This is a genomic window from Kitasatospora sp. YST-16 (assembly GCF_026802215.1).
In the GTDB taxonomy this organism is placed as follows: Bacteria; Actinomycetota; Actinomycetes; order Streptomycetales; family Streptomycetaceae; genus Kitasatospora; species Kitasatospora cineracea.
In genome coordinates this window covers 1,930,432-2,045,067 of the sequence record NZ_CP113837.1, presented here as the reverse complement: position 1 = coordinate 2,045,067, position 114,636 = coordinate 1,930,432, and the positions used below count along the sequence as shown (strand labels likewise).

The following is a 114,636-nucleotide window of genomic DNA, read 5'->3' as shown; positions in this document are numbered from 1 at the left end:
CTCCAGGCCGTCCATCTCGGGCATCCGGACGTCCATCAGCACCACGTCGGGGTGGGTGCGGCCGCTGACCTCGATCGCCTGCCGGCCGTCGGGCGCGTCGCCGACCACGTCGATGTCGCTCTGCGCGTTGAGCAGGGCGGCGAACCCGGCGCGGACCATCGCCTGGTCGTCGACGATGAGGACGCGGATGGTCATGCGGTCTTCTCCCCGGGGCCGGTGCCGTCCAACGGCAGGACGGCGGTCACCCGGTAGCCTCCGTCGGCGGTCGGGCCGGTGTCCAGGGTGCCAGCCAGCAGCCGGACGCGCTCGCGCATTCCGACCAGTCCCTGGCCGGTGCCGCCGGAGGTCTCCACGGCGCGGGCCCGGCCGGGCGGCGGGTCGTTGCGGACGGTCAGGGCGAGCGCGCCGTCCGCGGCGGTGATCCCGACCTCGGCGGTGGCGCCGGGGGCGTGCCGGACGACGTTGGCCAGCGCCTCCTGGACGATCCGGTACGCGGACAGGCCGACCGCCTCGGGCACCGGGCCGAGCGCGGACACGCCGTCCCCGACGGCCAGTTCGGCCCGCACCCCGGCCTGGCCGACGGTGGCCAGCAGCTTCGGCAGGTCGTCCAGGCCCGGCTGCGGGGCCTTGTCGGCGGCGCTCTCGGCGGCCCGCAGCACCCCCAGCAGGCGGCGCATCTCGGCGAGCGAGCCGCGCGCGGCGGCCGCGATCTGCCCGAACTCCTCGACCGCGGCCGGGGGCAGGCCCTCCAGCCGGTACGGGGCGCTGTCGGCCTGGACGGTGATCACCGACATGTGGTGGGCCACCACGTCGTGCAACTCCCGGGCGATCCGGGCGCGTTCCTCCAGCAGGGTGCGCCGGGCCCGCTCGGTCTCGGAGATCTGCTCCTGCGCGGCGAGCAGCCGCTTGGCCTCGCCGCGCCCGCGCAGGCTCCAGCCGAGCAGCAGCACCACGCCGGACAGCGCGGCGGCCAGCACCGAGGAGCCGTCGAAGTCCTCGTTGAAGACCGTCCAGCTCAGGCTGCAGCCGAGGAAGGTGACCACCCAGACCGCGAGCAGGGTCCGCCCGCGCTCCCGGACGGCCAGCAGGACCATCAGGAACAGGTAGCCGAGCAGCGTGGTGGTCGGCCACGGCCAGGGCTGGTCGGCGGCCGCGCCGTGGGTGGCCACCGCGCCGACCAGCACCGAGGGCGCCGCCAGCTGCCAGGCCAACAGCGGCCGGGTCAGCGCCAGCGGCAGCGCCCCGGCCTGCACCACGGCGAGCGCGGTGGCCAGCGAGGGGTCCACCCCGTAGAACTGGATCAGCGTCACGATGCCGGTGGGCAGCAGCGAGCCGACCATGAGCAGCACCAGCGCGTACGGGAGCGCCCGGACCCACGGCCGGCGGGCCGTCGACAGCGGGGGGCGGTGGTCGCCGAGGGGCTCGGTGAGGGCGCGGAGGAAGTCTTTCCAGAGGGTCACCGGGCCGAGGGTAGAGCGGGGTCCGGCCGCTGTCCTCATACCCCGGTAGCGGGTCCGGGGTGCTACCCCGGTACGGGGGCCTCCCCCGTCAGCGCCAGGAGCCCGCCAGGGCGGGCCCCAGCTGGTCGAAGTGACGCTCGATCAGCTCCAGCATGCCGTCCATCGAGTGGTCGGCGGCGTCCGGGGCGGCGGCGTAGGAGAGGTGCGAGATCCGCACCACGGTGCCGAACACGGCGGCCAGCAGGCGGGGGCGCAGGTCGGCGGCCGGGTCGAGGCCCTCGCGCTCGGCGAGGATCCGGGCCACCTCGACCTCCTGCTGGATGGCGTGCCGCAGGTGGGCGGCGAGCAGCGTCGGGGTGGACTCGATCAGTTCGAACAGCTCCAGCGCGGCCGGCCCGCTCTCCTGCCCCCGGTCGACGGCCTGCCAGACCTCGCGGACCGCGCCGCGCATCGCCTCCAGCGGGTTCTCCCGGGCCGGGCGGGCCCGCAGGAACGCCAGGAACGCCTGCTCGGCCTCGGCCAGGACGGCGAGCGCGACCTCCTCCTTGTTGGCGAAGTACCGGAAGAAGGTGCGCTGGGAGACCTCCACCTCGGAGGCGATCTCGTCCACCGTGGTGCGCCCGTAGCCGTGGCAGAGGAAGAGCCGGTGGGCGGCGTCGACCAGGGCGTCCCGGGTGCGCCGCTTCTTGCGTTCGCGCAGGCCGACGGGCTGCGGGTCGGCGGCGGTGGTGGGCGTGGACATGGTCCCAACGATAGCGCCGCGGTGGAGAACTGGCATCAAGTGACAGGAGTCACCGTTTGTCGAATGTCAGCGGCTGACATAATGTTCCCGACGGCGGTGTCCGTCCGTCTTGGAGCTCGTGAAGGGGGCACCTCCCAGCCCCCCTAGGGGCTGGGGGAGGGCGAGGGCCGGACACCGCCCTTCCTGTGCCCAGCGCGGTTCCTGCACACCACACGAACGGGGAAGCCCCGAACCATGAGCCAGTCCGTAGTACTCGACAAGGAAGCGGCTCCGTCCGCCGGCGGCCGGCTGCGGGGGCACCCCTGGCTGACGCTGCTCACCGTCGCCGTCGGCGTCATGATGGTCGCCCTGGACGGCACCGTCGTCGCCATCGCCAACCCGGCGATCGCCAAGGACCTGAACGCCAGCCCCTCCGACATCCAGTGGGTCACCTCCGGCTACCTGCTGGCCCTCGCGGTCTTCCTGATCACCGCCGGCAAGATCGGTGACCGGTTCGGCCACAAGACCACCTTCCTGGTCGGCGCGGTCGGCTTCGCCGCCACCTCCGCCGCGATCGGCTTCGCCGGCTCGATCCAGCAGGTGATCTTCTACCGGGTGCTGCAGGGCCTGTTCGGCGCGCTGCTCCAGCCCGCCGCGCTCGGCCTGCTGCGCGGGGCCTTCCCCGCCGACAAGCTCAACATGGCGATCGGCATCTGGGGCGGCGTCATCGGCGCCTCCACCGCGGCCGGCCCGATCGTCGGCGGCCTGCTCGTCGAGCACGTCAACTGGGAGTCGGTGTTCTACATCAACATCCCGGTCGGCATCGTCGCCCTGGTCCTGGGCCTGCTGATCCTCAAGGACGTCCGGTCCGAGAACGCCGCCAAGTCCTTCGACGTCCCCGGCATCGTGCTGCTCTCCGGCGCGATGTTCATGCTGGTCTGGGGCATCATCAAGGCCCCGTCCTGGGGCTGGGCCGACCCGGCCACCCTGCTCTTCCTCGGCGGCGCGGTGCTCGCCCTGGTGGTCTTCGCGATCTGGCAGAAGTACGCCAAGGAACCGCTGATCCCGCTCTCGCTGTTCCGCTCGGTGCCGCTCTCGGCCGGCACCCTGCTGATGGTGCTGATGGCCTTCGCCTTCTTCGGCGGCATCTTCTTCGTCACCTTCTACCTGCAGAACGTGCACGGGATGGCCCCGGTCGACGCCGGCGTCCACCTGCTCCCGATGACCGGCATGATGATCGTCGGCGCGCCGGTGGCCGGCTTCCTGATCGGCAAGATCGGGCCGCGGGTCCCGATCGTCGGCGGCATGGTGCTCACCACCGCCGCGATGCTCGGCATGTCCACCCTGGACGTCGACTCCGGCACCGGCGTCATGTCGCTCTGGTTCCTGCTGATGGGCCTCGGCCTCAGCCCGGTCATGGTCGGTGCCACCGAGGTCATCGTCGGCAACGCCCCGATGGAGCTGTCCGGCGTGGCCGGCGGCCTCCAGCAGGCCGCGATGCAGGTCGGCGGCAGCCTCGGCACCGCCGTCCTCGGCGCGGTGATGGCCTCCAAGGTCACCGGCGCGCTGCCCGGCAAGTGGGCCGCCACCGGCGTCCCGTTCCCGACCGGGGAGCAGGGCGAGCAGCTCAAGCAGGCCGCCCAGCTCGGCATCGCCCCGCCGGCCCAGCCCGGCACCCCGGAGCAGGTCTCCCAGGGGATCGCCGACGCGGTGCACTCCTCCTTCGTCAGCGGCATGGGCGTGGCCTTCGTGGTCGCCGCGGTCGTCGCCCTGGCGGCGGCGGGCCTGGGGCTGCTCACCAAGCGCGGCGCCAACGAGGCGGGGCCCGCGGTTCACATCTGACGCGCACCGCCCACGGATCCGCCCGGGGAGGGGAGTTCCCTCCTCCGGGCGGATCTTTGCGTCGAGTGCCTTCCGCCGCGCGCAGTTCCCCGCGCCCCTAGCGGGGCTGATCTCCTGCGCCCCGCTAGTGTCCTGAGTCCTTGATCCGTCGTTTTTCAGCACGTGGGACGTCCTGGGCCGAAGCTGGCCGAACTGGTGTTGTCGGATCACGAGCGGCAGGTGCTCGGTGCGTGGGTGCGGAGCCAATCAGCCCCGCAGGCGCTGGCATTGAGAGCGCGGATCGTGCTGGCCTGCGGCGAGACGGAGACGGACGGGCTGCCCCGATCGGCCAGATCTGTGGCCGCTGCCACCGGAGTGACCACGGAGACGGTCTCCAAGTGGCGTGGGCGATTCCTGCGGGACCGCCTGGACGGCCTGGGCGACGCACCACGCCCGGGTCGCGAGCGGACGGTCACCGACGAGCAGGTCGCCGAGTTGGTCCGGCTCACGCTGGAGACGAAACCGAAGAACGCCACGCACTGGTCCACCCGCTCGATGGCCGGACGGGTGGGCCTGTCTCAGTCCACGGTCTCACGCGTGTGGCGGGCGTTCGGTCTGCAGCCGCACCGCGCCGAGTCGTTCAAGCTGTCCACCGACCCGTTCTTCGTCGACAAGGTCCACGACGTGGTCGGCCTCTACCTCGATCCACCCGAACGCGCCCTGGTGCTCTGCGTCGACGAGAAGTCCCAGATCCAGGCTCTGGACCGCTCCCAGCCGGTGCTGCCGATGATGCCCGGCGTCCCGGAACGGGCCAGCCACGACTACGTCCGAGCAGGCACCACGACATTGTTCGCGGCCCTCGACGCGGTCACCGGGAAGGTCATCGGCTCCCTGCACCGGCGCCACCGCACCGCCGAGTTCAAGAGGTTCCTCGCCAAACTCGACCGGGAGATCCCGGCCGGCCTGGAAGTACACCTGATCCTGGACAACTACGCCACCCACAAGACCGAGACGATCAAGAAGTGGCTGCTGGCCCATCCCCGTTTCCAGCTGCACTTCACGCCGACCGGATCCTCCTGGCTCAACCTGGTCGAGCGGTGGTTCGCCGAGCTGACGAACAAGAAGCTCCGCCGCGGCGTCCACCGCTCCGTCCAGGCCCTCGAACGCGACATCCGCGCCTGGGTCGCCGACTGGAACGACAACCCCCGCCCCTACATCTGGACCAAGACCGCCGACCAGATCCTCGAGTCCCTCGCCGGATACATCCGACGGATCAAGGACTCAGGACACTAGGGGCGCGGGGAACTGCGCGAGCAAGCGGGCAGCAACGGAAAGGTCCGCCCGAGGAGGGGAACTCCCTCCTCGGGCGGACCTTTCGGCCAGCGGCTAGCGCTTAGGCGTCGCCGCCCGCGGCGCCCGGGTCGGCCGCGGCCACGTCGAGCAGCTGGTAGCGGTCGATGGCCGCCTTCAGCAGCGAGCGGTCGATCTTGCCCTGCTTGGCCAGCTCGGTGAGCGTGCCGAGGACGATCGACTGCGCGTCGATGTGGAAGAAGCGCCGGGCCGCGCCGCGGGTGTCGGCGAAGCCGAAGCCGTCGGCGCCCAGGGACTGGTACTGGCCGGGGACCCAGCGGGCGATCTGGTCCGGGACGGCGCGCATCCAGTCGGAGACGGCCACGAACGGACCCTCGGCCCCGGAGAGCTTGGTGGTCACGTACGGGACGCGCTGCGGCTCCTCGGGGTGCAGCAGGTTGAACTCCTCGGCCTCGACGGCGTCGCGGCGCAGCTCGTTCCAGGAGGTCGCCGACCAGACGTCCGCCTTGACGTTCCAGTCCTCGGCGAGGATGCGCTGGGCCTCCAGGGCCCACGGCACGGCCACGCCGGAGGCGAGGACCTGCGCGGGGATCTGGCCGGCCTCGCCCGCCTTGAGCCGGTAGAGGCCCTTGAGGATGCCCTCGACGTCCACGCCCTCCGGCTCGGCCGGCATCTTGATCGGCTCGTTGTAGACCGTCATGTAGTAGAAGACGTCCTCGCCGTGCGGGTGCTCGGCGGAGGAGCCGTACATGCGGCGCAGGCCGTCCTGGACGATGTGGGCGATCTCGTACCCGTAGGCCGGGTCGTAGGCGACCACGCCGGGGTTGGTGGAGGCCAGCAGGTGCGAGTGGCCGTCGGCGTGCTGCAGGCCCTCGCCGGTCAGGGTGGTGCGGCCGGCGGTGGCGCCGATGACGAAGCCGCGGGCCAGCTGGTCGGCCATCTGCCAGAACTGGTCGCCGGTGCGCTGGAACCCGAACATCGAGTAGAAGACGTACACCGGGATCAGCGGCTCGCCGTGCGTCGCGTACGAGGAGCCGGCCGCGATCAGCGAGGCGGTGCAGCCGGCCTCGGAGATGCCGTCGTGCAGCATCTGGCCGGCCGGGGACTCCTTGTACGCCAGCAGCAGCTCGCGGTCGACCGACTCGTAGGTCTGGCCGAGCGGGTTGTAGATCTTGGCGGACGGGAACAGCGAGTCCATGCCGAAGGTGCGGTACTCGTCGGGCGCGATCGGCACGAAGCGGTTGCCGATGCCCTTGTCGCGCATCAGGTCCTTGAGCACCCGGACGAACGCCATGGTGGTGGCGATGGTCTGGTTGCCGGAGCCCTTCTTGACCGCCTTGTACGCGTCGTCGCCCGGCAGTTCGAGCTTGCGCGGGCGCACCTTGCGGGTGGGCACGTAGCCGCCGAGCTCCTGCCGGCGGTCGTGCATGTACTGGATCTCCTCCGAGTTGCGACCCGGGTGGTAGTAGGGCGGGTAGCCCTCGTCCAGCTGCTTGTCGGTGATCGGCAGGTGCAGCCGGTCGCGGAAGCGCTTCAGGTCCTCGACCGTCAGCTTCTTCATCTGGTGGGTGGCGTTGCGGCCCTCGAAGTTGGGGCCCAGCGTCCAGCCCTTGACGGTCTGCGCCAGGATGACGGTCGGCTGGCCCTTGTGCTCGCGGGCGGCCTTGAACGCGGCGTAGACCTTGCGGTGGTCGTGGCCGCCGCGGCCCAGGTGCTGGATCTGGTGGTCGGTCATGTTCTCGACCATGGCGCGCAGGCGCAGGTCGCCGCCGAAGAAGTGCTCGCGGATGTACGAGCCGGTCTCGGTGGCGTAGGTCTGGAACTGGCCGTCCGGGGTGGTGTTCAGCTTGTTGACCAGGACGCCGTCGCGGTCCTGGGCCAGCAGCGGGTCCCAGGAGCGGTCCCAGACCAGCTTGATGACGTTCCAGCCGGCGCCGCGGAACTGCGACTCCAGCTCCTGGATGATCTTGCCGTTGCCGCGGACCGGGCCGTCCAGGCGCTGCAGGTTGCAGTTGACCACGAAGGTCAGGTTGTCCAGTCCCTCTCGAGCGGCGAGCGAGAGCTGGCCGAGCGATTCCGGCTCGTCCATCTCGCCGTCCCCGAGGAAGGCGTACACCTGCGAGTCGGAGGTGTCCTTGATGCCGCGGTGCTCCAGGTAGCGGTTCATCCGGGCCTGGTAGATCGCGCCGAGCGGGCCGAGGCCCATCGAGACGGTCGGGAACTCCCAGAAGTCCGGCATCAGCCGCGGGTGCGGGTAGCTGGAGAGGCCGTACGGCGCCTTGGACTTCTCCTGCCGGAAGGCGTCGAGCTGCTGCTCGGTCAGCCGGTCCAGCAGGAAGGCGCGGGCGTAGATGCCCGGCGAGGCGTGGCCCTGGAAGAAGACCTGGTCGCCGGACTCGCCGTCGGCGTCCTTGCCGCGGAAGAAGTAGTTGAAGCCCACGTCGTACAGGGACGCGGAGGAGGCGAAGGTGGCGATGTGGCCGCCGACGCCGATGCCGGGACGCTGGGCGCGGGAGACCATGACGGCCGCGTTCCAGCGCGTCGCGTTCAGGATCTTGCGCTCGATCTCCTCGTTGCCGGGGAAGAACGGCTCGTCCTTGGTGGCGATGGTGTTGACGTAGTCCGTGCTGCGCATCTCGGGCACGGCGACACGCTTTTCACGGGCGCGCTCGATCAGCCGCAGCATGAGGTAGCGGGCGCGCTCGCGCCCGCGCTCGTCGATGGCGGCGTCAAGGGACTCCAGCCACTCCGCGGTCTCCTCGGGATCGAAGTCCGGGACCTGGCTCGGGAGGCCGCCAATGATGATCGGGTTGCGATCGGATCCGGAAGCCACGCTGTTCCTTCACTGTCGGTCGAAGCTGAGTTGTCGCGCCGCCTCCATCGTGCTACCGCGTTCGGAGATCCGTCATCTCTACCGATCGGTAACCGTTCCGCCCGTCGGGCGGTACGGTCAGGAGGTGGTCCGACCTGGGACCCCGGCCGGACGATGGCGGCCGGTCGGGATGAGGGCCAACAGGAGACTTTACGCCCGCACCCTGCTCCGACCCGAATGCCGTTCGCATCTCGGGCACGCGTGCGGGGGGTGAACGGGCTGCGGACGGGTACGAGACGAAGCATCCTTGTCGGTACGGACGGGGACATACGGGTGTGTTCACCACCACAGTGGGCGGCGTGTCGCCCGGCGACACGTCAACCTTTGGGTGGGATCGGGGGTCGGGTACTTGCGCGAACCGCCGCTCCCGTGTGGACTACGGCCACAGCCCCGGCATGGACGCCGGGCCGAATACTGGAGGTTATTCCCGTGAGCGCGACCGCGGACCCCGCGGACAAGTCCAACCCGGCTCTCCGTCTCGGCTTCGAACAGGGCCAGATCATCCAGGAGCTCGGGTACGACGAAGACAGTGACCAGGACCTCCGCGAGGGCATCGAGGAGATCACTGGCTCCGAACTCGTCGACGAGGACTACGACGACGTCGCCGACGGCGTCCTGCTGTGGCACCGCGACGAGGACGGGGATCTCACCGACGCCCTGGTCGACGCCCTGGAGTACCTGGCGGAGGGCGGCCTGATCTGGCTGCTCACCCCGAAGACCGGCCGCGACGGCCACGTCGAGGCGCACGAGATCGCCGACGCCGCGAAGACCGCCGGCCTCTCGCAGACCAGCTCGGTGGCGATCGCCAAGGACTGGGCGGGCACCCGCCTGGCCACCCCGAAGGCCTCGAAGACCGGCAAGCGCTGACTTCGGACCGCGACCCGCGACGGGCCCCGCCGACCACCCGGTCGGCGGGGCCCGTCGGCGTCCGGCCGCCGGGCGCCCCGCCCGGGCCTGTTCACCAGGAGCGAACGCCTCGCCCGGACGGCCCGCCCGGCTCACCCGGACGGCCGAACCGGGCCCGGCGGGTGGGAGGATCGTCCTGCCCGCACCACCGTTCAGGCAGGAAGGCCCTCCCATGACCATCGAGATCGGCGCCCAGGCCCCGGACTTCGAGCTGAAGAACCAGCACGGCGAGTCGGTGAAGCTGTCCGACTTCCGCGGCGAGAAGAACGTCGTCCTGGTCTTCTACCCGTTCGCCTTCACCGGCGTCTGCACCGGCGAGGTCTGCGAGATCCAGAAGGAGCTGCCGCGCCTGCAGAACGACGAGGTGCAGGTGCTCGCGGTCTCCAACGACTCGCCGTTCTCGCTGCGGGTGTTCGGCGACCAGCAGGGCCTGGAGTACCCGCTGCTGTCGGACTTCTGGCCGCACGGCGAGGTCTCCCGGGCCTACGGCGTCTTCAACGAGGAGAAGGGCTGCGCGGTGCGCGGCACCTTCGTCATCGACAAGGAGGGCGCGGTCCGCTGGAGCATCGTCAACGGCCTGCCGGACGCCCGGGACACCCAGGAGTACCTGGCCGCCCTCGGCGCGCTCTGACGCTCCCGCGCACGGCCCGCTCGGCCCGGTCCGGTGGAACTTCCGCCGGGCGCCGGGCCGGGTCTCCGGCGCGGCCCGGGAACCCGGCACTACGATCGGGCCGTTGACGGATCGGGAACCCGACTTCTTGGAGGACCACGTGGGTGTCAGCCTGAGCAAGGGCGGCAATGTCTCGCTGACCAAGGAGGCGCCCGGCCTGACCGCCGTGGTCGTCGGCCTCGGGTGGGACGCGCGCAGCACCACCGGCGCCGACTTCGACCTGGACGCCAGCGGGCTGCTCTGCACCGAGCAGGGCAAGGTCCGCTCGGACGCCGACTTCATCTTCTTCAACAACCTCAAGAGCGCCGACGGCTCGGTCGAGCACACCGGCGACAACCTCACCGGCGAGGGCGAGGGCGACGACGAGCAGATCAAGGTGAACCTGGCCGGCGTCCCGGCCGACGTCGCCAAGATCGTCTTCCCGGTGTCGATCTACGACGCGGAGAACCGGCAGCAGAGCTTCGGCCAGGTCCGCAACGCCTACATCCGGGTGGTCAACCAGGCCGGCGGCGCCGAGATCGCCCGCTACGACCTCTCCGAGGACGCCTCGACCGAGACCGCGATGGTCTTCGGCGAGCTCTACCGCAACGGCGCCGAGTGGAAGTTCCGCGCCATCGGCCAGGGCTACGCCTCCGGCCTGCGCGGCATCGCCCAGGACTTCGGCGTCAACGTCTGACCGGACGTCAACGCCCTTGCGGGCCGGGGCCGTTCGCGGCCCCGGCCCGTCGCGTCCCTACACCGGCGGCAGGGCCATCACCTGGTTGCCCTGGACGGCGATCAGCAGGTCCTCGCCGCCCGCCAGGTGCCAGGGCAGCTCGGCGCCCGCGTTGGTCTGGAACACCCAGCGGACCTTGTGGCCCACCACGTCGACCGCGTAGATGCCGTGCTCGGGGCTGGGCACGAACAGGGTGTCCCCGACCAGCACCGGGTTGGTGTCCATCGACACCTCGACGGGCAGCTCCAGGTGCCACAGCTCGGTGCCGTCGGCCGCGTTGAACGCCACCACCCGGGTCGGGGCGGTCGGGGTGAAGGTGGTGCCCTGGTAGGTCAGGGTCATGCCGCCGAGCACCGAGTACACGACGTGCTTGCCCGCCGCGGGCGGCGAGTACCACATGTGGGTCGAGCGGTCCGAGGTCTTCGCCCAGACCTGCTTGCCGTCGGAGACCCGCACCGCCTGGAGGCCGTTCGGGTCGACCGAGCAGAACACCAGGCCGTCCTGGAGCACCGGCTGGTAGGTCGAGCGCGAGTTGGTGGTGGCGAACCAGGTCTGGGAGCCGTCGGCCAGCGAGCGGGCGACCAGGTTCTCCTTGCTGTCGGTGTACAGCAGGGCGTCCGCGGTCAGGTCGGAGCTGACCGTGTAGTCGGCGGTCTGCTGGCGGTGCTGGTTCCACAGCATCGAGCCGTCCTTGCGGGACAGCGCCATGATGCCCTTGCCGGTCTTGGCGCCCATGTCGGGCACGCCCTTGTCGTCCAGCTGCAGGTACGAGCACATCGCGTACACGGCGCGGTCGTCGGCGTTCAGCACCATGTCCGAGGCGATCTGGGTGCCGTTCGGCTTCCCGCGCTCGGACCGGTACTTCCACAGCACGGTGCCGGTGGCGGCGTCCACCGTGATCAGGTCGGCGACCGTGCCGTAGCTGATGGTGCCGCCCGCGCAGGCCAGGTCGTAGGCCATCGCGTCCTTGGTGATCCACTTCTCCTTGCCGTCCGCCAGGTTCACCGCGACCAGGTCGGAGCTGCCCAGGTGCAGCAGGCCGGGGGAGAAGGCCATGCCGAGGCTGCCGACGTTGCTCTCGGCGGTCCGGTACGTCCACAGCGGGGCCGGCGGCATGCCCGGGGCGCGGGACGGGGCCGCGCTGGACGCGGCGGCGGGGGAGGCGCTGCCGGTCGGCGGGGCCGGGTCCGGGCCGGGGGCGGGCTTCGAGCCGCCGCTCAGCGCCCAGGCGGTCAGGCCGCCCGCGCCGGCCAGCACCGCCGCGCCGCCGCCCAGCAGCAGCGCCCGGCGGGACGGGCCGGGGCGCCCGGCGGGCGGGGCGGACCCGATCGGCTCGGTGGGGTGCCCGGCCTGCCCGGCGTCCGGGGCCGGGGCGCCGGGGGCGCGCAGGCGGACGGTGCCCGGGTCGGAGACCTCGGTGGGGGTGCGGACGGCCGGTGCGGCGGCGGGGCCCGAGCGCGGGTCGCCGGGGCGGACCGGGGCCTCCAGGTCCATCACCTCGGCGGCGCGGGTGGCGATGTCCGAGGCCAGCGCGGCCGGCAGCCAGCCGGAGCGGGCCGGGGCCACCGGCTCGCCCAGCAGCGCGCCGAGCCCGGCGGGGGAGGGACGGTCCGCCGGGTCCTTGGCCAGGCAGGCGGTGACCGCCGGGAGCAGCGGCCCGGGCACCCCCGACAGGTCGGGCTCGTCGTGCACCACCCGGTACAGCAGGGAGGCCGCGGACGGCGCCCCGCCGTCCTCGGCGTGGTCGAACGGGCCGTGGCCGGTGGCGGCGAAGACCAGCACCGAGCCGAGCGAGAACACGTCGCCGGCCGGGCCCAGCCGGCGCCCGGCGGCCTGCTCGGGGCTCATGAACCCGGGCGAGCCGACCACCACGCCGGTGGACGTCATCCGGTCGCCGTCCAGCGCCCGGGCGATCCCGAAGTCGATCACCCGCGGCCCGTCGGCGGCCAGCAGCACGTTGGACGGCTTGAGGTCGCGGTGCACCAGCCCGGCGGCGTGGATCGCCGCCAGCGCCTGGCCCAGGCCCACGCCCAGGGTGCGCACCGCCTCCACCGGCAGCGGCCCGTGGCCGCGCACCGCGTCGTCCAGCGCCGGGCCGAGCACGTACGCGGTGGCCAGCCAGGGCGTCGGCCCGTCCCGGTCGGCGTCCACCACCGGGGCGGTGAAGGTGCCGCCCACGGACTGCGCGGCGGACACCTCGCGGCGGAACCGCTCGCGGAAGTCGGCGTCCCCGGCGAGGTCGGCGCGGACCACCTTGACCGCGACGGTGCGGCCGCCGGCGGAACGGGCCAGGTACACCCGGCCCATGCCGCCGACGCCGAGTCTGGCCAGCAGCAGGTAGGGGCCGACCGACTCGGGGTCGGTGCGGTCGAGCGGTTCGAACGGCATCGCTCCGGTGCTCCCTCTGTTCGTCCGTGCGTCGGGCCGCTCGATGCTTCGCCCGGCGGTCCCGGCAGCGTACCGGCCGGGCCGCGGCCGGGTTCCGGCGCTCCCCGCCGCGGGTGCGAGGCCGCCGGGCGGGGCGGGGGCGCTTGATAGATTCGGCGGCGATCCGCACACCGACCGGGTGCGTGCGCGGGCGGTCCGAGGCCGCCCGGCGGGGGCGGCCGGGTCGGTCGCGCGGCGGAGTTCAGCAAGTTCAGTCGGGTGTGCAGCACTGCGCGGCCACCGGGGGGCGTAGATCTCTTGGGGTGCGTCCGCCGGGCGCGCCCCGCCGGATCCGGCCCTCCCGGGCGGGTCGGCGGCAGTCCAACGATGCACACCCCGGGAGCCCCCGAGACGGGGAGCTGGGAGGAAGTCCGATGACCGTCACCCTCGCCAAGGGCGGGAACGTCTCGCTGACCAAGGCCGCGCCGAACCTGACGCAGGTCCAGATCGGCCTGGGCTGGGACGCCCGGTCCACCACCGGCGCGCCCTTCGACCTGGACGCCAGCGCGCTGCTGTGCTCCGGCGGCCGGGTCCTCGGCGACGAGTACTTCGTGTTCTACAACAACCTGCGCAGCCCCGAGGGCTCGGTCGAGCACCAGGGCGACAACCTCACCGGCGACGGCGACGGGGACGACGAGGTGGTGCAGGTGCACCTCGACCTGGTGCCCACCCAGATCGACAAGGTCGTCTTCGCCGTCTCCATCTACGACGCCGACGCCCGGCTGCAGAGCTTCGGCCAGGTCTCCAACGCCTACATCCGGGTGGTCAACCTGACGGACGGCGCCGAGATCGCCCGCTACGACCTCTCCGAAGACGCGTCCAACGAGACCGCGATGATCTTCGGCGAGCTGTACCGCTACCAGGGCGAGTGGAAGTTCCGGGCCGTCGGCCAGGGCTACGCCTCCGGCCTGCGCGGCATCGCGCTCGACTTCGGCGTCAACGTCCAGTAACAGAACAGCAGTCACGTCCGGAATGGGTCGATTCCGGCAGCCAGAAAGGTAACTGACCCCGTGTTCCTCCGTACGTTCGGATGGTCCTTCGCCATCACGATCGCCGGCCTGATCGCCGCCGGCCTGATCTGGGGGGCCGAAGGATTCGGCGTCGTCCTGATCCTCTCGATCCTCGAGATCTCCCTGTCCTTCGACAACGCCGTCGTCAACGCCACCGTCCTCAAGCGGATGAACGCCTTCTGGCAGAAGATCTTTCTGACCGTCGGCGTGCTGATCGCGGTCTTCGGCATGCGGCTGGTCTTCCCGCTGCTGGTCGTCGGCCTCACCGCGCAGCTCAGCCCGGGCACCGTCATCGAGCTGGCGCTCGACTCGTCCAAGACCCACGACGGCCACACCTACGCCGAGTACCTGGACATGGCCAACCCGGCCATCGCGGCCTTCGGCGGCATCTTCCTGCTGATGATCTTCCTCGACTTCGTCTTCGAGGAGAAGGACTTCAACTGGCTGCGCTGGCTTGAGAAGCCGCTGGAGAAGATCGGCAAGCTGGACGCGCTCTCCTCGGTCGTCGCGCTGGTCGTGCTCGCGGTGTCCTCCCGGCTCTTCGCCGGTGACCGCGCCGAGACGGTGCTGCTGGCCGGCGTCTGCGGCCTCGCCACCTACCTGGCCGTCAACGGCCTGTCCGGGGTGTTCGAGTCCGGGCTGGAGGCACAGGAGGAGGCCGAGGAGGAGGCCGAGCGGACCGGCAAGTCGATCGTCCAGGTCGGCGGCAAGGCCGCGTTCTTCCTCTTCATCTACCTGGAGGTCCTCGACGCGTCGTTCTCCTTCGACGGCGTGGTCGGCGCGTTCGCCATCTCCCAGGACATCTTCCAGATCACCCTGGGCCTGGGCATCGGCGCCATGTACATCCGGTCGCTGACCGTCTTCCTGGTCCGCAAGGGCACCCTGGACGACTACGTGTACCTGGAGCACGGCGCGCACTACGCGATCGGCGCGCTGGCGCTGATCCTGCTCGCCTCGATCAAGTACCACGTCCCGGAGATCGTCACCGGCCTGATCGGCGTCGCCTTCATCGGCGCGGCGCTGGCCTCCTCGATGATCCGCAACAAGCGCCACCAGGGGCTGGAGGGCAGCGGAGCGGAACCCGAAGAAGTCGGGGCGGAGGGCTAGCGCCCGTCCGCCGCAGCACCGAAAAGCCGCGCCCACCGGGGGAGTTCCCGGCGGGCGCGGCTTTTCGGTGCTGCGGCGCGGCTCAGCCGAGCTGCTGCTCGATCGCCCGGAGCTTGCGCTCCAGCGAGTCCAGCTTCGGCATCGACAGGGTGTCCTCGTCCATCGTCAGGTCGATGGAGGAGGAGTACGAGGAGCCGTACGAGGAGGAGCCGCTCGACGCGTAGGACGACGAGGAGGAGCTGCCCGACGTGCTGCTGCCGGTCGACTCGACGGCGGCGCGGGGGCGGCGGCCGGCGTTCAGGGCGGCGGGCTCCAGGGCGGAGGCGCTCACCCGGTCGAGGGTGGTTTCCTCGGGGGCTAGGGCAGGCTCCGCTGCGGACGGGCCGTCGCTGCCGGCCGCGGCCAGCGCGGGCACCTCGCGGGCGTGCCGGGCCCGGCCCAGCACGCCGCCCTGGCGGGCGATCGCCTTCAGCTCGGCCCGCTCGCGGCGGTCGGCGCTGCGGGCGCGCAGCTTGGCGTCCATCTTGGCCTGCCGCTCCTCGCGGACCTCCTCGACCGCCTCGTCCAGGCTGCGGACGTTCTCCAGCAGCATCAGCGACCAGGCCGCGTACGTCTCGCGCGGGGCGCGCAGCCAGCGCACCACCCGGATCTGCGGCAGCGGGCGGGGCACCAGGCCCTGCTCGCGCAGCGCGGCCCGGCGGGTCTGCTTCAGCGCGCGGTCGAACAGCACGGCCGCCGAGATCGACATGCCGGCGAAGAACTGCGGGGCACCGTCGTGGGCACCGCCGCGCGGGGCGTGCACCCAGTTGAACCAGGCCGAGGCGACGGCGAACAGCCACACCAGCATCCGGGAACCGAGCGCCGCGTCACCGTGGCTGGCCTCGCGGACGGCGAGCACCGAGCAGAACATCGCCGCACCGTCCAGGCCGAACGGGACGAGGTACTCCCAGCCGCCGGACAGGTTCAGGTTCTGCTGGCCGAAACCGACCAGGCCGTGGAACGACAGCGCCGCGGCCACACCGGCACAGCAGAACAGCAGCACGTACGAGGCGCCGCCGTAGACGGCCTCCTTGCGGCGCCTGCGCTCCTCGCTGCGCTCCCAGGAGTCGCCGGACGCCGACTCGGCGGGCTTGTTGTTCTTGAAGCGCAGGAAGGCCACCAGGATGGCGGTGAACAGCAGGGCTGCACCGCCTACCACGGCCCAGACCAGCTGTATGGAGGAGAGGTTCATTGCGGGGAGGGCCTCGGCTTTCCGCAGGGCAGGGGGAAGAGAGGTGACGCACGGTACACCTGTGCGGAGAGACGATATCGCGTCCGAGGGGCAGGCATCGTACGGGAGTGACGAACCCTCTGCCAGCGGGGCGCGCCGAGGGGTTGACGTTGACTCAGCGCCCTCCGGGTGGGTATGGAGAGGTCGAGGACGGTATCAGTGCTGGGGGAGGACACGATGGTTTCGGTGTGGGAGTTCCTGAAGGGGGACCGCAGCGACAGCTTCGACACCGGAGGGCAGTTCAAGGTCACACTCACCAAGTCCCAGCCGCAGCACGCCATCACCGGCTCCGCGGCCACCACCGGCTACCTGTACATCAACCTGCACTGGTCGACCCGCACCGCCGACCGCCCCACCGTGGGCGGCGCGCTGCGCCGCTTCTTCGACCCGCGGATCCTGCGCCCGCTGGCGACGGCCGACACCGGGTCCGCGCCGGTCGGCGTCGACCTCGACCTGGCCTGCATGTACGAACTCGCCGACGGCACCCGGGGCGTGGTGCAGCCGCTCGGCCGGCTGTTCGGCGACCTCAACAAGCCGCCCTACATCAAGCTCTCCGGCGACGACGTGTCCGGCGCGCCCTCCGGCGAGACCATGCACATCAACCTGGAGAAGAAGGACCAGTTCAAGCGGCTGCTGATCTTCGTCTACATCTACGACGACACCCCGGCCTTCGACCGCACCCACGCGGTGCTCACCATCGTCCCGCAGAGCGGCCCGCGGATCGAGATCAAGCTCGACGAGCGCGCCCCGGCCGCCCGTTCGTGCGCGGTGGTGCTGATCGAGAACGACGGCGAGGGCAAGCTGACGATCCGCCGCGAGGTGCGGTACGTGCACGGGTTCCAGTCCGACCTGGACCGGCTGTACGGGTTCGGCATGCAGTGGGAGCGCGGGTACAAGACCCCGTCGGGGTCCGGTAGTTGACGGTTCGTCAGGCTGTGGCTGCGGTCGTGGCCGCGGCCGCGGGGTGGTGCGGCCGCGGGGCGCGGGCGGTCAGCGGGGCTGGAACTGCGGGCCCTGCGGCGGCAGGGCGAACGGGGCGCCGGACTGCTGGTGCTGCTGCGGGGGTTGCGGCTGCTGGGGCTGGGGCTGGGGCTGCGGGGGGTAGCCGTAGGGCTGGGGCTGTTGCGGCGGGTAACCGTACCCCTGGGCGGCGGCCGGCTGGGGGTAGCCGTAGCCACCGGGTTGCGGCTGCTGGGGCTGGGGCTGGGGCTGCTGCGGGGGCGGCGGGTAGCCGTAGCCCGGCTGCTGCTGGGGGTAGCCGTAACCGCCGGGCTGCGGGGCGGGTTGCGGCGGCTGCTGGGGCTGTTGCGGCGGGTAGCCGTAGCCGCCGGGCTGCGGTGCGGGCTGCTGGGCGTGGTGGACGGTCGGCGGCAGCGCGGGCGGGGGCGGCGGGGCGACCGGCGCGGCCGGGGCCCGGACCGGCCGGGGGTCGGCGGCGGGCTGCTCGGCGGCGGGCGTCGGCAGCGGGGTGGCCGGGGCGATCGTCCAGTCGTCCTCGTCGACCGGCAGCGGCGCGGCCGGGGGTCCGGCGGGCGACGGCTCGGCGGGCGACGGCTCAGCGGCCGGGCCGGGGAGGCGGACGTCCCCGCTGCGGTCGGTCAGGTCGACCGCGGAGTCGTTCGGGCCGGTGTTCCCGTCCTCGACGGCGATACCGAAGTCGGTGGCCAGCGCGACCAGTCCGTCCACGTAGCCCTGGCCGACCGCGCGGAACTTCCAGCCGCCGTCGCGGCGGTACAGCTCGGCGGCGACCAGCGCGGTGACCTGCTCGTCCTCGTCGATGGCGAACTCGGCCAGCGCGGGCGCGGCTTCGGGCGCGGCCGCGTCGAACAGCAGCACCCGCAGGTCGGGCACCGCGGGGAAGGCGCCGCCCTCCGCCGAGCCGGCCAGCACCACCCGGTCGACCTCGGGCGGCAGTTGCGCCAGGTCGATCTCCAGCGCGTCCCGCACCGTCCCGCCCGCGGCCTGCTTCGGCAGGTGCCGGACCAGGCCCGAGGGGTGCCGCGGCTGGTTGTAGAACACGAAGTCGGCGTCGTCGCGGACCTTGCCGTGGCCGGTCAGCAGCAGCGCCGAGGCGTCCACGTCCGGAATGCCCGGGGTGTCCGTCCACCGCAGGACGGCACGGACGGCGCCGGCCGTCAGAGGGATGTTGGCGCCCTTCGCCATCACGTGCGTCATAGCGCACCATCCTGCCGCCTGCCGGGGGCCCGGGACAACGCGGGGCGCGGCATCGGCGCGCCCCACCGGCGGGAACCCTCGGCGGGCCTCCCGGCGGGACCTCTCGGCGGGGCCGGCGAGGAGGCCGGTGGTGAGGCCGGTGGTGAGGCCGGTGGTGCGGTCCGCGGCGGGGCCGGTGGCGAGGTCGATGACGGGGCCGACAATCTTGCGAGAATTCGATGTTTCGAACTCTTTCGCCGAGGTCGTCCGGCCGTACGATGAACGGCCAACGGCCCGGATCGCTCCGCACCCCCGCGACGGCACCGGCGCTCCGGCGAACTTTCCGGCCGCGCCGACCGTCCCAAGGAGGGAGGGGCGTCAGCCGTTCCCGCCACCGGCGGGGCCCACCAGACCACAGCGGGAGAGCACCTTGCGCCACTTCGGGCATCTCGCGGACGACGTCCGCACCCGGCTCTTTCACGAGCAGCCCGCCGCCTTCGACCGCGACAGCGGGGCGTCCGTCCTCGCCACCGCGCTCGGCGCCACGCTCTACAGCCCCGCCACCCGGCCCACCCTGGCCCGCGACGTCCGCAAGCAGGCCGCCCGCGGCGTGGTCTCGATGGTGCTCTGCCTGGAGGACGCGATCGCCGACCACGAGGTCGACGGCGCCGAGCAGAACCTGGTCGCCCAGCTCACCGAACTCGCCGCGCAGGACGCCGACGCCGAACTGCCGCTGCTGTTCGTCCGGGTCCGGGCCGCCGAGCAGATCACCGACCTGACCGAGCGCCTCGGCCCCGCGCTGCGCCTGCTCAGCGGCTTCGTGGTGCCCAAGTTCACCGAGGACAGCGGCCTGCCCTTCCTGGAGGCGCTCACCGCCGCCGAGGAGCGCACCGGGCAGCGGCTGTTCGTCATGCCGGTGCTCGAATCGCCCGAACTCGCCCACCTGGAGAGCCGCCGCGAACAGCTGCACGGCATCGCCCGGCTGCTCGACAAGCACCGCGACCGGGTCCTCGCCGTCCGGCTCGGCGTCACTGACCTGTGCTCCGCGTACGGGCTGCGCCGCTCGCCCGACCTGACCGCCTACGACGTGGCCCTGGTGGCCGGCGTGATCGGCGACGTGGTCAACGTCCTCGGCCGGGCCGACGGCACCGGGCACACCGTCACCGGGCCGGTCTGGGAGTACTTCCCGCTGCACGAGCGGATGTTCAAGCCGCAGCTGCGCCGCACCCCGTTCGCCGAGGTCACCCCGCCCGCCGACGGGGTCCGGCAGCGGCTGATCGAGCACGACCTGGACGGGCTGATCCGGGAGATCGAACTCGACCGGGCCAACGGCCTGCTCGGCAAGACCTGCATCCACCCCAGCCACGTCGCCGCCGTGCACGCGCTGTCCGTGGTCACCCACGAGGAGCTGTGCGACGCCCGGGACATCCTGCAGCAGCACCGCGGCGGCGGCGGGGTCAGCCGCTCCGCGTACACCAACAAGATGAACGAGGCCAAGCCGCACCGGGCCTGGGCGGAGCGGGTGCTGCTGCGGGCCGAGGTGTTCGGCGTGGCCCGGGCCGAGGTCACCTTCGCCGAGCTGCTGTCGGCCTGCATCGGCTGAACGGCCTTCGTACGGACGGTTCCTGACGCCGGGTCAACCGATCGGCTGATGGGAGGGTCGGCCGGACGGCGCCGCGACCCTGGCCGGTCGGCCGATCCACGGGTCCCGGCGGGGCCCGTACGCTCGATGACGAACAGCGAACCGTGCGGGCGCGTGCCCGCGTCCGTCCCACTGGCACCACCAGCAGCATCAGTACCAGCAGCATCAGTACCAGCCGTACCAGCGCCAGCACCATCAGCACTGCCAGCACCGCCTTGCTCGTCGAGAGGAGCCCCGATGACTGCCGACACCGCCGGCACCGCCGCCCCCGGGCCCGTCGGGGCCGAACCCTGGACCGGCCAGTGGGTCACCGACCGGCTCGGCCTGCGCCTCACCGGCGGGCCAGAACTGACCGACCTGATCGGCCTCGCCCTGCGGGTCAACCCCAAGCGCGCCCACCTGCTGGTCTCCCGGGTGCTGGGCAAGCACGTCCCGCAGCGGCCCGCGGAGGTGCACGGCGCCGGGCTCGCGCTCGGCCGCCGGGTCGCCGAACTGCTCGGCCCCGAGGACGCCGCGCGCGCCGTCGTGCTCGGCTACGCCGAGACCGCCACCGCCCTCGGCCACAGCGTCGCCGACGGCCTCGACGCCCCCTACCTGCACTCCACCCGCCGCCCCGTCCCCGGCGTCGCCCCGCTCGGCGGCTTCGAGGAGGAGCACTCGCACGCCACCAGCCACCTGCTGCTCCCCGAGGACCCGCTGCTGCTGGCCGGGGACGGCCCGCTGGTGCTGGTCGACGACGAGTTCTCCACCGGCACCACCGTCCTCAACACCATCCGCTCCCTGCACGCCGCCCACCCGCGCGCGCACTACGTTGCCGTCGCCCTGGTCGACCTGCGCACCCCCGCCGACCGCGAACGGCTGCGCGCCGCCGCCGCCGAACTCGGCGCCCGCCTCGACCTGGTCGCCACCGCCGCCGGCGGCGTCGACCTGCCCGACGGCGTGCTGGACCGGGCCCGCGAACTGATCGCGGCCGCCCCCGCCCCGCAGCCCCCCGCCGGCCCGCCCGGCACCCTCGCCCGGCTCGACCTGCCCTGGCCCGCCGACCTGCCCGACGGCGGCCGGCACGGCTTCACCCCCGCCCACCGCCGCCGCCTCGACGCCGCCCTGCCCGCCCTCGGCACCGCCCTCGCCACCGCCGTCGGCCCCCGCCCCGGCCGGGTGCTGGTGCTCGGCTGCGAAGAGCTGATGTACGCCCCGCTCCGGCTCGCCGAAGCCCTCCAGCACGCCCTCCCCGACGCCGAGGTGCGCTTCTCCACCACCACCCGCTCCCCGGTCTTCGCCCTCGACGACCCCGGCTACGCCATCCGCACCCGCCTCGCCTTCGCCGCCCACGACGACCCCGCCGACCGCTCCACCGAGCGCTACGCCTACAACGTCGCCCCCGGCACCGACCCCGCCCGCCGATTCGACACCGTCGTCCTGGTCGTCGACGACCCCGCCGACACCCCCGCCCTGCACCACGGCCCCGCCGCCCTGCTGCCCGCCCTGCGCACCGCCACTGACCGGGTGCTGCTCGCCGTTCTCCCGTCGTACCGCCCCGCGCCACCCGCCCGACGCCCCGCTGCCCGAGCATGACCCCGTACCCGTCGAAGGCACCCCGCATGACCGCACACACCGCCCCGCCCACCACCCGCCCGCTGCACGGGCCGGCCTTCTCCAGCTACCCGGCCTCCGACGTCACCTGGCTGCTCAAGGACCTCTCCGGCGTCCACCTCGAAGCGCCCACCGAGGAGCGCGAGGAGGCCGTGCAGTCCGGCGGCGCCCACTACGCCGAGTCGCTGCCCGTCGAGTACCAGCCCAGCGCCGCCTACCAGCAGCTCTTCCACACCGCGCTGGAGGCCTCCGCGACCCGGCTGGCCACCGCCGTCGGCACCGTCGCCGAGACGCTGCTGCGCGAACGCGGCCCGCACCTGGTGCTCGCCTCGCTGGCCCGGGCCGGCACCCCCGTCGGCGTCCTGATCCGCCGCTGGCTCGCCCACGCCCACGGCCTCGACGTGCCGCACTACACCGTCTCCATCGTCCGCGGCCGCGGCATCGACCGGGTCGCCCTGCGCCACCTCGCCGCCCACCACCGCCCCGCCGACGTGGTCTTCGTCGACGGCTGGACGGGCAAGGGCGCCATCACCCGCGAGCTCGAACAGGCCCTGGCCGGCACCGGCTTCGACCCCGAACTCGCCGTCCTCGCCGACCCCGGCGGCTGCGTGCGCACCTACGGCACCCGCGACGACTTCCTGATCCCCTCCGCCTGCCTCAACTCCACCGTCTCCGGCCTGGTCTCCCGCACCGTGCTGCGCGCCGACCTGACCGGCCCGGACGAGTTCCACGGCGCCAAGTTCTACCGCGAGCTGGCCGGGGCCGACGTCTCCCGCCAGTTCGTCGACACCGTCGCCGCCGCCTTCCCGGCCGTCGCCGACGCCGTCGCCGCCGAGACCGCCCGGCTCGCCACCACCGACCGCACCCCCACCTGGGAGGGCTGGGCCGCCGTCGAACGGATCAGCGCCGAGTACGGCATCGACAGCGTCAACCTGGTCAAGCCCGGCGTCGGCGAGACCACCCGGGTCCTGCTGCGCCGCGTCCCCTGGCGGATCCTGGCCCGCCGCGGCGCCGGGGCCGACCTCGACCACGTCCGGCTGCTCGCCGACCAGCGCGGCGTCCCGGTCGAGGAGACCGACGACCTGCCCTACACCTGCGTCGGCCTGATCCACCCGCGCTACACCCGTGGCGCCACCGGCGCGGACGGCACCGCCGTCCACACCTGACCCTGCCCCCGAACGAAGGAGACCCCGCCCGTGCCGCAGTTCCTGGTCGCCAGCGACCTCGACCGCACCCTCGTCTACTCCAACCGCGCCCTCGCCCTGGACGTGCCCGACCGGCTCGCCCCACGGCTGCTCGCGGTGGAGGTGCACGACGGCAAGGCGCTCTCCTTCATGACCGAACAGGCCGCCGCCCTGCTCGCCGAGATCGCGGCCCTCGCCCCGGTCGTCCCCGTCACCACCCGCACCCGCGCCCAGTACGAGCGGATCCACCTCCCCGGCCCCACCGCCGACTGGATCCCCCCGTACGCGGTCTGCGCCAACGGCGGCCACCTCCTCGTCGACGGCGTCCCCGACCAGGACTGGCAGCGCGAGATCCGCACCCGCCTCGACGAGCGCAGCGCCCCGCTGCCCGAGGTCGTCGAACACCTCGCCCTGGCCGCCGACCCGGAGTGGACCCACAAGCGGCGGGTCGCCGACGAGCTGTTCGCCTACCTGGTCGTCGAACGGGCCGAACTCCCGCCCGGCTGGATCGAGAACCTCACCGCCTGGTGCGCCGAGCGCGGCTGGACGGTCTCCCTCCAGGGCCGCAAGGTCTACGCCGTCCCCGCCCCGCTCTCCAAGAGCGCCGCCCTGGAGGAGGTGCGCCGGCGCGCCGGCGCCCGGACCGTCCTGGCCGCCGGCGACTCGCTGCTGGACGCCGAACTCCTCCTCGCCGCGGACCTGGCCTGGCGGCCCGGGCACGGCGAACTCGCCGAGACCGGCTGGACGGCGCCGGACGTCACCGCCCTCACCGAGACCGGGGTGGGCGCGGGGGAGGAGATCCTCCGCCAGATGCTCAAGCACCTCGGCTGAGGGGAGGGGAGGGCGGGAGCGGACCGCTCCCCGCTCCCCGCTCCCGGTGCTGCGACTAACCGCAGCAGCCGCCACCGCAGCAACCGCCGCCACCGCCACCGCTGGGCGCCGGGGCCGAGGCGGCCGCGCCGGTGACGGCGACGGTGGAGAGCAGCTTGACGGTGTCGGGGTGGCCGTCGGGGCAGGTGGCCGGGTCGTTGGCCCGGGCCATCGGGCGGTTGAGCTCGAAGGTGGCGCCGCAGGAGCGGCAGCGGAAGTCGTAGCGAGGCATACCGAGCAGGGTACCCAGGGGGTGGCGCGGGAACGGTTCAGTGGCCGCGGATCATCGAGACCACTTCGGCCGCGGTCTCCCGGACGGCGGCCAGCTCGGTCAGGAAACGCCAGTAGTCCGGGTGCCGGCCGGCCTCCTCCAGGGCGGCGACGGCCCGGTCGAGGCGGCCCACCGCGGCGTCCAGCGGCCCGGCGTGCCGCGGATCGGGAGCCTGCCGGCCGGCCATGGCGAGGCGCTGGGCGTCGCGCAGGGCGAACCGGGTGCGCTCGATCTCGCGCTGCGGGTCGTGCTGGACCTCGTTCAGCTGCTGCAGCCGGTCGTTGACCGCGTCGACCGAGCCCCCGGCGGTGTCGAGCAGCGCGCGCACGGTGCCGATCGCGGCCGTCGCCTCCGCCCAGCGCTGCTCGTCGCGGGCCCGGCCGGCCTCGGCCAGCCTGGTGCGGGCGGTGCGGACGGCGTCGGCGGTCTGCGCGGGCACCTGCTGGAGGTCCTGCCAGCAGGCCGTCGAGAACCGGCGGCGCAGCTCGCTGAGCGCCGGGTCGACGGTGTGGGCCCGGTTCTCCAGGGCGTCGATGCGGGTGCGCAGCGAGGCCACCCGGCGGTCGATCTCGGCGGCCCGCTCCGGGAGTTGCGCCGCCTCGGTGCGGACGGCCTCGGCCCGCCGGGCGACGTCCTCGGCCCGCTGCAGGGTGGCCGGGACGCCGTGCTGGGAGACGCCCTGGTTGAGCCTGGTCAGCTCGGGCGCGAGCTCGGCCAGCCGGGTCGCCAGGTCGTCCGCGCGCAGGCCCGCGCCGCGGACCTGCTCCAGGGCGGTGGTCGCGGCGAGCAGCGCCTGCTTGGCCCGTTCGACCGCGGGCGTGACCCGGATCAGCTGGGCCTCGGCGTGGTCGACGATCGGCTGCAGGCGGCTGAGGAAGGTGCCCAGCTCGGTGCGCTTGGCGTCCAGCTCGCGCTTGGCCTGTTCGAGCTGCTGCTTGGCCCGGGCGACCGCGCCCGGGTCGGCCTCCGCGGACTCCAGGTCGACGGCGTCCAGCGCGCCCAGGTAGGCGACGGTGACCTGGTCGATCCGGGCGGTCAGGTCGGCGAACTCCTGCTCCACCCGGCGGGCGGTGGCGGGCTCGCCCGCCGACTTCACGGTCTCCACCGCGAGCAGCGCGTCCCGCTGGGCCGAGTCCAGCTCGTAGAACGACTCCTGGGCGGCCTCCCGGGCCGCCCTGGCGTCCGCGCGCACGCCGTCCCGACGGCCGCCGCCCCACCAGCCGCCCCGACCCCCGCCACCGCCGCCGGCCACCCTCACCACGTGCTCCCTGCTCCGTATCCGTCCCGCCGCTTCCCCGCCATTCTTGCCGATCACCCGCCCCGCCCGGCACCCCCCGTCCCCGCCCCCTTCCGAAGGGGTGCGGCGAACCACTCCCGGGACCAGGTAGTCTGTCCACTCGTCGTGTGACCGGCCGCGCCGGTGCACTTCGGCGAGGGCGCATAGCTCAGCGGTAGAGCGCCGCCCTTACAAGGCGGATGTCGGCGGTTCGAAACCGTCTGCGCCCACAGTGTGTGAGCTGGAGCAGAGCCCCGGACCGACCTCGGCCCGGGGCTTTTGACATCAGAAACCGACATTCACCTGGCTGTGGCCGAGGATCTCCATCACCACACGGGGTGAGTCTCTGCAGACCACCGGCAGGGGTCCGTGCCGTGGAGTGCGGCGTGCATCTGGATGGCCGCACTTTTGCCTCCGCCGCGATCCGGTGGAACGACCGGTAGACGTGCGTAGGTTCCACTGTCCGACCGGTCCCGGTGGTGAAGATGCGCCTGGTCTCCGTCCAACCGTCGTTGCCCGCCTGGCTGGCCTCGGCCTCTCGGAGCCGGTGCTGCCACAGGGCCATGAGGGCGCTCCGGGGGAGCGGCATCGAGGAGCGATCCTGGCAAGGGGCCTGGCGGCCGAGCAGATCGTAGAACGGCTGGGAGTCAGCGTACGCACGGTCGAGCGGTGGGGCGAGGCCAAGGAGCAGCGCCGGCTGTACTGATGCTTCCAGTACGTCCTGGCCAACCTGCTGCAATGTGACTGTCGGGACCTCCAGTCGGACAAGCAGACCACCAGCCAGACGGCCGAGGCCGGCCGCGCCGAGTTGACTCGGCTCTACCCACACCGCGCCGTAGTGCCCAAGGAGTTGCGGACCTCGCTCTACTCGGGCGCCACCCGGCACTTCGACCTGGTCGTCTACGCGGGCTTCTGGCTCTCAGAGGGCGTTGCGTCCTGTTGTTTAGTCCCGGATTGTCGAGCTGATGGTGGTTCATGTGCCGCGCCATGTCGGGGTGCTCTCGTCGGTGAGTCTGCGGGTCATGAGGTTGATCATCGCGACGTAGATCATGGCTTCGGAGCGGTGCGCGTGTGCTTCGTAGTCGCGGGCCGGGGGGCGGAGGTTCATGAGCTGGCCGAGCGTTCTCTTGACGGTCCACCGCCGCGGCAGGACAGCGAAGCCCCTGGTGGCGGGGGCGCGGCGGACGATGTGCATGTCGATGCCCAGGGTGGCGGCGTGTTCGACGAGGTGCTGGCGGTAGCCGCCGTCGACCCAGGTCTTTCGGGCCGCGGGATGCTCTGAGGCGACTCGTTCGATTCGGCCAGATTGCGGGCAAGCGAGGATCCTGCCCGACTCGCGGGTCAGCTTACGGCCCACCGATCATGCTCGGACCCAGACCAGACAGGACATCGGCCAAAACCGCTCCACCGCCCGCAAGATATCCGGATGGCCGAAATCACTACTCCGGAAGGTCAAACAATCTTGGCTCATCATTTTGCGTACGAGTCCGCTTGGGGCGCTTCTTAGGATCCAATTCTTCGATGGGGCCAATAATCCTGAGAACGGTTGCATTGTAGAGCCAGCTAAGATTGCCCTCCTTCTCTAGGGTGCCGCTGACCTGGATCCCAAGATCCTCCTCGTGGGCACGGATAGCAGCGTGGTAATCCTCTTCGTCGGCCAGCCGAACGCGCACCTTTCGGGGAGCCCCAGAGCCGATGGACTCTACTCCAAAAACCCCTGGGCTCCCCGCTTGCTTCTTGGCCAGTAGATGCACCCGGCCAATGACAGTCACATATTCTGGGCCATCATCCTCTGCAAGTTGCTGCGCGGCCTTGGTTAGCACCTCAGCGTCAGATCCCTGCAGTTCATACCTAATCGAAGCGGATCCATCAAATGGAACGGCTGAATCCCAGTCAACAGTGATGTCCGCACCGTCCGACATAGAAGCCATCCCTAGGAGGGCGTTCGTCATCTCGTAAGAGACGCCGTTCTGGACGCCCTCAAGGAACCCGGACAGAGTACCCGTACTCTTGAAATGATCGACAGCTTCAAGCGTTGCCTCGACGGCCTTGACGACGGCCTCACTTACGGCGCGGGATGAAACCGCACCAAAGCCTTCTAGAGCTGGCTCGGGTTCGGACTTCAAGGGAACGTATCCTGCAGGCGAAACGAAAGCCGTGACGATGTAGCTACCGGGAGCCGTCTGCCCCATCAAAACTTGATCAAGATACCGGCTTGCAAATCGGCCGTGCCGATTGACAAAGTGCCTCTCCGGCCCCATGTAGTACTTAGCGCCCGCAATCATGGCTCGACGTGCCGACTCGATCAAACGTTCACCACTTCGCCAGTCGATGAGCCCGCTGGGGGCGGCACTTTCACGGCAAAAACGGAATTCATCAGAGCTGTTTATAGCAAGCCTGGGAAAGATTGTGCGAATCCAGAAGTCATGATTCTGTGCAATCTGATTTAGTGCCACCTCCATTATCTCTCGATAGTCAGGATCTTCCTGATCCAGCGGGAGAAGGAGGCCGGCGGAACGAGACGGGAGAGAATTCTCCCCAGGAGGTGCCAGTCGTAGATAAACCCCCCTGCGCCCGCCGGCGAGCTTCCACCCTGATTCCTCCAGCAGGACGGCGAGTTTTTCTGGGTTGACTCGATCCGCCAAAGCGGATGCGGACGGCTCAGCCATGAAGCGAATCACCCCTATCCACTCGATCCATAAGCTTAATCAGGGTTTGTGCGTCAAATACATCACTGGTTGAAATTTTGACGCTGGGCTTCTGGATGCTTGCGTCGGCGTGCATGCCTTCCAAGTGTTTCCAGTAGCAGGCGCGCCTAGTCAGTAGGCCACCGTGCGTGACCTCCGTCCAGTCGGCCTGAATAGGCGGTGTGGTCATAACGATCAGCACCGACTTGAAGTTACGGCGAGGCTTGGCTAGATGGTCGAAGTACTGGCGCTTCGTGAACTGGTAGCTGAACGTATCCTTCGCCGGATCCGGGTTGATCTGAGTAGTGCACTTGAGCTGGGCAAGGAGCATCACCTCCTCTTCAAGAGGAGTGGCTGGCGGCCTAATAAAGGTCACATCCATGCCCCAGAGATCGGTGTCGACACGCTCGACTGTGCACCCGGCGGTAGCAGCCACGCTGGTCACATACCCGAGCTGCAGCAGCTCCATCATGTCCGTGACCGTTTTGGGGTCTACAGCCTGAATGTGGCTTTGGCGTGGCCTGCTCGTGTCACTTGCCTCGCTCGCCGCCACCATAGGCACACCTCCCAACAGGAAGCGTAGGTTACCGGGGGCGACCGGTACATGTGTTCTCTGTTTTCCGCCATGGATCGAACACTAGTGCTGGGCCGTGACAGTGGCCAGGCTTGGATATGTCCGAGGGGCCGGATCCGTTGGACTACCGCCCCACGCCATGATCAGGAGCAGTGACGGACCAACTGCCACTGCCTGGGCCTGCGGGTTGGGAGCGACGACGTGGTGTTGAGTGTCTAACTGCGCTACAACAGGCTCACACTTCGGCAGACAAGCACGGACGTTCGGGGACTGTGTGCGCAGGTCAGCGATGATGTAGTCCCAGGACAGGCCGATAACCAGGTTGCTTCGGGACGAAGAGGCCACCTGTTGTGACAGCCCGAGGGCCTGCACTGCTGCACGCAGTCCGGGCCCTCGACCGTTCCACGCGACTGAGACCACAGGAAGCCGACCGTCTGACATCAGAGCCCGACATCAACAGCAACAGACGGCAGCAGTCCAACGAGTACGTGAATGCCACAGCACCCCGCCCCCGGAGTGCATCCGTACTCGTCGGGAGGTGGCCCGGTCGAACTTGCAAGGCGGATGTCGGCGGTTCGAAACCGTCTGCGCCCACCTCGCACAGCAGTAGGACAGCCAAAGGCCCAGGTCGGAGCAGGAATCCGACCCGGGCCGTTCGCTTTTTCCGGGCGGGGTCGCCCGGGGCGTTGCGGGGGCGGGTGCCGAGCCGGTTGCATGGCGGGATGGCAGAGGACGCGGGGGCCGGGCGGCCGGTGGTGTACCTGTTCGGGTCGGCGGCGGGGGTGGTGACCGGGATCGAGGGGGCGGTGCGGGCGGGCCTGGAGCGGGGGTGGGACGTGGCGCTCGGGTTGACCCCGACGGCGCGGGAGTGGCTGGCGGGGCGGGTGCCGGAGCTGGAGGGGCTGACCGGGCACCCGGTGAAGTCCGCGTACCGCAGGCCGGGGCAGCCGGACGTGCTGCCGCCCGCCGACGCGGTGCTGTTCGCGCCGGCCACCTTCCACTCGGTCAACAGCCTGGCGCTGGGCCTGACCTCCTCCTGGGTGGTCGGCTACGCGGCGGAGGCGGCGGGCAAGGGCGTCCCGGTGCTGCTGATGCCCTGCGTCAACACCGCGCTGGCCGCCCACCCGCAGTTCCCGCGCAGCGTGGCGGCGCTGCGCGAGGCGGGTGTGCAGGTGCTGCTGGGCGAGGGCGGCTTCGTCCCGAACGAGCCCGGCGCGGCCGCCCCGTACCCGTGGGACGCGGCCCTGGACGCGGTGGCCCGGGCGCTGGCGGAGCGGGCCGCCCGGGGGAACGGTGCTGCGGGCGGGGCCTAGCCGGGGCGGCTGCCCGGGGTGACGAGTCCGGTCTCGTAGGCCACGACGACGGCCTGGGCGCGGTCCCGCAGGCCGAGCTTGGCGAAGATCCGGGCCACGTGGGTCTTCACCGTGGCCTCGCTGAGGGTCAGTGCGCCGGCCAGTTCGGTGTTGGACAGGCCGCGTCCGAGCAGGGCCAGCACCTCCAGTTCGCGCGGGGTGAGCGCGTGCAGGCGGCGGGGGGCGGCCGGGGTGCCGGGGGGACGGGCCGGGTCCGGGTCGCCGGTGGAGGTGGAGGTGGAGGTGGAGGTTGCGGTGGCGAAGCGTTCGACCAGTCGCCGGGTGATCGAGGGCGCGAGCAGGGCGTCCCCGGTGTCGACCAGCCGGACGGCGGCGGCCAGGTGGGCGGCGGTGACGTCCTTCAGCAGGAAGCCGCTGGCGCCGAGGGAGAGCGCGGCGTAGACGTAGCGGTCGAGGTCGAAGGTGGTCAGCATGAGCACCCGGCAGTGCGGGTCCTGCGCCAGGATGCGGCGGGCCGCCTCCAGGCCGTCGAGGTTCGGCATCCGGATGTCCATCAGGACGACGTCGGGCCGCAGTTCGCGGGCGGCCGTCACCGCCTCCACGCCGTCGGCGGCCTCGCCGACCACGTCGATGCCGCGCGCGGTCAGGATCATCCGGAAGCCGGTGCGGATCAGCTCCTGGTCGTCGGCGATCAGCACCCGGGGCGAGGGCGCGGACGAAGGCGAGGGCGCGGCCGGGCCGGGTGCCGCGGCGTCGGCGGTCACGGCCGCTCCAGGGGAGGCGGGCGCGGACCCGGTAGCCGCCGCCGAGGCGCCGGCGGGCGTCCAGCTCGCCGCCGTAGACCGCGACCCGCTCCCGCAGCCCCAGCAGCCCGTGCCCGGCACCGTCCTGCCGCCCGGCCCCGTCCTGCGGCTTGCCGGCGCCCGGCGGACGCCCGGCCGGCTGACCGCCGGAGCGGACGCCCGGCCGGTCGCCGGGCCGGTCGCCGGAGAGGACGCTGGGTCCGCTGTTCAGCACCTCGACCCGCAGGGCGTGCTCGGCGTAGCGGACGGTGACCTCGACGGGGCGGCCGTCGCCGTACTTGAGGGCGTTGGTCAGGGCCTCCTGCACGATCCGGTAGGCGGTGGTGTCGATCCCGGCCGGCAGCGGTCGCGGCTCGCCGGAGATCCGCACCTCGACCGGCAGTCCGGCGAAGGAGAAGCGGTCGACCAGGGCGCCGAGCCGGTTCAGGCCGGGCTGCGGGGAGAGCCGGGCCTCCGCACCGTCCTCCTCGCCGTCCTGGGAGGGGGCCAGCAGGCCGAGCAGGTGGCGCAGTTCGGTCATGGCGTCCCGCCCGGCGCGTTCGACGGCCGCCATGGCCGTCGCGGCCTGTTCCGGCATGGTGGCCAGCACCTCGCGGGCGGCGGTGGTCTGCACCACCATCAGGCTCACGTTGTGGCTGACGATGTCGTGCAACTCCCGTGCGATCCTCGCCCGTTCGGCGTCGATGGCGGCCTCGGCGGCGCTCTCCCGCTCGCGTTCGAGCAGCCAGCCGCGGTCGTCGAGCGCCTTGCGGTGGCGCCGCCGCTCCCGGGCCAGTGCCGCGGCGAGCCACCCCGCCGCCGCGCCGGTCGCCGCCAGCGCGGCGAGCAGTCGTTCCGTCTCGGATCCCCACACGGGGACCCACCTTGGCAGGCCGCGCCGGGCTCCGCATCATCCGCCGGGAGCAGCCCGTACATCTCCGGGATGACCCGGGCCGGCGGTTACATCCGCAGGCCGACGACCGGCGGGTGCGGCCGCCCGTAGCTTTCCTGCCATGGACACGGACGACGGCACCGGCAAGGTGGTCTTACGCCTCGACGGCGTGCGCAAGGAGTACGGGGACGCGGTCGCGCTCGACGGCGTCTCGCTGGAAATCAGGGCGGGGGAGGCGGTGGCGGTGATGGGACCGTCGGGCTGCGGGAAGTCGACGCTGCTCAGCATGGTGGCGGGCCTGGACCGGCCGACCGCGGGGTCGGTCGTGGTGCACGGGGAGGACCTCGGGGAGCTGGACGAGACCGGTCTGGCGCTGTACCGGCGCCGGCGGATCGGCATGGTCTTCCAGTTCTTCCACCTGATCGACGACCTGTCGGCGCTGGACAACGTCGCGCTGGCGGCCCAGCTGACCGGGACGTCGGCCCGGGCGGCGCGCCTGCGGGCGCTCGAACTCCTCGACGAGCTGGGGATCGCCGACCGGCGCAACGCCTACCCGGCGGTGCTCAGCGGCGGCGAGCGGCAACGGGTCGCCGTGGCGCGTGCCCTGATGAACCGTCCGGCGGTGCTGCTGGCCGACGAGCCGACCGGCGCGCTGGACAGCCGCTCCGGCGAGCAGGTGATGGACCTGCTGATCGACCTCAACCAGATCGGCCAGACGCTGCTGATGGTCACCCACGACCCGCGCCTGGCCACCCGCTGCGCCAGCCGGCTGATCGAGTTCGCCGACGGCAGGGTGGCCCGCGAGAGCACCCTGGAGCGGTCGGCATGAGCGCGGTCTGGTCGGCCTCGCGGGCCGCGGTGAAGCGCCGGCGGCTGCAGACGACGATCATCGGCGTCGTCGTCCTGCTCTCCACCGCGACGATCACCATCGCGCTGGCGCTGATGGCGGCGGCCGCCGCCCCCTTCGACGACGCGTTCGCCCGGCAGAGCGGCGCGCACGTGGTGGCGGTCTTCGACGGTTCCGGGGTGACGGACGGGCAGTTGGCGCGGACGGCGGGGAGCCCGGGCGTGCAGGCCGCGGCCGGCCCGTTCGCCGAGGCGGTCGTCAACGTCCCCGAGGGGGTGCGGGGCTTCGTGGCCGGCCCGCTGACGGTGGTGGGCCGGCCCGCGCCGGACGGCCGGGTGGACCGGGTGGACCTGTGGGCCGGCCGCTGGCCCGCGGGGCCGGGCGAGATCGTCCTGAACAGCGGCCCCGCCAACGGCGCCTCGTTCGCCCCGGACCGCACGGTGCCGCTGCCCGACGGGTCGGTGCTCAGGGTGGTCGGCTTCGCCTCCAGCGTGAGCCAGTCGGCCGGCGGGTGGGTGACCCCGGAGCAGGCCGCGGCCCTGCACCCGACGGCCGTCCAGATGCTCTACCGCTTCACCGCCGCCGGGACGGACGCCGAGGTCCGGGCCGGGCTCGCCGCGGTCACCGCCGACCTGCCCGCGGGCGCGCTGACCGGCTCGCAGTCCTACCTGGACCTGCGCCGCAGCGTCGCCACCCGGACCGGCGCCTACGTCCCGTTCCTGATGACCTTCGGCGTCCTCGGGCTGGTGGTGGCGGTCCTGATCGTGGTCAACGTGGTCGGCGGCGCGGTGGTCTCCGGGTTCCGGCACATCGGGGTCCTGAAGGCGGTGGGGTTCACCCCGAACCAGGTGGCCGCGGTCTACGTGCTGATGGTCTCGGTGCCCGCGGTGCTGGGCTGCCTGCTGGGCACCCTCCTCGGCGACCTGCTGGCCGGGCCGCTGCTGGCCGGGGCGTTCCAGGGGCTCGGGATCCGCGGTACCGGCGTCGACCACCGGGTGGACGCCGTGGCGCTGCTGGGCATGCCGCTGGTGGTGGCGCTCGCCGCGCTGGGCCCGGCGCTGCGGGCGCACCGGCTCTCGGCGGCCGAGGCGATCAGCGCGGGCAGCGCCCCGCGGGCCGGGCGGGCGCTGGGCGTCCAACGCCGGCTCGGGTCGCTGCGGCTGCCGCGCGCGGTCAGCCTGGGGCTGGGCCAGCCCTTCGCCCGTCCGGCCCGTACCGCGCTGACCACGGCGGCGATCGTCCTCGGCGTCACCGCGGTGACCCTGGCGAGCGGTCTGACCGGCACCATGACCGCCTACTCGGACGCGGAGGAGCACAACGGCACCTACCAGGTCGAGGTCTCCGTCGACCGGCCCGACCGGCCGGGCGGGGCCGTCCCGGCGCTGGGCGACGGCGCCGCGGAATCGCTGCTGCGCTCGCTGGGCGCGGTGCAGGTCACCGCCGTCGGGTGGCAGAACGTCAAGCTCGCCGGCTCCGCGCAGAGCCTCAGCGGCCAGTTCCTCCGCGGGGACTCCGCGAGCCTGCACTACGCGGTGGTCAAGGGGCACTGGCTGGACGGCCCGGGGCAGGTCGTGGTCTCGGGGGGCTTCCTGCGCCAGCGCGGCCTGGCGGTCGGCGACCCGGTGCACCTGGACCTGGGGGAGCGGCGGACCACGGTGACGATCGTCGGGCAGCTGATGTCCTACGACCCCGACGGGGTGCTGTCCAACTGGGAGACCTTGCAGCGGCTCGCCCCGGAGCAGCGGGCCGGGGACTACCTGGTGCAGCTCGCCCCGGGGGCCGACGCCGGCGCCTTCGCGGCGGCCTTCCGGACGGCGGCCGGGCCCGGGTTCCGGGCCCAGGAGCACCCGGACGAGCTGAACCAGGGGACCTTGACGGTCGTCGGCTTCGCGTCGCTCTTCACCGCGATGCTGGCCGTGGTCGCCGCGCTCGGGGTCTTCAACACGGTGGTCCTCACCACCCTCGAACGCCGCCGCAGCCTGGGCATGCTCAAGTCGATCGGGATGACGCCCCGGCAGGTCACGGTGATGACGGTGACCTCGATGGCGGCGCTGGGGGCGGTCGGCGGCGCGATCGGCCTCCCGCTCGGGATCCTCGCCCACCGCCTGGTGGTGCCGGCGGCCGGGCGCGCGGCGCGGATCGACTTCCCGGCGTCGATGCTGCACGTCTGGCACGCGCCGCTGCTCGTCCTGCTGCCCTTCTCGGGCCTGCTGATCGCGGTGCTCGGCGCGTACGTCCCGGCGCGGTCCGCGGCCCGGCTGACCATCGCGCAGGTGCTCCGCTACGAGTGAACCGGCGCGGCCCCGGCCGGAGTCGACGCCGCGTCAGAGCAGCTTGCGCGGGGCGACGGCCGGGGCGGGGTCGCCGGGGCGGCGGTGGGGGTGGAGCAGGGCGGCCGCGGTGCGGAGCCTGGCGGCGGCGCGGGCGGGCAGGACCAGGGTGCAGAGGTGGCCCTCGCCGCGGGGGCCCTCGACCAGCCAGGAGGTCCAGGGGAGTTGGAGGGTGGCGGCGGGGCTGAAGGCGACCGGGCGGTGGCCGGCCAGCGGGAGGTCCTGGAGGCCGAGGCGGCACCAGCTGGAGACGGTGAGGGTGCGGCGGGCGGGGTCGAACCCGGCCGGGACGCAGTCGGCGACGCGGTCGCGGCCGATCTCTTCGAGGAAGCGCAGGTTGCTCCGGACGCCGAGGTGCTTGTCGGTGAACTCCTCGACGGCGGTGCGCAGTTCGGCGGCGTACCGGGCGGGGGCGGTGCCGGGGCGGTAGGGCAGCCGGATCTCGCCGAGCAGGTTGCCGAGGGTGCCGTCGGGCAGGCCGAGGACGCGGCGGAGGTTGACCGGCACGGTGAGGGTCTGCTCCTCGTCGCCCGCGCCGTCCACCTCGCGCAGCACGTGCAGCAGGTGGGCGCAGAGCGCGTCGTTGGCGGACAGGCGGCGGCCGGCCTCGGCGCTGTGGGCGGCGCGCAGCCGCTCGGTCTCGGCGGGGGAGAACCAGATCTGGACGGTGCGGTTGGCGAGGGCGGCCCCGGCGACGGCCCGGCGCAGTTCGGCGGCCTCGGCGGCGTCGGGCAGCCGCAGGCCGGGGGTGCCGCAGTCCTCGGCGGGCAGGTGGGCGTCGAGCTGGAGGTCGCGGTCGGGGGCGCGGTGGGCCTCGGGGAGGGCGGTGCCCTCGGTGCAGGCGGACCAGGTGCGCAGCAGCAGGGCGAAGGTCTGCATGTCGCCGACGGCGTGGTGCCAGGAGACGCCGAGCGCGCAGGTGCCGTCGGTGAGCCGGTTGAGCCGGACGGTGAGCAGCGGCAGCGGTTCCCGGCGGGCCTCGGTGGCGCGGACGTGGTCGACCAGGCCGCCGGCGGGCAGCGCCATCCGGTCGAGCGCCTCGGTGAGGGTGTGGGGGGCGTCGGCGACGGTGAAGGGGACGCCGGAGTCGTCGGTGTCGATCCAGAGGCCGCCGTCGGCGCCGGTGCGCAGGCGGCCGGCGAACTCGGGCAGGTGGCCGAGGGCGCGGGCGAGGCCGTCGGCGAGGACGTCGGGGTCGAGCGGGCGGTCGTGGAAGAGGACGACCGAGACCGGCAGGTCGGCGAGCAGCAGGTCGCCGACGGAGCACCGGACCGGCCCGGGGCCGGGGCGGCCGGCCCGGACGGTGCGGACCTCGGTGTCGGACGTCAGCGTGCCGGTCATCCCGGTTCCCTCCCCTGATCCCTGAAATGACGGGGGAACGATAGGGGCCCGCGGGCGGGGACACCAGAGGTGTCCGAACGAACGGTTCCGGTCCGGACCGGTATGTGGTGTTTCTCATACTCATGCCCGAAAAGGCGGAAACGGGGTGTGGTGCGGTTTTCGTCCCCGGTCGAGCGGCGGCCCGGAAGGAGGAAACAAAGGCTGTTGACGCCAAAAGACCATGAAATCAACGGAAGATCACCCTACCATTCGAGTGAAGCGAAGGTGATCGACCGGCTTCTGCCTCGGCCTGCTGCGGAAACAGTGGGGGTTACGGTTCCGGCATGGTTCAGCTCCACAACCGCCCGGGCGTCGACGAAGCCCCCGGTGCCCAAGCCCCGGGCGGCGTCCGCTCCAAGGGCCTCGACAGCGACTCGGTGGGCCTGCTCGGCAACGCGGTGATCGGCGTGTCCACCGTCGCCCCGGTGTACTGCCTGACCACCACCCTGGGCACCACGGTGGCCGCCGTCGGCCTGCAGATGCCGGCCCTGTTCCTGGCCGGCTTCCTGCCGATGATGCTGGTGGCCTTCGCCTACCGGGAGCTGAACAAGGCGATCCCGGACAGCGGCACCTCGTTCACCTGGACGGTCAAGGCGTTCGGCCCCAAGGTCGGCTGGATGTGCGGCTGGGGCCTGGTGATCGCCACCATCATCGTGCTGTCCAACCTGGCGGGCGTCGCCACCGAGTACCTGTACCTGCTGCTCGGCGAGATCACCCGCAGCGACTCGGTCGCCGCGCTGAACGGCAACAAGCTGGTCCACGTGGCCACCTGCCTGGCGCTGATCGCGGTGGCCACCATGATCAGCTACCGCGGCATGACCGCCACCAAGGGCGTCCAGTACGCCCTGGTCGGGCTGCAGTTGGCGGTCCTCGGGCTGTTCGGCGTGATGGCGATCGCCAAGGCCGCCGGCCACGGCGCGGCCGGTTCGCTGCACTTCTCCTGGAGCTGGCTCGACCCGTTCCGGGCCAGTTCGTTCAGCTCGTTCGTGGCGGGCCTGTCGCTCTCGCTGTTCATGTACTGGGGCTGGGACGCCTGCCTGAGCGCCAACGAGGAGACCGGCGGCAGCGAGAAGACCCCCGGCCGGGCCGCGATGCTGGCGATGGCGGTGCTGGTCGGCTCCTACCTGTTCACCGCCGTCGCGGTGCAGATGTACGCGGGCATCGGCACCACCGGCACCGGCCTGGGCAACCCGGAGACCTCCTCCAACGTGCTGGCCGTGCTGGCCGGCCCGGTGATGGGCACCGGCCTGGGCGTGCTGCTGTTCGTCGCGGTGCTGGCCTCCGCCTCCGCGAGCCTGCAGACCACCTTCATCCCGGTCAGCCGCACCGTGCTGGCGATGAGCGTGTACGAGGCGCTGCCCGCCTCCTTCACCACCGTCAACGAGCGCTACCGGACCCCGGGCCGGGCGATCGTCACCGCGGGCGTCGGCACCGGCGCGTTCTACACCGTGATGACCCTGGTCAGTTCGCACGTGCTGGCCGACACCATCGCCGCGCTGACGCTGATGATCTGCTTCTACTACTCGCTGACCGCGTTCGCCTGCGCCTGGTACTTCCGCCGCGACCTGCGCAACTCGGTCCGCGACGCGCTGCTCAAGTGCGTCTTCCCGCTGATCGGCGGGCTCACCCTGGCCGCGATCTTCGCCAAGTCACTGGTCGACATGGCCGACCCCGCCTACGGCAGCGGCAGTTCGGTGTTCGGCGTCGGCTCGGTCTTCGTGGTCGGGGCCGGGCTGCTGGCGCTGGGCCTGCTGGTGATGGCCGTGATGACGCGCCGCAGCCCGGCGTTCTTCCGCGGCGAGGTGCTCACCCGGGACACCCCCGCCCTGGTCGTCCCCGACTGAGCCGGGGAGCGCCGAGGGCCCCGAACCACCCGGTGGTTCGGGGCCCTTCGGCGTCGCGGGGCGGGTCAGTACGCGACGGTGAAGCGCTCGCCGAGGTGCGCGGGGTCCTCGACCTCGTCCAGCAGCGCCACCGCGTAGTCCTCGGTGGAGATCCGGCTCTCGCCGTCCGCGCCGATCAGCAGGTCCTCCAGGCCCGTGCGGTAGGCGTCGGTGCGCTCGCCGGGGGCGATGGTGCCGGCCGGGGAGAGGTTGGTCCAGCGCAGGTCGCTGACGGTGCGCAGGAAGTCCAGCGCGTCGCCGTGCGCGTGCATGATCTGCAGCAGGAACTCCGGCAGGCCGGGGGTGTCCCAGACCTGCTTGCCGTCGGGGGTGCGCAGCGAGCCCGCGCCGCCCACCGTGACCAGCCGCGGCGCGTCGGTGCCGAGCGTGCGCAGCCCCGTCACCAGCGACTCGAAGGACGGCTTGATCAGCGCCTGGTGGCCCGGCCCGTCGCCGCCGCCGACCGCGCTGACCACCACGTCGGCGCCCTTGGCGTGCTCGGCCACCGAGGCCGGGTCCAGCACGTCGCCGACCGCGACGGTCAGCGCGGGGTGGACGGTCGTCAGCTTGGCGGGGTCGCGGACCACGGCGGTCACGGTGTGGCCGCGGCGCAGCGCCTCGTCCAGCACGCGGGAGCCGATGGTGCCGGTGGCGCCGTACAGGGTGATGGTGCTCATCGTGTGGGTCTCCTCTGGTGGGTCCGCCGATTGGCGTTTTCCGTCGACACCACGACCGTACGGGCGGGCCGGGCAGGTGGGCGAGGTGCCGGGCCGACAGGGGCTGGTGAAAAACGGACAGCCGTCGGGCGCGGGGGAGCGGGGCGGGCGGGCGGCTCTGCAACGTTTTGTTGAAACCTACCTTGACGGCCCCGGCGCGGCCGTCTTAGCTTGCTTTCGCATTCCAAAACTATTCTTCCGTATCGCGGAAGAAGCGTCGACGGCAGGAGTAGCCGATGCCCCGCATGACAGCCGCCCGCGCGGCCGTGGAGATCCTCAAGCTCGAAGGCGTCGAGGTGGCGTTCGGCGTGCCCGGCGCCGCGATCAACCCCTTCTACGCCGCGCTCAAGGCCTCCGGAGGCATCCGGCACACCCTGGCCCGGCACGTCGAGGGCGCCTCCCACATGGCCGAGGGCTACACCCGGGCGAAGGTGGGCAACATCGGTGTCTGCATCGGGACGTCGGGCCCGGCCGGCACCGACATGATCACCGGCCTGTACTCGGCCACCGCCGACTCGATCCCGATCCTGTGCATCACCGGCCAGGCCCCGGTCGCCCGGCTGCACAAGGAGGACTTCCAGGCCGTCGACATCGCCTCGATCGCCAAGCCGGTCACCAAGGCCGCCACCACCGTGCTGGAGGCCGCGCAGGTCCCCGGCGTGTTCCAGCAGGCGTTCCACCTGATGCGCTCCGGCCGGCCCGGCCCGGTGCTGATCGACCTGCCGATCGACGTCCAGCTGACCGAGATCGAGTTCGACCCCGAGGCGTACCAGCCGCTCCCGGTGCACAAGCCGGCCGCCAACCGGATCCAGGTCGAGAAGGCGATCGCCCTGCTCCAGGAGTCCGAGCGGCCGCTGATCGTGGCCGGCGGCGGCGTCATCAACGCCGACGCCGCCGAACTGCTGCTGGAGTTCGCCGAGTTGACCGGCGTCCCGGTCGTCCCGACGCTGATGGGCTGGGGCATCGTCCCGGACGACCACGAGCTGAACGCGGGCATGGTCGGCCTGCAGACCTCGCACCGCTACGGCAACGAGAACTTCCTCGCCTCCGACTTCGTGCTCGGCATCGGCAACCGCTGGGCCAACCGCCACACCGGCGGCCTGGACGTCTACACCGCGGGCCGGAAGTTCGTCCACATCGACGTCGAGCCCACCCAGATCGGCAAGATCTTCGCCCCGGACCTGGGCATCGCCTCGGACGCGAAGGCCGCGCTGGTGCTGCTGATCGAGGTGGCCCGCGAACTGGCCGCCGCCGGGCGGCTGAAGGACCGCCGGGAGTGGGCCGCCGGTACCCAGGCGCGCCGGGCCGAACTGCAGCGCAAGACCCACTTCGACGACGTGCCGCTCAAGCCGCAGCGGGTCTACGAGGAGATGAACCGCGCCTTCGGCCCGGAGACCCGGTACGTCACCACCATCGGCCTCTCGCAGATCGCCGGCGCGCAGCTGCTGCACGTCTACAAGCCGCGGCACTGGATCAACTGCGGCCAGGCCGGCCCGCTCGGCTGGACCATCCCGGCCGCGCTCGGCGTCGCCGCCGCCGACCCGGAGGGGCAGGTGGTCGCGCTCTCCGGCGACTACGACTTCCAGTTCATGATCGAGGAGCTGGCGGTCGGCGCCCAGCACCGCATCCCGTACGTGCACGTGCTGGTCAACAACGCCTACCTGGGGCTGATCCGGCAGGCGCAGCGCAACTTCGACATCGACTTCCAGGTCAAGCTGGAGTTCGAGAACATCAACGCCCCCGAGCTGGGCGTCTACGGCGTGGACCACGTCCGGGTGGTCGAGGGCCTGGGCTGCAAGGCGATCCGGGTCACCCGGCCCGAGGAGCTGCTGCCCGCGTTCGAGGAGGCGAAGAAGCTGGCGGCGGAGTTCCGCGTCCCGGTGGTGGTCGAGGCGATCCTGGAGCGGGTCACCAACATCTCGATGGCCGCCGCGGACATCGACAAGGTGATGGAGTGGGAGGAGCTGGCCACCGGTCCGGGCGACGCCCCGACCGCGATCCGCGCCCTCAACGCCTAGAACGCGGGTGCAGGGCCCTGCCGGTGAGCCAGAGCGCGAGCACGAGGACGCTCACCAGCAGGGTCGGGGCGGCGAGGTGGGTGATGGCCCAGGCGGTCAGGGCGAGGGCGATCAGGGCGACGAGCAGCATGGCGACACCTTCCGGTTTCGGTGAACGAGTGTTCGCTGAGTGTCGGTCAGTACTCTAGCGAGGCTGGCCAAATTCGGCAAACGACTGTTTACTGAACGCCGTGACGACGCCCCCCGCCCCCGGCTCCACCCCCGCTCCTGCCTCCGCCCCCGGCGCCCGGCAGGCGCAGAAGCAGGCCAGCCGCCGCGCCCTGCTGGACGCCGCCCTCGCCCTGCTGGCCGAGCAGAACCTGAGCGGCCTGGGGGTGCGCGAGGTGACCCGGGCCGCAGGCCTCTCGCCGGCCGGGTTCTACCGGCACTTCGCGGACCTCGCGGAGCTCGGCGTGGTGCTGGTGGAGGAGTCGCTGGCCAACCTGCACGGGATGATCCGGGCGGTGTTCGCGGGCAGCGGCGAGGCCGAGCAGTTGATCGACCGCTCGGTCGAGGTGATCGCCGCGCACGTGGCCGAACACCCCGCGTACATCCGCTTCCTGGCCCGCGAGCGGCACGGCGGGGTGAAGCCGGTCCGGGACGCCGTGGCGGCCGAACTGGCCCGCTTCGCCGAGGAGTTGGCGGCCCTGCTGGCCGTCCAGCCGGACACCGCCGACTGGTCGGCGCGGGACCGGCGGATGCTGGCCGAGCTGTACGTGGACCGGATGGTGTCCACCGCGCTGACGCTGGTCGAGGCGGACGCGGCGGAGCGGGCGGCGATCGCCCGGACGGTGCGGACCCAGTTGCGGCTGATCAACCTGGGTAGCCGCCACTGGACGGCCGATTGACGGGGCGTCAGGGGCGGCCGCACTCTTGACATGGTGTCATGGGCGCGCCAATTTGGGGGAACCCCAGTGGTACCCCCACACCCTCGAGAGGCACCCCCATGAAGAAGCCGCTCACCGGTGCGCTCTGCGCGCTGACCCTCGCCGGGGCCACCGCCCTGGCGACCGCAGCCCCCGCGTCCGCCGCCACCGTGACCTTCGCCGGCACCGTCGCGCTCAGCAACTGCTCCGGCTCCCTGGTGCGGATGCCCACCTCGGTCGACACCGACCCCGGGCTGATCCTCACCAACGGCCACTGCCTGGAGACCGGCATGCCCGCCGCCGGGCAGGTGATCACCAACCAGTCGTCCACCCGCAGCTTCACCCTGCTCAGCTCCACCGGCGGCAGCCTCGGCACGGTGCGCGCCAACCGGGTCCTGTACTCGACGATGACCGACACCGACGTCACCCTCTACCGGCTGAGCACCAGCTACGCCACCATCAAGAGCCGCTACGGGATATCCCCGCTGACCATGTCCACCACCCACCCGGTGGCCGGCAGCGCGATCAAGGTGGTCTCCGGCTACTGGAAGAAGACCTACTCCTGCAACGTCGACGGCTTCGCCTACCGGCTCAAGGAGAGCAGCTGGACCTTCAAGGACTCGGTCCGCTACACCTCCGGCTGCGACATCATCGGCGGCACCTCCGGCTCCCCGGTGGTCGACGTGAACAGCGGCCAGGTCGTCGCCGTGAACAACACGATCAACGAGAGCGGCGAGAGCTGCACCCTCGACAACCCCTGCGAGGTCGACCAGAACGGCACCGTGACGGTCCACCAGGGCATCGGCTACGCCCAGGAGACGTACACCATCCCCAACTGCTTCGCCCCGGGCAACGTGCTCGACCTGACCCGGGCCGGCTGCGTGCTGCCCCGCCCCTGACCGCACCTCCGCCACCACCGTGCAGCCGTCCGCGCACCCCCTCCGCGGACGGCTGCACGTGCGTCCGGGTCCTCCCTGGACGGGTCCTCCCTGAACGGGCCCTCCCTGGGCAGCCCTCCCTGGACGGGCCCTTCCTGAAGCAGTGAATCAGTGCTTCAATCCTTGGTATGGCCTACCGACGCACCCCCGCCGTCCAGGCCCGGCTGGACGACCGCCGCGAGACCGTCCTGCGGGCCGCCACCGCCCTGCTCGCCGAACGCGGCTACGCCGGCTGCTCGGTGTCCGCCGTCGCCGAGCGCGCCGGCATCGCCACCGGCAGCGTCTACCAGCACTTCACCGGCAAGACCGACCTCGCCGTCACCCTGTTCCGCACCGTCTGCGGACGCGAGATCACCGCCGTCACCGAGGCCGCCGAACGCGCCGCCGACCCGCTCGACGGCATCGCCGCCCTGGTCGCCACCTTCGCCGCCCGCGCCCTGCAGTCCCCCCGGCTCGCCTACGCGCTGCTCGCCGAACCCGCCGACCAGGACGTCGAAGCCGAACGCCTGGTCTTCCGCCGCGCCTTCCGCGACCTGATCGCCGGCCGGATCGACCGGGCCGCCGCCCTCGGCCAACTCCCCGCCCAGAACGCCGAACTGACCGCCGCCGCGATCGTCGGCGCGATCGGCGAGGCCCTGGTCGGACCGCTCACCGACGGCCGCCCGCCCGAGACCGTCCTGCCCGACCTCGTCACCTTCACCCTGCGCGCCCTCGGAGGCCACTGATGGCAACCACCCACGAGGTCACCAACCAGGTGCCCGACCCCTACGGCCACGACGTCGCCGCCGACCCCACCCTGCTGGCCGCCCTGCACCGGGCCGGCGCCGACTGGGCCGCCGACGAACTGCACGCCCTCGGCCGGCTGGCCGGCACCGAACAGGCCGCCGACTGGGCCCGGCTCGCCAACGACCACCCGCCCGTCCTGCGCACCCACGACCGCTACGGCCACCGCATCGACGAGGTCGAGTTCCACCCGTACTGGCACGAACTGATGCGCACCGCCGTCGAGCACGGCCTGCACGCCGCCCCCTGGCGCGACGACCGCCCCGGCGCGCACACCGCCCGGGCCGCCAAGTTCTACGTCTGGGGCCAGGTCGAGGCCGGCCACACCTGCCCGGTCTCGATGACCTACGCCGCCGTCCCCGCCCTGCGCACCACCCCCGACCTCGCCGCCGCCTACGAACCGCTGCTCGCCGCCCGGGAGTACGACTTCGGCCTGCGCGAACCGCACGGCAAGCGCGGACTGATCGCCGGCATGTCGATGACCGAGAAGCAGGGCGGCTCCGACGTCCGCGCCAACACCACCCGCGCCGTCCCCACCGCCGACGGCACCTACCGCCTCACCGGCCACAAGTGGTTCACCTCCGCCCCCATGTCGGACGTCTTCCTCACCCTCGCCCAGGCCCCCGGCGGACTCTCCTGCTTCCTGCTGCCCCGCGTCCTGCCCGACGGCACCCGCAACGCGCTGCGCCTGCAACGCCTCAAGGACAAGCTCGGCAACAAGTCCAACGCCTCCGCGGAACTCGAGTACGAGGACGCGACGGGCTGGCTGGTCGGCGAGGAGGGCCGCGGCGTGCGGACCATCATCGAGATGGTCAACATGACCCGGCTCGACTGCACCACCGGCGCCGCCTCCGCGATGCGCCACGGCGCGCTGCGCGCCCTGCACCACGCGAGCCACCGGCGGGCCTTCGGCAAGGACCTGGTCGACCAGCCGCTGATGCGCAACGTCCTCGCCGACCTGGTCGTCGAGTCCGAGGCCGCCACCGCCGTCGCCATGCGGCTGGCCGAGGCCACCGACCGGGCCCTGGCCGGGGACGCGCAGGAGGCCCGGCTGCGCCGGCTGGGCCTGGCCGTCGCCAAGTACTGGGTCTGCAAGCGCGGCCCCGGCCACGCCGCCGAAGCGCTCGAGTGCCTCGGCGGCAACGGCTACGTCGAGGAGTCCGGCATGCCCCGGCTCTACCGGGAGGCCCCGCTGGTCTCCATCTGGGAGGGCTCCGGCAACGTCGCCGCGCTCGACGCGCTGCGGGCGATGGCCCGCCAACCGGAGAGCGTGGCCGCCCTGTTCGCCGAACTCGACACCGCGAGCGGCCTCGACGCCCACTACGACACCGCCCTCGCCGACCTCCGCAAGGACCTCGCCGACCCCGAGCACCTCGAGTACCGCACCCGCCACCTGGTCGAGCGGCTCGCCCTCACCCTCCAGGCGTCCCTCCTGCTGCGCCACGGCCACCCCGCCGTCGCCGAAGCCTTCACCGCCACCCGCCTCGGCGGCCGCTCCGGCCTCGCCTACGGCACCCTGCCCACCGGCCTGGACACCGCCGCGATCCTCGGCCGGATCCCCGAACTGCCCTGACCCGCGAGGATCATGACGCAGCGTCAGTGCTTCGGTCCGGGCAGCACCAGGCGGGCCGAGGCGCCCCCGTCCGGGTGGTTGGCCAGCTCCAGCCGGGCGCCGACCGCCTCGGCGTGACCCTGGGCGATGGTCAGGCCCAGGCCGTGGCCGCCGCCGCGCTCGCGGGCCCCGGTGCGGAAGCGGCGGGGGCCCTCGCGGAGCACCTCCTCCGGGTAGCCGGGGCCGTGGTCGCGGACGGTGACGGCGGTGCCCTCGGCGCTGACCAGGACCGGCGGGCGGCCGTGCCGGTGGGCGTTGGCGAGCAGGTTGGCCAGCACCCGCTCGAAGCGGCGCGGGTCGGTGCTGACCACCGCGTCGGTGGCGATCCGCAGCTCGGCCCCGGTGCCGGCGGCGGCCACCGCCCGGGACAGCAGCGGCCCCAGCGGCAGGTCGGCCGGCTCCGGCGGGTCGGCCCCGGAGTCCAGCCGGGAGACCTCCAGCAGGTCCTCGGTCAGGTCGCGCAGCGCGCGCACCCGGTTGCGGACCAGCTCGGTCGGCCGTCCCGGCGGCAGCAGCTCGGACGCGGTCAGCAGACCGGTCAGCGGGGTGCGCAGCTCGTGCGCCACGTCGGCGGTGAAGCGCTGCTCGCCCGCCAGCCGGCTGCGCAGCGCCGCGGACATCGAGTCGACCGCGGCGGCCAGCTCGGCCACCTCGTCGCGGGGCCGGCCCAGCGGCCCGATCCGGGCGTCCGGGTCGCCCCGGGCGATGGTGCGGGCGGTGCGGGCGGCGGTGCGCAGCCGGCTGCTGATCCGGTCGGCGGCCAGCACCCCGGCCAGCACGGTGACCAGGACGGACAGCGCGGCGCCGACCGCCACGGCGCGGTCCAGGTCGGCGATCGCCCGGGCGTCCTCGGCGTAGTCCATCCGCACCGACAGCACCCGCCCGTCGGCGCCCGCGGCGGCCCACATCGCGGGGCCGTTCGGGCCGGGGGCGAGCACCGAGCCCTGCCGGCCGCGCTCGGCGAGCCGGCGCAGGTCGGCGGGCAGCGCCGGGTCGTCGGCGGCGGCGTGCCAGCCCGCGACCAGGTCGCCGGTGGCGTCGTAGCCGGTGAGCACCGAGTCCAGGGCGGCCGTCGCGGACTTGCGGGCCTGGTCGGTGTGCTGGCGCACCGACGCCTGGTGGACCAGGACGCCCACCGCGAGCGCGACCAGGCAGGAGACCAGCGCGATCACGGCGGCGATCTGCCGCCGGAGCGTCACGGCGTCCGCCGCAGCTTGTAGCCGAAGCCCCGGACGGTCTCGATCCGGGCGGCGCCGATCTTCGCCCGCAGCCGCTGGACGTGCACGTCGACCACCCGGCTGTCGGCGCCCCAGGAGTAGTCCCAGACCCGCTCCAGCAGGGTCTGGCGCTCCATCACCACGCCCGGCGCGGCGGTGAACTCCAGCAGCAGCCGCAGCTCGGTCGGGGTGAGCGGCACCGGGCGCCCGGCCACCTTGACCTCCATCGCGCCGGTGTCCACCTCCAGGTCGTCGATCACCCGCACCGGGTGCGCCGGGCCCGGGGCGGCGGCGGGGGAGAGCTGGTCCGGCTCGAAGGAGGTGCGCCGCAGCACGCTGCGGATCCGGGCCACCAGCACCGCGGTCTCGAACGGCTTGACCACGTAGTCGTCGGCGCCCGCCTCCAGGCCGGAGATCACGTCGATCGGCTCGGTGCGGGCCGACATCATCAGGATCGGCAGCCGGCTCTCCTCGCGGATCCGCCGGCACAGCCCGACCCCGTCCAGCAGCGGCAGCATCACGTCGAGCAGCAGCAGGTCCGGCGGGGCGGCGCGGAAGCGCTCCAGGCCCTCCAGGCCGTCGCCCGCGGTGTCCACGGGGAAGCCGTAGCGTTCCAGGGCGAGCTGGGTGGTCTCGCGGATCACCTCGTCGTCCTCGACCAGCAGGATGCGCGGGGCGCCGGGCACGGGAGTGGTCATCGGGTCCTCGTCGGAACGGGCCGGACGGCGGCGCCGCCCGGGGCGGCCGGGGCCGGGGCGACGGTCGGCCCGGCGGCCGGGGGAGCGGTCGGGGTGGCGCTGGGGACGGGCGTCGGCGCGATCAGCACCACCGACCCGCAGGTCTCGACCGGCGGGCAGCCGGAGACGTCCACGCCCGGGCCGAGCACCTTGACCCGCTGGTCGACCAGGACCAGCCGGTCCTCGCTCCAGCGGTAGGTGAGGCTGCTCTCGACGGACGGGGCGGTGGGCTCGCGGACGATCAGGTCGGTGCCGACGGTCTCGGCGCCGAAGCTCGGCAGCACCGCCACGGCCAGCACCGGCAGCACCCGGCGCTCGCGCAGGGCGTAGACGTGCAGCACGGCCCGCGGCGCGCCGGGGGCCGCGTCGAACAGCACGGCGGTCAGCAGTTCGGGGCTGCCGTCCCCGTCGAGGTCGCGGTACTGGGCGGGGCGGACCTCGCAGCCGGTGCACCCGTGCTCCAGGGCGGCCCGCTCCTCCGGGCCGAGGGCCGGGTCGGCGGCGAGCACCGTCCGGGCGTCGGTCCCGGCCAGGGTGTCGGCCGTCAGCCCGGGCAGCGGCACGGGCGCCTCCCGTCCGTCCCGCTGCCCGGGCTGGACGATCGGCACGGGGGACGGGAGGGACGACCACAGCGGCTGCGGGCTCGGGTGCGAGCGGACCGGCCGGGCCGCCCCGGCGTCCTCCAGGGCGCCGGGCGACCGGCAGCCGGTGGCGGCGAGGAGCACCGGCAGGCCGAGCAGGACGCACCTGAGCAGGGCGGTGCGGAGGGGCCGGGTCCTCACGTCGCGGGGCGCCTTTCGGTCGGCGGGCGGGGGCGCAGCCAGTCTGCACCACCGGGAACGGCCGCCCGCCGCCCCGGTGGGACGGCGGGCGGCGGGCGGCCGACGGCGGGTCAGGACCCGGCCGGCAGCGGGTCGGCGAAGACCACGATGTTGTCGGAGTAGTGGCCGTTGCCGCCGAGGGTGCCGCCGCAGGTGACCAGCCGCAGCTGCGGGCCCGCGGTGGCGCCGTACACCAGCTCGGTGGGGAACGCGTCCTTGGCGTACTGGTGCAGCTCGCGCACCCGGTAGGAGAACGTGCTGCCGTCCTGCCGCCGGACGTCGACCCGGTCGCCCGGGCGCAGCCCCGGCAGGCCGTGGAACACCGCCGGGCCCTTGCGGGTGTCGTAGTGCCCGAGCAGGACGGTCGGCCCGTCCCCGCCGGGCACCGGCCCGTTGCGGTACCAGCCGACCTGCCCGGGCCGGTCGAGCGGCGGCACCTCCACGGTGCCGTCCGGGTTGAGGCCGACCCCCTGCACCGGCGCGTCCACCCCGATCCGGGGCACCAGCAGGCGCACCGGCGGCGAGGACGGCGCCGGGGCGACCGCATCGGGGACGGGACCGGGGGTGGTGACCGGCGCCGCCGCGGCGACCGGCCGGGCCGGGCCGCTCACGGCGATCCGCACCGGCGCGGGCGCGGAGCCGCGGGAGGCCGCCACCGTCACCCCGCCGGCCAGCAGCAGCCCGACCGCCAGGGCCGGCGCCCACCAGCGGCGCCGGACCCGGCGGTGCGCATCAGGCCCGGTCCGGCCGATCTTGCCGGGCGCGCGACGCCGGATCATCCCGCCTGGAAGCACCGGCCCAACCCCCAAGTACATCCAGTACGAGGGCGTCGGGCCGGCACTCCCAGCCGGGCGCCCGACGCCGCGCGCTGATCCGACAAGATCGACCGGACCGGGCCTAGCCGCGGGCGGCGGCACGGCGTCGGACGACGAGCAGGCCGATCCCCGCCGCACCGGCCGCGGCCAGCCCGGCCCCGAGCACGAGCCCGGTCGCCGAACCGCCGTCGACCGCCCCTTCGCCGGTCTGCGCCCCGCCCTTGGGCAGGGCGGCGCTCCCGCCGCCCGTCCCGCCCCAGCGGACCCCGGGCGCCCCGGCCGGGGCGGGGCTGACCGCGGGCGTGGGCGTGGCGGTGGCGGGCGCCGGGGCGGGGGTGGCCGAGGCAGCGGGGGCGACGGTGGGGGTGGGGACGGGGGCCGGGCTGCCGGAGTCGGCGAACGCGACGGCGCCCGGCAGGGCGAGCACCCCGGCGGCGACGGCCGGGACCAGGGCGAGCCGCAGCGCGCGGCGGACGGACGTGGTGCGTGACATCGGGAACCTCCCCTTGGGCGTCCCCCGCGGCCGGGTCGGCCGCGGATCGACGCCGCTCACGCTAGGAACCCCGCCCCTCGGCCGGCCGCCGGCTCCGTAACGGCCACCGCCCGGCTCTGTAACGGTCCGCTGCCCGGCTCTGTAACGGTCCGCCGTCGGGGCGGAGGGGGCGGCCGGGTCGAGGCCCGCCGGAGTGCGGGCTTTCCGGCGGCGGGCGCCCGGATAAGCGCTGCTAGCGTGGCCGCAGTTCTGTCCCCGTGTTGTGGTGAAGGGTTGCGCCCGCGATGGCCAAGTTCCTGCTGAGTCTGCACCTGCTGGCCGTGGCGCTGTGCATCGGTCCGGTGGCGGTCGCGGTGAGCATGTTCCCGCGCAAGGCGAAGGCCGCGCTGGCCGGGGGCCCGGAGCAGGCGGGGGCGCAGACCTCGGTGCGGCTGCTGCACCGGATCAGCAACGTGTACGCGCTGATCGGCCTCGCGGTGCCGGTCCTGGGCATCGGCACCGCGCAGGTGATGCACGTGCTGGGCAACGCCTGGCTGGTGACCTCGATCGTGCTGACCGCGATCGCCGCGGGCGTGCTGCTGCTGTTCGTGCTGCCCGGTCAGCAGGCGACCGTGGACGCGCTGGACGCGACCGAGGACAAGGACGCCGAAACGGCCCGCGCCGCAGGCAAGTTGAAGCTGCTGCCGATGACGGCGGGCGTGTTCAACCTGCTGTGGGCGGTCGTCCTGGTGCTGATGGTCATCCGGCCGGGGTCGTCGAACGGGGCGTGACCCCGCGGACCTCGATCGAGGCGAGCAACTGGGCGGTGGCCGCCGCGACGGCGGCCACCGCCGCGTCGAACGCCTCCCGGTTGTGCGCGGCGGGCGCCCGGAACCCGGAGATCTTCCGGACGTACTGGAGCGCCGCCGCGTGCACGTCCTCGGGGGTGGCGTCGGGCGTCATCGGCGGGCGGAGCGTCTTGATGCTTCGGCACATGCCTCCAGTCTGCCGCGCCGCTCCGACACCCCGCCGACGGTTCGGGGCAGTTGCCGCAGCCACTCCGACACCCCGCCGACGGTTCGGGGCAGTTGCCGCAGCCGCACCGACACCCCGCCGACGGTTCAGGGCAGTTGCCGCAGCCGGACCCCGGCCCGCTTGACGGCCCGGGCCACGATCGCGGTCTCCACCCGCCGCACCCCGAGCGGCCCCAGCACCCCGGTCTGGAACCGGTACAGCGCCGCGTGGTCGGGGCAGAACACGGCGGCCATCAGGTTGCTCGGCCCGCTGGTGGCCAGCACGCCGTGCACCTGCGGGTGCCGGGCCAGCGCCTCCCCGGTCGCCGCCAGCCGCCCGGGCTCGACGTCCAGCCACAGGTTGGCGTCCACCGCGGCGCCCACCAGCCGCGGGTCCACGCTGACGTGGGTGCGCAGCAGCCCGCCCGCGCCGAGCCGGTGCAGGCGGCGCCGGACGGTGGACTCCGGCACCTGCAGCGCGGCGGCCAGCGCCGCGTGCGAGCGGCGGGCGTCGACGCCCAGCGCGTCCAGCAGCCGGTGGTCCAGCGCGTCCAGCGCGGGCGGCGGTCCGGCCGGGGCGGGCGGCGGGGCCAGCGCGGCCTCCTGATCGGCCGTCAGCGCCCCGCAGCGCCAGGCGGAGGCGTCCGCGAACAGGTGCAGCACGGCGTGCGCGGTGGACTCCAGCACCGCGTCGGTGGCCGGCAGCCGCCCGTGCAGCAGCCGGTCCCGGGCGGACGCCTCGGCCAGCACCACCGCCGACACCTCCTGCCCGCCGAGCATCACGTCGACGAACGGCACCCCGTCCTGGGCGGCCAGCGCCAGCGCGATCGCCTCCACCCGCCCGCGCAGCACCCGCACCCGCAGCAGCAGCGCGCCGAGCGCGGCCTCCCGGGCGTCCGGCATCCGCACCACCCGGACCGCGCCCGTCCCCAGCAGCCGACCCAGCCGCCGGGTCACCGTCCGCGCCGACACCCCCAGCACCTCGGCGATCCGCCCCGGCTCGGCCCGCCCGTCCACCTGCAGCGCGTGCACCAGCCGCCGGTCCAGCGCGTCCAGCACCGCGGCGGGATCCGCCGCACCCGTGTCCATGCTGTCCGATCCCCGCCGTTCCCGTACCGCTGACGTCCCGATGAGCCACCCCGACGGTACTCCTGGAGGCCCACCGCGACGAAGGAGAACCACCGTGCAGCACCTCCTGGACGCCACCGAGCAGGCCCTGCGCGAGGTCGGCGACCTGCTCGCCGCCCGGCAGCCCGCCGAACCCGTCGCCGCCGCCACCCCCGCCGAGGCCCGCGCCGCGTTCGACGCCGTCGACCGGCCCGCCGCCCGGCTGCTGCGCGAGCGGCTCACCGCACTGCGCCCGCAGGCCGGCTGGCTGGACGACGAGTGGGCCCGCGAGGTGCCCGGAACCGGCGAGTGGTGGCTGGCCGACGCCACCGACGGCGCCGTCCAGTACCTGGGCGCGCTGCCGCACTGGGCGGTCACCGCGACCCTGCTGCGCGACGGCGCCCCCGTCCTCGCGGTGGTGCACGCGCCGCGCACAGCCGCCACCTACACCGCGACGGCCGGCGGCGGCACCCGGCTGAACGGCCGCCGCTGCGCGCCCCGCCCGCGCACCCTGGCCACCGCCGTCGCCGCCACCTCCCAGCCCCCGCTGGTCGCCCGCGACCCGGCGGCCCTGCGCGCCGCCGGGGCCTCGCTGAGCGCCGTGCTGCCGCACGTCCCGGCCGTCCGCAACCTCGGCCCGACCGCCCTGCAGACCGCCCAGGTCGGCTCCGGCCACCTCACCCTGTTCTGGCAGTACGGCGCCGACCCGGCCAACCTGCTGCCCGGCGCGCTGCTCGCCGCCGAGGCCGGCGCCGCGGTCAGCGACGCCCAGGGCGCCCCGTGGACGCCCGCCGCCCCGTCCTTCGTCGCCGCCGCGCCCGGCGTGCACGCCGAACTCCTGGACGTGCTGCGCGCGGTGTGACGGGCGCTGTCAGTGGCAGCGGCCAGGATGGGGGCGACCGCCCCGCGACTCCAGGAGGCCCGCCCATGACGACACCGACCCGCCCGCTCGACGGAAAGGTCGCCCTGGTCGCCGGCGGCACCCGGGGCGCCGGCCGCGGCATCGCCGTCCAGCTCGGCGCCGCCGGAGCCACCGTGTACGTCACCGGCCGCTCCGCGCAGGGCCAGCGCTCCGAGTACGACCGGCCCGAGACGCTGGAGGAGACCGCCGAGCTGGTCACCGCGGCCGGCGGCCACGGCGTCGCCGTCCGGGCCGACCACAGCGACCCGGCGCAGGTCGCCGCGCTCGCCGCCCGCCTGGAGCGCGAGCAGGGCCGCCTCGACGTCCTGGTCAACGACATCTGGGGCGGCGAGGGCAACTTCGCCTGGGACGCCCCGCTCTGGGAGGACGACCTCGACCGCGGCCTGGCCCTGCTGCGCCGCGCCGTCGACACCCACGCCATCACCAGCCACCACCTGGTCCCGCTGCTGCTGCGCCGGCCCGGCGGGCTGGTGGTGGAGATGACCGACGGCACCGCCGAGTACAACGCGACGCGCTACCGGGTGTCCTTCTTCTACGACCTCGCCAAGGCGTCCGTGCTGCGGATGGCCTTCGCGCTCGGCCACGAGCTCGGCCCGCGCGGCGCGACCGCGGTCGCGCTCACCCCCGGCTGGATGCGCTCGGAGATCATGCTGGAGCACTTCGGCGTCACCGAGCGGACGTGGCGCGAGGCGCTCGCCCGGGAGCCGCAGTTCGGGATCTCCGAGTCCACCGCGTACGTCGGCCGCGCGGTGGCGCACCTCGCTGCCGACCCCGACCGGGCCCGCTGGAACGGCCGCTCCACCTCCAGCGCCGAACTCGCCCGCACCTACGGCTTCACCGACCTCGACGGCAGCCGCCCGGACTGCTGGGTCTACCTCACCGCCGCCGAACAGGCCCCGACCGCCCCCGACACGGCCGCCTACCGCTGAGCAGCCCCCGGGGGCCTACTGCTCCAGCAGCCGGACCGGCAGCGTCGCGGCGGCGGTGAAGACCGCCCCGGGGGTGGTGAGTTCGAGGTAGTGCAGGTCCCCGTCGCGGTGCTGGACGGGCGGGTCGAGGGGCAGGTGCGACAGGTCGAGGGCGCCCAGCGCGTCCAGGGTGGTCCGGCCGAGCTTGATCAGGGCCTCCTTGCGCACCCACAGGCGCAGGAACGCCCGGGTGGGATCGGGGTGCCGCCGGACCAGGGCGCTCTCGGCCGGGGTCAGGACGTGCCGGAGGGTGGCCGGGTCGGTGGTGCGGGCGTCGAGGTGCTCGACGTCGACGCCGACCGGGACGGGGCCCGCCGCGGCGGCGATGACGCCGTTGGTGTGCGAGAGGCTCAGGTGCGTCCCGGGCCGGTCGGTGAGGTACGGGCGGCCGTGGGCGGTGCTGCCGCAGCCGGGGCACCGCTGGCCGAAGGCCACCTCGGCGGGCTCGACGCCGAGGTGCGCGGCCGCGCAGTACCGGACCAGCAGGTGCGCGGCCAGGTAGTCGTCCCGGTCCGCGGGGCGCCGGAACCGCTCCAGGCGCTCACGCTCGAACGCGGTGAGCAGCCGCTCGTCGGCGTCCGGCCGGGCGAGCACCCCGGCAGTGGTGGCGAGCATGGCGAACGGCGGGTTCGGCACGGTTCTCCCTTTCCGGGCTGGCACCTTCGCTGGCGGAATATCAAAGTAGTCCGTTCGAATGATTGTCCGGCGCGTCCGGGTCGCCCCGTCCGAAGGCGATCCGCCGCTTCCTCTTTGCTGACCGGTGTCCGCTGTCTGCTGACCCACCGTCAACGAGAGGGGTGCCCGTGCGACACGGTGTCCGCGGCAAGAACCCGCTGCTCCGCTTCGCCGTGGTGACGGCGCTCGCCGCCACTCCGCTGCTCACACTGGTCGTGGCCGGAGAGGCCGCCCAGATGACGCCACCGCTGGGCCCCTGTTCCGGTGACCAGTGCCCAGGGACCTGGGGCCCGCCGCACACCGGCCCGTTCATCGGAGCCGACGCCTCGCTCAACGTGTTCGTGGGCGGCGACTACCTGGTCCGGCAGAACGCCGCCGAGGTGGAGGGCAAGATCGCGGTCCTCGGCAACCTCGACATCAACAAGGTCAACGGCGGCGCGTTCAACATGGGCGTGGTGGGCGTCGGCTCGATGGTCACCCCGCCGTCCGAGACCGATCACGTGACCGTGGGCGGCTCGGTCACGATCGACGCCTCGCAGGACCTGCCCAGCAAGCTGCTGATGGGCGGCTACTACACCGACGGCACGGGCGTGCACACGGTGTGGGGCAACCTCAAGTACGGCACCGCGCTGACCGGCACCTACGACATCACCCCGCCCGGCCAGCCGATCAAGGACCCGGCCGGGATCAACGAGTTCAAGCCGCTGCGCCAGGTCATCGAGGACGAATCGGCCTGCATGGCCAAGCAGACGGCGACCGGCACCGTGTTCGACGACGAGACGACCGTCACCTTCACCGGCGACGGCACCAGCGCCCGCCAGGTTTTCAACTACGACCGGAGCATCGGGACGAACGGCGGCCGCCGGGCCATCGTCTTCGCCGGCATCCCGGCCGGCGCGACGGTGATCGTCAACATGACCGGCAGCGACGTAACGGTCAACACCAGCAGCGGTACCGGCCAGGCCGGCGACCAGCTGACGGAACTGCGGCCGAACCTGATGTGGAACTTCCCGACCGCCACCGACGTGACGGTCACCGGCGACGCCCAGTGGCAGGGCTCGATCATGGCGGGCAACGCGGCGAGCACCACCACGCTTGCCAACCCGGGTACCAACGGCCGGGTGTACCTCGCGGGCAACCTGACCCAGACCTCGGCCACCGGGACGATGACCGGCACCGAGATCCACAACTACCCGTTCAACGGCGACCTGCCGGACTGCAACGAGAGCCCGTCGCCCTCGCCGTCGCCGAGCGACTCGACCAGCCCCAGCCCCAGCCCCAGCCCGAGCCCGTCGACCAGCGAGAGCCCCTCGCCGTCCCCGTCGGGCAGCGGGAGTCCGAGCCCCAGCCCGAGCCCGTCGCCGAGCGGGAGCACCAGCCCCGCGCCGTCGCCGAGCGGGAGCACGCCGCAGCCGACCGGCTCCGGTTCCACCCCGGCGGGGCCGCCGCTGCCGAACACCGGCGGTGACAGCCTGGTCGCCCCGGCGGCCGGGGCCGCCGCGGTGCTGCTGGGCCTGGGCGGCGCCGTGATCGCGCTGGCCCGCCGCGCCCGGGGCCGCCACAGCCGACCGAGGCGAACAGCAGGACGGCCGGGGCCCGCGCGGGCCCCGGCCGTCCGGCGTCGACGGGGGGTCAGGTGACGTCGCCGCGGCGGGCGAAGCGCTCCGCGCGCCACTCGCCGCTCGCCAGCACCTCGCGCAGCGCGGTGGCCGCGTCGTGCACGTCGGCGCGGGAGAGGTAGAGCGGGGTGAAGCCGAAGCGCATCAGGTCGGGGGCGCGGAAGTCGCCGATCACCCCGCGGGCGATCAGCGCCTGCACCACCGCGTGGCCGTCGGGGTGCCGCAGCGCGACCTGGCTGCCGCGCCGGGCGGGCTCCCGCGGGGTGACCGGCTCGACGTCCAGGTCGGCGGTCAACTCCAGGAACAGGTCGGTCAGTTCGAGGCTCTTGAGCCGGACGGCGGCCGGGTCGGCCAGCTCCCAGACCTCCAGCGCGGCCTCCAGCGCGGCCAGGCCGAGGATCGGCGGGGTGCCGGTGAGGAAGCGGGTGACGCCCTCGGCGGGCCGGTAGCCGGGCTCGAAGTCGAACTGCCGGGCGTGTCCGAACCAGCCGGTCAGCGGCTGCCGGGCGTCGGCCTGGTGGCGGGCCGCGGCGTACAGGAAGGCGGGCGCGCCCGGGCCGCCGTTGAGGTACTTGTAGCCGCAGCCGACGGCGAAGTCGACGCCCGCCGCGTCCAGGTGGATCGGCAGCGCGCCCGCGGTGTGGCACAGGTCCCAGACGGCGAGCGCCCCGGCGGCGTGGATCCGCTCGGTGACGGCCGCCATGTCCAGCAGCTCGCCGGTCCGGTAGTCGACGTGCGAGAGCAGCACCACGGCGGCCTCGGAGTCCAGGACGGCGTCCAGCTGCGCGGCGGAGTCCAGCAGGACCGGCCGGGTGCCGGGGTGCAGGCCGCTCAGGCCGTCGGCGATGTACAGGTCGGTGGGGAAGGCGTGCCGCTCGACGAGCAGCGCCGGGCGGCCGGGACGCAGCCGCAGGGCCGCGCCCAGCACCTTGAACAGGTTGACCGAGGTGGAGTCGCAGACCACCACCTGCCCGGGCCCGGCGCCCAGCAGGTGGGCGCCGAGCCGGTCGCCGAGCCGCCCGGGCTGGTGGAACCAGCCGGCGTTGTTCCAGGACCGGATCAGCCCGGCGCCCCACTCGCCCTCCACCACCTTCGCCAGGTGGCCGGGGGTGCGGCGGGGCAGCGCGCCCAGCGAGTTGCCGTCGAGGTAGAGCACCCCGGAGGGCAGGTCGAACTCGGCGCGCAGGGCGTGCAGCGGATCGGCGGCGTCGCGGGCCGCGCACTGCTCACGGGTGGGGGTCACGGCGTTGCTCCCGGGGTGCTCAGAGGTCGTTGCGGACGGTCCACAGTTCGGGGAAGACGTCCTGGTCGGCGGACTGCTTCAGCCAGCTCAGGCCGCTGGAGCCGCCGGTGCCGGGCTTGGCGCCCATGGTGCGCTTGACGGCGGAGTAGTGGCGCTGGCGCCAGCGGGTGACGCGCTCGGCGGTGTCCAGCAGGGCCTCGCCGAGCCGGACCAGGTCGGCCAGCGCCGGGTCGGTGTAGACGGCCCGCCAGGCGGCCTCCACCACCTCGTCGTGGCGGTGCCGGGCGGTGACCGGCGCCGCGGGTATCGCCAGGCCGCGCCGGGCCAGCACGGCCAGCGCCTCGGCGTACAGGCTCGGGGTGCGCAGCGCGGCGAACAGCGCGTCGTACTCGGCGGGGGAGTCCCGGTACATCTCCAGCAGGCCCTCGCTGCGGTTGCCGAGCAGGAACTCCAGCCGCAGGAAGGCCGAGGACTGGAAGCCGGACGCCTCGCCCAGCACCGGGCGGAAGGAGTTGAACTCGGCCGGCGTCATGGCGGCCAGCAGGTCCCAGGAGCCGACCAGCACGTCCTGGGTGTGCTGCCCGCGGCGCAGTGCGGCCAGCGCGGTGTCCAGGTCGTCGGCGCGCAGGGCGGTGCGGGCGGCCGCCCAGTCGCGCTCCAGCAGGTCGAACAGCAGCTCCATCACCTGGGTGGTGACGATGAACGCGTACTCCGCGGGCTCCGCGCTGCGCGGCTGCTGGAGGGCGTGCAGTTCGGCCAGGCGCACGTACCGGGCGTAGGGGGTGGACGCGCCGGGGTCCTGGTCGGGGTCCTGGTCGGAACCGAACCGCAGGTGGGGACGGTGGGTCTGGCCGGTCATGGCCGGTACCTCCTTGGCTCCGCCCGCTCGGGGTGCCGCGGGCGTCACCCATTGTGCGGCGCGGCGGCCTGCTCTTGAATGGGCGTCGTAGCCCGGATGGGGGCATCGGCCTGCCGTTCGCAAGGCGTCCGCCCCCGATCGCCTGACGAACGAAAAGGAGCCGCCGGTGGACGCGGTGGACCGCCTGCTGCTGGCCGAACTGCAGGCCGACGCGCGGCTGTCGTACAACGAGCTCTCCCGCCGGGTGAACCTCTCCCCGCCGGCCGTCGCGGAGCGGGTGCGCCGACTGGAGGCGGACGGGGTGATCACCGGCTACCACGCGCACCTGGCCCCGGCGAAGGCCGGGGCGGCGGTGATGGCCCTGGTCACGGTGGAGTGCTACGGGGTGCGCTGCCTGCTCCGCGACCCGGAGGTGGCGCGCTGGCCGGAGGTCTTCCAACTGCACCGGGTCACCGGCGGAGCGTGCTGCGTGCTGCTGGTCGGGGTGCCGGACATGCCGTCCTTCGAGCGCCTGACCGACCGGCTCGGCGGCTACGGACAGCCGACCAGCTCGATGATCCTCTCCAGCCCGGTGCCGTGGCGCCCACTCAGCCCCTGAGCCGGGGCGGGCATCGGGGGTTGGGGCAGGTCGCCTGGCGGCGGGCCGGGAGGGGTTGGTGGGGATGGCTGGCGGCGCCGCTCAGCCCTGAGCCAGGACGGGGCCCGAGGGTCGGGGCAGGTCGCCTGGCGGCGGGCCGGGAGGGGGTTGGGGGAGATGGCTGGCGGCTGCTCAGCCCCTTGAGCCGGGGCGGGCGTCGGAGGTTGGGGCAGGTCGCCTGGCGGCGGGCCGGGAGGGGGGATAGTGGGGATGGTTGGCGGCGCCCGCTCAGTCCCTGAGCCGGGGCGGGTGTCGGGGGCCGGGGGTCCGCCTGGCGGCGTGCTGGGAGGGGTTGGGGAGATGGTTGGCGACCGTTCAGCCCCTTGAAATCGGGGCGGGGCCCGGGGCGGGTCGCCTGGGGGCGGGGGAGATGGTTGGCGGCTGCTCAGGTCCTGAGCCGGCGGGGCTCCGGTTCGGGGTGGGGGCGGTCAGCGGAGGCGGACGGTGACGCCGCCCTGGCGGAGGACGTCGAGGACGGCGTCGAAGTAGGAGCGGTCCTCCTCGTCGGGGCCGGTCACCCGGCGGGTCAGGGCCTGGGCGGAGACCATCGCGTGCCGCCAGAGCAGCACGAACGGCGGCTCGGGGGCGAAGCCGCCGCGCAGGCAGTCGGCCAGGGCGTCCAGGTTGCGGCCGTAGTAGCCGTCGGGGGCCGCCACGGCGCGGCCCAGTTCGGCCCAGAGCGCGGGCTCGTCGGTGATCCGCTCGCCGTGCAGGACGTACTCGGGCGGCTGGGGGGAGGTGGGCACGGGGGGCTCCTGTCGGTCGGTGCGCGTCGCCCGGATGGCTCCGCCGGGTCGAGCGGGGCCGGTGCGCGCGTTGGGATGGCCCCAACTCTTCTCTTCCACACCAGGGACGACATCATGGCTTGTCTGCACCGCAAGGATCTCGGTCTGCTGGCGCTGCGCGCGGCCGTCGGCGGTGTCCTGTTCGCGCACGGGACGCAGAAGCTGTTCGGCTGGTTCGGCGGCGCCGGGCCGGAGGGCACCGCGCAGGCGATGGAGCACATGGGCTTCCTGCCGGGCGAGCGCAGCGCGTACGCGGCCGGGCTGGGCGAGGCGGGCGGCGGCGCGCTGCTCGCGGTCGGCCTGGCCACGCCCGCGGCCGGGTCGATCGTCGCCGGGACGATGGCGGGTGCGATCTCGGTGCACGCCCCGGCGGGCTTCTTCGCGCACGGCGGCGGCTTCGAGTACCCGGCGCTGCTGGGCGCCTGCGGGCTGGCGCTGGGCGTCGCGGGCGCGGGCCGCTACTCGATGGACGCCGCGCTGGGCCACCGGCTGGCCCGCCCGTGGATGGGCGCGCTGGCGTTCGCGGCGAGCGCGCTGGGCGCGGCGGCGGTGGTGACCCGCCGGCAGGAGGAGGTGCGCCGACGGGGGCGCGGGCCGCGGACGAGGCGGCCCGGGAGGACGGCAGCGGGCTCTCCTGAGCGGCCGACGGACGTCCACTACCGAAGGGATCCACTGATGAAGCGATCGATGCGGGCCGCCGCCGGCTGGACGGCCGCCGCCCTGCTGGGCGCCGCGGCGCTGTCCGGCTGCTCCTCGGACGGCTCGCCGTCCCCGGCGGCCTCCTCGGCGCTGGAGGGCGCCAGGTCGGCGGTGGCCTCGGCGGCCTCCTCGGCGACGGCGGCGATCGGCTCGGCCGCCGCCTCGCTGGGCGCCTCCGCGCAGGCCGCCGCGTCCTCGGCGCTGGCGAGCGTGAAGGGCGGACTGGACGCGAAGGGCGACGTGGCGCTGGGAACGGCCACCACCGGCTCGGGCGGGAAGCTGTCGGTGCCGCTGACGGTCACCAACCACGGTTCGCAGCCCGGCAAGTACACGATTCAAGTCAACTTCGACGACGGGTCGGGGAACCTGCTCGACGCGGTGGTGGTGAACGTGCCGGAGGTGGCGGCGGGGGCGTCCGCGCAGGCCACGGCGGAGAGCAACCGTTCGCTGGAGGGCAGTGTGACGCCTGTGGTGGCGAACGCGCTGCGGTACTGACCGGACACCGAACCTTAAGCGTGGCGTAAGCGTCAGATCCCGCTCTTGACGGTCGAGTTGGTCTAGTCCATTTTACTTGTCAGGTGCAGGGAGCCCCTGGGCCGGCGCCGGTGGTTTAGACCACCGGCGCCGGTTCGGCTTACCCGCACCTGGTGTTTGTGCAGGCCAACGCTCGATTCCCCTGTCATGACCAGGTCGTGTGACCCCACCTCACACGGTTCGTGCCCGGTTCTGGCGGGACCCCCACAACCAGGAGTCACGCAGCCATGCTTCGTTCCGTTTCCCCCCAGTCGCCTGCGCGGCGGCGGCCGAAGAGCTGGGCCGCGCTCGCGGCCGGCACCGCGGCCTCCCTGCTGCTCGGCGGCACCCTGGCCCTGACCGGCGGCACCGCCCAGGCCGCGCCGACCAACTCGACCGGCGCCCCGGCCACCAGCGGCGGCATCAAGGTCGCGTACTTCGACCAGTGGTCGATCTACTCGAACGCGTACTACCTCAAGACGATGCAGGACACCGGCGCCGCCGGGAAGCTCGACTACATCATCTACGACTTCGCCAACATCAACCCCACCACCCTGTCCTGTTTCGAGGCCAACAAGGCCGCGTCGCAGAACGAGGACGACCCCAACGCGGGTGACGGTGCGGGCGACTCCTTCGCGGACTACCAGAAGAGCTTCGGCGCCGACATCTCGGTCGACGGCGTGGGCGACACCTGGAACCAGCCGATCGTCGGCAACTTCAACCAGATCAAGAAGCTGAAGGCGAAGAACCCGAACCTCAAGGTCCTGATGTCGATCGGCGGCTGGACCTACTCGAAGTACTTCTCCGACGCCGCGGCCACCGACGCTTCCCGCAAGAAGCTGGTGTCCTCCTGCATCGACATGTTCATCAAGGGCAACCTGCCCTCCGAGGGCGGCTACGGCGGCCCGGGCACCGGCGCCGGCATCTTCGACGGCTTCGACCTGGACTGGGAGTACCCGGGCGGCAACGGCCACACCGGCAACCACTCCTCGCCCAACGACAAGCAGAACTTCACCGCGCTGCTCGCCGAGTTCCGCAGCCAGCTGGACGCCCAGGGCAAGACCGACGGCAAGACCTACGGCCTGGCGGCCGCGGTCGGCGCCGGCCAGGACAAGATCAAGTACGTCGAGACCGACAAGATCGGCCAGTACCTGACCTTCCTGGACATCATGACGTACGACATGCACGGCGGTTGGGAGGCCCAGGGCCCGACCAACCACCAGGCCCCGATCTACACCAACCCGAACGACCCGATGAACCCGGTGCCGGGCGGCAACGGCAAGTACTCGGTGGACGCGGCGGTCAAGGCCTACACCGTGGGTGACCCGCAGTACGGCATCCCCGGCGGCTTCCCGGCGAAGAAGATCAACGTCGGCGTCCCGTTCTACTACCGCGGCTGGACCGGCGTCTCGGCCGGCGACAGCCACGGCCTGTTCCAGAAGGCGTCCGCCCCGGCGCCCGGCGGCACCTACTCCGGCGGCGTGGCCGGCATCAAGATGTACAAGGAGCTGAACGGCTTCGTCGACAACCCCAGCTACACCTACTGGGACGACACCGCGAAGGCCGCCTACTTCTACGACGGCACCACCTTCTGGTCCGGCGAGAACGCGCAGTCCATCCAGACCAAGCTCGACTACGCGCACTGCAACGGCCTCGGCGGCTCGTTCATGTTCTCGATGTACGACCTGGGCACCCAGACCGCGCTGTTCGACAAGACGGTGACCGCCACCAACGGCTCCGCCGCGAACTGCCCGGCCGCCCCGACCCAGTCGGCCACCCCGTCGGCCTCGGCCTCCGCCTCGCAGTCGGCCAGCCCGTCCGCGTCGGCCTCCGCCTCCACCTCGCCCTCGCAGTCGGCCAGCCCGTCCGCGTCGGCCTCCGCGTCGTCCTCCGCCTCGACCGGTGCCTGCGCCGGTGCGCCGAGCTGGAGCGCCTCCGCGGTGTACGCCTCCCCGACCAAGGTCTCCTGGAAGGGCCACTACTACACCAACAAGTGGTGGACCACGAACGAGGACCCGAGCCTGAGCGGCCAGTGGGGCGCCTGGACCGACAACGGCGCCTGCTGAACCTGAGCCGTTGACCGGCTGAGCCGGCACCCCGCGAGGGGCGCGAGGAGAGAGATCTCCCCGCGCCCCTCGTCCGTTTTCCCCGCCCGCCGCCGTCGCGGGGTCAGCAGGTCAGGTCGTCGGTGCGGCCGAGCGCGTCCGGCTGGGTCTCCTCGATCCGGCGCAGCATCCGGGTCAGGGTGGCGGCCAGCTCGGGACGGGCCGCGCCGGGGACGTCCTGGAGCAGGTCGGCCTCGAAGACGGCGGCCATCCGCATCAGTTCGAGCCACTTGTCGCGGCCCCCGTCGGTCAGCTCGATGATCACCCGGACCCGGTTGGCCTCGTCGCGCTCCCGGGTGACCAGGCCCTCGGCGACCATCCGGTCGATCCGGTGGGTCATCGCGGCCGGGGTCAGGCCGAGGCGCTTGGCCAGCTCGCCCGGGCCGAGCCGGTAGGGCGCGCCGGTGAACACCAGGGCCTTGAGCACCTCCCACTCGGCGGAGGTGATGCCGAGGGTGGCCAGCTGGCGTCCGTAGGCCACGTTCATCCGGCGGGCGAGCCGGGAGAGGGTGGAGACGATGGTCTCCACCTGCGGGTCCACGGTGGGGAATTCCCGCTGGTAGAGGGCCACCTGCTCGGCGATGCCGAGCTCGGTGGCGGTCTGGGGCTCCGCTCTGCGTGCGCTCATGGTGGTCATTGTCCCACGCAGGGTGCAGCTGTTAAGCCTTTGACGCCTTAAGGTTTGGATGGTAAGACTTTAGGTCTGAAATCTTACGGAGTAAAGGCCGAGGCGGGAGCCCGGCCCGACGTGCGTGAAGAGGGGTGTGCAGTGAAGGAGTGGGGCGGCCGGCTGCGCCGCGTCCAGGTCGGCAACGCGCTCAGTGCGTTCGGCAGCGGCTTCACCTTGCCGTACATGTTCGTGTACGTGGACCAGGTGCGGGGCCTCGGGGCCGCGGCGGCGGGCGCGGTGTTCACCGTGTTCGCGCTCGCCGCGCTGGCCGTGCTGCCGTTCACCGGCCGCGGCATCGACCGGTACGGGCCGCGCCCGGTGCTGCTGGCCGGCACCGCGATGGCCGCCGTCGGCGCGTTCGCCTTCGGGCAGGCCGCGAGCACCGCCGGGCTGCTGCTCTCCTCCTTCCTGTTCGGCGCCGGCGTCACCACCTGCCAGCCCGCGCTGGCCACGATGATCGTCCGCTGCACCGGCCGCGCCGAGCGCTCCCGGGCCTTCGCGCTCCAGTTCACCCTGGTCAACCTGGGCATGGGCATCGGCGCCCTGGTCGGCGGGCAGATCGTCGACACCTCGGACCCGGCCAGCCTGACCCGGCTGTTCACCATCGAGGCGCTGACCTTCCTCGGCCTGGCCGCCGTCACCGGCACCGCCAGGATGCCGGCGGAAGCGGTCGAGGCCGCCCCCGCCGGGGCGGCGGCGAAGCGCGGCGGCGGGCTGCGGGCGATGGTCGCCGACAAGGCGATGCTGCGGCTGTGCGCGCTCGCCGGGCTGATCTTCTTCACCTGCTACGGGCAGTTCGAGTCCGGCGTCGCGGCGTTCGCCACCGACACCGTCGGCACCCCGCCCTCCACCCTCGGCCTGGCCATCGGCGCCAACGCGCTGACCATCGTGCTGCTGCAGATGTTCGTCGTCCGGATCACCGAGCGCCGCCGCCGCACCACCGCGATGGCCGCCGCCGGCGCGGTCTGGCTGGCCGCCTGGGGCATGGCCGTGGTCGCCGGGCTGATCCGCACCGAGGCGATGGCCGCGACGGTGGCGATCGTCGCCGTCTACGCGCTGTTCGGCGTCGGCGAGTCGCTGCTCGCCCCCACCATGGGCCCGATCGTCGCGGACCTGGCGCCCGCCCGGCTGCTCGGCACCTACAACGCCGGGTACGCGCTGGTGAAGCAGATCGCCGTCGCGGTCGGCCCCGCCGTCGGCGTGCTGCTGGTCGGCTCCGGCACCTGGCCGCTGTACCTCGCCGCGATGGCGCTGTGCACGCTGCTGATCGTCGCCCTCGCCGTCCGGCTGCGCGGGCACCTCACGCCCGCGCAGGACAACGTCCGGGTGCTGGCCGTGCAGCAGCACGGACTGCGGGAGCTGCAGACCGCGGCCTGAGCGGTCAGCCGCGGCGGAGCAGGCCCGGAGGCGGGCACCTCAGCCGCGGCGGAGCAGGCCCGGGGGCGGGCACCAGTCGATCGGGGTCTCCACCCCCGTGTGCCAGCAGTAGGCGACCTGCCCGCGCTGCTCGCGGGTGGCGCCGACCAGCTCCTCCATGTGCGCCAGCCAGTCGAGCAGCCACTCGGCGAAGGTCGCCTCCCGGCCGTCCTCGGTGAGCAGCGGGTGGATCTCGTCGCAGGCGGGGCGGTTGTCCATCCACACCGTCCCGCGCCACGGGCCGGTGAGGGCCAGGCCCACGGCCGTCCCGCAGCCGCGGTCGGCGATGAACGCCAGGCCCGCGACCCGGTCCCGCTCCCGGGCCGTCCACCCGCCCGGCGGGGGCGCGGCGCCGGGGTCGGGTTCGTTCGAGGCGCCGGGGAACGGCTGGGTCGGGTCTCCCCGCTGGTTGTCCCCCCAGCCCCAGCCGTGCCCGGTGCGGCGCAGCTCGTCGAGGAACCAGCCGCCCGCGCTGACCTGCCGCAGGTAGCAGCGGTAGTCGGACGGGAAGGACGCGCCGAGTTCGGCCTCCGCCTCGGCGACCTGCTGTTCGCTCAACGGCGGTGCGGTGGCGCCCTGTTCGGGGTCGCGTTCGAGCAGGGCGAGCAGGCGGGTGCGGACGGCGGGCCAGTCGACGGCGGTCATGGCGCCGACCGTACCCGCCCGCCCGCACCCGCGGGGAGGTCAGCGGGCGATCGGCATCAGCAGGGAGAAGGTGTCGGCCCGGGACGGGAAGCGGATGGCCAGCGGGGCGATCGGGCCGCCGAGTTCCAGGACGAGCTGTTCGGCGGTGCCCGCGGCCTGCAGCAGGAAGTCGCGGTTGACGTGGACCAGCAGGTCGGTGGGGGAGGAGGCGTCGGGGAGGGCGTCGGCGGCGGTGGCGGTCAGGGTGGTGGAGCCGTCGTCCTCGGGCAGCGCGCGCAGGTCGGCGGCGGTCAGGGTGACCCGGTGGGTGGGCTCCAGGCGCAGCAGGCGGCGGTAGTCCGGGAAGTCGGCCTCGGCGCGCTCGCCGGAGAGCGAGCGGCCGGCCGCGCGGATGGTGAACAGGCCGCCGTCGAGGGTCAGTTCGGCCTCCTCGGCGTCGGCGAGCAGGGCCCGGGCGGCGTCCGCGAGGGCGGTGGGCAGCAGGGCCGAGGCGGGCGGGCCGGACAGCGCGGCCGGGCAGTCGGCGACCGCCAGGCGGTAGCGGTCGGTGGCCACCAGGTGCAGCACGCCGTCCTCGGCGTCCAGGAAGATCCCGGCGACGGCGGGCAGCGCGGCGTCGGCCGGGGCGGCGAAGCGCACCGCGTCCAGGGCGGCGGCGAGCGCGGGGGCGGGAACGGTCAGGCGGGTCTGCGGCACGGGGAACTCCCGGGAGTCGAGCAGGCAACGGACGGCGGAGAGCTCCCGGCGGGCATCGGTCAACCCGTCCTCCAGGCGGCGCAGGTGCGCGTCCAGCTCGGCCCGGGCCTCGGCCGGCGAACCGGTCAGCACCCGGGTGATCCCGGCCAGCGGCAGCCCGACCCGGCGCAGCCGGGCCAGCAGCCGGGCGTCCGGCAGCTGCTCCTCCGCGTACCAGCGGTACCCGGTGTGCGGGTCCACGGCGGCCGGGACGAAGACGCCCGCGCTGTCGTAGAACCGCAGGGTGCCGGGGTTCAGGCCGCTGGCCCGGGCCATCTCGCCGATGCTGCGCATGGTGCTCTCCACAGGGGTTGACCCTGGCCCCTCGACCTGGTCGAGGGTCAACCGTAACCGCGCGCGGGGCAGGGGGGAGAATGCTCCGAGCACCCCGGCCGGCACCCGCGGACGTACGCGGCCGCAGGCTAGGATGCGGACATTGCGGACAAGTCGTCAACTGCGGTCGAACGGGGAGGGTATGGCGCTGGCGGTGATGGAGCGGCGGCAGGAGGAGACGGTGCCCGCCGCACCGGCGAAGGACAGGTACCGGTGGTGGGGCCCGCTGGCGGTGGCCGTGTTCGCCGGGGTGCTGCGGCTGTGGAACCTGAAGTCCCCGCACGCCTTCGTCTTCGACGAGACGTACTACCCCAAGGACGCCTGGGCGCTGTGGCACAACGGCTACGAGTCGGTGTGGCCGGACAACGCCAACCAGCTGATCCTCGGCAACCCGCAGATCGTCCCGCTCAGCCGGACCGGCACCTTCATCGCCCACCCGCCGCTCGGCAAGTGGGTCATCGGCCTGGGCGAGTGGATCTGGGGCCTGAACCCGTTCGGCTGGCGGATCGCCGTCGCCCTGCTCGGCACCCTCAGCGTCCTGATGGTCGCCCGGATCGGCCGCCGGCTGTTCCGCTCCACCCTGCTCGGCTGCGTCGCCGGACTGCTGATGGCCGTCGACGGCCTGCAGTTCGTGCTCAGCCGGGTCGGCCTGCTCGACGGCGTCTCCGCGTTCTTCGTGCTCGCCGCGTTCGGCGCCCTGCTGATCGACCGCGACCGCACCCGCGACCTGCTGCGCGCCGCCCGCGCCGAGGGCGGCCGGGCCGCCGACGAGGTCCGCCTCGGCCTGCGCCCCTGGCGGCTCGCCGCCGGACTGCTGCTCGGCGCCGCCTGCTCGGTCAAGTGGACCGGCGCGCCCGTCCTCGCCGTCCTCACCCTCCTCGTCCTGCTCTGGGACCAGGCCGGCCGCCGCGCCGCCGGCGCCCACCGCGCCTGGCGCTCCATGCTCCGCCGCGACCTGTGGCCCGCCGCGCTCTCCCTGCCGGTCGCCGGCCTCGCGGTCTACCTGCTCTCCTGGACCGGCTGGTTCGCCACCGACGGCGGCTACGACCGGCACTGGGCGGACGGACAGCCCGGCAGCTGGGTGCCCGGCCCGCTGCGCAGCCTGTGGCACTACCACGCGCAGATCTGGGAGTTCAACACCCACCTGACCTCCCCGCACACCTACCAGTCCAACCCGTGGAGCTGGCTGGTCCAGGGCCGCCCCGTCTCCATGTACTGGGTGCAGCTGCCGACCGGCCAGGGCGGCTGCACCGCCCCCGACGGCTGCGCGAGCCAGATCCTCGCGCTCGGCACCCCGTTCCTGTGGTGGACGGCCTGCTTCGCGCTGGCGTACGCGCTCTACCGCTGGTTCTTCCGGCGGGACTGGCGCTCCGGCGCGCTCCTCGCCGCCGTCGCCGCCGTCTACCTGCCCTGGTTCCAGTACCAGCAGCGCACCGTCTTCTCCTTCTACATGGTGGTGCTGGTGCCCTTCCTCTGCCTGGCCGTCGCGCAGATGCTCGGCGCGATGCTCGGCCCGGCCGGCAGCCCGCCGAGCCGCCGCCGCTGGGGCGCGGCCGGGGCCGGACTGATCGTGGCCGCCATCGTCGGCTGCTTCGCCTTCTTCTACCCGCTGTACACGGGGCAGATCATCCCGATGTCCGAGTGGCACACCCGGATGTGGTTCGAGAGCTGGATCTGACGCCGACGTGATCCCTCCCGCGCACCACCCGCTCGCCGCCGCGGGCGGCGGCCAGCTCCTGCCGGTCACGCCCGCGCTCGGCGCGGCCTGCGCGGTGCTGCTCGCGGTGGCCGCGCTGGTCGCCGGACGGGGCGGCCTCGGGCACGGCCGGGCGGTGCTCCGGGCCGGGCTGCGGGCGGCCGTGCAACTCGCGCTGGTCGCGCTGGTGATCGCCTGGGTGGTGCGCTCGCTGTGGACGTCCGCGCTGTTCGTGCTGCTGATGTTCACCGTCGCGGTGCGCACCGCGGGGAAGCGGATCGGCGAAGGGCGACGGCGGGGCGGGGGCGGGGCCGGGGCTGGGCGTCTGCGGGTTGGCGCGGGACGTCGGCGGGGCGGCGCGGAGGAGGGGGAAGAGGGGGCGGCCGGGCGGTGGGAGTGGGTGTGGGCGGCGGTGCCGATCGCCGCCGGGGTGCTGCCCGTCCTGCTGCTGCTCGCCGCGACCGGGCTGCTGCCCGCCAAGGGCATCACCGTCATCCCGGTCGCCGGGATCCTGATCGGCGGAGCCCTCACCGCGACCTCGCTGGCCGGACGGCGGGCCCTGGACGAACTGCGGCTGCGGCACGGCGAGGTGGAGGCCGCCCTCGCGCTGGGCTTCGAGGAACGCGACGCCCGGCTGGAGATCTGCCGCACCGCCGCCGCGACCTCCCTCGTCCCCGCCCTCGACCAGACCCGCACCGTCGGCCTGGTCACCCTGCCCGGCGCGTTCGTCGGCATGCTGCTCGGCGGGGCCACGCCCGTCCAGGCCGGGGCGGTGCAGCTGTTCGTGCTGGTCGCGCTGCTCGCCGTGGAGGCGGTCGCGGTGACGGCCGTGCTGGAACTGGTCGGCCGGGGACTGGTCGGGACGGCCTCCGGCATCCGGTAGGCTCGGCCCGTTGTTGAAGGGGAGTAGCCCTCCACCGGACCGTCGACATACTGGCCAGTCCCCCGCGGACGGCCCGGCGCCCGGGGCACCCGCGGGGTGTCGGCGAGACCTTCGGCCGCAGTGCTGTGACCATGAACCAGTGCTGCCGGGCCGAGGCGTCCCCTGCCGAGGGTGCTGCCCCGGGGCCGGCGGCCCCGAGACGGAGAAACCCCCGCAACCGATGAACAGTCTGACCATCGCCGCACTGACGTTCGGCATCATCTTCCTGGCCGAACTCCCCGACAAGACCGCCCTGGCCAGCCTGGTCCTGGGCACCAAGTACCGGGCGGGCTACGTCTTCGCGGGCATCGCCGCCGCGTTCGCCCTCCAGGTCGCCCTCGCCCTGGTCGCCGGCAGCCTGCTCGCCCTGCTGCCGCACCGCTGGGTCGAAGCCATCACCGGCCTGCTCTTCCTGGGCGGCGCCGCCATGCTGCTCTGGCACAAGGAGGACGAGGACGACGGCGCCGAGGGCAAGGAACCCGCGAACGACTCCTTCTGGAAGGTCGCCGGCACCAGCTTCGTCATCGTCGCGGTCGCCGAGTTCGGCGACCTCACCCAGATCATGACCGCCAACCTCGCCGCCAAGTACAACGATCCGCTGGCCGTCGGCCTCGGCGCGTGGCTGGCGCTGTGCGCGGTCGGCGGCGTGGCCATCGTCGGCGGGCAGAAGCTGCTCCAGCACGTGCCGATGAAGGTCATCGTGCGGGTCGCCGCGCTGGCGATGATCGTGCTGGCCGGGTGGAGCCTGTTCAAGGCGATCGTCGGCTGACGGGGCGTCGGCTGACGGGGCGTCGGCTGGTGGGGCCTGCTGTGGTGGGGCCTGCTGTGGTGGGGTGCCGGACGGTGGGGCCTGCTGTGGTGGGGCCTGCCGTGGTGGGGCTTGCCGTGGCGGGGCGGCTCAGCAGTCGGGGTGCTGGGCCGCGTCCTGCAGGGCCGAGCGGGTCTGCGGGTCGTAGACGCCCAGGTCGACGCCCTTGAGCGCGCGGTTCCTGCGCTGGAAGCTCGCCAGCACGCTCTGCGTCCAGTAGCCGAAACCGGGCTGGTTGCTGCTGGTCCGGTCGGAGTCCAGCGGGCCGATCCGGTCGCAGTTGACCGCCATCAGCAACTGCTGCATCTGCGCCACGTCCGGGCCGGTGTCGTTCAGCCGCAGGGTCGCCCCGGGCGTGGTCGGCGGCGTCGTGGTGCGGCTCGCGGACGGGCTGCCGGGCGGGCTCGGGGCCTCGGTGGTCGGGGGCGCCACCGCCTTGGTGGTCACCGACTGGGTCGGCCGGGCCGTGGTGCGGGTCGGCGACGGGCTCTCGGCGGCGGGCGCGGAGGACTCGGCGGCCGGGGCGGTGTCGGTGGGGCTCGGCGACACCTCGGCCGGGGAGGACACCGCCGGGCCGGTCGGCGCGGGCAGCGCCTTGTCGACGGTCGTCGAGGACGAGGACAGCAGCATCGCCAGGGTGGCGCCCAGCGCGGTCACCCCGACCGCGCCGCCCGCGATCACCAGCCGGCGGCGGTCGGCGGTCTGCCGGCGCTGCTCGCGGCGGTCGGCCCGGCTGACCGGGCCCTCCGCGCCGTCCTCGCGGAAGGTGAACATGCCCAGGTCGGCGCGGGCCCCGGCCGCCCACGGCCCGTCCCCGGGCCCGTCGGGGCCGCCCCGGGCGTCGTCGGCCTCGCCGTCGCCCTGGAGGTCGAGCGGGATCAGCTGGGTCGCCCCGTCCTGCTCGGCGCCCACCGGCGGGTAGGCGGCCGCGAGCGGGGAGGGGTGCTGCCGCGACCCCGCGACCGGGCCCAGGGTCAGCGGCATGGTCTGCTCGGCCACCGGCACCTGGGCCGCGCCCTGCCCCGGCGGCGGGATCGGGACGAAGCGCCCGGGCGCGCCGCTGTGCGGTGCCTGTTGCGGCTGCTGCTGCGGTTGCCGCTGGGGCGGGACGGGCGGCAGCAACTGGGTTGCGGCGGCGTCCGGTTGGGGCTGCGACTGCTGCGGGGGGACGGGCGGCAGCAACTGGGTTGCGGCGGCGTCCGGTTGAGGTTTCGGCTGCGGCGGGGCGGGGGCGGCGGTGGGCTGCGGCGGGCCGAACGGGCTGGCGGCCTGCGGGACGTGCGGGGCCGGCCCGGGGGCGGCGGCGGGCCTGCGGACGGCGGCGGACCGGTGATCGGCTGCACCGCGGGCGGCTGCGCGGCGCTGGTCGGCACCGCGACCGGCGGGCCGGACCTCGGCGGGGCCGCCACCGGGGGACGGCGGCGATCGGCTGCACGGCGGCCGGCTGCACCGGGGGCTGGGTGCCCCGGGCGGCGAACGGGTCCCGGGCCGGGTCGCCGGGTTCCACCACGGACGCTCCGGCCACGTACGGCCGGACCAGCGGCGGGCCCTCCAGGTGCGGGAGGACAGCGGTCTCCTCGACCGGCGAGACCGCCTGGCACGCGCAGCCGCCGGCCGCGCGCGCGGTGCCGCAGCGGGGGCAGCGCTCTGCCGGCATGGGCCGGTCCTCCTCGGGTCGGAATCGAACGGGGTGATTATGCAGGAGCAATCCCCGGGGCAACAGGGACGCCCGGGCCCCGAGGTGTTCACCGACCGCTTTGCTCCGTTTTCGACCGATCGCCGGGCGCCCTCGGCACCGGCTGCGCGCCCGGGCCGGCCCCTCGGGCCGTGGCCCCGGCTCGGTGGGTACGGTCGGCTCCTTACGTTCCGACCCCGGCCCCGGACCGGTGGGCACGGTCGGCCCCTTACGTTCCGACCCCGGCCCCGGCCCGGTCGCGGAACTGCTGCGGGCTGATTCCCCGCACCCGCTTGAACGCGGCGCTGAGCGCGAACCCGCTGCCGTAGCCGACCCGGCGGGCCACCGCGGCCAGGGTGGCGTCCGGCTCGGCCAGCAGGTCGGCGGCCCGGGCCAGCCGCCAGCCGGTCAGGTACGCCATCGGGGGCTCGCCGACCAGGTCGGTGAACCGCTTGGCCAGCGCCGCCCGGGACGCCCCGCACTCCGCCGCCAGGTCGTGCACCGTCCAGGCCCGGGCCGGGTCGGCGTGCAGCAGGCCCAGCGCGGGTCCCACCAGCGGGTCGGAGTGGGCCCGGTACCAGGCCGGGGCCCGGCCGTCGCGGGCGAACCAGCAGCGCAGCGCGGAGATCAGCAGCAGGTCCAACAGCCGGTCCAGCACGGCCTCCTGGCCCGGCTCGTCCCGTCCGATCTCGGCCTCCAGCAGGGCGACCAGCGGCGAGCCCCACTCCGCGGCGTCCAGCCGCAGCACCGGCGGCAGCGCCCGCAGCAGCCGTCCGCTGACCTCGCCGTGCAGCTGGTACGTGCCGCTGATCAGCACCGTCGCGGCGTCCCGGCCGCTGCCCCAGGTCCGGACGCCCTGGTCGAGCTCCTCGCACATCCGCTCGCCGTCGACGGTCGCCGACACCTGCCCCGGGTGGATCACCACCTGCGGCGGGGTCTGCGGCCGGTCCGCGACGGTGTACGGGTCCGGGCCGCGGACGATCACCAGGTCGCCGGGGCGCAGCGGCACCGGCTCCGCGCCGTCCGGGACGACCCAGCCCTCGCCGCGCACCGTGGTCAGCACCGTCAGCGGCGCCCGGTCCTCGATCCGCAGCGACCACGGCGGGTCGAACACCGACCGCAACAGGAACGCCCCGCTCGCCCGGGGCCCGGCCAGCAGCGCGGTCAGCGGATCCATGCCCGACAGGGTAGACCGGCGGCCTGGACGCTCGCGCATGCCGACGAGCTTCCGGGCCATGGATCCCGGTCCGCCGCGCCGGTTGACTGGCAGGCATGACGACACGAACGGGGGTTCCCGGCATGGCAGTTCTCCGCACGGCGACGCTGGTCGGCGCGGTCCTGCTGGCCGGGCTCAGCGCAGGGCTGTTCTACTCCTACGCCTGCTCGGTGATGCCGGGCCTGGCCCAGGTCGGCGACCGGGCCTTCGTCGACACCATGCAGCGCATCAACACGGCCATCCTGAACGGCTGGTTCATGCTCGGCTTCCTCGGGGCCCTGGTCCTGATCGTGGCCGCGGGCGTGCTCCAGTGGCGCGGCGGCAACCGCACCGTCCTGCTCTGGATCGTGGCGGCCGCGGTCCTGTACGTGGTGATGCTGGCCGTCACCGGCGCCGTCAACGTCCCGCTCAACGACAAGCTCGCCGCCGCCGGATCCCCCGACAGCCTCACCGACCCGGCCGCCGTCCGCGCCGCCTTCGAGACCACCTGGGTCCGCTGGAACCTGGTCCGCGCCCTCGCCGCCACCGCCGCCTTCGGCTGCCTCACCTGGGCGCTGGCCCTCTCCGGACGCCACTCCTGAGCCCGGCCGGCCCGTCCCGCCGGCCTCAACCCGCCTGCGGGACGGGCCGGTCGGGCGCGTCCAGCCAGACGGCGCAGCGCTCCGGGCCGACGGTCAGCCCGAACCGTTCGACACCCGGCCGGCCGTTGGCGTCCCACCAGCGCCAGGCCCGCTCCGCCTCGTCCCAGAGCCGGCGCGGGCCGGACTGCACCACCGCGAACTCCGTCCGCCCCGGCTCCCAGTCGGCCGTCGCCCACGAGGTGACGGCCGTGTCGTGCAGCCAGAGCGTGTAGGAGCCGTCCGGGTAGCGCTCCACCAGCGGGAACACGCCCGGCAGTTGGACCCCCAACGCGAACATGGCTACCCAGCCGCCGAGTTCCTCCGGGGAGAGCGAGGTGGTGGAGGCCGCGCCGTCGGCGGGCCAGGGCGCGGAGAGGCAACCGCGACTGCCCGGCCAGCACTGCTCCACCCGCGCGTACGGCACCCGCCGCACCGAACAGGTGGCCAGCACCCGGTCGAACGGCGCGCCGGGCGGATGGCCGCGCTCGCCGTCCCCGACCACGGTGACCGGCGCGTACCCCGCCCGGGTCAGCCGGTGCCGCGCGGCCGCGGTGGCGGCGTCCACCTCGACGGTGGTGACGTTCGCCGAACCCAGCCGGTGCGCCAGCAGCGCCGCGTTCCAACCCGTCCCGGTGCCGATCTCCGCGGCGTTCGCCAACAGGTAGCGCTGGCCCGTGGTCGGCGGACTGTCCATGACCCGGACCCGCTCGAACCGCTTGCCCCGGGCGGACTGCTCGCGGCGGTTGCGGGACCAGTCGTCGTCCGAGTCCCAGCCGAGGTCCTCTCCGGCGACGAACCGGCGGTAGGTCTCGGTCTGCGCGTCGGAACCGTACTGGTGGCGGGTCTCCAGCCGGAAAGCCGTGTGCTGGAAGGTGGTGAACATCGACTCGAACTCGTCGTAGCCGATCACCACGCTCCCGCTCTCCTCGTCCTCGTACAGCATCGGGCAGCCGCTGTGTCCCGAGTTGCTTCCGATGTACCGCAGTCGACGGCTCACGCCTGCTCCCCTCGTCGTGGGTGACCGGTCCGGCACAGGATGCCTGCGGACCGTCATGCCGGGGAGGCGGATTCGCCGATATTCGGCTGCCGGGGGCGCCGGGTGTGAGGTGGGGGAGGATGGGTGGCATGAGCGTCGTGAAGATCAAGAAAGTTGTTAAGAGACCCACATGAAATCAGTCCCAGGGTCCGCCCTCCTGGGGCTCTGCGGAGCAGGTGAGGCTGTCAGAAAGTGGGGAAGTCTCCCGATGCCATCTTGGTGACGAACGTCCGCCAGGCGTCCACAGAGAAGGTCAAGGCCGGTCCCTCGGGGTCCTTGCTGTCCCGGACCGGTACGACCCCGGCAGTGACGAAGTTGCACGCGACCTCGACGCACTGTCCGCCGTCCGTGCCGCTGTAACTGCTCTTGAGCCACCGGGCGGTGCGCAGGTCGATCTTCCGGTCCATGTTCAACAGTCCTTCCATGATGCGGAGGATCAGGCGGGCCGACTCCGGCGCTGACAGCACTTCGGCGCGGAGCCGATCATAGGCGCGTGAGCGCTCCCCGACCTGCCTCGGGTTGTTGGAGAAGGCTCCCCGGCTGAGCGATTCCGTGTACTGCCACTCCGGACCCTCGGACAGCTTCAGCAGAGTGAACGACGCGCCGAACGGGGCCCGCTCGCCGATCTCGTAGGGCGCGACCTGGATGACGATGTTGGGGCGCTGCGCCAGTTCCAGCAGATGGCGGAGTTGCTCTGCCATGACCACCGGCCCGCCCACCGTACGACGTAGCACCGCTTCGTCCAGGACGACCACCAAGAACGGCTCTGCGCCTGCTTCGAGGAACCGCTTCTGTCGGCCCAGTCGTGCTGCGACCCGCTCGTTGATCAGGTCGTCATCACCTGCCGCATCCCCCTGGGAGAGCAGCGCCCGAGCGTAGGCCGGAGTCTGCAACAAGCCCGGAATCCAAGCGATCTCGTACTGCCGTAGATCGGTCGCCCGCGCCTCCATGTCGGCGAAGCGGCGGAACCAGTCCGGGTGTTCGACCTCACGGTGCCAGGGAACTCGCTGCCAGACTCGCAGCAGCAGGCCGCCGGTGTTCAGGAGCTTGTCGCAGGCTCGGGCGAAGTCCTCGTTCGGCACGCGCTCGCCGACCTCGATCCGGCTGATCAGGGACCGGTCACAAGGGATCAGCCGCGCCAACTCGCCCTGGGACAGCCCGGCGTTCTCGCGTGCCTCCGCCAACTCTGCGGCGAAGAACGCAGGTGAACAGAACGCCTGCTCCTGCACGGATTCTCGACGGCCCACTCCCGCTCCCTCCGGTGACGGACTTCATGTCACCACCTCATGCCTACTCAGCGTAGGTACACGAGACGACTCTTGTAGCGGAAACCCCGCAGCGAAGCACAGGAGCCAACCCATGTCGGCAGCCGTCCAAGTCCAGCCTCAGTACAGAGTCGTCCCCTTGCCCACGCCGCCCGGAGCGTTCGACCTATGGGGTGTTGCCGCCGAAGCCGGTGGAGCCGTGCCAGGGGCGGACGGCGCCCCGGTCGCGTTCCACAGCTTCTCCGAGGCTGCGCGTTGGGCGGACTCCCATGGCTGACCAGTGGGAGCCAGGCGAGGGGCGGGAAGCCTACGACCGGCGCTCCGGCCAGGCGGTACGGGTGATCTCGGTGCACGTCTGCGGCGTGTTCGTTCGGCACCTGCGAGACGGGCGGGAAGACATCACCACCCTGGGGGAACTGGCCCCGCCCGAGAACACGGCAGGGGAACAATGACGGAGGCACTTCGCCGGGCCTGGGAAGCGGCGTCGCGGTTGGCGACGCTGACGGGTGCGGAGGTGCGGGTGTTGGAAGTCTCGGAAGGGGTTCGCATCATGTTTCCCGTGCACTCCGACGACGACGATGCGAACCACCTCGAAGTTCTTTCCATCCTGAGCCACTCCGACCGCTACGGGCACCGGAGGTTCGCTGACGGTAGTGGGTACCTGTGGGCCATTTACTACCCTGGCTGCCCCTGATCGGCCGCCCCAAAAACGGCGTCACACTTAGGGTGTGCACGACGAGCGGCTGCCGGGATCAGGAGCCGATGACACACTGAACTTCCACAGCACTCCTATGTTATGCAGTCGAAAATAGAGGGAACCGTCAATTCAGGAAAAGTACAGCCTCGGCCTGTGTCGTGCGTCGGCACTGTTATTCCCAGCTCAAACGTCAGTGCTGCTTCGGTTCAGAGGCATAGCCGAGTGCTGTCGATCGAGTAGGCCCCTTGCCTCGCTGCGCTTCCTATTATCTGCCGATGAAAGGTCAATAAATAGGCTCTGTGATCGCGTGGCGGAATTTTGTTAACCAAGATTTCGATCTATTAACTCACGCCTATTACTGATCTGAGGCGTGTTCGCGCGACTCGACTCGACGTGCGATCCACCGACTCAAGCGGCCAGTGCTGTTCTCTGCGGCGACGTATTCGCCAGTCGGCAGAATCGCTAGCGAACATTCCTTTGCGATAAGCTCTAGGCGCTGCCCGTAAGATGCGACAAGATGGGTCTCCAGGAGACGGTCGCGCACGCTATTATATTCAACCCCACAGGACTCTAGCCATGACAGCATTTCAGGATCATTGGCGTAAACTTCCTTCCCCTGACACAGTCGCATAAGCAAAACAAACTCCTCCTTCCCGATAAAGCTGGGGCTCCACTGTTCCGTGGTTGGAATCCTATTGAGTGCCTCTTTTTTAATGTCATAAACTTTCAATTGCCAGCCAATTTTTTCATCGACGCGGACGGCGCGGAGGCTCAGTAGGGCCCTGCCCACTTCCATTTCAAGATCATCCCCCCAGAGCTGATGGCCGAGTCCATACATTTCATCCAGTCGCGTCCATATAAACTCCAGCAATAGCCGAAGTGGGTTTTCTGGTGTCGAAAAATAGAATGGCCACCAGCCGTCCATGAGGGGCGCCATGAACGGCCGCCCGTTCGCCTTGACGAGAGAATAGCTACCAGAAATGATCAGCTGGGGAAAATCTTTCGGTCCGAATCCAGCGTTTCCAACATTATCTTCAAGGTACTCGATCATCGATGACCTGAACGCCTGCTCGCTCTTGAATCCATGCATTCCAAGAATGACTCGGATTGCGGAAATCTGCTCTACAATAAGAGTGCCAAGTATGGCCTCCTCTTCGTATGATAGGGCGGCGATTCCTTCTGTCCCCCAAGCGGCCCGCCCGGTCATCTCGGCAAATGTTCTGATCGAGGGTCCTATATTTCGATCCGGGTCGTCGTCCAGCTCATTGGGCCTTTCATAATAAGGGTGCTCAATTGTGCTGACCGTCTTGAGTTGGGAAAATGCATCGCGAAGCTCCGTCGAGTGAAGATTCTTCTTTACTTCGATGACGGCGATGATGTCTTTCACGTGCCATACGTAGGTTTCACTGTACGGGAGTTGCTCTCCCTCTCCTCGCACTACCATGCAGTCCATTTGACCAGAAAGGCGACCTTCGTCGTCGCAGGCAAAGCCGGTTACCACTCGAAGTCCCAATCCGTCCGGAAGGGCGCGATTCAATATACTAGAAGACAATCCTTCGTACATGTCTCCAATCGTTGGGGCGTGTTTTATCGGAACCCGATCAAGTTTAGGAAGCTCTGCGCGGAGAATTTCTGAAAGAAGATCTGCGGCCGTGCGAATCACTAAACCTCGCCTCAATCATTGCTATTTGTCTGATGTTCGATGGATCATCATAGATGACAGTGCTGGACCAAATCAGGCGTTCGCGGTAATGATCTTGCGCGCAGTTGGCCCACCGGACTGTCTTGGTGGGAAGACGTCATGAGTGGCGAAATGCAATAGGTGTCGCCTTCGCTGGTTCCTGATGGCTGCCAAGATCGGCGTTGGGCGGGTTCGATCAAATCCGTGCGTATGGGTCCACTGGTCAAATCGGTGGTGCATCACTCCTGCCCGAGGTGGCGGTACAAGGTTGCACGACTCACCCCCAAAGCCCTGGCGATCACGGCCACGCTCTCCCCTGCGGCTCGGCGGGCACGGGCGGCGACGAGCTTGTCGGCGTCCATCACGTTCGGCCGACCACCCGTACGCCCCTGTGCCTTGGCGGCGTCCAGGCCGGCCCTGGTGCGGTCCTTGATCAGGCTCCGCTCGAACTCCGCCATCGCACCCACCACTTGGAGCACCAGGCGGCCGTCGGGCGTGTTCGGGTCGATGCTCGCCAGCGCACCCGTCAGCACCTTGAAACCGATGCCCCGGGCCGACAGCACGTCCACCATCGTCACCAGGTCGATCAGCGAACGGGCGAAGCGGTCCAGCTTCCACACGCACAGGGTGTCACCCGGGCGCAGGTAGTCCAGGACTGCGGCAAGCTCCGGACGGTTGGTGTTCTTGCCCGATGCCTTGTCCGTGAAGATCCGCGCGCAACCCGCCTCCGTGAGCGCGTCGTGCTGGAGTTGCGTCTCCTGGTCGTCGGTGGAGACGCGTGCGTAGCCGATCAGGTGTCCTGTGTTCTTCGCCATGCCCCGACCGTCTCATAACTCGTCTCATAAATGCAATGGGTTTCGACGGGTTTTGAGACGGGTTTTGAACGCCTCGCGGACCCCCTCGGGCCCATTCGGTGACCATCTCACAAACCATCGTTTCTGAGACACTTGCCGATGGTGACCCGGTGTCACGGATGCCCCAGGGTCTCAATTTCGCGGCGACGTGCGCAGGGCTGGGGGCTGAGTCTGTACGGCCCGACCTTTCAGGGATCGCCCCGCCCCGGTGTCCCACCGGAACGCCCCAATGGGCCATGTGAGAATTTTCCCTCCCTGCCACGCCACGGCGGAGCGCGAGGGAGGCGTCCCCCTGGGGTCGCGCAAACACCCGAGGTTGCGGGACCAGCGAACTCCCTCCCTGCCGATCGCCCCCCAACTCGAAGGGGAGTACCCGCCTGCCCCACGCCCCCGAAACCCGTACACAGCATCACCTGCCATAAGTCAGCGGTCGTGGAGCCGGGACAGCGCGGGGCCCCCACCTGTCAGCCGGTCAGCGCCACGCCCCGCCAGCCGTCGTAGCCGCCCAGCTTGCGCCTGGCACCGAACCGCTTGTCCATCGCAGCGAACAACAGGCGCTTGCCCGTCCGGCTCCCCAGCGCCCCGGCCAACACCGGCTCCGCCGCCGTGAACGCCTCCCACACCAGCGAGGTGCGCACGTGCTCGCTGCGCGGAGCGGGGACCAGGCGCGACACCCAGTCCGCCGGATCACGCATCAGGGCCCGGAAGGCATCGAACTGCGAAGCCAGAGAAAGGAGTTGAGTCGCACGGGCGTCTGTGGCCGACAGCATCTCGCCCGACACCGCCTCCATGGCCTCGATCTCCACCAGTTCCACGGTCATCGGCGGGACGTCGATCCCCGCAGCCTCGCGTCGCAGCGCATCGGCCTGGCGCTGCGCGTACGCCTTCGCCCCCGCATCCGTGAGGATCATGAGGGCGTCCAGCTCGAACTTCCTTACGCCCCGTTCCAGCTCGGCCTTCCGCTCGGCGAGCGTCATGGCTTCGTAGTTCTCGTACCGCAGCCACCCCGCCAGGTTCGCCAGCCACTCGCCCATGCCCCGGCGGATCAGCGCCAGGTCGCGCCACTCCCCAGCGGGCGTCTCCCATCGCGCCCCGCTCCAGGTGAACGGTACGGCCGGTGCGTCCCGCCATGAGGCCACGCCTGCGGCGGCGTCCCACGCCTGGCGGGCGAGTGTGTCATCCATGTACTTGCCCAAGAGTCCCCCACTTGAAAATGTGCAGTCACTTCAACCCCGCTGTCGTGCAAGAGGGGAGCCAAAGTGGACTAACAAGGACCGGATGCCAGTCTCCAAGTGACTCCCCGCTGTCCAGTAACAGCAGGTCAGACCATGTTTAGGTGAAAAGAGAGAACAAAACAAACAAATAAAGTACTAGGGAGAACGGGAACGCGCTCTTTTCCGTCATCTCACCACCTGCACAGAGGACTTGACGGCACTCGGAGGGCGTGAAGAACCCCGCCAGGCTCAGAGCCTGACGGGGTCGGCGTGGCGGCGCTGCTCTCGTTCAGTCCGTGTTCGGACTCTCGGCCCACCGGATCACGATGCGATCCCTTGTGTTGGCGTTGCGGCCCCGGCCGGTGGCCTTGGTGATCCGAACCGAATCGACGAACAGGGCGAGGAACTCCCGGCGGCGCTGGAGGTCCCACGCGGCCCAGGGGGTCCCCGGTCCGATCGGGTCGCCGTCGACCCCCGTCCAGTCGTCGGGGATGGCGATGGTTGCGGCGGCAGCCTGCTCCAGTTCCTTGATTCGAGCGTCCGTGCGCTGTTCGTGGGCCATGAGCCGTTCCACGGACTCGCGGAAGACCTGGGTGCCGACCGTGCCCGCGTACGCACCCGCCGTGCGGTCCTCGTAGAGCGTCCGGAGGGAGGTGCGGACGTGCTCCAACTCCGAACGGGCGGCGGAGAGTTCCGCTTCGCGGCCCGAGTTGTCGCGCTGGTGGGCGAAGCGGCGGGCGGCTTCGGCGAGCCATTCCAGTTCTTCGGGGTCGTCGGGGTCCATCGTGGTGAGCCGGGCCCAGACCTGACCGGCCGTCTCGTTGTCGGCCTGTTCCATGTGGATGACCAGTCCGCCGTGGCCGGCGACCACTCCACCGGCCCGGTTGCACTGGTAGTACCGGGTTTCTCCCCGGACCGACGCGACCATGACGGAGCCGCAGACGTCGCAGAACAGGAAGCCGTGACCGGCGAGCAGCGTGGGCACCCGGTCGGCCCGGCGCTCGACCGTCTTGCTGCGGCCGTTCAGGACGTCTTGCAGTGCCCACCAGTCGGCCGGAGGGATCAGGGGCTCGTGCGACTCCAGGGGAGCGCCTGACGGGTCGCGCAGGATCGCCCGGCGGCCGGTGGTCCCCGGGACGACCTCACCGTCCGCGCCCCTGCGGCGCTGACTGCGTCCCTCCCACTCGATCGCGTACCCGGCGAGGCGCGGATCGCGGAGGATGCGCAGGACGGTGGAGGACGTCCAGGAGGGGCGCTCGGCGGACTCCGACAGGCCACGGGCGCGCCGGGCCGCCAGGCGCTTCGTGCCGCTCTCGCCGAGGGTGGTGACCTTGGTCGGGGCGGACTCCTTGTTGAGCCTGCGGGCGATGCCGGTGCCGGACTCGCCGTCGACCGCCCAGGCGACCATGCGCCGCACCCAGTCGGCTTCCACGGGGGACGGAACGAGCCGCGACACCGTCAACTCGCCGCGCGTGACCCGCTCGCTGACGAAGCCGTACGGCGGGATGCCGGAGGTGTGGCCACCAGCCTGCCGGATCTCCTCCTTGGCGCTGGTGACGTACGCGGATTTCAAGTCGGATTCCTGCTGGGCCAGTCCGGCGATGATGGCCAGGATGCCGACGCCGACCGGGGTGGAGGTGTCGAGGTACGGCTCCTCCACGCTGACCAGTCGGACGCCGTGCTGCTCCAGCTCGTCGATGATCTTCATTGCTTCGAGCGCGCCACGGCGGGTGAGCCGGGACAGCGAGAAGACGACCACCGCGTCCACGCGCCCGGCGCGCACGGCCGCCATCAGCTCCTCGAAGCCGGGGCGGTGGGTGTTCGGATCCCAGCCGGACTTGCCGATGTCCTCGAAGTGACCGGCGTTCTCCCAGTCTCTCGACTGCATCAGCGCCTCGGTCTTGGTCCGCTGAGCCTCGGGCGACGCCTTGGAGTCGTCCTCACGCCGCTTGCTCTGTCGGATGTACGAGACTGCTCGTACCTGATCGAGGTCGGGCCGCGAGCCGGGCCGACCCTGTGACTTGAGAGGTGCCATGTGGGCAGCGTAGTGAAGATCAATGTGCTGACGGTTCCCGCGGAGCAGCGGGAGGTGCTGGAGCAGCGGTTCGCCTCGCGGGCCGGGGCGGTGGAGGGGTCGGACGGGTTCGAGTGGTTCGAGCTGTTGCGGCCGGTGGAGGGGACGGACCAGTACCTGGTGTACACGCGGTGGCGGGACGAGGAGTCGTTCCGGGCGTGGATGGAGGGGCCGATGAAGGCGGCGCACCAGGGCGGGGGTGAGCGGCCGCGGCCGGCGGCGAGCGGGTCGGAGGTGTGGTCGTTCGAGGTCGTGCAGCAGGCGGGGCCGAAGGCGTAGCGAGGGGAGGGGCGGGGCCGGTCTCCGGGGAGGCCGGCCCCGGGTCTTCTCAGTGGAAGGCGGCGCGGCGGGTGGCCCGGCGCAGGGTGCGCAGCAGGGGGCCGCCGACGGTGAGGCAGAGGGTGGCGGTGAGGGCGGCGCGGGGGAGGTCCCAGCCGAGCGAGGTGGTGAGGCAGTAGAGGGCGAAGCGGGTGAGGTCGGCGGGGAGGGGGTCGCCGGGGACGAAGGAGATCGAGGTGCTCAGGCCGCCGAGGTAGGGCCAGCCCTGGAGGTTCATGACGGTGCCGTAGCCGACGGCGGAGACGGTGCCGTAGGCGGCGAGCAGCAGGAGTTCGGGGCGGCCGCGCAGGCGGTCGGCGCCCGGGAGGAGTCCGGCGCCGAGGCAGACCCAGCCCATGGTGAGCATCTGGAACGGCAGCCAGGGTCCGACGCCGCCGGTGAGCAGGGCGGAGGCGAACATGGTGAGCGCGCCCAGGACGAAGCCGAAGCCCGGGCCGAGCGCCCGGCCGGCCAGCACCATCAGGAAGAACATCGGTTCCAGTCCGGCGGTCCCCGCGCCGAGCGGGCGCAGCGCGGCGCCGGCCGCGGCGAGGACGCCCAGCATGGCGACGGCCTTGGCGTCCAGGCCGGGGGCGTCGGTGGCGTCGCGGTTCTCGGAGAGCTGGGCGACCAGGACGGCCAGCAGCAGCGGCAGCAGCAGCGCGAACAGCCAGGGCGCGTCGGCGGAGTGGCCGACCAGGTCGGACTTGCGGGAGGCGAGCAGCGGCCAGCCGAAGGCGGCGACGCCGACCGCGGAGACGAGGGAGAGGAAGAGCACCGAGCGCGGCCCGAGCGGGACGGGCCGGGAGAGGGCGACGGGAGGAGGGGGCTTCATCGCGGCGGCTCCGCGGTGGCGGTGCTGGTGGCGGTGGTGGCGGGGCCGGCGGCCGGGGCCGGGGAGCGCCGGGGAAGGGCGGCGGCGACGTCGGGGACGGTGAGGTACGGGGGGAGGATCTTGGCGGTCTGCGGGGCGAAGGTGGGGGAGGCGAGGACGACGTCGGGGGTGGGGCCGTCGGCGACGATCTCGCCCTCGGCGAGGACGGCGGTGCGGTGGGCGAGTTCGGCGGCGAGTTCGACGTCGTGGGTGGCGAGCAGGATGGCGTGGCCCCGGTCGGCGAGGTCGCGCAGGACGGTGACCAGGCGGGCCTTGGCGGCGTAGTCGAGGCCGCGGGTGGGTTCGTCGAGCAGGAGGAGCGGGGGGCGGGCGGTGAGGACGACGGCCAGGGCGAGGGTGAGGCGCTGGCCCTCGGAGAGGTCGCGGGGGTGGTGGTCGTCGGCGATGCCGGGGAGCAGGGTGGAGAGCAGGGCGCGGCAGGTGCCGGGGGCGGCGTCGGCGTCCTGGTCGGCGGCGGTGCACTCGGCGGCGACGGTCTCGGCGTACAGCAGGTCGCGCGGGTCCTGCGGGACGAGTCCGACGGAGCGGATCAGGTCCTTGGGGCGGGTCCGGTGCGGGGTGCGGCCGTCGACCCGGACGGTGCCGGAGTCGGGGGTGTGCAGGCCGACCAGGGTGCCGAGCAGGGTGGACTTGCCGGCGCCGTTGCGGCCCATCAGGGCGGTGATCTGCCCGGGGGCGAGGGCGAGTTCGACGCCGCGCAGGGCCGGGACGGGTCCGCGGGAGACCACCAGGCGGGTCGCGGTGGCGACGGGCTCGACCGGAGCCGGCGTCAACTGCCACTCGGGCGGCGGGAGTTGCGCGCGCAGCGGGGCCGCGCGGCGGCGGGCGTCGCGGACGGTGAGCGGCAGCGGCGTCCAGCCCGCCAGCAGTCCGAGTTCGACCACCGGGGGCCGGACGGGGGAGCGGGCCATCAGCGCGGCCGGGTCGCCGAGCACCGGCGGCTCGCCGGGGCCGGGCAGCAGCAGCACCTGGTCGGCGTACTGGACGACGCGCTCCAGCCGGTGCTCGGAGAGCAGCACGGTGGTGCCCAGGTCGTGCACCAGGCGCTGCAGGACGGCCAGCACCTCCTCGGCGGCGCCCGGGTCGAGCGCGGAGGTCGGCTCGTCCAGCACCAGCACCTGCGGGTGGACGGTCAGCACCGAGCCGATCGCCACCCGCTGGCGCTGCCCGCCGGAGAGCGAGGACAGCGCGCGGCCGCGCAGTTCGGCCAGGCCCAGCAGGTCGAGCGTCTCCTCGACCCGGCGGCGCATCACGGCCGGGGCCAGGCCCATCGACTCCATGCCGTAGGCGAGTTCCTCCTCGACGGTGTCGGTGACGAAGTGCGCCGCCGGGTCCTGCCCGACGGTGCCGACCACGTCGGCGAGGTCGCGCGGGCGGTGCGTGCGGGTGTCCCGCCCGGCGACCGTGACCCGGCCGGTCAGGGTGCCGCCGGTGAAGTGCGGCACCAGCCCGGAGACGGTGCCCAGCAGGGTCGACTTGCCGGACCCGGACGGCCCGACCAGCAGGCACAACTCGCCCTCCGGGACGGTCAGTTCGACCCCGCTCAGGGCCGGTGCGGACGCGTCGGCGTACTGCACGCCGACCTGCTCGAAAGTGATCACCGGGTGCTCCGGGACGGCTCGGGGACGACGACGGGACGGAAGCGGGCGCGGGCGGGACGGACGGGGGTGCGGGCGGGAGTGCCGGTGCGGGCGCGGGCGGTCACCGGGTGCTCCGGGGCGGCTCGGGGGTGACGAAGGCGGGCAGCAGGCCGACCAGCGCGGCCAGCGCGGGCAGCAGCGGCAGGGCGGGCGCGGTCGGCGGGACGACGCTCGGCGCCAGGGCCAGCGGCCAGCGGCCCGCGTACCAGACCAGGGCGGCCGCGACCAGCGCCCCCGAGGCGGCCGTCAGCCACTCCGGGAGCGCCCACGGGTCGGGCCGGTAGCGGGTCCGGACGGAGCGCCGGCCGCCCAGCGCGAGGCCGGTGCCAGCCGCGGCCGCGCCCGCCAGCAGCACCGGCAGCGCCCACGGGTGACGGCCCGCGGCGAGCAGCCCGTACGTCGCCGCGCACACCGCCAGCAGCCCCGCCAGGGTCGCCGCCCCGGCGGCGCGCACCACCTGGCGCGGCACCTCGGCGGTCCGGCCGAAACCGCGGGTGTCCATCGCCGCCGCCAGCGCCACCGAACGCTCCAACGCGCCCTCCAGCACCGGCAGTCCGACCGACAGCACCGCCCGCACGCCCCGGTCGGAGCGCCCGCGCAGCCGGCGCGCCGCGCGCAGCCGCCGGACGTCCGCGACCAGGTTCGGCGCGAAGGTCATCGCCACCACCGCCGCCACGCCCGCCTCGTACAGCGCACCCGGCAGCGAACGCAGCAGCCGGGACGGCGAGGCCAGCGCGTTCGCCGCACCCACGCAGGCCAGCAGGACCGCCAGCCGCAGCCCCTCGTACAGCGCGAACAGCACCCCCTCCAGCGTCACCGCACCACCCAGCCGGACGCCCTGCGCCCAGGCGGGCAGCGGGAGTTGGGGCAGCGTGAACAGGACGTGGGTGCCGCCGACCGGGGAGCCCAGCAGCACCGCGAACACCATCCGGGCGGCCAGCACCAGCATGCCCAGCCGCAGGAACGCCGCGTACGAGCGCGACCAGGGCGCGTCGCTGCGGCGGGCCGCGACCACGTAGCCCGCCACCGCCAGGATCAGCAGCAGGAGCAGCGGGTTGGTGGTCCGGCTGGCCGCCGCGGCCAGGCCCAGCGACCACAGCCACCACGCGCCCGGGTGCAACTGCCGCGGCAGCGCCCGGCTGTGCGCGGCGGCCGGGCGGCCGCCGCCCGCGACGGGGTCGGCGGCCGCCCGGTGCAGACGGTGGACGGACATGCTCAGCGGGTGCGGCGGCGACGGGCCTGCCAGACCGCGCCCGCGCCCAGCAGAACCACCGCACCGGCCCCGGCGAGCAGGCCGAGGGACGGGCCGCCGTCCGAACCGCCGTCCTTGGCGCCGGAGTTCGAGCCCGCCGCGACCTGGTCGCCGCAGCCCGCGTGCGGGTAGCCCGCGATCGCGCACAGCAGCGCGCCGGAGTCGTAGCGCAGCGGCGCGGCGACCGCGGCCAGCACCTCGGCGGAGTTCGCGGCCGTCGGCACCGAGGCGCACGAGGTGCGGGCGGCGGGCGGCTGCTCGCCGCCGGGGGCGTCCTGCGCGGTGCCGAAGTCCAGCACCACGGCGACCCGCTTGTGGCCGCCGCTGGGGGCGGTGCCCTGGCAGATCGCCGCGAAGTCGGCGGCCGGGCCGGGCCGGGGCGCGTCCTGCCCGCCGTCCGGGCTCAGCACGAACCGCCAGCCGTCCACCGCCCCGTCCGCCGGCACGTTCCCGGCCGGCCCGACCTGCTGGTACGCCCAGCCGTCGGCGCCGCCCTTCCAGAACGACCAGTAGCGGTAGTCGGCGGCGGAGGAGGCTGCGGCGGCGGGGCCGAGGAGCGTTGCGCACGCGGCGAGGAGGGTGAGGAGGAGGACGGTGGGACGGGTGCGGAGGGCTCGGAGGAGGGCGGTGGGGTGGGCGTACGGGGTGTGGAGGGCGGCAGCCGCTCCGGTGCGGGTGGCCCGGCCGCCGGTCATCGGTCCTGCTCCGGGCGGTCGTCCGCGTCGGTGTCGGAGGTGCCGGTTCCGGCCTCGGCGCCGGTCTCGGGGGCGGGTGCGGCGTTCTTGTGGCGGCGGTTGAGGCTGAGCAGCAGGCCGGCGCCGACGCCGACCAGGAGGCCGACGCCGATCAGCCAGCCGGCCGAGAAGCCGCTGTTCTCGTCGGGTTCGGTGATCGCGGAGCCGGGGGCGCGGGTGGCCTGCGGGTCGCCGCCGGCGGGGCCGGTCTTCGGCTTGGGGCCGGAGTCGGCGAGCAGTTGGACCAGGTTGGCGCCGCCGAAGTTGTACGGGTCGAGCTTGGCGGCGCGGGCGGTCAGCACCAGGGTGGCGGTGGCGGCCGGGTCGGTGCCGTTCTTGCCCTGGGCGGCCCACGGGTAGGCGTTGCCGGCCAGCCAGTCGGCGGCTTCGGCGGCCTCGGCGGGGTGGCCGGCGGCGACCAGGCCGAGGACCGTCCAGGCGGTGGAGTTGTAGTCGGGGGTGGCGGTGTCCGAGCCGGGGGTCTTGGCGAGCAGGCGCTGGCCGTCGGCGGCGAGGCGGCCGGTCAGCCAGGCGGCGTCGGCCTCGGCGGAGTCGGCGTGCGCGAGCGGCCCGGGGGTCTGGGCGCCGTCGCAGGCCGGGGCCTTGGGCGGGCCGTCCTTGCGGTCGGTGGCGGTGACCGGGAGGTGGCCGCCGGCGGCGGCGAGCAGGGATTGCGCGGAGGCGATGGTGTCGGCGGCGGCCGGGACGCCCGCGGCGGGCTGGTAGCGGAAGGCGCCGCGCTGGTCGGCGGGGGCCGAGCAGTCGAGCTGGAAGGTGGCCAGGCCGTCCCAGCCGGTGTGGCCGCCGACGGCGACGCCGGCCGGGTCGAGGCCGACCGCGAGCAGGCCGTTCAGCACCACGGCGGTGGAGTTGGCGTCGCCGGGCGCGCCCGGGTTGTACGCCCAGCTGCCGTCCGGGTTCTGGTGCGCGCGCAGCCAGTCGGTGGCGCGGGTGACGGGCTGCTGGTGGCCGCCGAGCGCGGTGAGGGCCTGAACGGCCAGCGAGGTGGCGTTGGTGTCCTCGGTGGCGGGGGTGCACGGGGTGCCGGCGGCCCGGTAGGACGGCCAGCCGCCGTCCTCGCACTGCTGGTCGAGCAGCCACTGCACGGCGGCGTCGGCGGGTTCGACCTTCTCCTGCTGGAGGGCTATCAGCGCCAGCGACTGCCGCCACACCCCGTCGTACTGCGGGTCGCCCTTGCCGTACAGCCCGGCGGGCACGCCCGAGGAGGTGGACGGCGAGCCGGAGGGGGTGCCGGAGCCGGACGCCGCAGTACCGGAAGGGGCGGCGGAGGAGGCCGCGGGCGTGGCGGTGTCGGCGAGCGCGGGTGCGGCGGCGGTACCGGCGAGCAGGGCGCCGGTCAGCGCGGCGGCGCCCAGGCGGGCAGCGGTCAACATGTGGGGGAAGCCTTTCGGTGAGCGGTCGCAGCGGGCCGGGACCTGCCCCGGTTCCGCCCGTAGACCCACGACGGAGGAGGGCCGCTCGCCTCCGGCCGGGCAGTCCGACTGCGCCGCGCCCCGGTGGCGGGGGCGGCTCACGGTTGCGGGTCAGTGCCGGAATCGCACCGGCTTCCCCCGGCCTCGGAGGCGGATGAAGTTGTCGGCGGCCGGCCGGTGGGGCCGGGCCGCGCCCCCAAGACTCTAGCCCTCGGCCGGGGCCGCACCGGCGGCAGGTGGTGGAACGGGTTGCAGTTCTGCCGGGGCGGGAGGGGCCGCGGGGGCGGGCCCGGCCAGGGTCAGCAGCCGGGCGGCGGTGTGCAGGTCGGCCCGGACCTCGGCCAGCGAGGCCCGGCCGGACAGCCACACCAGCAGGGTGGCGTGCCAGGTGTGGCCGACCACCCGCAGCGCCGCCTGCTGGTCGGCGGTGGGCGGGCCGGGCAGCCGGGCGGCGGCCAGCACGATCGCGCCGGTGGCCTGGGCGACCTCGTCCACCTCGCTGCCGACCGAGCGGTCCGCGAAGGACAGCGCCCGCACCATGGCCTCGGCCAGCCGGGGTTCGCGCTGCAGCGCGTGGAAGGCGGCGGTCAGCGCCTCGGCGACCCGGGAGGCCGGGTCCGGCCCGGTCGGCGGACGGCGGCGGACCTGCTCGCGCAGGCGTTCCAGCTGTTCGCGCATCACCGCGACCAACAGGTGCACCTTGGACGGGAAGTAGCGGTACAGGGTGCCGAGCGCGACCTGCGCGCCCTCGGCGACCTCGCGCATCTGCACCGCCTCGTAGCCGCCCCGGGCGGCCAGCGCGGTGGCGACGCGCAGGATGCCCCGGCGGCGCTCGGCCTGGCGCGGCGTCAGCGGCCCGTCGGCGGCGGTGGCGGTCACGGGCACTCCAGGGGCGGGGTCGCGGGGGCGGGATCGCGGCGTGGTGCGAATCACCCGCCGGGGCTCCTGACGACAAGCTACGGGCCGGTAATCTTCGAGGTCCCTCGTTGTTCACTTTCTCCAACGACGAGCCCGCACCGCTGTGAAACGTGATCTACTTTACCGGTCGGCGGCCTTCTCCGTCGCCGGTCCCGGTGAGTAGCGAGGAATGGGGACTGGGGATGACCGCTGTGTCGCACCCGCCGCTGCGGATCGCCCTGCTGTCCTACCGCGGCGACCCGTTCTGCGGCGGCCAGGGCGTGTACGTGCGCCACCTGTCGCGCGAACTGGCCCGGCTCGGCCACCACGTCGACGTGGTCGGCGCCCAGCCGTACCCGGTGCTCGACGAGGTCGAGGGCCCCGGCAGCGTCCGGCTGGTCGAACTGCCCAGCCTCGACCTGTACCGCGCCGACGACCCGTTCCGCACCCCCGCGGCCGGCGAGTTCCGCGGCCCGGTGGACCTGCTGGAGTACGCGGTGATGCGCACCGGCGGCTTCCCCGAGCCGCTGACCTTCTCGCTGCGGGCCCGCGCCTTCCTGGCCCGGCACAAGGGCCGCTACGACGTCGTGCACGACAACCAGACCCTCGGCTACGGCCTGCTCGGCCTGGCCCGGCACGGCTTCCCGCTGGTCACCACCGTGCACCACCCGGTCACCGTGGACCGGCAGTTGGAGCTCGCCGCGGCCCGCACCCGGCTGGAGCGGCTCGGCAAGCGCCGCTGGTACGCCTTCACCCGGATGCAGCGCCGGGTCGCCGCCCGGCTGCCGCACGTCATCACCGTCTCGGAGAGCTCGAAGGCCGAGATCGCCGAGCAGCTCGGCGCCGCGCCCGGCGCCGTCTCGGTCGTCCCGATCGGCGCCGACACCCGGCTGTGGTCGCCGTCCGACGCGGTCGCCCGCGTCCCCGGCCGGATCGTCACCACCTCCAGCGCCGACGTCCCGCTCAAGGGCCTGGTGCACCTGGTCGAGGCGCTCGCCAAGGTCCGCACCGAACGCGACGCGCACCTGGTGGTGGTCGGCAAGCCGCAGAAGGAGGACGGGCCGGTCACCGAGGCGGTCCGCCGCTTCGGGCTGGAGGAGCACATCGAGTTCCGCACCGGCCTGAGCGACGCCGCACTCGTCGACCTGTACCGCTCCGCCGAGGCCGCCTGCGTCCCCTCGCTGTACGAGGGCTTCTCGCTGCCCGCCGCCGAGGCGATGGCCACCGCCACCCCTCTGGTCGCCACCACCGGCGGCGCCATCCCCGAGGTGGCCGGACCGGACGGCGAGACCTGCCTCGCGGTGCCGCCCGGCGACGCGGGCGCGCTGGCCGCCGCGCTCGGCCGGCTGCTGGACGACCCCGCGCTGCGCGAACGGCTCGGCGCGGCCGGGCGCGAGCGGGTGCTGGCCCGGTTCACCTGGGCCCGGGCCGCCGAACTCACCGTCGAGCGCTACCGGGCCGCGATCGCCACCGGTGCCGGCGCCCCCGCCCGTTCCGGCCCCGGCTGGCGCTACGTCGGCTGACGGTCCGTCAACCCCCTGGTACCACCCCCTTCGTGAATGGGAGCCCCGCAGTGCTGACCGTCGACTTCTCCCGCTTCCCGCTCGCCCCCGGCGACCGGGTGCTCGACCTGGGCTGCGGCGGCGGCCGGCACGCGTTCGAGTGCTACCGGCGCGGCGCCGACGTGGTCGCCCTGGACCGGAACGCCGAGGAGATCGCCGAGGTCCGCAAGTGGTTCGCCGCCATGGAGGAGGCCGGCGAGGCCCCCGCCGGGGCCAGCGCCACCGCCATGGAGGGCGACGCGCTGAACCTGCCGTTCGACGACGACACCTTCGACAAGATCATCATCTCCGAGGTGATGGAGCACATCCCCGACGACAAGGGCGTCCTCGCCGAGATGGTCCGGGTCCTCAAGCCCGGCGGCCTGCTCGCCGTCACCGTGCCCCGCTACCTGCCCGAGAAGATCTGCTGGGCGCTGTCCGACGAGTACCACGAGGTCGAGGGCGGCCACATCCGGATCTACAAGGGCGACGAACTCGTCGGCAAGGTCCGCGAGGCCGGCCTCACCCCGTACGGCAGCCACCACGCGCACGCCCTGCACTCCCCGTACTGGTGGATCAAGTGCGCGGTCGGCGTGAACAACGACAAGGCGCTGCCGGTGCGCGCCTACCACCAGCTGCTGGTCTGGGACATCGTCGGCACCCCCGTCGTCTCCACCCTCACCAAGGCCGCCGAGAAGGCCCTCAACCCGCTGCTCGGCAAGTCCTTCGTGGTCTACGCCAGCAAGCCCCGCGAGGCCGACGAACCCCGCAAGGCAGGCGAGCCCCGCAAGGCCGGCGAGCCGCACGGGCCCGGGAGCAGCGCGTGACCGCCGCCGTCCCCGCCGCCCTGCTGCTGGACGGCGTCCTCGACGCCGTCCAGGCCGCCGACACCGTGCGCTCGATCCTCGCGCACCAGCAGCCCGACGGCGCGATCCCCTGGTTCCACGGCGGCCACCTCGACCCCTGGGACCACACCGAGGCCGCCATGGCCCTCGACACCGCCGGCGAGCACGCCGCCGCCGAAGCCGCCTACCAGTGGCTCACCGACCGGCAGAACCCCGACGGCTCCTGGTACGCCGCCTACGCCTACGGACAGCCCGGCACCGCCGACGGCACCGCCACCGACCTCGCCCGCGAGACCAACTTCTGCGCGTACGTCGCCGTCGGCGCCTGGCACCACCACCTGTCCACCGGCGACGACCGCTTCCTGGAACGGATCTGGCCCACCGTCAGCCGCGCCCTCGACCACACCGTCCGGCTCAGCCTCCCCGGCGGCGCCATCGCCTGGCGCCAGGACGAGGACGGCACCGCCGCCACCGAGGCGCTGCTCACCGGCTCCTGCTCGATCCTGCACGCCCTGCGCTGCGGACTCGCCGTCGCGGACCACCTCGACCGGCCGCAACCCGACTGGGAACTCGCCGCCGGCCTCCTCCAGCACGCCATCGCCCGCCACCCCGAGCGGTTCCTCGACAAGGACCGCTACTCCATGGACTGGTACTACCCCGTCCTCGGCACCGCCCTGCGCGGCGAGGACGCCGCCCGCCGGCTCGCCGCCGACTGGGACCGCTTCGTCGTCCCCGGCCTCGGCGTGCGCTGCGTCAGCGACCGCCCCTGGGTCACCGGCGGCGAGAGCGCCGAACTCGCCCTCGCCCTGTGGGCCGCCGGACAGTCCGACCGGGCCGTCGAGATCCTCCGCTGGATCCAGCACCTGCGGCACGAGGACGGCTCCTACTGGACCGGCTACGTCTACGAGGACCGCGCCGTCTGGCCCGAGGAACGCACCACCTGGACCGCCGGCGCCCTGCTGCTCGCCGTCGCCGCCCTCGGCGGCGACCACGCCACCGTCAGCGTCTTCGGCGGCGAGCACCTGCCACCGGGGCTGACGGTCAACGACTGCTGCTAGGCGTTCCGGCTGCGGGCCGGGGCGCACGACACGGGGCGCACGACACGGGGCGCGCAACGCGAAGGTCCGCTCGGGGAGGGGAGTTCCCCCGCCGGGCGGACCTTTCGTGCGGATGCCTTCCGCTGCGCGCAGTTCCCCGCGCCCCCGGAAGCACGCTGCGCGTGCCCCCGGGGTGGGCGGGTGTCAGCCGCGCTGGATGCCGTTGGTGTCGCTCAGGACGCCGTGGGTGCCGTCCGGGAGCTGGGCGACCAGGGCGGTGCCGCGCTGGTCGACGGCCAGGTACCAGGTGCCGGGGACGAGCTCGCCGACCGGCGGGGCGGCCGGGTTGTCCTTGTGGCCGAGCTGGCGGACCGCCGGGACGGCGAACCAGAACGGGGCGAACGGGGCGGCGGCCTGCGCCGGGACCTGGTCCTGGATCGCGGGCTGCACCGCGGTCGGCGCCGGGGCCGCCTGCGCGGCGGCCGGAGCCGGGGCGGCCTGCTGCTGGACGGGCTGCGGGTAGCCGTAGCCGCCCTGCGCCTGCTGCTGCGGGGCCTGCTGGCCGAACGGGGCGGCCGCGCCCTGCTGCTCGGGCTGCTGCTGCTGGCCGGGGAACGGCTGCTGCTGCTGGCCGCCCGGGTACCCGTACGCGCCGGGCGCGCCCGGCTGCTGCTGGGCGCCGTACGGCGGGAACTGCTGCGGAGCACCGGCGCCCGGGCCGGCCGGACCGGCCAGCGGGGCCTGCAGCGCGGGCACCAGCGGACCGGCGATCACGGCGGCGGCCATCACCAGCAGCGAGACCAGGGCCAGCCAGGCGCCGACCCCGATGCCGAGGCTGATGGTGCTCACGCCCGTGTCGGTGTTGCCACCCAGGGCCCACAGCGAGCCCCAGAGGGCGATCACGACGGCGGCGGTGCCCCACTGGTCCAGCCGCAGGCCGATGATCTCCTTGTTGCCCAGCGTCGCCTTCTGGAAGCGGAACAGCAGGATCAGCACGGCCCCGATGATGCCCAGCAGGAAGACCGACGGGAGCACCGGGAAGAAGCCCGACTCCCAGGCGTTGGCCGAGGCGCTGCTGCCGCGGCAGAACGAACCGCAGTCCAGGCTCCGGTAGGGCAGGAAGGACGAAATCAGGAGCAATACGGCCGCACCGGCGACGGCGGCGTCTCCCCTGGTGAGAGCGCGCAGATTCACTGACGTTCCCCTCATTGGTGTAGTCGTGGTCGGCGGGCGGTTGACCGGGCCCCCGTGGTACCGGGTCGGTACGACGGGGCAAAAGCCTAGAGCCAACGTGACGCCGCGTGCACGGCGCCCTCGGGATCCGCACCGAATCGGTACCGGAGGAGAGCGCCGGAGAGCAGGGTGGTGCAGGGGTGGGACGGTGGGCGGGCGCGGTGGCTCACCCGGTGAGATAGCTGGTCAGGGCGTCGGCGAGGGACTGCGCGGCGAGCTGGCGCCACTGCGGGTCGGACATCCGCCCGGCGTCGCCCGAGTTGCGCATGTTGCCGCACTCGATGAAGACCTTCGGTACCTTCGAGAGGTTGAGTCCGCCGAGGTCGGTGCGGGTGTCCAGGCCCTCCTTGCCGATGTAGCTCGCGTACGGCTCGCCGGTGCCCGCCTTGAAGGCGTCGCGCAGCAGCACGCCCAGCCGGTGCGACGGGTCGACGATCGGGGCGGTGTCGGCCGCTCCGTCGACCACCCGGCCCGGCACGATCACGTGGAAGCCGGAGCCGGAGGACGGCGCGCCGTCCCCGTGCACCGACACCGCCGCGTCGGCCTTCGCGTCGTTGCCGATCCCGGCGCGCTCGTCGATGCACGGGCCCCAGGGGCGGTCGCCGTCCTGGGTGAGCACCACCTTCGCGCCCCGGTCCTGGAGGATCCGCCGGGCCCGGTGCACCACGTCCAGGGTGAACTCGGCCTCCGGGTAGCCGGCGTCGGTCTCGGTGCCGGTGGTGTCGCACTCCTTGCGGCTGTTGCCGATGTCCACCTTGCGGTTGATCTCGGTGGCGTGCTTCGCGTTGCCCGGGTTGTGCCCCGGGTCGAGCAGCACCGTCCGGCCGTCCAGCGGCCGCGGCGCGCCCTCCGCCGGGGCGGCCGGGGCCCCGGCGGCGGACGCGGGCGGGGCCGCCGCCGCGGACTGCGCGGGCGCCCCGGTGTCCGGCGCGGCCGGGGACCCGGCCGCCTGGTCGGCGTCCACCCGGTCGCCCTCCGCGTAGCGCGGCGCGTGCGTGGCGGAGGCGTGCCCGGAGACGTCCCGGGAACTGTTGGCCACCGCCTGCCACCCCAGCCAGCCGATCAGGCAGACCGGCAGCACCACCGCCGCCGCCTTCGCGGCCGGCCGCCAGCGCGCGGCCGGGCCGGCCGGGCCGCGGTCCGGGGCGTACGGCTCCCGGTGGTCGGGTTCGTCGTGGTGCGGGGCGGTACGGCCAGTCACGTGTTCCTCAGATCCTGTCCCCCGTACGGGGCGTCAGCCCGTACGCCTGGGCGATCGGTTTCCACTTCGCGGCGAAGTCCTGCTTGGCCTGGGTGGCCTTCGGGTTGAGGTCGTTGGCGCGGCCCAGGTCCGCGGTGCTGGGGACCTGGTTGTTGGTGCAGCCCTTGTCGGAGACGGTGCGCGCCCAGGCCGCGTAGGCCCGGTCGATGTCCGCCGAGGTCTGCCAGGCGGTCTTCAGCGCGGCCACCGCGGCGTCGCCGCCCGGCAGGCTGTCGGTCTTCAGCGCGGCCAGCTCGGCCAGCAGCGAGTCGCGCTGCGCGGCGCCCGTGTCGAACACCTTCGCGGCGCTGTCCACCTCCGCCTTCGCCGGGCAGCTGCGCACCTTCGCCACCGCGTTGCCGATCGGGGCCTTCGCGTTCTCGCCCTCGCTCAGCAGCGCGTCCAGCGCCTGCGCCTGGGCCTGCGCCTGCGGGCCCGCCGACGGCGAGCCGGAGGCCGACGCCGACGGGGAGGCGGACCTGGACGGGGCCGCGGAGGCCGCGGGCGAACCGTCCTGGCTGCCGCCGCCCGACCCCACGCTGTTCGAACCCGGCTGCACGGCGGTCGGGTTGGCGTCCTTCGCCGCCGGGGCGTCGGTCGAACCGCTGTTCTGCACCGCCCACACCACGGCCCCGCCGATCACCAGCACCAGCACCGCGGCGGCACCGATCAGCAGCGGGGTGCGGCGGCGGCGCGGATCGTCCTGGTAGTCGAACTGCGGCTCCTGGTAGCCGCCGAACTGCGGCTGCGGCTGCGGCTGCGGCTGCCCGCCGAACGTCTGGTTCCCGCCGTACGAGGGCCCGCCGTAGGACGGGCCGCCGGCGGGCGGCGGCGGGGTGAACTGCTGCGGGGGACCGCCGAAGGGCTGCCCGCCGAAGCTCTGGTTCCCACCGAAGGAGGGGCCGCCGGCCGGGGGCGGGGCGAAGCCCTGCTGCGGCGGGAACTGCTGCTGCTGGTACGGGGGTTGGGGCTGCCCGCCGAAGGTCTGCGGCGGCGGGGCGAACTGCTGCTGCGGCGCGGGCGCCTGCGGCTGGGCCTGCTGGGCCTGGGGGGCTTGCTGCTGCTGCGGCGGTGGTTCGGCCTGCGGCGGCTGCTGGGCGGCGGGCGGGGGACGGGCGCGGCCGGGATCGGCGGCAGCGGGATCGCGGTGGTGGGCGGGCCCGCCGCGGCCGGGTCGTCCGCCACCGGGCGGCGGACCCAGCCGCCCGCACCGTTGTTCGCGGTCGGGTCCCAGACCGCCCTCGCGGTGCCGCCCTGTTCCGTCATGCCCTGTCCTCGCCCCCACTGAACCGGTCCCGCACCGGTGGCCGGTGCCGTGCTCCGAACGGGCCGCTCCCCGAACGGATCGTTCGTCGTCTGCCGCCGATACCGTACCGGCCGCCGGTGGGGCCGGTCACGGCGGATCGGCAACGCGTCGTGGTGGGGACGACGCCCCAGCAGCGGTGATCGTTCCCGTCCCGGGCCGGAAATCCGCCGCCGGGACGAGGTGGGGACAAGGCCGGGACGAGGTCGGGACGGAGCCGGGGCACGGCGGGGGACGGCCCCGGCGGACGGGTCAGCCGGTCGTCGCGGCCGGGCGGCGCAGCACCCGCAGCGAACCCGTCACCGACAGCTCCTCGAAGCCCTCCGCGAGCGCCCGCAGGTACACCCGGTAGGGGGCCTGGCCGCCGTCCGCCGGGTCGGGGAACACGTCGTGCACCACCAGCAGGCCGTCCGCGGCCAGGTGCGGCACCCAGCCCTCGTAGTCGCCGGTGGCGTGCTCGTCGGTGTGCCCGCCGTCCACGAACACCAGGGACAGCGGGCCCCGCCACACCGCCGCGACCTGCGGCGACCGGCCGACCAGCGCGATCACGTGCTGCTCCAGGCCGGCCGCGTGCAGGGTGCGGCGGAAGCGCGGCAGGGTGTCCATCAGGCCGACCTCCGGGTCGACCAGCGACGGGTCGTGGTACTCCCAGCCCGGCTGCTGCTCCTCCGAGCCGCGGTGGTGGTCGACGGTCAGCGCGACCGTCCCGGTCCGGCGGGCGGCGTCCGCCAGCAGGATCGCCGAACGCCCGCAGTAGGTGCCGATCTCCAGCAGCGGCAGCCCGGTGCGCCCGGCCGCGTCGAGCGCCGCCGCGTACAGCGCCAGGCCCTCGTCCTCCGGCATGAAGCCGGTGGCGGCCCGGAACGCGGCCAGCACCTGCGCGTCCGGAGCCTGCGCGTCCGGCGTCTGCACGTCCGAAGCCCGGGCGTCCGGCGCCTGCCCGGACGGGCCCTGCGCGTCCGGCGCCTGGGCGGACGGGGCGGCGGGGGTGGGGTCGGTCATCGGGCGCTCCTGCCGGGCCGGGGGGTGACTGACTCAGGACCCTACTGGATGGTAGGAACCGGTCTCAGAGCAGCTCGGCGGCGATCCGCACCCGGCTCCCCGCGAGCTCCGCCTCGATCACCCCGGCCCGACCGGCGTCCAGCACCACCGGCGGCCGGTCCGCCGGGGGAGCGGCGTCCAGCATCCGCAGCCGCAGGTAGGTCGGCGGGTGCGAGGAGTCGCTCGCCGACACCTCCCGCTCGGACACCCGGACCCGGCGCTCCTCCTCGCTCGCCGGCACCGACCCGGCGGCCTCCGCCAGCGCCTCCCACAGACCGGGCGCCGACACCCCCGGCCGGGGCCGGGGCAGCGCCCGCTGCCGGACCAGCACCGTCTCCAGGGTCGGCGCGTGGAACACCGCCCGCAGCATGCCCTGGGCGTCCCGGGCGGAGGTCAGCCGGGCCGCCATCCGGTCGGCCCGGTACTCGGCGGCCTGCCCGTCCCGCAGGTGCAGGCGGTACATCAGCCCGGTGACCGCCCGCACCCCCAGGTTGACCACGCCCAGCACCAGGTTGGCGGCCGACGAGGCCACGGCCGTCAGCGGGTTGTTGTAGTCCTCGTTGTCGCGCGAGGGCCGGGTCAGCCGCTCCCACTCGGCCAGCGCGTTCACCGCGGCCCCCGTCCACAGGCCGCGCCGGCTGTCCCGGTTCACACCGTGCCCGAGCTCGTGCCCGAGCAGCGCCACCCGCTGCTGCCGGCCGAGCACCGTCCACAGCGGCAGCCCGATCTCCAACTGCCGGTGGCGGCGCAGCCCGTAGGACCCGAACGAGGCGTTGAACTGCCGCGTCACCACGATCGAGTGCACCGGCTGCGCGCCCAGCTCCGCCGTCACCGCGTCGACCAGCCCGTACAGCTCCGGCGCGGCCTTGCGCGACAGCACCCCCTCGCGCTGCGGCCGCCCCAGCCGGGGGCGCAGCAGGAACGCCAGCACCAGCGCGAACGCACCCAGCGCCCGGGCCGGCCAGCTCGGCGCCGGCCACCCGGCGAGCAGCGCCGCACCCGCCAGCAGCACCGCCAGCGACACCAGGTGCACCGCCCCCGCGAGCAGGAACGCCGCCACCGCCGAGCCGTGCCGCAGCTTCGAACCGTCCGCCGCGACCAGCCGGAACACCTGCTCGGTGCGCTCCCGGACCGCCTGCCGCTCCCGCTCGGTGCGCCGCGCCGCCCGCTCGGCCCGCCGCCGGGCCCGGCCCGGCAGGCCCGCCGTCGACGGCTCCGGCGGCAGCAGGTTCCACTCGCAGGACGCGCACCAGAGCGGGAACCGCCCCGGCGGCGGCAGCGGCGCCCCGCAGTCGGGGCACCTCCCGGCGCCGGGGGAGACGGCTTCCTGCGCGGGGACGGCTTCCTGCGCGGGGACGGCTTCCTGCGCGGGGACAGCGGCTTGCGCCCCGGCGGCCGGGGTGGGGGGTTCGGTGAGCGACACGGCGGCGGATCATGTCACACCCGGGACAGCGGGGGAAGCGGTTTCGGCCCGGTGTCCCGGGGCCCGTCCCCGACCTGCTCCTGACCTGCTCCTGATCTCCTCCGACCCGCCGCCGGGCCACGGCTCCGACCCGCCGCCGGGTCGAGGTCGCGCCCGCCGCCGACCCGCCGCCCCGGCCGCCGGCGGGCCCGTGCGCCGCGGCGCGCCCGTGCGCTATACAGAGGGCGGCCAGCGGGCGGACGCACCCCGACGCGTCCCCCGAAGCACCGCCGCCGTCCGGCGGCGACCGACCCCCGGGAGCAGCCCGTGCGCGCAGCGATCCTGCGAGAGACCGGACAGGACACCCTGGACGTCCGCGACGACGTCGAAGCGGTCGGCTTCGGACCGGGCCGGGTCCGGGTCCGGATCCGGGCCGCCAGCCTCTGCCACTCCGACCTGTCCGCGATGGCCGGGGTGCTGCCGCAGCCCGCCCCGTTCGTGCCCGGCCACGAGGGCGCCGGCGAGGTCGTCGAGGTCGGCGAGGGCGTGTCCGGCCTGGCCCCCGGCGACCGGGTGGTGCTCTGCTGGATGCCCCCGTGCGGCCACTGCCCCGCCTGCCGGGCCGGCCGCAGCCACCTGTGCGTCGCCTCGCTCCGCCGGCTCGCCACCCCGACCTTCCGGCTCGCCGATGGCACCGACGCGTACGGCTTCTACAGCACCGGCGCCTTCGCCGAGGAACTCGTCGTCGCCGCCGACAGCCTGCTCCCCGTCCCCGCCGACCTGCCCTACGAACTCGCCGCGCTGATCGGCTGCGGCGTCACCACCGGGCTCGGCGCCGTCGTCAACACCGCGAAGGTGGAAGCCGGTTCGACGGTCGCGGTGATCGGCGCGGGCGGCGTCGGCATCGCCGCCGTCCAGGGCGCCCGGATCAGCGGCGCCGCCCGGATCACCGTGGTCGACCCGGTCGCCTCCCGGCGCGAGCGGGCCCTCGGCTTCGGCGCCACCGAGGCCATCGCCCCCGAGGAGCTCAAGGCCGCCGCCCGCGCCCTGCCCGCCGGCGGCTACGACCACGTCTTCGAGGCCGTCGGCCGCGCCGCCACCGTCCGGGCCGGCTACGACGCGGCCCGTCGCGGCGGCGCGGTCGTGGTGATCGGCGCCGGCGCCAAGGACGACCAGGTCTCCTTCAGCATGGGCGAACTCTTCTTCAACGAGAAGCGCCTGCTGCCCTCGATGTACGGCGGCGGCGACGTCCGCCGCACCGCCGACCTGGCCGTCACCCTCTGGCGCGCCGGACGGCTCGACCTGGCCGGCATGATCACCCACCGCCTGCCGCTGGAGCGCGTCAACGAGGCGGTCGCCCAGATGCGGGCCGGCGAGGCGCTGCGCACCGTCCTGCTGACGGACTGAAACCGCCCCGGGCCGGACCGGGCCGGACGGACGACGCCCCGGTTCCCGTCAGGACGGTGACGGGAACCGGGGGCGTCGGCGGTGCGGTGCTGGTCTCTCCTCCGGACGGCAGGCCGTCAGCGGCGGTGGCGGCCGTGCGGGTCCGCCTCCGGCGCGTCGTCGTTGGCGGTGCCGCCCCGGTGCCGACCGTGCGCCCCGCCGTCGGCGGTCTCGTCGGCGCCCGGCGCGCGGTGGTCGTGCTCGGTGGTGTCGTCGATGGACTCGGACATCAGGTCAGTCTTCTCCGTGCGAAAGATTGCGGACTGCGGTCAACGCTGCCGGCGGAACCCGGGCAGCAGACAACCGGCCGCCCTCGCGGCGACCCGTACGGGGCCACGACAACGGCCGAATCGGATACGGAGCCTACCGAAACCCCCCGTCACCGCGCGGAGAACCTCCGATCGGCCGGGAAATCAGGAAACCCGGGAACCGCCCGGGGCCCGCAGGGCGTCCACCGCCAGCGCCGCCCACCCCGCGGCCGCCGCGAACCCGCCGACCGGGAGCCGCCCCGCCGCCGCCAACTGCCCCGCCGTCCCCAGCACGGTCAGCTCGACGGCCGCCAGCAGCAGCACCGCCTGTCCCGCCGTCCGCACCGGAACCCGCAGGTCGAACGGCCCCGGCTGCGCCGCCGCCCGCACGAACAGCCGCACCAGCACCAGCCCCGGCAGCACCCCGACGAAGAACGCCCCCGCCAGCCACGGCGACAGCACCCCCAGCCCCAGCACCGCACCCCCGAAGCGGCCAGCGCCGTCACCGCCCCCGGCCGCCTGCCGTGCCGCCGCCCCAGCGCCGCGGCCCCCGCACCCAGCGCGACCAGCACCGCCGCCCCGCCGACCGCCCACCACTCCGGACGGTCCGTCAGCACCCCGCCCGCCACGCCCGGCAGCGCCAGCTTCACCGCCGCCCCCAGCCCCGGCGCCACCGCCGCCACCGCCGGACCGGACCCGCCGAACCGGGCCGGACCGCCCGTCAGCACCGGCGCCGCCGTCGCCACTGTCGCCGCCGTCGAACCGCGCACGAGAACCCCCGGAGGAAGAGAAGAGGAGAGGAAGAGGAACGCTCAGGCCGGCCGGCCGGTGCGCAGGAAGGCCGCCAGCAACTCGTGCAGCACCGCCGAACCCTCCTCGGCGAGCAGTTCGTGCCCCGCCCCGGCCGCCTCCACGTACCGGAAGTCGACACCCTCCAGCCGCCCCAGTCGCAGCAACTCGTGCCGCAGCGCCCGGGACTGGCCCACCGGCACCACCTCGTCCCGGTCGCCGTGCACCACCAGCAGCGGCGCCGTCAGCAGCGGAGCCACCCGCAGGACGTCGCGCGGACCCCGGGCGTCGGCGACCTCCAGGTCGCCGCCCAGCCGGGCGGTCAGCGCCCGGACGGACGGACCGGCCTCCGCCAGCAGCCGGCGGCCGGACAGGAACGGCGCCACCACCGCGCACCGGGCCACCGACCCGGCCGGGGCGTGCGCCGCCGCCAGCAGCGCCAGGAACGCCCCGTAGCTCACCCCGAACAGCGCCGGCGGCTCCAACCCCAGCGCCGCCCGCTGCCCCGCCACGCCCTCCAGCAGCGCCAGCACGTCCTCCAGGTCCGGGCCGCCCCACGCGCCGTTGACCGCCGCCGCGTACTGCGGCCCGTACCCCGTCGAGCCGCGCTGGTTCGGGGCCAGCACCGCCGTGCCGCCCGCGGCGATCCGCTGCAGCGCCGGATCGAACTCCAGCCGCCAGGCGTCCGCCGGACCGCCGTGCAGGGCCAGCACCAGGTGCGGCGCCGACAGCCACGACTCGCCGCCGTACACCACCGCCTCGACCGGACCGGCCGGACCCGCCAGCTCCAGGCACTGGGCCGACCGCCACCGGCCGCCGTCCCCGGGCCCGGCCGACCCGTCCAGTCGCCAGCCCGCCGGCTCCGCCCCCGCCGCCGCGGTACCCGAACCCGCCTGCGACGCACCGCCGTTGAGCGGCGCCAGGGCCAGCGGCAGCGCCATCGGGGCACTCCCCGCGAGCGGCTCGGCGGCCAGCAGCGCCGCGACGTCCAGGGTGGCCAGCGCGGCCGGGCGGTCCGGCGCCGAGTACGGCATCCGCAGGCCCGCCGCCGACCAGTGCCCGACCCCGCCCCACCGCCCCGGCGGCACCGGCAGCGGCCGCAGCCGCCGCTCGCCCGCCCGCCACAGCACCAGCGCGGACGCCGCACCCTGGTCCACCTGCAGCACCACCTGCGGCTCCTCGCCCGGCCCTCGGCCCGGCGCCGCCGCGACCGGCCGCAGCAGCCGCCCCGGCTGGTGCAGGCAGTCCGGGAACCGCACCGGCTCCTCGCCGCCGACCAGCGCCCAGCCCAGCCGGTCCACACCCGGGGCGTCGCTGCGCAGCATCCCGAAACCCGACGCCGGGTCGAACAGCACCAGCCGGTCGTTGCTCTCCTCGCCCAGCTCCAACAGCGGTGTGGTGACGCCCAGTTCGAGATCCAGCACGACCGTCTTCAACCGCCCCCCGGCCAGCCGGTCCAGCGCCAGCAGCCGCCCCGCCGCATCCAGCCACACCCCGCCGCCGCACAGCCCCGGCAGCTCCGCGACCGCCCGCGGCGCGGACCCGTCCGCGGCCAGCAGCCACACCGAGGTCACCGGCCGGGCGTCCGTGCCCAGCAGCACCGCGACCGGCTCCGCCGCCGCCGACGCCGACGCCACCGCCGACGTTGCCGACGCTGCTTCCGGCAGTGCGAGCAGCCGCAGCGCCGGCAGCCGCACCGGCGCCAGCAGCACCTCCGGTTCCCCGGCTGCCAGCAGCAGCACCGCGTGCCCCTCCCCGTCCGGCCGGCACACCAGCACCCGCCCGTCCGGCAGCGCCAGCACCTGCGACCGCAGGTCCTCCGCCGACGCCAGCCCGGTCGGCACGGCCGGACCGTCCCCGGGCAGCCGCCAACTCTCCGGGTACCACCCGCCGTCGGCCCCGGCGGCGAGGCACGCGGCGTGCGAGCCGTCACCGGCGAAAGTGAAGCCGAACCGCCGCAACGCGAGGTGCACGGTCTGCGTGCTCATCGGGAACCTTTCGGCGAGGGAGGGGGAGGGGAGGCTGCTCTTCGGGTGCTTCTCGGGGGCTCACTCCTCCGGGAGCGACCACAGGCGGGGGCCGCCGTGGCGCAGCCGCAGCAGGAAGGCGAGCGGGCCGGCCGTGCCGGTGGCCCAGCCGGTGCCGCCGGCGTCCGGGAGGAGCAGCAGGCCGTGCCGGAGGGCGGCGCGGGCGGCGATCAGGGCGGCGATCAGGGCGGCGAGCCGGTGGGCGCCCTGTCGGAAGCGGCCGCGGCCGGTGGCTCCGGCCAGGTCGAGCAGGTACTCGCCGTCCCCGGCCAGGCCGTGGCAGGCGCCGGTGCCGCAGTGCCGGCGGTCGTCCAGGACGGCCTGTCCGGCGGCCAGCGCGAGGTCGCGGGCGACCTCGTCGCCGGTGGCTCGCCAGTACCGGAGCAGGAAGGCGCCGACGCCCGCCGCCCCCTCGCAGCCGTGGGCCGGCCGGACGTGGCCGGGGTCGTCCGGGTGGCGGGGCCAGCGGGCGGCCGGCCCGTCCCGGCGGACGGTGGCGGCCAGGGTGCGGGCGGCGCGGTCCGCCCCGGCCCGGGCGTCCCGGGCGGTGGCGGCGTGCCCGGGCCGTCCGTCGGCGGCCAGGACGGTGGCGGCGGCGAGCAGGAAGGCGCCGATCCCGGCGACCCCGTCGGCATGGCCGAGCCGGGCCGTACCGGCCGTCGCGGAGTCGAAGTCCGCCGGCACCGGCCAGAGCGTCCCGCCCGGCCCGTCCTGGGCGGCGGCCAGCAGCCCGCGCACGCAGCGGGCCGCCCGGCCGAGGAACAGCCGGGCCCCGGTGGCGCGGTACGCACGCAACTGGACGAGCCCCGCGCCGGCCGCCCCGTGGGCGAGACCGGGAGCGGGACAGCCGAGCGGAACCCGGGCCGCGAGCCCGGCCGCCCGCTCGGCCAGACCGGGGTCGCCGAGGGCGGCAGCCGCGTCGAACAGGGCCCAGGCGGTACCGGAACGGCCGTAGTACAGACCGGGCAGGACGACCGGCTCGGCGGCGCACCGACGCTCGACCCAGGCGGCAGCCACCGCGGCAGTGGCCCGGGCCCGGTCACGGGCGGGCCCGGGCAACGCCGCGGTGCCCGCCGCCCGGGCGAGCAGGGCCAGCACACCGGCCGCACCGTGCTGGACGTTGCACGGATCGGTACGCAACCCCTCGGGGCCGGTCGGCCAGAGCCGGTCGGAACGGTGCGGGGCGGCGCAGTGGGCGAGGTGGCGCAGCCCGTCGTGCAGCAGCCGGTCCAGCGAAGGCGGGACGACCGGCGCAGCCGGCCCGGGCGCAGGCTCGGCAGCCAGAGCGGCCCGGACCCGCACCGGGCCCCACCACCGGCTGCCGCCCGGGGCCCACAGCCCGCGAACCACCGGAGCGAGCCGCCGGGCAGTACTGCCGACACGGACGGCCAACTCCAGCAGACGGTCGGCCGGCTGCGACGGGAAGCCCGCCGGGGCGGGCCCCCGCCCTCCGGCGGTCCGACCGGCTGCCTGGCGCTCGGCCGTCGGCCGGGCCGCTCGCGCTTCGGCCGCCGGTCCGGTCTCCCGGCCCTCGGCCGTCAGCCGGCTTCCTCGCCTCTCCACCGCCTGACCAGCCCCCCGCCGCCCACCCGCTGGCCAGGTCTCCGGCGCCTCGGCTGCCCGGCCGGGCTCTTGCGCCTCGGTGGTCGGGCCGGTCCTTCGCTTCTCGGCCACCGGTTCGGCCGTTTGCCGTTCGGCTGCCCGGCCGGGCTCTTGCTCCTCTGCCGTCGGCCGGGCCGCTTGCGCTTCGGCCGTCGGCCAGGTCGTCTGTCCTTCGGCCTCCGGTCCGGTCTCCCGGCCCTCGGCCGTCAGTCGGCTTCCTTGCCTCTCCACTGCCCGACCGGCCCCCCGCCGCCCACCCATCGGCCAGGTCTCCTGCGCCTCGGCGGTCCGGCCGACTGCTTGCCTTTCGGCTCTCGGCCCGATCTCTTCTTCCCCGGCCGCCGGCCGGGTTCCTTGCCTCTCGGCGGTCCGACCGGTCGTCCGCGCTTCGGCTGTCAGCCCGTCCTCTTGCCCCTCGGCTGCCGGCCCGGCGGGCGGTCGTGGCGGCAGGTGGCCGGTGGCGAGCAGGAAGTACAGCCCGCCGAGGGCGGACAGGTCGGGCGCGTCGGCGTCGGCGCTGGTGGTGGCGGGGGTGGCGCCGCGCAGGCTGGTCAGGCAGGGGCGGCCGTCCGGGGTGACCAGGACGTGGCCGGGGGCGAGGCCGGGCAGGGCGACTCCGTGGTGGTGGGCCCGTTCGACCAGGTCGAGCAGGGCGAGGGCGAGCGGGCCGGCCTCGGTCCACGGGACGCTCGGGGTGCCGTCGGGGCGCAGCCGGTCGGCCACCCAGTCGTGCAGGGGGCGGCCCGGGAGCCGTTCCTGGACCAGGAACAGGGCGTCCGGCCGTTCGACCAGGGCGTGCACCCGGGGCGTGAGGCCGCTGCCGGTGAGCCGGTCGAGCAGGGCGGCCCGGCGGCGCAGTTCGGTGCGGGCGTCGGTGCCGGCCCGGTCGACCTCGATGTGGGCCCGGGCCTGGGTGACCACCACTTCCGCGCCGGTGGTCCGGTCGGTGCCGAGGAACACCCCGCCCCCGGCGTCGTGCCGCAGCGCGCCGGCCCGGGCCCAGCGGCCGCCGAGCAGGCCCCCGCCGCCCCCGCGCCGGGTGCCGGGCCCGGGTTGGGCGGGCACCCGGACGCCGGCCGGCACCGGTCTGCCGCCGGTGGCCGATCCCGCCCCCTCGACGGGGTCGGCCACCCAGGGCGGTCGGCGGCCGGGCCGGTCCTCGACCAGGTCGCCGCCGGGGGTGCGCAGCACCGGACGGTGGACGCCGTCGTTGCCGAGCACCGGTCGGGCCGCGGACGCGCCGTAGCGGTAGTGCACCAGGCTGCCGGGCCGGTACGGCCGGGCGGTGGGAATCACCGGCCCGGGCATTCCGGTGGTGGCCAGGTGGAGTTCCGCGGCGAGCCGCCGGAATTGTTCTTCGCCACCGGGGCGGACGGTGATGAATTTCCCGGACGATTCCATTGCGCAGTCGTGCGCGTTGATGCCGTGCAGAATTCCCCGGTCGGCGGCGAAGGCGAACGGGCACGGGTCGTCGGCGACGGCCGCGGCAACCGCGGACAGCACCTCGAAGGCCACCGAGGAGGCCGCCCCGACGTGCAGCTCCCAGCCCCGGGCGGGGGGTTCGCGGCCGGGCGGCCGGACCGTGCACCAGGAGCCCTCGACCGCGACCGTCCAGTCGCCGCCTCCTCCCCGGGCCCTGCTGCCGGCCACGGCCGCCCGTGCCACCTCCACCAGCGCACCGTCCGCACCCGGCGCGCCGTCGACCGGACCCGGCCCCCCTGTCCTGCGCAGCGGTGTGTCCGCCCCCATGTGCTCCACACCCCTTCGCGGTGGACTCGACCGAACGGTCTGCGGAAGTCACGGGAGCCCCGGCGGCGCCCACCGAATTCCCGGTGGGAATTCCGGTCGGTCGCTTTTCCCCGACCCCTGTCGACCCCCCTGGTCGAGTAACTCGGCCGAGTAACTCCCGTTTGCAGGACTAGAAGTTACTTTCGGGGCGGGTGTGACTCAACACCGGCCGGGTCACTTCACTCTTAAGGGTGATCGGGTGGGCTTTTCGAATGCGCGCGGCCCGGAACGTCCGGCCGCCCGACGCCCGGTCCGCCGTCGCCCGCCCCGCCCCGGCGGCCCGCGACGGCCCGGCCGGGGCCGCCGACGCCGGGTTGACGCGCAGGTGTACGACGGCGGCGGCCGGTCCGCACCCGGGAGCGGGACCGGGCCGGGCCGTGGCACGCGGTAGTCTCGACAGGTGCCGAAACTGTCCGACGTCATCGCCGTGCTCGAAGAGGTCTACCCCCCGCAGTGGGCGGAGTCCTGGGACGCGGTGGGCCTGGTCTGCGGCGACCCCGGGGCGGAGGTCCGCCGGGTGCTGTTCGCCGTCGACCCCGTGCAGGCGGTCGTGGACGAGGCCGTCGAATGGGGCGCCGACCTGCTGGTCACCCACCACCCCCTCTACCTGCGCGGCACCACCACGGTCGCCGCGACCGGCTTCAAGGGCCGGGTCGTGCACACCCTGATCAAGCACGACATCGCCCTGCACGTCGCCCACACCAACGCCGACCACGCCGACCCGGGCGTCTCCGACGCCCTCGCCGAAGCCGTCGGACTGAAGGTCACCGGCCCGCTGGTCGCCGACCCGACCGACCCGGCCGGCCGCCGGGGCAGCGGCCGGATCGGCGAACTCCCGCAGCCCATGACGCTGGCCGCCTTCGCCGCCCAGGTCGCCGCCGGACTGCCCGCCACCGCCGCGGGCGTCCGCGCCGCCGGCGACCCCGAGCGGACCGTCCGCAAGGTCGCGGTCTGCGGCGGCTCCGGCGACTCCTTCCTGGCCGAGGCCCGCAAGGCCGGCGTGGACGCCTACGTCACCGCCGACCTGCGGCACCACCCGGCCTCCGAAGCCGTCGAGGCCGCCCCGCTCGCCCTGGTCGACGCCGCGCACTGGGCCACCGAGTGGCCCTGGCTGCGCCTCGCCGCCCGCGAGCTCACCGACCGCGCCGACCGGCGCGGCTGGCCGCTGGAGACCCGCGTCTCCACCCGGGTCACCGACCCGTGGACGGCGCACGCGCCGATGCCGTACGCCCCCTGACGCCCCCGACACCCCGCCGAACCAACTCAACAGGAGCCCTGCCGCGTGAACGCCGCGCCCGCCGACCAGATCCGCCTGCTCGACCTGCAGGCCATCGACTCCCGCCTCGACCAGCTGGCCCACCGGCGCCGCACCCTGCCCGAGCACGCCGAGATCGACAAGGCCGCCGCCGACCACACCGCCCTCAAGGACCTGGTCGTCGCCGCCCAGGCCCAGCTCGGCGACACCACCCGCGAGCAGACCAAGGCCGAGGCCGACGTCGAGCAGGTCCGCTCCCGGGCCGCCCGCAACCAGCAGCGGATGGACTCCGGCGCGGTCACCTCCCCCAAGGACCTGGAGAACCTCCAGCACGAGAACGCCTCGCTGGCCAAGCGCCAGGGCGACCTGGAGGACATCGTCCTGGAGGTCATGGAGCGCCTGGAGTCCGCCCAGACCCGGGTCACCGAGCTGACCGCCCGCCTGGAGCACTCCGCCGTGGTCGTCGCCGAGGCCGAGGGCCGCCGGGACGCCAAGTTCGCCGAGATCGACGCCGAGGCCGACAAGGTCCGCCGCGACCGCGAGGCCGTCGCCAACGTCATCCCCGCCGACCTGATGAAGGTCTACCTGCGCCTGCGCGAGCAGCAGGGCGGCGTCGGCGCGGCCCGCCTCTACCAGCGCCGCTGCGAGGGCTGTCGCACCGAGTTCTCGATCACCGAGTTCAACGCGATCAAGGCCGAGCCCGCCGACAAGGTGCTGCGCTGCGAGAACTGCGGCCGGATCCTGGTCCGCACCGGCGAGTCGGGCGTCTGACCGGTATGACGGGCGCCAGGTACGTCGTCGAGGCCGACGGCGGCTCCCGGGGCAACCCGGGGCCGGCCGGCTACGGCGCGGTGGTCCGCGACGCCGACACCGGGCAGGTCCTGGCCGAGGCCGCCGAGTACCTCGGCCACACCACCAACAACGTCGCCGAGTACCGCGGCCTGATCGCCGGCCTGAGAGCCGCCCGCGACCTCGACCCGGACGCCCGGGTCGAGGTCCGGATGGACTCCAAGCTGGTCGTCGAGCAGATGTCCGGCCGCTGGCAGGTCAAGCACCCCGCGATGCGGCCGCTGGCCGCCGAGGCCCGCGGCATCCTCCCGGCCGGGAACGTCACCTACGAGTGGATCCCGCGCGAACGGAACAAGACCGCCGACCGGCTCGCCAACGAGGCGATGGACGCCGGCCGACAGGGCCGCCAGTGGGAACCCGCCCAGGCCGCCCCGGCCCCGGAGCCCGCGGTGTCCGCCCCGGCCCCGGAGCCCGCCGCGCCCCCGGCCCCGGCGGGCTGGGCCGCGCCCGCCGACCTCGGCACCCCCACCACGCTGGTGCTGCTGCGGCACGGCGAGACCCCGCTCACCCCGCTCAAGCGCTTCTCCGGCAGCACCGGCAGCGACCCCGGCCTGTCCGAGAAGGGCCGCTGGCAGGCCGAACGGGCCGCCGAGTCGCTGGCCGCCCGCGGCACCGTGCAGGCCGTGGTGGCCTCCCCGATGCTGCGCACCCGGCAGACCGCCGAGGCCACCGCCCGCCGGCTCGGCCTGGAGGTGCGGATCGAGGAGGACCTGCGCGAACTCGACTTCGGCGCCTGGGAGGGCCTCGGCTTCGCCGAGGTGATGGAACGCCACCCCGCCGACCTCACCACCTGGCTGGGCTCCGCCGACGCCAAGCCCACCGGCAGCACCGAATCGCTCAGCACCCTGGCCCGCCGGGTCGCCCGGGCCCGCGACCGGATCGTCCAGCAGTACACCGGACAGACCGTGCTGGTCGTCTCGCACGTCAGCCCGATCAAGACCCTGGTCCGCCTGGCCCTGGGCGCCCCGCCGGACTCCGTGCACCGGATGGAACTCTCCGCCGCCTCCCTCTGCGCCGTCCAGTACTACCGCGACGGCAACGCCTCGGTGCGGCTGCTCAACGACACCTCGCACCTGCGCTGAGCGGCCCCGCGGGGGGCGGGGCGGACGTCCGTCAGTTGACGAACGTTCATCGACTGACGGACATCCGGTGCGCGGACCGAGATCAAGACGTTGACGAACGTCCGGCAAGCGACGAACGTCGGTCAGTGGACATCCGTCACCACCACGTCCAGCTGCCACGGCTTGCGCTCGGTGCCGCGCGCGGAGACCTCCACCCGGTGGCCCAACTGCTCCAGCGCGTCCACCAGTTCGCCCGGCGTGCCCGGCTCCAGGCCCGCCACCAGCAGGTCGCGCACCAGCCGGCCCTTGGTGGCCTTGTTGAAGTGCGAGACCACCGAGCGCTTCAGCACCCCGTCCACCTCGCGCTCCTGCAGCACCCGTACCGTCACCGTCCGGCCCGCGAGCGCCCCCGAAGGCTTCCACGCCGCCGCGTACGCCGAGCTGCGCAGGTCCAGCACCAGGCCGTCCGCGACCTCGGGCAGCGCCCCGTCCAGCACGCCCCGCCAGTATGGGCCGAGCGCGCCCAGCGGGGGGAGCTTGACGCCCATCGAGCAGCGGTAGGGCGGGATCCGGTCGCCGATCCGGACCGCTCCCCACAGGCCGGAGAAGACCAGCAGCGAGCGTTCGGCCCGGGCGTACGCGGCGTCGTCCAGCTTGGCCAGGCCCAGGTTGTCGAACAGCACCCCGGTGTAGACCTCGCCCGCCGGGCGGGCCCCCGCGGTGAGCAGGGCCGCGTTCTTGCCGACCTCGCCGCGCAGGCCCTTGCTCAGCCCCAGCACCTCGGCGGCCCGCTCGGCGTCCCCCGCGCACAGCTCGACCAGCGCGGTGAGCGCCTTGTGCCGGGCCCCGGTCAGCCCCGGCAGCGACAGCCGCTCCAGCTCCACCGGCGCACCCGCCTGCGGCGCGGCCTTCCCCTCCGACGGCGGCAGCAGAACCAGCACGGCGACACCCCTTCAACAACCTGTAGCACCCGGACCCGTCCACCCTAACGACCCGCCCGCCCCCGCCCCGCATCCCGCCCGAGCCCCGCTCCGCGTCCCGCCGCGCCCCCGCCGGGCCCCGCATCCCGCGGCTCCCCGTGTGCCCGGCACGCCTCCGGTGCCCCGGCCGCTTACGCTGCGACCATGCCGCGCCGACACCTCAGCGTCCGGGCCGCCCAGACCGCCAGGATCAACACCGAGCTCGCCGACCTCAGGACCCGCCTGGAGATCCGCACCGACTGGCCCCCGGAGGTGCTCGCCGAGGCCGACCGGGCGGCCGCGCTGCCCCGGCTCCCCGAGTTCGACGCCACCGACCTCGACCTGTTCACCCTCGACCCGCCGGACTCCCGCGACCTCGACCAGGCGATGCGGCTGACCCGCCGGGGCAGCGGCTACCGCGTCCACTACGCGATCGCCGACGTCGGCGCGTACGTCGCCCCCGGCGGGGCGATCGACACCGAGGCCGCGCACCGGGTCCAGACCCTGTACTTCCCGGACGGCAACGTGCCGCTGCACCCCGTCCGGCTCTCCGAGGGCGCGGCCAGTCTGCTGCCCGGCGAGCTGCGCCCCGCCCTGCTCTGGCAGCTCGACCTGGACGCCGACGGCGCGCTGGTCCTCGCCGACCTGCGCCGGGCCCGGGTCCGCTCCCGCCGCCGGCTCGACTACGCCACCGTCCAGGGCCGGCTCGACGCGGGGGACGCCGACGAGCAGCTCGTCCTGCTCGCCGAGGTCGGCGCCCTGCGCGAGGCCCTGGAACAGGCCCGCGGCGGCGTCAGCCTGCCCGTCCCGGAGCAGGAGGTGGCGGCCGAGGACGGCGGCTACCAGCTCGGCTACCGCGCGCCCCGCCCCGCCGACGGCTGGAACGCCCAGATCTCGCTGCTCACCGGCATGGCCGCCGCCGAACTCATGCTGGACGCCGGCACCGGCCTGCTGCGCACCCTGCCCGCCGCCCCCGACTCCGCGTACGCCCGGCTGCGCCGCACCGCCGCCGCGCTCGGCGTCGACTGGCCCGCGGGCCTGCCCTACCCGGCGCTGATCCGCTCCCTCGACCCGGCCCGCACCGCCGACGCCGCCTTCCTCAACGAGTGCACCGGCCTGCTGCGCGGCGCCGGCTACCGGGCCTTCGACACCGCCCGCGGCACCGCCCCGCCCGCCGACCCGGGCCACGCCGCGCTGGCCGCCCCGTACGCGCACTGCACCGCCCCGCTGCGCCGGCTCGGCGACCGGTACGCGCTGGAGATCTGCCTGGCGGTGGCGGGCGGCACCGACGTGCCGGGCTGGGTCCGCGACACCCTGCCGCTGGTGCCGGGGCTGATGGAGAGCGGCGACCGGCGGGCGCACGAGGTGGAGCGGGCCTGCGTGGACCTGGTGGAGACGGAGCTGCTGCGCGGCCGGGAGGGCGAGGAGTTCGAGGCGGTGGTGGTCGACGTGGACGAGCGCCGCCCCACCGTCGGCACCGTGCAGCTGCGCGACCCGGCGGTGGTCGCCAAGTGCGACGCCCCCGACCGGCTGCCGCTGGGCCACCGGGTCACCGTCCGGCTCACGCTGGCCGACCCGGCCACCCGCACCGTCCGGTTCGCGCTGGCGGCGGACGGGTAGCCGCGGCGCGGACAGGGGCCCCGGGGCCCGGGCGGTTCCCGGGGGTCCAGGAAGCGTTCATGAAGTGATGGGATGATCGGACGATGAGCCGATCGACCGCCGCGCCGGACCGCCGTCACAGGCTGCTGATCCTGGCCATCTGCTGCCTCAGCCTGTTCATCGTCGGCCTGGACAACACCGTCGTGAACATCGCGCTGCCCGCGATCCGCACCGACCTGCACGCGCCCGCCTCCGGCCTGCAGTGGGTGATCGACGCCTACACCCTGGTGCTGGCCTCGCTGCTGATGCTGGCCGGCTCGGTGGCCGACCGGATCGGCCGCAAGCGGGTGTTCATGACCGGGCTGGTGCTGTTCGTGCTCGGCTCGCTGCTGTGCAGCCTGGCGCCCGGACTGGGCTGGCTGATCGGCTTCCGCGCGGTGCAGGCGGTCGGCGGGTCGATGATGAACCCGGTGGCGATGTCGATCATCACCAACACCTTCACCGACCGGGGCGAGCGGGCCCGGGCGATCGGCGTCTGGGGCGGCGTGGTCGGCATCAGCATGGCGCTCGGCCCGCTGATCGGCGGCTTCCTGGTGGACACCGCGGGCTGGCCGTCGATCTTCCTGATCAACGTCCCGGTCGGGCTGGTCGCCTGCCTGCTGACCTACCGCCACGTCCCGGAGTCCCGGGCGCCCCGGGCCCGCCGGCTGGACCCGGTCGGCCAGCTGCTGATGGTGCTGCTGCTGGGCTGCGGCACCGCCGCGATCATCGAGGGCCCGGACCACGGCTGGACCTCGCCCGGCATCCTCGCGCTGGCCGCGGTCGCCGTCGCCGCGCTGATCGCCTTCCCGCTGTGGGAGCGCCGGGTCGCCGAACCGCTGATCGACCCGCGGTTCTTCCGCAGCGCCCCGTTCACCGGCGCCACCGTCACCGCGGTCTGCGCGTTCGCCGCGCTCGGCGGCTTCCTGTTCCTCAACACCCTGTACCTGCAGGAGGTCCGCCACTACACCCCGGTGGTGGCCGGCCTGTGGACGCTGCCGATGGCCGGACTCACCCTGTTCGCCGCCCCGCTCTCCGGCCGGCTCGTGGCCGGGCGCGGCCCGCGCCTGCCGCTGCTCGGCGCCGGCACCGCGATCGCCGCCAGCGGACTGCTGCTGACCAGGCTCACCGCCGACTCCCCGGCGCTCCTGCTGCTGCCCGCGTACGCCCTGTTCGGCATCGGCTTCGGCCTGGTGAACGCCCCGATCACCAACTCGGCGGTCTCCGGCATGCCGCTCTCCCAGGCCGGGGTGGCCGCCGCGGTGGCCTCCACCAGCCGGCAGGTCGGCCAGTCACTGGGCGTCGCGGTGATCGGCACCGTGGTCACCAGCGCGGTCGCCTCGGCCGGCGGCTTCACCCCCGCCACCCACGCCGGCTGGTGGATCATCACCGGCCTCGGCCTGACCGTCCTGCTCCTCGGCCTGTTCACCACCACCCCCTGGGCGGCCGGCACCGCCGCCCGGGTCGCCGCCCGCTTCGACCACCTCCCCGCCCCCGCCCGCCGGGACACCGCGGGCCCCACCCGCTGACCGGCGTACGGGAGCGCCCCGCGGAGCGGCTACGATGACCAGTACGGCGGACGAGCCGGCCGGGCGGTCGCGTCGGGTCCCTTCGGGGCCCGCCGAGGAACGTCCGGGCTCCACAGAGCAGGGTGGTGGGTAACGCCCACCCGGGGTGACCCGCGGGACAGTGCCACAGAGAACAGACCGCCTGCCGCTCCGGCAGCAGGTAAGGGTGAAACGGTGGTGTAAGAGACCACCAGCGACCGAGGTGACTCGGCCGGCTCGGTAAACCCCACTCGGAGCAAGGTCAAGATCGGCGCCCCCGGGCGCCGTGCGCGAGTGTTCGAGGGCTGCTCGCCCGAGCTCGCGGGTAGACCGCACGAGGCTGTCGGCAACGGCAGCCCTAGATGGATGGCCGCCTCCCCCGGCCGCGCGAGCGACCGGGGAGACAGAACCCGGCGTACAGGCCGACTCGTCCGCCGCCACCTGCGGCTTTGCCTCGGAGAGGGCCTCTGACCTGCGTCGGAGGTCCTCTCCGATCTTTCGGGGGCTTGCCGTGTTACGCGGCAAAAAGTCCCCGGAACGTCCCCCTGGCAGAGCGGAAAGTTCCCGAAAATTCCCCAGGAATGATCTTGATATGGGGTGGTTGAGCAGGCCTGATGCAGGTGCTCGGCTTGCCCGTCCGTCATCCTTCCGCAGCCGAGACGGTTGCCGGAGACGAAGCTGAGCGAGTGGAGACTTTTTCCAAAGCCACCTGTAGGCGAGGTTGGTGGCCGGCTGCTGATTGCCCCGGGGAGGTCGGCCCTCCTGGCTCGGGACTGGACCCATGGGCGCAGGCAGGCTCCAGGCTTGTGTCCCATTGGCGACCAGAAGCTGGAACCTGGACCGCGTCGCCTCGACGGCTCGAGCCTGAGCCTCCGTCGCCACGGCATCGCACACGTCCCCCAACCGCAATGG

94 protein-coding genes, 1 tRNA gene, 1 other RNA gene and 4 pseudogenes (1 of these 100 only partly in view) are annotated in these 114,636 nt (G+C 73.7%); 45 read left to right on the top strand and 55 right to left on the bottom strand.

From position 1 onward, the window contains the following. From OU787_RS09265 to OU787_RS09255, 3 genes are all read right to left on the bottom strand, one after another. A protein-coding gene (locus OU787_RS09265; RefSeq protein WP_030458560.1) for a response regulator crosses the window boundary here: on the bottom strand, positions 1-195 show its start. 483 nt of this gene lie to the left of the window's left edge; only the first 195 of its 678 coding nucleotides appear in the window; the start codon lies at positions 193-195; its stop codon lies beyond the left edge, outside the window. Then, a complete protein-coding gene (locus tag OU787_RS09260; protein ID WP_268659066.1) occupies positions 192-1,460 on the bottom strand; it encodes a sensor histidine kinase in 1,269 nt (422 codons plus the stop codon). The genes OU787_RS09265 and OU787_RS09260 overlap by 4 nt, the downstream gene beginning before the upstream one ends. Before the next feature lie 88 nt (positions 1,461-1,548). Beyond that, complete coding sequence (locus OU787_RS09255) at positions 1,549-2,202, bottom strand: TetR/AcrR family transcriptional regulator (protein ID WP_268659065.1); 654 nt, start codon at positions 2,200-2,202, stop codon at positions 1,549-1,551. A 234-nt stretch (positions 2,203-2,436) separates the two neighbouring features. Here OU787_RS09255 and OU787_RS09250 point away from each other — a divergent pair, with 234 nt between their 5' ends. Next, the gene (locus OU787_RS09250; RefSeq protein WP_268659064.1) at positions 2,437-4,023 is read left to right on the top strand and encodes an MFS transporter; all 1,587 of its coding nucleotides are present in this window, start codon (positions 2,437-2,439) and stop codon (positions 4,021-4,023) included. A gap of 162 nt (positions 4,024-4,185) precedes the next feature. Continuing rightward, positions 4,186-5,295, top strand: a complete 1,110-nt coding sequence (locus OU787_RS09245; RefSeq protein WP_268658401.1) for an IS630 family transposase — start codon at positions 4,186-4,188, stop codon at positions 5,293-5,295. 100 nt (positions 5,296-5,395) lie between these two features. On the opposite strand, the gene aceE is transcribed toward OU787_RS09245, so the two are convergent. Further along, a complete protein-coding gene (gene aceE / locus OU787_RS09240; RefSeq protein ID WP_268659063.1) occupies positions 5,396-8,146 on the bottom strand; it encodes a pyruvate dehydrogenase (acetyl-transferring), homodimeric type in 2,751 nt (916 codons plus the stop codon). 468 nt (positions 8,147-8,614) lie between these two features. Between aceE and OU787_RS09235 the strand changes: the two genes are divergently transcribed. From OU787_RS09235 to OU787_RS09225, 3 genes are all read left to right on the top strand, one after another. After that, on the top strand, positions 8,615-9,052 hold the full coding sequence (locus tag OU787_RS09235) for a DUF3052 domain-containing protein (protein WP_030458555.1): 438 nt from the start codon (positions 8,615-8,617) through the stop codon (positions 9,050-9,052). A 211-nt stretch (positions 9,053-9,263) separates the two neighbouring features. Next, a complete protein-coding gene (locus tag OU787_RS09230; protein ID WP_030458554.1) occupies positions 9,264-9,722 on the top strand; it encodes a peroxiredoxin in 459 nt (152 codons plus the stop codon). Positions 9,723-9,861: 139 nt separating this feature from the next. Then, positions 9,862-10,437, top strand: a complete 576-nt coding sequence (locus OU787_RS09225; RefSeq protein WP_030458553.1) for a TerD family protein — start codon at positions 9,862-9,864, stop codon at positions 10,435-10,437. Positions 10,438-10,494: 57 nt separating this feature from the next. Here the strand turns inward: OU787_RS09225 and OU787_RS09220 are convergent, their stop codons facing one another. After that, on the bottom strand, positions 10,495-12,864 hold the full coding sequence (locus OU787_RS09220) for a protein kinase domain-containing protein (protein ID WP_268659062.1): 2,370 nt from the start codon (positions 12,862-12,864) through the stop codon (positions 10,495-10,497). A gap of 413 nt (positions 12,865-13,277) precedes the next feature. On the opposite strand from OU787_RS09220, the gene OU787_RS09215 reads away from it, so the two are divergent. Together OU787_RS09215 and OU787_RS09210 are read left to right on the top strand one after the other, a co-directional pair. Then, positions 13,278-13,853: a TerD family protein gene (locus OU787_RS09215; protein WP_030458551.1), complete on the top strand. Its 576-nt coding sequence runs from the start codon at positions 13,278-13,280 to the stop codon at positions 13,851-13,853. Positions 13,854-13,913: 60 nt separating this feature from the next. After that, on the top strand, positions 13,914-15,020 hold the full coding sequence (locus OU787_RS09210; RefSeq protein ID WP_030458550.1) for a DUF475 domain-containing protein: 1,107 nt from the start codon (positions 13,914-13,916) through the stop codon (positions 15,018-15,020). 82 nt (positions 15,021-15,102) lie between these two features. Here the strand turns inward: OU787_RS09210 and OU787_RS09205 are convergent, their stop codons facing one another. Then, on the bottom strand, positions 15,103-16,251 hold the full coding sequence (locus tag OU787_RS09205; RefSeq protein ID WP_268659061.1) for a DUF2637 domain-containing protein: 1,149 nt from the start codon (positions 16,249-16,251) through the stop codon (positions 15,103-15,105). Positions 16,252-16,467: 216 nt separating this feature from the next. On the opposite strand from OU787_RS09205, the gene OU787_RS09200 reads away from it, so the two are divergent. Continuing rightward, a complete protein-coding gene (locus tag OU787_RS09200; protein WP_030458548.1) occupies positions 16,468-17,211 on the top strand; it encodes a TerD family protein in 744 nt (247 codons plus the stop codon). A gap of 69 nt (positions 17,212-17,280) precedes the next feature. Here the strand turns inward: OU787_RS09200 and OU787_RS09195 are convergent, their stop codons facing one another. After that, positions 17,281-18,465: a TerD family protein gene (locus OU787_RS09195; RefSeq protein ID WP_268659060.1), complete on the bottom strand. Its 1,185-nt coding sequence runs from the start codon at positions 18,463-18,465 to the stop codon at positions 17,281-17,283. Positions 18,466-18,874: 409 nt separating this feature from the next. Here OU787_RS09195 and OU787_RS09190 point away from each other — a divergent pair, with 409 nt between their 5' ends. From OU787_RS09190 to OU787_RS09180, 3 genes and pseudogenes are all read left to right on the top strand, one after another. Further along, positions 18,875-20,047, top strand: a complete 1,173-nt coding sequence (locus OU787_RS09190) for an HpcH/HpaI aldolase/citrate lyase family protein (protein ID WP_030458546.1) — start codon at positions 18,875-18,877, stop codon at positions 20,045-20,047. 276 nt (positions 20,048-20,323) lie between these two features. After that, a pseudogene (locus tag OU787_RS09185) lies at positions 20,324-22,845 on the top strand (phosphoribosyltransferase). Positions 22,846-22,875: 30 nt separating this feature from the next. Next, positions 22,876-23,694: an HAD family hydrolase gene (locus tag OU787_RS09180; RefSeq protein WP_268659059.1), complete on the top strand. Its 819-nt coding sequence runs from the start codon at positions 22,876-22,878 to the stop codon at positions 23,692-23,694. A 55-nt stretch (positions 23,695-23,749) separates the two neighbouring features. On the opposite strand, the gene OU787_RS09175 is transcribed toward OU787_RS09180, so the two are convergent. Together OU787_RS09175 and OU787_RS09170 are read right to left on the bottom strand one after the other, a co-directional pair. After that, complete coding sequence (locus OU787_RS09175) at positions 23,750-23,965, bottom strand: FmdB family zinc ribbon protein (RefSeq protein WP_268659058.1); 216 nt, start codon at positions 23,963-23,965, stop codon at positions 23,750-23,752. A 37-nt stretch (positions 23,966-24,002) separates the two neighbouring features. Next, a complete protein-coding gene (locus OU787_RS09170) occupies positions 24,003-25,256 on the bottom strand; it encodes a hypothetical protein (RefSeq protein WP_030458543.1) in 1,254 nt (417 codons plus the stop codon). Between the two features lie 182 nt (positions 25,257-25,438). Between OU787_RS09170 and OU787_RS09165 the strand changes: the two genes are divergently transcribed. Beyond that, a tRNA-Val gene (locus tag OU787_RS09165) sits at positions 25,439-25,510 on the top strand. A gap of 743 nt (positions 25,511-26,253) precedes the next feature. Here OU787_RS09165 and OU787_RS09160 read toward each other — a convergent pair. From OU787_RS09160 to OU787_RS09150, 3 genes and pseudogenes are all read right to left on the bottom strand, one after another. Next, a pseudogene (locus OU787_RS09160) lies at positions 26,254-26,577 on the bottom strand (IS5 family transposase); the annotation flags it as partial. A 142-nt stretch (positions 26,578-26,719) separates the two neighbouring features. Next, positions 26,720-27,949 carry a hypothetical protein gene (locus tag OU787_RS09155; protein ID WP_268659057.1) on the bottom strand — a complete coding sequence of 410 codons (1,230 nt, stop codon included), beginning with the start codon at positions 27,947-27,949 and terminating at the stop codon, positions 26,720-26,722. Next, positions 27,942-28,439 (bottom strand): DUF4365 domain-containing protein, encoded by a 498-nt coding sequence (locus tag OU787_RS09150; RefSeq protein WP_268659056.1) that lies wholly within the window; start codon positions 28,437-28,439, stop codon positions 27,942-27,944. The genes OU787_RS09155 and OU787_RS09150 overlap by 8 nt, the downstream gene beginning before the upstream one ends. Positions 28,440-29,263: 824 nt before the next feature. Here OU787_RS09150 and OU787_RS09145 point away from each other — a divergent pair. Further along, positions 29,264-29,854, top strand: a complete 591-nt coding sequence (locus OU787_RS09145; RefSeq protein ID WP_268659055.1) for a flavoprotein — start codon at positions 29,264-29,266, stop codon at positions 29,852-29,854. On the opposite strand, the gene OU787_RS09140 is transcribed toward OU787_RS09145, so the two are convergent. Together OU787_RS09140 and OU787_RS34540 are read right to left on the bottom strand one after the other, a co-directional pair. Next, positions 29,851-30,507: a response regulator transcription factor gene (locus OU787_RS09140; protein WP_268661838.1), complete on the bottom strand. Its 657-nt coding sequence runs from the start codon at positions 30,505-30,507 to the stop codon at positions 29,851-29,853. The genes OU787_RS09145 and OU787_RS09140 overlap by 4 nt on opposite strands. A gap of 181 nt (positions 30,508-30,688) precedes the next feature. Next, positions 30,689-31,276: pseudogene (locus tag OU787_RS34540) on the bottom strand (sensor histidine kinase); the annotation flags it as partial. 373 nt (positions 31,277-31,649) lie between these two features. On the opposite strand from OU787_RS34540, the gene OU787_RS09130 reads away from it, so the two are divergent. Together OU787_RS09130 and OU787_RS09125 are read left to right on the top strand one after the other, a co-directional pair. Then, complete coding sequence (locus tag OU787_RS09130; RefSeq protein ID WP_268659054.1) at positions 31,650-32,357, top strand: ABC transporter ATP-binding protein; 708 nt, start codon at positions 31,650-31,652, stop codon at positions 32,355-32,357. Then, positions 32,354-34,666 carry an ABC transporter permease gene (locus tag OU787_RS09125; RefSeq protein WP_268659053.1) on the top strand — a complete coding sequence of 771 codons (2,313 nt, stop codon included), beginning with the start codon at positions 32,354-32,356 and terminating at the stop codon, positions 34,664-34,666. The genes OU787_RS09130 and OU787_RS09125 overlap by 4 nt, the downstream gene beginning before the upstream one ends. A 33-nt stretch (positions 34,667-34,699) precedes the next feature. Here OU787_RS09125 and OU787_RS09120 read toward each other — a convergent pair whose 3' ends face one another. Beyond that, the gene (locus OU787_RS09120; protein WP_030458537.1) at positions 34,700-36,046 is read right to left on the bottom strand and encodes an acyltransferase; all 1,347 of its coding nucleotides are present in this window, start codon (positions 36,044-36,046) and stop codon (positions 34,700-34,702) included. Between the two features lie 323 nt (positions 36,047-36,369). Here OU787_RS09120 and OU787_RS09115 point away from each other — a divergent pair, with 323 nt between their 5' ends. After that, entirely contained in the window at positions 36,370-37,929 is a 1,560-nt protein-coding gene (locus tag OU787_RS09115) for an APC family permease (protein ID WP_268659052.1), read from the top strand. Between the two features lie 65 nt (positions 37,930-37,994). Here the strand turns inward: OU787_RS09115 and OU787_RS09110 are convergent, their stop codons facing one another. After that, positions 37,995-38,645: an NAD(P)-dependent oxidoreductase gene (locus OU787_RS09110; protein ID WP_268659051.1), complete on the bottom strand. Its 651-nt coding sequence runs from the start codon at positions 38,643-38,645 to the stop codon at positions 37,995-37,997. A 275-nt stretch (positions 38,646-38,920) separates the two neighbouring features. Between OU787_RS09110 and gcl the strand changes: the two genes are divergently transcribed. Next, positions 38,921-40,702, top strand: a complete 1,782-nt coding sequence (gene gcl, locus OU787_RS09105) for a glyoxylate carboligase (RefSeq protein ID WP_268659050.1) — start codon at positions 38,921-38,923, stop codon at positions 40,700-40,702. On the opposite strand, the gene OU787_RS09100 is transcribed toward gcl, so the two are convergent. After that, on the bottom strand, positions 40,692-40,832 hold the full coding sequence (locus OU787_RS09100; RefSeq protein ID WP_268659049.1) for a hypothetical protein: 141 nt from the start codon (positions 40,830-40,832) through the stop codon (positions 40,692-40,694). The two genes, gcl and OU787_RS09100, sit on opposite strands and share 11 nt — an antisense overlap. Before the next feature lie 100 nt (positions 40,833-40,932). Between OU787_RS09100 and OU787_RS09095 the strand changes: the two genes are divergently transcribed. The 4 genes from OU787_RS09095 to OU787_RS09080 all read left to right on the top strand — a co-directional run bounded on the left by OU787_RS09095 (position 40,933) and on the right by OU787_RS09080 (position 44,901). Next, on the top strand, positions 40,933-41,589 hold the full coding sequence (locus tag OU787_RS09095; RefSeq protein ID WP_268659048.1) for a TetR family transcriptional regulator: 657 nt from the start codon (positions 40,933-40,935) through the stop codon (positions 41,587-41,589). A gap of 98 nt (positions 41,590-41,687) precedes the next feature. Further along, a complete protein-coding gene (locus OU787_RS09090; protein WP_030464500.1) occupies positions 41,688-42,506 on the top strand; it encodes a S1 family peptidase in 819 nt (272 codons plus the stop codon). Between the two features lie 167 nt (positions 42,507-42,673). Further along, entirely contained in the window at positions 42,674-43,270 is a 597-nt protein-coding gene (locus OU787_RS09085) for a TetR/AcrR family transcriptional regulator (protein WP_030464499.1), read from the top strand. Further along, positions 43,270-44,901 carry an isovaleryl-CoA dehydrogenase gene (locus tag OU787_RS09080; RefSeq protein WP_268659047.1) on the top strand — a complete coding sequence of 544 codons (1,632 nt, stop codon included), beginning with the start codon at positions 43,270-43,272 and terminating at the stop codon, positions 44,899-44,901. Before OU787_RS09085 ends, OU787_RS09080 begins: the two co-directional genes overlap by 1 nt. 23 nt (positions 44,902-44,924) lie before the next feature. On the opposite strand, the gene OU787_RS09075 is transcribed toward OU787_RS09080, so the two are convergent. The 5 genes from OU787_RS09075 to OU787_RS09055 form a co-directional block, all read right to left on the bottom strand. After that, positions 44,925-46,139: a HAMP domain-containing sensor histidine kinase gene (locus tag OU787_RS09075; protein WP_268659046.1), complete on the bottom strand. Its 1,215-nt coding sequence runs from the start codon at positions 46,137-46,139 to the stop codon at positions 44,925-44,927. After that, positions 46,136-46,855 carry a two-component system response regulator CseB gene (cseB, locus tag OU787_RS09070; RefSeq protein WP_030464496.1) on the bottom strand — a complete coding sequence of 240 codons (720 nt, stop codon included), beginning with the start codon at positions 46,853-46,855 and terminating at the stop codon, positions 46,136-46,138. Before cseB ends, OU787_RS09075 begins: the two co-directional genes overlap by 4 nt. Then, positions 46,852-47,676 carry a hypothetical protein gene (locus OU787_RS09065; RefSeq protein WP_268659045.1) on the bottom strand — a complete coding sequence of 275 codons (825 nt, stop codon included), beginning with the start codon at positions 47,674-47,676 and terminating at the stop codon, positions 46,852-46,854. The genes cseB and OU787_RS09065 overlap by 4 nt, the downstream gene beginning before the upstream one ends. A 110-nt stretch (positions 47,677-47,786) precedes the next feature. Beyond that, entirely contained in the window at positions 47,787-48,494 is a 708-nt protein-coding gene (locus tag OU787_RS09060) for a class F sortase (RefSeq protein ID WP_268659044.1), read from the bottom strand. Positions 48,495-48,612: 118 nt separating this feature from the next. After that, the gene (locus OU787_RS09055; protein WP_268659043.1) at positions 48,613-49,023 is read right to left on the bottom strand and encodes a hypothetical protein; all 411 of its coding nucleotides are present in this window, start codon (positions 49,021-49,023) and stop codon (positions 48,613-48,615) included. A 284-nt stretch (positions 49,024-49,307) separates the two neighbouring features. Between OU787_RS09055 and OU787_RS09050 the strand changes: the two genes are divergently transcribed. Next, positions 49,308-49,793, top strand: a complete 486-nt coding sequence (locus OU787_RS09050) for a membrane protein (RefSeq protein ID WP_030464296.1) — start codon at positions 49,308-49,310, stop codon at positions 49,791-49,793. Here OU787_RS09050 and OU787_RS09045 read toward each other — a convergent pair. Both OU787_RS09045 and OU787_RS09040 read right to left on the bottom strand, forming a co-directional pair. After that, a complete protein-coding gene (locus OU787_RS09045; protein WP_030464297.1) occupies positions 49,762-49,998 on the bottom strand; it encodes a DUF2277 domain-containing protein in 237 nt (78 codons plus the stop codon). The genes OU787_RS09050 and OU787_RS09045 overlap by 32 nt on opposite strands. A gap of 125 nt (positions 49,999-50,123) precedes the next feature. After that, on the bottom strand, positions 50,124-51,104 hold the full coding sequence (locus OU787_RS09040) for an Lrp/AsnC family transcriptional regulator (RefSeq protein WP_030464298.1): 981 nt from the start codon (positions 51,102-51,104) through the stop codon (positions 50,124-50,126). 94 nt (positions 51,105-51,198) lie between these two features. Here OU787_RS09040 and OU787_RS09035 point away from each other — a divergent pair, with 94 nt between their 5' ends. Continuing rightward, the gene (locus OU787_RS09035) at positions 51,199-51,984 is read left to right on the top strand and encodes an inositol monophosphatase family protein (protein WP_030464299.1); all 786 of its coding nucleotides are present in this window, start codon (positions 51,199-51,201) and stop codon (positions 51,982-51,984) included. A 65-nt stretch (positions 51,985-52,049) separates the two neighbouring features. Then, positions 52,050-52,973 (top strand): SDR family oxidoreductase, encoded by a 924-nt coding sequence (locus OU787_RS09030; protein WP_268659042.1) that lies wholly within the window; start codon positions 52,050-52,052, stop codon positions 52,971-52,973. A 15-nt stretch (positions 52,974-52,988) separates the two neighbouring features. Here OU787_RS09030 and OU787_RS09025 read toward each other — a convergent pair whose 3' ends face one another. Beyond that, entirely contained in the window at positions 52,989-53,648 is a 660-nt protein-coding gene (locus OU787_RS09025; protein ID WP_268659041.1) for a 4'-phosphopantetheinyl transferase family protein, read from the bottom strand. 167 nt (positions 53,649-53,815) lie between these two features. Here OU787_RS09025 and OU787_RS09020 point away from each other — a divergent pair, with 167 nt between their 5' ends. Then, the gene (locus OU787_RS09020) at positions 53,816-55,327 is read left to right on the top strand and encodes a choice-of-anchor A family protein (RefSeq protein WP_268659040.1); all 1,512 of its coding nucleotides are present in this window, start codon (positions 53,816-53,818) and stop codon (positions 55,325-55,327) included. Here the strand turns inward: OU787_RS09020 and kynU are convergent. Both kynU and OU787_RS09010 read right to left on the bottom strand, forming a co-directional pair. Continuing rightward, a complete protein-coding gene (gene kynU, locus OU787_RS09015) occupies positions 55,320-56,549 on the bottom strand; it encodes a kynureninase (protein ID WP_268659039.1) in 1,230 nt (409 codons plus the stop codon). The two genes, OU787_RS09020 and kynU, sit on opposite strands and share 8 nt — an antisense overlap. A 19-nt stretch (positions 56,550-56,568) precedes the next feature. Beyond that, positions 56,569-57,408, bottom strand: a complete 840-nt coding sequence (locus OU787_RS09010; protein ID WP_268659038.1) for a tryptophan 2,3-dioxygenase — start codon at positions 57,406-57,408, stop codon at positions 56,569-56,571. Between the two features lie 166 nt (positions 57,409-57,574). On the opposite strand from OU787_RS09010, the gene OU787_RS09005 reads away from it, so the two are divergent. Next, positions 57,575-58,006, top strand: coding sequence for an Lrp/AsnC family transcriptional regulator (locus tag OU787_RS09005; RefSeq protein WP_030464305.1), 432 nt, complete (start codon positions 57,575-57,577; stop codon positions 58,004-58,006). Between the two features lie 467 nt (positions 58,007-58,473). Here OU787_RS09005 and OU787_RS09000 read toward each other — a convergent pair whose 3' ends face one another. Continuing rightward, positions 58,474-58,791, bottom strand: coding sequence for a barstar family protein (locus OU787_RS09000; protein WP_030461316.1), 318 nt, complete (start codon positions 58,789-58,791; stop codon positions 58,474-58,476). Positions 58,792-58,905: 114 nt separating this feature from the next. Here OU787_RS09000 and OU787_RS08995 point away from each other — a divergent pair. Both OU787_RS08995 and OU787_RS08990 read left to right on the top strand, forming a co-directional pair. Then, positions 58,906-59,394, top strand: a pseudogene (locus tag OU787_RS08995) (DoxX family protein); the annotation flags it as partial. Between the two features lie 896 nt (positions 59,395-60,290). Continuing rightward, entirely contained in the window at positions 60,291-62,108 is a 1,818-nt protein-coding gene (locus tag OU787_RS08990; RefSeq protein WP_268659037.1) for a glycosyl hydrolase family 18 protein, read from the top strand. Positions 62,109-62,211: 103 nt separating this feature from the next. On the opposite strand, the gene OU787_RS08985 is transcribed toward OU787_RS08990, so the two are convergent. After that, complete coding sequence (locus OU787_RS08985) at positions 62,212-62,775, bottom strand: MarR family winged helix-turn-helix transcriptional regulator (protein ID WP_268659036.1); 564 nt, start codon at positions 62,773-62,775, stop codon at positions 62,212-62,214. 141 nt (positions 62,776-62,916) lie between these two features. Between OU787_RS08985 and OU787_RS08980 the strand changes: the two genes are divergently transcribed. Further along, positions 62,917-64,194, top strand: coding sequence for an MFS transporter (locus tag OU787_RS08980; RefSeq protein WP_030461321.1), 1,278 nt, complete (start codon positions 62,917-62,919; stop codon positions 64,192-64,194). Positions 64,195-64,233: 39 nt separating this feature from the next. On the opposite strand, the gene OU787_RS08975 is transcribed toward OU787_RS08980, so the two are convergent. Next, a complete protein-coding gene (locus OU787_RS08975) occupies positions 64,234-64,878 on the bottom strand; it encodes an SMI1/KNR4 family protein (RefSeq protein ID WP_268659035.1) in 645 nt (214 codons plus the stop codon). Positions 64,879-64,917: 39 nt separating this feature from the next. Next, positions 64,918-65,907: a DNA polymerase III subunit beta family protein gene (locus OU787_RS08970; protein ID WP_268659034.1), complete on the bottom strand. Its 990-nt coding sequence runs from the start codon at positions 65,905-65,907 to the stop codon at positions 64,918-64,920. 181 nt (positions 65,908-66,088) lie between these two features. Between OU787_RS08970 and OU787_RS08965 the strand changes: the two genes are divergently transcribed. The 3 genes from OU787_RS08965 to OU787_RS08955 all read left to right on the top strand — a co-directional run bounded on the left by OU787_RS08965 (position 66,089) and on the right by OU787_RS08955 (position 69,333). Next, the gene (locus OU787_RS08965; RefSeq protein ID WP_268659033.1) at positions 66,089-67,624 is read left to right on the top strand and encodes a dolichyl-phosphate-mannose--protein mannosyltransferase; all 1,536 of its coding nucleotides are present in this window, start codon (positions 66,089-66,091) and stop codon (positions 67,622-67,624) included. 7 nt (positions 67,625-67,631) lie between these two features. Further along, the gene (locus tag OU787_RS08960) at positions 67,632-68,525 is read left to right on the top strand and encodes an ABC transporter permease (RefSeq protein WP_268659032.1); all 894 of its coding nucleotides are present in this window, start codon (positions 67,632-67,634) and stop codon (positions 68,523-68,525) included. A gap of 220 nt (positions 68,526-68,745) precedes the next feature. After that, the gene (locus OU787_RS08955; protein WP_030461326.1) at positions 68,746-69,333 is read left to right on the top strand and encodes a TMEM165/GDT1 family protein; all 588 of its coding nucleotides are present in this window, start codon (positions 68,746-68,748) and stop codon (positions 69,331-69,333) included. Between the two features lie 129 nt (positions 69,334-69,462). On the opposite strand, the gene OU787_RS08950 is transcribed toward OU787_RS08955, so the two are convergent. After that, the gene (locus OU787_RS08950; protein WP_268659031.1) at positions 69,463-70,554 is read right to left on the bottom strand and encodes a peptidoglycan-binding domain-containing protein; all 1,092 of its coding nucleotides are present in this window, start codon (positions 70,552-70,554) and stop codon (positions 69,463-69,465) included. Positions 70,555-71,276: 722 nt separating this feature from the next. Then, positions 71,277-72,224 carry an AraC family transcriptional regulator gene (locus OU787_RS08945; RefSeq protein ID WP_268659030.1) on the bottom strand — a complete coding sequence of 316 codons (948 nt, stop codon included), beginning with the start codon at positions 72,222-72,224 and terminating at the stop codon, positions 71,277-71,279. 122 nt (positions 72,225-72,346) lie between these two features. On the opposite strand from OU787_RS08945, the gene OU787_RS08940 reads away from it, so the two are divergent. Next, positions 72,347-72,844, top strand: a complete 498-nt coding sequence (locus tag OU787_RS08940) for an anthrone oxygenase family protein (RefSeq protein ID WP_268659029.1) — start codon at positions 72,347-72,349, stop codon at positions 72,842-72,844. Positions 72,845-72,869: 25 nt separating this feature from the next. Here OU787_RS08940 and OU787_RS08935 read toward each other — a convergent pair whose 3' ends face one another. Together OU787_RS08935 and OU787_RS08930 are read right to left on the bottom strand one after the other, a co-directional pair. Continuing rightward, positions 72,870-73,880, bottom strand: coding sequence for a DUF6879 family protein (locus tag OU787_RS08935; RefSeq protein ID WP_268659028.1), 1,011 nt, complete (start codon positions 73,878-73,880; stop codon positions 72,870-72,872). Positions 73,881-74,104: 224 nt separating this feature from the next. Further along, positions 74,105-75,148 (bottom strand): helix-turn-helix domain-containing protein, encoded by a 1,044-nt coding sequence (locus OU787_RS08930; RefSeq protein ID WP_268659027.1) that lies wholly within the window; start codon positions 75,146-75,148, stop codon positions 74,105-74,107. A gap of 305 nt (positions 75,149-75,453) precedes the next feature. Here OU787_RS08930 and OU787_RS08925 point away from each other — a divergent pair, with 305 nt between their 5' ends. Continuing rightward, positions 75,454-75,636, top strand: a complete 183-nt coding sequence (locus OU787_RS08925; RefSeq protein ID WP_268659026.1) for a hypothetical protein — start codon at positions 75,454-75,456, stop codon at positions 75,634-75,636. A 600-nt stretch (positions 75,637-76,236) separates the two neighbouring features. On the opposite strand, the gene OU787_RS08920 is transcribed toward OU787_RS08925, so the two are convergent. The 4 genes from OU787_RS08920 to OU787_RS08905 all read right to left on the bottom strand — a co-directional run bounded on the left by OU787_RS08920 (position 76,237) and on the right by OU787_RS08905 (position 81,665). Further along, complete coding sequence (locus tag OU787_RS08920; RefSeq protein WP_327059367.1) at positions 76,237-77,544, bottom strand: DUF6602 domain-containing protein; 1,308 nt, start codon at positions 77,542-77,544, stop codon at positions 76,237-76,239. Between the two features lie 257 nt (positions 77,545-77,801). Next, positions 77,802-78,377 (bottom strand): recombinase family protein, encoded by a 576-nt coding sequence (locus OU787_RS08915; RefSeq protein WP_268659024.1) that lies wholly within the window; start codon positions 78,375-78,377, stop codon positions 77,802-77,804. 503 nt (positions 78,378-78,880) lie between these two features. Continuing rightward, positions 78,881-79,612: a hypothetical protein gene (locus tag OU787_RS08910; RefSeq protein WP_268659023.1), complete on the bottom strand. Its 732-nt coding sequence runs from the start codon at positions 79,610-79,612 to the stop codon at positions 78,881-78,883. 307 nt (positions 79,613-79,919) lie between these two features. After that, positions 79,920-81,665, bottom strand: coding sequence for a recombinase family protein (locus tag OU787_RS08905; RefSeq protein ID WP_268659022.1), 1,746 nt, complete (start codon positions 81,663-81,665; stop codon positions 79,920-79,922). Here OU787_RS08905 and OU787_RS08900 point away from each other — a divergent pair, their 5' ends adjacent. Next, positions 81,666-81,983, top strand: a complete 318-nt coding sequence (locus OU787_RS08900) for an antibiotic biosynthesis monooxygenase family protein (RefSeq protein WP_268659021.1) — start codon at positions 81,666-81,668, stop codon at positions 81,981-81,983. A 49-nt stretch (positions 81,984-82,032) separates the two neighbouring features. Here the strand turns inward: OU787_RS08900 and OU787_RS08895 are convergent, their stop codons facing one another. The 6 genes from OU787_RS08895 to OU787_RS08870 form a co-directional block, all read right to left on the bottom strand. Further along, positions 82,033-82,857, bottom strand: a complete 825-nt coding sequence (locus tag OU787_RS08895; RefSeq protein ID WP_268659020.1) for an ECF transporter S component — start codon at positions 82,855-82,857, stop codon at positions 82,033-82,035. Beyond that, entirely contained in the window at positions 82,854-84,518 is a 1,665-nt protein-coding gene (locus tag OU787_RS08890; RefSeq protein WP_268659019.1) for an ABC transporter ATP-binding protein, read from the bottom strand. Before OU787_RS08890 ends, OU787_RS08895 begins: the two co-directional genes overlap by 4 nt. A 100-nt stretch (positions 84,519-84,618) precedes the next feature. Further along, positions 84,619-85,770 (bottom strand): energy-coupling factor transporter transmembrane component T, encoded by a 1,152-nt coding sequence (locus OU787_RS08885; RefSeq protein ID WP_268659018.1) that lies wholly within the window; start codon positions 85,768-85,770, stop codon positions 84,619-84,621. A 2-nt stretch (positions 85,771-85,772) separates the two neighbouring features. Continuing rightward, a complete protein-coding gene (locus tag OU787_RS08880; protein ID WP_268659017.1) occupies positions 85,773-86,504 on the bottom strand; it encodes an SCO2322 family protein in 732 nt (243 codons plus the stop codon). Then, positions 86,501-87,937: a prenyltransferase/squalene oxidase repeat-containing protein gene (locus OU787_RS08875; protein ID WP_268659016.1), complete on the bottom strand. Its 1,437-nt coding sequence runs from the start codon at positions 87,935-87,937 to the stop codon at positions 86,501-86,503. Before OU787_RS08875 ends, OU787_RS08880 begins: the two co-directional genes overlap by 4 nt. A gap of 243 nt (positions 87,938-88,180) precedes the next feature. Continuing rightward, positions 88,181-88,855, bottom strand: coding sequence for a TetR family transcriptional regulator (locus OU787_RS08870; protein WP_268659015.1), 675 nt, complete (start codon positions 88,853-88,855; stop codon positions 88,181-88,183). Positions 88,856-89,076: 221 nt separating this feature from the next. Between OU787_RS08870 and OU787_RS08865 the strand changes: the two genes are divergently transcribed. The 3 genes from OU787_RS08865 to OU787_RS08855 are packed head-to-tail and all read left to right on the top strand — an operon-like array spanning position 89,077 to position 92,317. Then, entirely contained in the window at positions 89,077-90,396 is a 1,320-nt protein-coding gene (locus OU787_RS08865) for a glycosyltransferase family 4 protein (protein ID WP_268659014.1), read from the top strand. A gap of 50 nt (positions 90,397-90,446) precedes the next feature. Further along, positions 90,447-91,241, top strand: a complete 795-nt coding sequence (locus OU787_RS08860) for a class I SAM-dependent methyltransferase (RefSeq protein ID WP_268661837.1) — start codon at positions 90,447-90,449, stop codon at positions 91,239-91,241. Beyond that, on the top strand, positions 91,238-92,317 hold the full coding sequence (locus tag OU787_RS08855; protein WP_268659013.1) for a prenyltransferase: 1,080 nt from the start codon (positions 91,238-91,240) through the stop codon (positions 92,315-92,317). Before OU787_RS08860 ends, OU787_RS08855 begins: the two co-directional genes overlap by 4 nt. 183 nt (positions 92,318-92,500) lie before the next feature. Here OU787_RS08855 and OU787_RS08850 read toward each other — a convergent pair whose 3' ends face one another. The 5 genes from OU787_RS08850 to OU787_RS08830 all read right to left on the bottom strand — a co-directional run bounded on the left by OU787_RS08850 (position 92,501) and on the right by OU787_RS08830 (position 98,536). After that, entirely contained in the window at positions 92,501-93,436 is a 936-nt protein-coding gene (locus tag OU787_RS08850) for a hypothetical protein (protein ID WP_327059366.1), read from the bottom strand. Between the two features lie 259 nt (positions 93,437-93,695). Further along, entirely contained in the window at positions 93,696-94,730 is a 1,035-nt protein-coding gene (locus OU787_RS08845; protein WP_268659011.1) for an N-acetylmuramoyl-L-alanine amidase, read from the bottom strand. Positions 94,731-94,737: 7 nt separating this feature from the next. Then, positions 94,738-96,054 (bottom strand): hypothetical protein, encoded by a 1,317-nt coding sequence (locus OU787_RS08840; RefSeq protein WP_268659010.1) that lies wholly within the window; start codon positions 96,052-96,054, stop codon positions 94,738-94,740. Between the two features lie 270 nt (positions 96,055-96,324). After that, a complete protein-coding gene (locus OU787_RS08835) occupies positions 96,325-96,915 on the bottom strand; it encodes a class I SAM-dependent methyltransferase (RefSeq protein WP_268661836.1) in 591 nt (196 codons plus the stop codon). A gap of 223 nt (positions 96,916-97,138) precedes the next feature. Then, positions 97,139-98,536 (bottom strand): M48 family metallopeptidase, encoded by a 1,398-nt coding sequence (locus tag OU787_RS08830; RefSeq protein WP_268659009.1) that lies wholly within the window; start codon positions 98,534-98,536, stop codon positions 97,139-97,141. A gap of 306 nt (positions 98,537-98,842) precedes the next feature. Here OU787_RS08830 and OU787_RS08825 point away from each other — a divergent pair, with 306 nt between their 5' ends. Then, entirely contained in the window at positions 98,843-99,922 is a 1,080-nt protein-coding gene (locus OU787_RS08825) for an alcohol dehydrogenase catalytic domain-containing protein (RefSeq protein ID WP_030461348.1), read from the top strand. 116 nt (positions 99,923-100,038) lie between these two features. Here OU787_RS08825 and OU787_RS08820 read toward each other — a convergent pair whose 3' ends face one another. The 4 genes from OU787_RS08820 to OU787_RS08805 form a co-directional block, all read right to left on the bottom strand. Further along, entirely contained in the window at positions 100,039-100,191 is a 153-nt protein-coding gene (locus OU787_RS08820; RefSeq protein ID WP_157852415.1) for a hypothetical protein, read from the bottom strand. A gap of 183 nt (positions 100,192-100,374) precedes the next feature. After that, positions 100,375-100,686, bottom strand: coding sequence for a hypothetical protein (locus OU787_RS08815; RefSeq protein WP_268659008.1), 312 nt, complete (start codon positions 100,684-100,686; stop codon positions 100,375-100,377). Positions 100,687-101,021: 335 nt separating this feature from the next. Then, positions 101,022-102,986: an alpha/beta hydrolase family protein gene (locus OU787_RS08810; protein ID WP_268659007.1), complete on the bottom strand. Its 1,965-nt coding sequence runs from the start codon at positions 102,984-102,986 to the stop codon at positions 101,022-101,024. Between the two features lie 60 nt (positions 102,987-103,046). Beyond that, positions 103,047-106,298, bottom strand: coding sequence for a class III lanthionine synthetase LanKC N-terminal domain-containing protein (locus tag OU787_RS08805; protein ID WP_268659006.1), 3,252 nt, complete (start codon positions 106,296-106,298; stop codon positions 103,047-103,049). Positions 106,299-106,815: 517 nt separating this feature from the next. On the opposite strand from OU787_RS08805, the gene OU787_RS08800 reads away from it, so the two are divergent. The 3 genes from OU787_RS08800 to OU787_RS08790 are packed head-to-tail and all read left to right on the top strand — an operon-like array spanning position 106,816 to position 109,601. Next, positions 106,816-107,652 (top strand): Nif3-like dinuclear metal center hexameric protein, encoded by an 837-nt coding sequence (locus OU787_RS08800; RefSeq protein WP_268659005.1) that lies wholly within the window; start codon positions 106,816-106,818, stop codon positions 107,650-107,652. Positions 107,653-107,697: 45 nt separating this feature from the next. After that, the gene (locus OU787_RS08795; RefSeq protein WP_030461352.1) at positions 107,698-108,441 is read left to right on the top strand and encodes a zinc ribbon domain-containing protein; all 744 of its coding nucleotides are present in this window, start codon (positions 107,698-107,700) and stop codon (positions 108,439-108,441) included. Positions 108,442-108,446: 5 nt separating this feature from the next. Further along, positions 108,447-109,601 (top strand): bifunctional RNase H/acid phosphatase, encoded by a 1,155-nt coding sequence (locus OU787_RS08790; protein ID WP_268659004.1) that lies wholly within the window; start codon positions 108,447-108,449, stop codon positions 109,599-109,601. A 122-nt stretch (positions 109,602-109,723) separates the two neighbouring features. Here the strand turns inward: OU787_RS08790 and yaaA are convergent, their stop codons facing one another. Further along, positions 109,724-110,521 carry a peroxide stress protein YaaA gene (gene yaaA / locus OU787_RS08785; RefSeq protein WP_268659003.1) on the bottom strand — a complete coding sequence of 266 codons (798 nt, stop codon included), beginning with the start codon at positions 110,519-110,521 and terminating at the stop codon, positions 109,724-109,726. A gap of 183 nt (positions 110,522-110,704) precedes the next feature. On the opposite strand from yaaA, the gene OU787_RS08780 reads away from it, so the two are divergent. The 3 genes from OU787_RS08780 to rnpB all read left to right on the top strand — a co-directional run bounded on the left by OU787_RS08780 (position 110,705) and on the right by rnpB (position 114,158). Beyond that, positions 110,705-112,159, top strand: coding sequence for an RNB domain-containing ribonuclease (locus tag OU787_RS08780; protein ID WP_268659002.1), 1,455 nt, complete (start codon positions 110,705-110,707; stop codon positions 112,157-112,159). A gap of 83 nt (positions 112,160-112,242) precedes the next feature. Beyond that, complete coding sequence (locus OU787_RS08775; protein WP_268659001.1) at positions 112,243-113,706, top strand: MFS transporter; 1,464 nt, start codon at positions 112,243-112,245, stop codon at positions 113,704-113,706. A gap of 51 nt (positions 113,707-113,757) precedes the next feature. Beyond that, an RNA gene (gene rnpB, locus OU787_RS08770) (RNase P RNA component class A) lies at positions 113,758-114,158 on the top strand. The last annotated feature ends 478 nt before the right edge of the window (positions 114,159-114,636 follow it).

Coding starts and splice junctions, on each gene's coding strand:
- OU787_RS08970 (WP_268659034.1), bottom strand. CDS start 65,907: ATGCGCAGCATCGGCGAGATGGCCCGGGCCAGCGGCCTGAACCCCGGC.
- OU787_RS09145 (WP_268659055.1), top strand. CDS start 29,264: ATGGCAGAGGACGCGGGGGCCGGGCGGCCGGTGGTGTACCTGTTCGGG.
- OU787_RS08790 (WP_268659004.1), top strand. CDS start 108,447: ATGACGGGCGCCAGGTACGTCGTCGAGGCCGACGGCGGCTCCCGGGGC.
- OU787_RS08865 (WP_268659014.1), top strand. CDS start 89,077: ATGACCGCTGTGTCGCACCCGCCGCTGCGGATCGCCCTGCTGTCCTAC.
- OU787_RS08955 (WP_030461326.1), top strand. CDS start 68,746: ATGAACAGTCTGACCATCGCCGCACTGACGTTCGGCATCATCTTCCTG.
- OU787_RS08895 (WP_268659020.1), bottom strand. CDS start 82,857: ATGAAGCCCCCTCCTCCCGTCGCCCTCTCCCGGCCCGTCCCGCTCGGG.
- OU787_RS09060 (WP_268659044.1), bottom strand. CDS start 48,494: ATGATCCGGCGTCGCGCGCCCGGCAAGATCGGCCGGACCGGGCCTGAT.
- gcl (WP_268659050.1), top strand. CDS start 38,921: ATGCCCCGCATGACAGCCGCCCGCGCGGCCGTGGAGATCCTCAAGCTC.
- OU787_RS08875 (WP_268659016.1), bottom strand. CDS start 87,937: ATGTTGACCGCTGCCCGCCTGGGCGCCGCCGCGCTGACCGGCGCCCTG.
- OU787_RS09010 (WP_268659038.1), bottom strand. CDS start 57,408: ATGACCGGCCAGACCCACCGTCCCCACCTGCGGTTCGGTTCCGACCAG.
- OU787_RS09125 (WP_268659053.1), top strand. CDS start 32,354: ATGAGCGCGGTCTGGTCGGCCTCGCGGGCCGCGGTGAAGCGCCGGCGG.
- OU787_RS08990 (WP_268659037.1), top strand. CDS start 60,291: ATGCTTCGTTCCGTTTCCCCCCAGTCGCCTGCGCGGCGGCGGCCGAAG.
- OU787_RS09175 (WP_268659058.1), bottom strand. CDS start 23,965: ATGCCTCGCTACGACTTCCGCTGCCGCTCCTGCGGCGCCACCTTCGAG.
- OU787_RS09200 (WP_030458548.1), top strand. CDS start 16,468: ATGGTTTCGGTGTGGGAGTTCCTGAAGGGGGACCGCAGCGACAGCTTC.
- OU787_RS08940 (WP_268659029.1), top strand. CDS start 72,347: ATGGCAGTTCTCCGCACGGCGACGCTGGTCGGCGCGGTCCTGCTGGCC.
- OU787_RS09045 (WP_030464297.1), bottom strand. CDS start 49,998: ATGTGCCGAAGCATCAAGACGCTCCGCCCGCCGATGACGCCCGACGCC.
- OU787_RS09150 (WP_268659056.1), bottom strand. CDS start 28,439: ATGATGGAGCTGCTGCAGCTCGGGTATGTGACCAGCGTGGCTGCTACC.
- OU787_RS09085 (WP_030464499.1), top strand. CDS start 42,674: ATGGCCTACCGACGCACCCCCGCCGTCCAGGCCCGGCTGGACGACCGC.
- OU787_RS09110 (WP_268659051.1), bottom strand. CDS start 38,645: ATGAGCACCATCACCCTGTACGGCGCCACCGGCACCATCGGCTCCCGC.
- OU787_RS08915 (WP_268659024.1), bottom strand. CDS start 78,377: ATGGCGAAGAACACAGGACACCTGATCGGCTACGCACGCGTCTCCACC.
- cseB (WP_030464496.1), bottom strand. CDS start 46,855: ATGACCACTCCCGTGCCCGGCGCCCCGCGCATCCTGCTGGTCGAGGAC.
- OU787_RS09040 (WP_030464298.1), bottom strand. CDS start 51,104: ATGGACACGGGTGCGGCGGATCCCGCCGCGGTGCTGGACGCGCTGGAC.
- OU787_RS09030 (WP_268659042.1), top strand. CDS start 52,050: ATGACGACACCGACCCGCCCGCTCGACGGAAAGGTCGCCCTGGTCGCC.
- OU787_RS09055 (WP_268659043.1), bottom strand. CDS start 49,023: ATGTCACGCACCACGTCCGTCCGCCGCGCGCTGCGGCTCGCCCTGGTC.
- OU787_RS09220 (WP_268659062.1), bottom strand. CDS start 12,864: ATGCCGTTCGAACCGCTCGACCGCACCGACCCCGAGTCGGTCGGCCCC.
- OU787_RS09140 (WP_268661838.1), bottom strand. CDS start 30,507: ATGATCCTGACCGCGCGCGGCATCGACGTGGTCGGCGAGGCCGCCGAC.
- OU787_RS09090 (WP_030464500.1), top strand. CDS start 41,688: ATGAAGAAGCCGCTCACCGGTGCGCTCTGCGCGCTGACCCTCGCCGGG.
- OU787_RS09115 (WP_268659052.1), top strand. CDS start 36,370: ATGGTTCAGCTCCACAACCGCCCGGGCGTCGACGAAGCCCCCGGTGCC.
- OU787_RS08925 (WP_268659026.1), top strand. CDS start 75,454: ATGGCTGACCAGTGGGAGCCAGGCGAGGGGCGGGAAGCCTACGACCGG.
- OU787_RS08885 (WP_268659018.1), bottom strand. CDS start 85,770: ATGTCCGTCCACCGTCTGCACCGGGCGGCCGCCGACCCCGTCGCGGGC.
- OU787_RS09100 (WP_268659049.1), bottom strand. CDS start 40,832: ATGCTGCTCGTCGCCCTGATCGCCCTCGCCCTGACCGCCTGGGCCATC.
- OU787_RS08780 (WP_268659002.1), top strand. CDS start 110,705: ATGCCGCGCCGACACCTCAGCGTCCGGGCCGCCCAGACCGCCAGGATC.
- OU787_RS09130 (WP_268659054.1), top strand. CDS start 31,650: ATGGACACGGACGACGGCACCGGCAAGGTGGTCTTACGCCTCGACGGC.
- OU787_RS09080 (WP_268659047.1), top strand. CDS start 43,270: ATGGCAACCACCCACGAGGTCACCAACCAGGTGCCCGACCCCTACGGC.
- OU787_RS08835 (WP_268661836.1), bottom strand. CDS start 96,915: ATGCCGGAGGACGAGGGCCTGGCGCTGTACGCGGCGGCGCTCGACGCG.
- OU787_RS08880 (WP_268659017.1), bottom strand. CDS start 86,504: ATGACCGGCGGCCGGGCCACCCGCACCGGAGCGGCTGCCGCCCTCCAC.
- OU787_RS09215 (WP_030458551.1), top strand. CDS start 13,278: ATGACCGTCACCCTCGCCAAGGGCGGGAACGTCTCGCTGACCAAGGCC.
- OU787_RS09255 (WP_268659065.1), bottom strand. CDS start 2,202: ATGTCCACGCCCACCACCGCCGCCGACCCGCAGCCCGTCGGCCTGCGC.
- OU787_RS09195 (WP_268659060.1), bottom strand. CDS start 18,465: ATGACGCACGTGATGGCGAAGGGCGCCAACATCCCTCTGACGGCCGGC.
- OU787_RS09250 (WP_268659064.1), top strand. CDS start 2,437: ATGAGCCAGTCCGTAGTACTCGACAAGGAAGCGGCTCCGTCCGCCGGC.
- OU787_RS09230 (WP_030458554.1), top strand. CDS start 9,264: ATGACCATCGAGATCGGCGCCCAGGCCCCGGACTTCGAGCTGAAGAAC.
- OU787_RS08975 (WP_268659035.1), bottom strand. CDS start 64,878: ATGACCGCCGTCGACTGGCCCGCCGTCCGCACCCGCCTGCTCGCCCTG.
- OU787_RS08810 (WP_268659007.1), bottom strand. CDS start 102,986: ATGAGCACGCAGACCGTGCACCTCGCGTTGCGGCGGTTCGGCTTCACT.
- OU787_RS09155 (WP_268659057.1), bottom strand. CDS start 27,949: ATGGCTGAGCCGTCCGCATCCGCTTTGGCGGATCGAGTCAACCCAGAA.
- OU787_RS08945 (WP_268659030.1), bottom strand. CDS start 72,224: ATGGATCCGCTGACCGCGCTGCTGGCCGGGCCCCGGGCGAGCGGGGCG.
- OU787_RS08820 (WP_157852415.1), bottom strand. CDS start 100,191: ATGTCCGAGTCCATCGACGACACCACCGAGCACGACCACCGCGCGCCG.
- OU787_RS08775 (WP_268659001.1), top strand. CDS start 112,243: ATGAGCCGATCGACCGCCGCGCCGGACCGCCGTCACAGGCTGCTGATC.
- OU787_RS08905 (WP_268659022.1), bottom strand. CDS start 81,665: ATGGCACCTCTCAAGTCACAGGGTCGGCCCGGCTCGCGGCCCGACCTC.
- OU787_RS09120 (WP_030458537.1), bottom strand. CDS start 36,046: ATGACCGGCACGCTGACGTCCGACACCGAGGTCCGCACCGTCCGGGCC.
- OU787_RS09050 (WP_030464296.1), top strand. CDS start 49,308: ATGGCCAAGTTCCTGCTGAGTCTGCACCTGCTGGCCGTGGCGCTGTGC.
- OU787_RS09205 (WP_268659061.1), bottom strand. CDS start 16,251: ATGAACCTCTCCTCCATACAGCTGGTCTGGGCCGTGGTAGGCGGTGCA.
- OU787_RS08985 (WP_268659036.1), bottom strand. CDS start 62,775: ATGAGCGCACGCAGAGCGGAGCCCCAGACCGCCACCGAGCTCGGCATC.
- OU787_RS08965 (WP_268659033.1), top strand. CDS start 66,089: ATGGCGCTGGCGGTGATGGAGCGGCGGCAGGAGGAGACGGTGCCCGCC.